The organism is Priestia iocasae (genome assembly GCF_016909075.1).
GTDB classification, from domain to species: Bacteria; Bacillota; Bacilli; order Bacillales; family Bacillaceae_H; genus Priestia; species Priestia iocasae.
In genome coordinates, this window is record NZ_JAFBFC010000004.1 from 1 (window position 1) to 115,343 (window position 115,343).

The following is a 115,343-nucleotide window of genomic DNA, read 5'->3' on the forward strand; positions in this document are numbered from 1 at the left end:
CACTAAAGATGAAAAAAAGTTTTAAAAAACCGATTCATCCCCCACCTACTTACTGTGTTCCTTGAGGTGGGGGTCTTCTCGGTAAGAATGATAAAAAAGTGGGTGATCGGATTGAAAAGATGAGACTCAATAAAGAAAGTGAAGTATACAGGAATAATATATTTTAAAAGAGATTACCTTGTCAAAACAATTAAAGCTTGAGTTGTTTCATAAGTCATCGCAAATAAAAAGAGGCTGCCGCAATAAAACATCCCTTGCTTGTCTATCAATGTATAGGCAAGCAAGGGATGTTTCGATTTTAGTAAAAATGGGATGCTTTTACCTTTTTAGACTAAGCCCCACGGTTATGTTAGTTTAAAACAATTTCTTTTACGCGTCCTACTTGTCCATCTTGCAGTCGAACTTTAATACCATGTGGATGAAAACTAGCATTTGTTAAGATATCTTTTACAATACCATTTGTTAGCTTGCCTGATCGTTGATCTTGTTTTAAAACAATATTGACTTCAAGGCCAGGCTTAATGTTCTGGCGAGATTGTCCGCTCATTTATACACCCATTCGTTTTCGTTGATTATTTGTTTTCTTTGTTTGCTGACTTTTTAACTGTTGAGTTGATTTAACGAGGCCATGCTGATTACTAGCTTGATTTTGTTGTTTGCTTGCTAATTTTTGCTTCATGGCTTCTTGCAGACTAATTTTTTTCTTTTCAGTAGACATATGTGAATCTCCTTTTTCAATCAATATCTTTCATTATAAGCGAAGGAGGTAAGGATGCATACATTTTCTCAAAGAAAAAAGAATGTCGTGTCTTGTAGGTGTCTAAAAAGTGCTTGATTAGGAATGATGAAAAGGAATGAGAGTGTTGGTACATAAATCAATAAAAGTAGGAAAGGTTCATGGTAACGCGAAAAGTATAATGGAAAGATGGATTATTTATTAAAAGCGGTCCTTTCAGTAAATATTTATTATATTTAATTTAAATCTTATCGTGTACTAGGTGAATGAAAGTGACAAGTGTGTATGAGTATACATATTTTAATAGAAGGGAGGGACAAGTAATATGAAAAGAATTTATCTTGATGCAGGTCATGGAGGAAATGATTCAGGAGCCGTGGGTAATGGATTAGCAGAAAAAGATTTGACATTAAAGATTCAACAATATGTGATTGCCTATTTAAATGAAGTCTATAGTGAATTTATAATTAATACGACACGTACGACTGATACGTTTCTATCCTTGAGTGAGCGAGCGAATCGAGCAAATGCGTGGAATGCAGATGTCTTTTTGTCTATGCATGTGAATGCAGGGGGAGGTACGGGTTACGAGGATTATATTTTTTCAAATGCAAGTGCTACAACTGTCAATCTTCAAAATGTGCTACACAACCAAGTTACGACCGTTTTAACAACATATAACCATGTCAATCGTGGTCAAAAACGAGCGAACTTTGCGGTCCTTCGCCAAACATCGATGCCCGCGATTTTAACAGAAATCGCGTTTATTGATACAGTTAAAGATTCCAACCTTTTAAAAAATGAGCTGTTTTTAAAAGAAATGGGAGAAGCATATGCACGAGGCGTAGCACAATTCGTAGGATTGCCAGTAAAAACTCCACCACCACCTCCAGAAGATAACCGTCTCTATCGGTTAACAACGGGTGCGTTTGCAAACGCTAAAGACTTTTCAAGAGGAATTGAACAACTACGCTCTGATTATAATTGGATTATTTATGAAAAAGCAGATAGTACGGATTTAAATCCCACATATCGAATGATAACCGGAACATTTGTCGGGAAAGCGAACGCAGAGCGATTTGCCGAAGAACTTCGTCAAAAGTATGGTTGGACTATTTATGTGAATGAAGCATAAATAAAAGAAAAAGACGAGCATGATTTGCTCGTCTTTTTCTTTTATTTTGTAAGAAACTTTATGCAAACAGGATATGGAACAGTGATGTCTTGTTCAACCAATTCTAGCTTGCCTGTTTCTTTGTCTCTTTTAAAGAGCACAAGGTTGTGTGATTCTTGATTGGAAGCAATAAGAAATTCTTCTGTTGGATCAAGTACAAAGTCACGAGGCCAATCGCCTTCAGTTGATGTGCGATCGACAAATGTAAGTTCACCAGTATCTTGATTAACGCTAAAAATAGCGATGCTATCATGCCCGCGATTTCCAGCATATACAAATTGACCATCAGAAGAAATGTGAATAGCACTGCCTTGATTGTTTTCAGTAAAGTCACTTGGAATGGTTAAAATCGACTGAAGTTCCGTGAAGCTACCGTCGTCTTCGTTGTATGATAGTGCAATCACTTCTGAACTTAACTCTGTCATAATGTAAGCAAATTTTCCGTTCGGGTGAAACACTAAATGTCTCGGTCCACTTCCAGGCGTTGTCAAGAGTGTATTTGCTTCTGTTAATGTACCATCTTCATTTACTTTGTATGTAATAACTTTGTCAATGCCAAGATCAACTACAGCTACATAGCGCTCATCTGGTGTAAAGTCGGCATAATGAACGTGTGGCTTTTCTTGACGGTCCTTATTTGGCCCGCTACCTGTATGTTCAATCACAGAAGCAGCAGCGTTTAACGTGCCATCTTCATTGACGACATAAGACTCAACTGTTCCTTTATGATAATTCGATGTTACCACCAGACTTTGTGAACGATTAACACTTACGTGACAAGGATTAGCGCCTTCTGTAAGCTGCTTGTTTCGTTCAGTTAGTTCGCCTGTTTTACTGTTAATAGAATAAGCAGAAACCCCGCCTAATTCACCATCTTTTGCGACAGCATAAAGTGTGTTATTTGCTTCGTTTACAGTTACATATGTAGGGTTTTCAACGGTTGCTGCAAGCTTTACATCGCTAATCTTCTTTAACGTAGTATCAAGTGTAAACGTGTAAATTCCTTTGCTCTCACCTTTTGTATACGTTCCAACATAGCCGATAAATGATTGATTTGTTGTCATAATCTCAAGCTCCTTTCATGACCATATTATAGCATATATGCATAAGAAGTTAGAAAGTAGAAGCGATATGAGTATTTAAAAGCGTAAGTTAATAGTAAGAATGAGATAAAGGTTCAAGTGAAGATAGTAGATGATTTAGAGCGAGCATTATCATTCAGTAATCAATATATTTTAAAAGGGAACTAGCCATTTTAGATTCATAAAAAAAGAGTAGTTGGTCATTAATGACCAACTACTCTTTTTACTTAACCACGTTTTTTTAATGCTTCTGTTAACGAAGGAACAACTTGTTTTTTACGTGATACAACACCTTTTAAAAGCGCTGTTTTATTTTCTAGTTTAACATTAAATGCATCTTCTACAGCGTCCAATTGGTTACCAATTGCTAAAGCCACTGAGTCATTTTCTAAAATGTCTGTTACAACAAGAACAAATAAATCGAGTCCTTTTGCTTCGACAACGCTAGAAATAGTCTCTTCAAGCTCAACTTGACGTGCAAGAACGTCGTTTGTGTCAACTGTATTTACTTGAGCGATTTCTACTTTGAAGCTACCCATATCGAATTCTTTTGCATCTAATGAGATAAGCTGCTCAATTGTTTTATCGCTTAGGTCTGCGCCTGCTTTTAACATATCTAGTCCGTAAGCTTCTGCATCCACACCAGCAATTTCCGCTAACTCACGAGCAGCGATGATGTCTTCTTCAGTGCAAGTAGGTGATTTGAATAATAATGAATCAGAAATAATCGCTGATAGCATAAGGCCTGCAACCTCTTTTTTAATCGCTACACCGTTTTCTTTGTACATTTTATTTAAAATAGTAGCTGTACAACCTACTGGTTCAGCACGGTAGTATAGGGGATCACTCGTTTCAAAATTTGCAATGCGGTGGTGATCAATTACTTCTAATACACGAACAAGGTTAATGTCATTTGCACTTTGTTGACGTTCGTTATGGTCAACTAAGATAACGCTGTTTACTTCACTTGCAACTTCTGTTACTAGGCGTGGAGCCTCAGCATTAAAGTAGTTTAAAGCAAATTGTGTTTCACCGTTAATTTCTCCTAAACGAATAGGTTCCACATTCATACCTAATTCTGTTTTTAAATCAGCATAAGCAATTGCAGAGCAAATTGTGTCTGTGTCAGGGTTTTTGTGTCCAAAAATAAATACTTTTTCCATTCTTCTACTCCTTTAACAATGTGTATTAGGTTTTGTTATCCCGTCTTGACGGGCAGAAGTGATCTCACTTTATGTAAGGATGAGTAAATAAGCTCTCAATACTTCTGTATTGTATCAAATTTTTTTTTAATTTGACAGATTTTCTGAAAGTACAGCAAGATTTCTTCGTTAATATGATTGAAAATCCTCTCATAGAAGCTTTACTTCATTCAAATATCATTCTACTATATATGTTTAAAGCTAAAAAATAGAGGAGGTGATCATGTGAAAAAAGCTGCGATTTTAATCAGTTTAGTAATTGCTTGTTTTGTACCTACCCTTGTAGACAAGTCAATTGACGATGCATTTGTTCAAATCGTAGCAATGGATTATCAATACAAAGTTGATGCAATGATAACGCCTTCTGTTCAACCTTTAACGGTTGAAAAAAAGATAGATAAAGAGTCTATTAAACAAAAAGTAGCAAATGCTTCACAAACCTTGATAAAAAATGACCTCTGTATAGAACTAGCGTTTGTGAGTATAGAAAATAGATATTTACTTCCTATTCAGCATAGCTCCAATTATTTGTAGCAGTTAATCAAACTAGTTATGACGAGGATGCAAAATAAAATAGGAAGAAATAGAGGATTATTTATGTGGGAAATCATAGTAGCGTTTATTTTAGGAATTGTTGAAGGGTTAACAGAGTTTGCTCCTGTTTCATCGACTGGACATATGATTATTGTCGATGACTTACTATTACAGTCACACAAGCTATTTTCACAAGAGGTAGCCAATACGTTTAAAATTGTCATTCAGTTAGGATCTATTCTTGCGGTAGTTGTTTTATTTAAGAATCGTTTTATTGATTTACTCGATTTGAAAAAAGAAAAACATGCGAGTAAACGATTAAAGCTCACCCACATTTTTGTTGGACTACTTCCAGCTGCCATACTAGGATTATTATTTGAAGACTATATTGATGAGCATTTGTTTTCCATTCACACCGTATTAATTGGATTAGTCGCAGGTGCAGTTCTCATGCTCTTAGCAGACTGGTTGCAGCCAAAAGTGACCAAAATAGAAGTGGTTGATCAAATTGGATACAAACAAGCTTTTTTAGTAGGTTTGTTTCAATGTATTGCGTTGTGGCCAGGGTTTTCTCGTTCAGGTTCAACAATTTCTGGAGGGGTCTTACTAGGGATGAGTCATCGTGCAGCGGCAGATTTCACCTTCATTATGGCTGTTCCAATTATGTTAGGAGCTAGTGGGTTATCGCTTTTAAAAAATTGGAGCTATTTTACAATGGATGTTCTTCCATTTTTTATAGTGGGTTTTATCAGCGCATTTCTTTTTGCCTTTGTGTCTATTCGCTTTTTCTTAAAGCTCATTAATCGAATTAAGCTTGTTCCATTTGCGCTTTATCGGATTATACTTGCAGTAATTATTTACTTAATCATTTTCTGAATGTGAAGGAAGTCTGATGAGTTGATGACTTGAGTATGCATAAATAGTCATTTGTTTAAAAAGATTGAGGGTGAAAAAAGGAGTTTTTTATGTGGATGTCTAATCTTATGAAGTGACAAATAGATAGAAGATGTGGTATGTTGACATCTCTACATAAAAAATTAAAGGAAAAGGAGTTTTGAATATGAACAAAACAGAATTAGTAAATGCAGTAGCTGAAAAGTCTGAATTAAGTAAAAAGGATGCAGCAAAAGCAGTTGATGCTTTATTAGACACAATCTCAACTACATTAGCAGCAGAAGACAAAATTCAGCTTGTTGGATTTGGTACATTTGAAGTACGTGAGCGTGCAGCTCGTACAGGACGCAATCCACAAACAGGTGAAGAAATGCAAATTGCAGCTTCTAAAGTACCAGCATTCAAAGCAGGTAAGGAATTAAAAGAAGCGGTTAAGTAATAAAACACAAAAATGCCTGTCGCTCTAGAGCGACAGGCATTTTTGTGTTTTCGTGATTAAATACAGTCATAACTTTGAATACTAATAGTAAAACCTGAAAGTGAAGTGAGTATGATGGGGATTTATGTTTTGTGTCCAGGATGTGACGGAAAGAAACAATGTAAAAAAGGCTGGGGGCTGTTTAGCAGAAAATTAAAGTGTGAACAGTGCCAAGGAACAGGGAAAACGGAATATTTAGGGCGATTGTGAAAAATGTAACGTGTCATCAAGAAATAAAGCACAAGACCATGTCGACTTATTTCATCGAGAAGATCTTGTGCTTGTAATCACAGCTTCCTTACAATGTTAATACTTGTGGAGATTCATTACTTTTGTTCATTAAACGAATGGCAGACGGGTGGATTTCGAGAACAATATAGTCAGAATCGTTTGGACCGTCAAACCATCTGCTGAAGCTTTCTTGCCAAATCTGTTGCTTCAAATTATCATCCTCTTTAATAATGACTTTACCTTCTACTTCAATGTATGAATCCCGAAATCCTTCTCCATTGTAACCTAATAGGATATGCACATAAGGGTTTTGTTCAATTTCTTCTGCTTTATATTGAAAATTCAGTAGATGGTTGGTTTAAGCGATTAGAGTAGGACAGAATCAATTATGTAAAACGCACGGAAGACACCAATGAAAAATATATGATGAACTTGATTTGAAAATTGCCATTTTTATAAAAAAAGAAGGGAAGAGAAATGGTCAATAACTACCATAAACAATAATTTGCAAAATGTCTTTGAATTACAATCATTTCCTAAGAATGAAGTAAGTTCAGAACAACATGTAGTCAACTTAAATGAAATAAAGGATCAAATCACCAATTAACTAAGAAAAGCATTTGAGGAAATTTCTCTATAGATAACGTAATTAATATTACTTAACAAGGACTTAGATAATTCTTTAATAAGAACTGTCACAAAACGTTGATAAAGTAACAATAGGTTGAATAGCATGAGTAGTTATCATGTTATTGGTCAAGGAAGGACCAATAACATATATCATTTATTGCAGCATAATAAACAGCAAGTAGTCTACTAATAAGCGGAGTTCCTAGTCTATGTTTTTGAGCAAAATGAAAATGTTTTTTTATATTCATTGAACCTATCAACTGTCATATACAGTACCGGAATTTAACCAAACAAGGAAAATTGCGTATAACTTCATTTGTTAAGTTTTTATAATCTGTATAATGCAATTATTTGAGCATAAATTAATAAAGACAAAAAACATCTTACTCCCGTGGATTTCTTTTTCCTACGTTGTTGAGAATGCTGAGATTATTTTCGGCATTTTTTATTTTTTACTAAATATCCTATTATCATAGGTAAACACACAAATCACCCTAATCAAAAGTGAAAATTTAATAAAGAAGGGAATTATGAATTCATGTTTAATTATCCTTATGTATTTTATGATTACTTTTGGCGAAGATATTTCTACGCTTATCATTTTCCTGTAACTGACCAATATAGACAATATGGTGGTTTTGGGGGCTTTCCAGGTACTGGTGGTGGAGGAATACCCGGACTTCCTGGTGGTGGAGGAATACCTGGACTTCCTGGTGGTGGAGGAATACCTGGACTTCCTAGTGGTGGAGGAATACCTGGACTTCCTGGTGGTGGAGGAATACCTGGACTTCCTGGTGGTGGAGGAATACCTGGACTTCCTGGTGGCGGAGGAATACCCGGACTTCCTGGTGGTGGAGGAATACCTGGACTTCCTGGTGGCGGTACTATTCCTGGACTTCCTGGTGGCGGTACTATTCCTGGAGTACCTGGTGGTGATGTTGCTACACAAGATTGTTTTGAGACCCCAACTGGTGAGGTCTTTTGCGGTGGTTCTGGTGGTGGTAGTTCTGGTGATGGCAGTTCTAATGGTGGAGGAATACCTGGACTTCCTGGTGGTGGAGGAATACCTGGACTTCCTGGTGGTGGAGGAATACCTGGACTTCCTGGTGGTGGAGGAATACCCGGACTTCCTGGTGGTGGAGGAATACCCGGACTTCCTGGTGGTGGAGGAATACCTGGACTTCCTGGTGGTGGAGGAATACCTGGACTTCCTGGTGGCGGAGGAATACCTGGACTTCCTGGTGGTGGTATCCCTATACCTGATAGTGGTGGATTATCTGGAGCACAGGGTTCAGTTAGTTGGCCTTCAATACCTCCAGTGACTGAGTGGCAATGGCCTTCAACATCAGGTTGGCCTACTCTTCCTTCAGGAAAATATCCTCCTGAAACAATTCCGGATATTACGCCATCACCACCTCCTCCAGGGAGTACGTCACAGTATAAAAAAAATAACATCGTAATTGGACTAATAAGTGGTCGAGGAGAATCAGGAAATTCTTCTATGCTAGATTTTAAACTTTTTTTACAGGATTATTTAAAGGATAGGGTAAATCCAACACATATATTTTATACAGAATGGAATTCTGGTCAAGTAAGTAATCCTTTTGTAGAGCCAGATACAAATACTCACCTTAATATAGTTAACAGAATTTCAACCACTCCTTGTTACCAGGCTTTTATTGGTTTCAGCTACGGAGGTTGGGCAGTTAGCAAATTATCGGCAGCATTATCGGGTCGTGGTCGTAAACCTGATTTTATCGCGTTAATAGATCCAGTTTTTGGCCCATCTAATAATTTGCAAAATGTTAATCGCCCATTTGGAAAAGTAAAAAGGAGTTATTATCAAAAATATGCGATAGATGAAATAGACGTATGTTTACAGACAAGAATCCCTTGCAGTAATACAAATAATGGTATTAGTTGTGGTAATAATAATATCCCTGGAGTAGAGCATATTCATGTGGAACATAGGAGAGATTGGGATGGTAACCGAGTACGACAACATTGTTCGATTAAAGGAAGGGTACCAATAAGGTCTACGCATGAAAATTTACCTTGGAACAATTGGGTATGGAGGCAAATTGCTGAAAAATTAGTTCAAGATATTGATAACATTCAATGCCCTGAAGAGTTAATACAACCACCGGATTGATCTGAATTGGTTAACCCATTAAATAGAACATCTAATTCTAGGATATACTCAATTGAGCCTAATCACATACTTTGAAAGGTAATATTTAACATAGAAGGGATTTCAAATTAGATGTTTAATTATCCTTCATACCATACACCATACTTTGGACCTGGGCAAGTTCTAATCCCTGTTAAATCTCAATTAGGACTTGGTATCCCTAAACCTAAACCACCCTTAGTAGAACCAATGTGGGGACCACCTACATGTCCTAATACACCGATACCTAAACAACCATCTACACCGACAGTTGCTACAATTCCTGTACCTGGATCGGGAAGTAATAATACTACTAATTTTCCTTCCCATCCTATTCCAGGAACTATTTTGATTCCTAGTTCACCTTGACAACCGACTATAGTTCCGAGTACACCATTTTATCCTGGAGCTGTACCCCTAGCTATAGTTATCCTACAGTTGTAAGCCTCTGGGAATCCGGACAGTAGTAAAGGTGGAATAAAATCAAATTGAGTCGATTGTATGCTGGCTTTTTTTAACCTTCTATATAAATTATTTAAATATTTCATACAATTATTAATGCAATTAGGTTCATTAAGGGGTCCACCTTCTACATAGCAAAAAACGGCAAGTACCCGGGTTGATTTCCTGCGTTACCCAATAAGGAAGACAGATAACCGAAAGGACCACCTTTTGGCTATTTGTCGTGGAAAGATTTATAAGCGCAAAACATATCTTAGGTTGGAGTATGGAATTTTCCTTTGTTTACATAACTAATAACTAAGGCTACAATGACACATGAAAAATGTACTGACAAAACCATCTCACAGATAGACGTATTAAACTAATCAAAAAATAGGATCAAGTAAGCTCCAAAAATCTACGTAACAAGTTTGTTCAGATTTCAAAATTTCTTCCTTCACCTTTTGATAGATACAATATTTTAAAGTATTATAATAAAAAGCCAAGAATAATCTCGGCTTTTGTGTAGAATAGCATTCACGCGAAGGATTTAGAGAAATTTGTTATATAATTTTATTATTTGTAAAGAGTATTTGTTCTAAAAGTAAAAAACTCTTTGTTTAACATTCAACATAAAGAATATTGTTCGTTGCAATATTACCTATCCCAAATTTAGGGAAGAACTGTATTATTGTAGTGTTAAAGAAATTAGTTTGTACAATGATACCTACACGAACTCGAAGATTAAATGGATTTGTACCTGTTATCATGACTGACCAACGTAATTGGCAGAATGGAAGTCTCCATCGAAAACGATAATCTTCATCTCTTCCACCATATCCTCCATACCCGTTCAAGCCACCATTAAGACCACCATATCCTCCATACCCGTTCAAGCTACCATTAAGACCACCATATCCTCCATACCCGTTCAAGCCACCATTAAGACCACCATATCCTCCATACCCGTTCAAGCCACCATTAAGACCACCATTAAACCCACCTTGTTGTTGCAATGCTTGTGATGCCAATTGTTGGACTAAACCTGGATTAGATAATAATTGCTGATATCGTTGCCTTACTCTTGGGGGTGGAGAAAAACTAGATAATTGGCTAGTTAGTTGAGTAGGATATGCAGCGTAAGATTGTGGTGCATCCAAACTACCTAAGCTTCCTAAATCTACGTCTCCTAATAAACTAGGTAACACAGATCCTAAACTTCCTAAACTTCCTCCTAATCCTCCTAAATCCATTCCTCCTTGTGATCCACCATATTGTCTCATTGGTTCAGGCCATGAATAATACATTTCATACATTTTTATAAACACTCCTTTATTTTACATACCAAACGGGCTCTTTCATTAATTTTTACACTTCCTTTGCATGATATGTGTCTATGTTTTTCCATGTATAGGCAAATGACTTAAAGAGAAAAGCCTATTGATAGTTATTTTCCATTTTTTAAATGATTTTCAGCTCTTTTATTAATGGATACTAACATTCAATCTGAAATCTCAACTGGTTCAAACCTAATATTAATTTATTGCATACAAAAAGGCTGCTATTGTAAGCAACCTATTATATAAAAGTATGAAACAATTATTTAATTATATTGACTAACAACTGATACAAACATAAAGAACTAGTAGTTTAGTTGCTGATAGCCTTATATCTAAGATAATCTGACAAACCCGAATAGAATGACCATAGTTTACATGGTACTTTGGTTTTGATTCCTCATAAGATTACTAAGGTCTGGCCTATTTGTCTTCCTAAACTTAATCCTTTATCATTATCTACTTTAAAATGTACGCCAGCGTACAAACCAGATTGTACACTTTCTTCTACTAAAAAATAAAACCTTACCTTGGACTAATAAAGTTCGTAAAGCTAGCTCCTCTAGTAAATGACTTGGTATAGTTTAATTCCCCTACCATTCCAGTTATTCCAACCGTTTGGAGATATTGGTCTTGGTCCTGGTGGTGGCCAAGGCCAATGTGTGCCTGGCCCAACCGGTTGTGCAATAGGCATTGTAAGTGTGCCCAACAATCCTAGACCATAAGGGGTCAGAATTGACTGTGCTGGATAATAATTCGGAAAATATTAATCATTCAAAAATTACCTCTCCTTTTAACTATCAATAATAATATCTCCCTAAGTGATCTTCCTCAACGCTATTGTTGCAATAACTAGTAAGTGATTTGACCACCCCATCCGACGTTTATCTGATGTGAAATAAGCAGTAAGCAATAGTCCGATAAAGTAATTTCAATATGTTTATCTATGGGAAATTTTTTAATCTTAGAGTCATATTTATCATTTATGATATGTACCTAGTTTTTACAAGTATAGTTAGATACCTATTGTGAGAAGCCTAAATTACATTTTTTCGGGCTTTTTTGAATGTTACCAAACGCGAATAAATAACATTGATCCCACATATAAAGGTTCTTAGAGGAATAGGTTATGGTACCTAAGGTAAATTGGACACTAATCCAAACCCAATTTATTGGCCGTATGAAAATATACAATATATCAAACTTTTTAGGGAATTAAGCGATTGCACCGCAGAGTACGTTTCCTGAGCGGAACTAAATCGTTGAAATTCCCAATGGCGAAGCAAGGTCAGAGGATTTTCCCCTCTGTCATCCACCGTCTAGCCGGTTAAGAGATTTAGTATTAGTTCGGCACATGTATTACCGTTATTAATAAAAGGATATTTTTGGAGGTCATGTATCATGTTTGAAGTTGAGCTGGATATTTATTCTGGGATGCCTAATCCTAAATGGATTTTGTCTAAGGCTGAAGAGAAGGAACTGCGCGATCGAATAACTTCAGAGTCAACACAAGTTTCTCCGGTTCATACACCTGAGGAGGAGTTTGACCTAGGCTATCGTGGATTGATTGTCCGAGATATTAAATGGAACAGGATCAGTCGGGGATTGAAAAGTATATTCCCTAGAGAGTTCCGTGTTGGGAGTAAAATGGCAAAGCAATTCTCCACTGCTGAGTGGCTTTTAAAAACATCAGAAAAGAAATGCAGTAAAGTAACGGACAAACTGCGTGAAGTAGCTGCAAAAGGTGTCGTATTAGCATCATCGTCTCGTGAGGTTGTTACATCAGCTACATATAGTAACGAAGGTAGTAAAGTCTCCCGAGCCACAGAGTGGGAAACATGCCAATATAATTTCTTTGCTGACAATACAGATGTTTTTAATTTGAATTCTAATATCATTCACAATAATTGCTATGCCTTTGCCAGTAACCATCTAGGTGGTGGTCGCTATGCTCATCCTGGACTACACGGAGGTCGTCCAGCAAAAGAAAATACTTGCAGTGAAGTGATTGCTGGTCTACACGCCGATGGTTGGAATCATTATTGTTCGCCGAACTCATCGGACGTATTGATTATTGCCTGTGTGATTTGGCCAGGAGAAGATTTTCACTTCTATCGGCTTGTCTCAGATGGGCCAAGTTGGCAATGGGCTCACAAACAAGGAAGTACAAAAGCTTCTTACAGAGATAATTGTCAAAAGAGAATTGAACATGATATTACACCCAAAAACTGTTGCAGAGGACATTACACGGATTTCTGTGGTTATTTCTATCAGAATGGACCAAAGGTAACTGTAAAATCATATTAATATAGACTGACTTAAGAACATGGAACTATCTTACTTTCCTTGTGGGGGATATTGATTCAATTATCAATGCCTAACTGCGGACACGCAAGTAACGGCAGAAGGAGACAAAGTCATGTTAGAAAGAGTTGAAGTTGAACTAGATATCTTTTCTGGTAATCCTAACCCAACATGGATGTTGTCAGATGCAGAGGGGGTTCTTTTTTTGAAAAGACTCGCTATGCTACCCAAATCCTCAATTAAAGAATTATCTACAAATCTCGGTTATCGAGGCTTCATAGTTCGAGTGACCAATAGAATGGTAAATATTCTTGTTCGAATTCAAAATGGAACGGTACAATTTTCACAAGATGACACCAATGTCTATTACAACGATCAAAACCGATATTTGGAACAATGGTTATTGAACTCTGGTAAACACTACCTAAAAAGCGACCTCTTTAAAATAATTGGGAGTGAATTTCCTAGGAACTTTTGAATTTACTCGTTTCCCTTTTAAGGAATTCAATCTTGTAATGATTAGAATTATAATCGAGTGGATGGCCTCGGACAAACAAATTAATAAATAAATTATGGGGCAGTAACAAACTTAATCAATAATAAAAATCTGAATAAGATTAGGTTTGATCTGTATTTCTACTATTTGGTTACATAGTTTTCCTCTTAATAAATAATAAATTCACCTGCCGCAGTCGCTGATATTTCCATTTTTCAAGCTTCAATAGGTGTGGGTATAGTGCCAGAACCAGGTAGTTTTGCTACGGGCAACTGCAGTGAATTATTAAAAGGTCTCATAGTAAAACCTGAAAGTGAAGTGAGTATGATGGGGATTTATGTTTTGTGTCCAGGATGTGACGGAAAGAAACAATGTAAAAAAGGCTGGAGGCTGTTTAGCAGAAAATTAAAGTGTGAACAGTGCCAAGGAACAGGGAAAACGGAATATTTAGGGCGATTGTGAAAAAATGTAACGTGTCATCAAGAAATAAAGCACAAGACCATGTCGACTTATTTCATCGAGAAGATCTTGTGCTTGTAATCACAGCTTCCTTACAATGTTAATACTTGTGGAGATTCATTACTTTTGTTCATTAAACGAATGGCAGACGGGTGGATTTCGAGAACAATATAGTCAGAATCGTTTGGACCGTCAAACCATCTGCTGAAACTTTCTTGCCAAATCTGTTGCTTCAAATTATCATCCTCTTTCATAACTGCTTTACCTTCTACTTCAATGTACGAATCCCCAAATCCTTCTCCGTTGTAACCTAATAGGATATGCACATAAGGGTTTTGTTCAATTTCTTCTGCTTTATGTGTTTCTTTACTTGTTGGCGTATAGAGAGTTAACTCATCATTGAAAAATGTCATGTAGCGTGAATGAGGTTTATTTTGAATAACAGTTGCTAGTGTTCCAATCTGGTTCTGTTCAAGAACGGATAGAATACTTTCTTTTAGTTGTTGTTCGTTCATGAATCCACACTCCTTCTTTTATATGTTACTAGGTGTATACCTTTTTTGCTGAAGGGTTAAACGGCAAAAAATTAAGAAGAGGAATATTTTGTATACGAATAATGAAGAGGCACATACTAATGGACACAAACTAGTTTAGTGGTGATGAGGATGAATGATGTAGGACAAAACGTACTAACAACAAGACAAGTGTTTTTATTATTAATTTTATCTACCGGCCTCATTAATCATGTAATGATTATTCCGAACTTATTGTATGCAGCAGGTCGTGATGCATGGGTTAGTGTTTTATTTACGCTACCGGCATACTTTCTCTTTCTGTACATTCTTCTATTTATTATTAAATATGTAAAACATCAACATATATATGAGTGGTGTAAATTTCATTTTGGAAAGGTATTTGCGACGATTTATATTCTACCGATTTTTTTATTTTTATTTCTAAATACAGCCGTTACGCTTAAAGATACAACACTTTGGCTTAATACGTATTTTTTAGCAGAATCTCCGCCAATAGTAGGTATTCTGCTTCTAAGCTTTGTTAGCTTCATTGGTTCGTTTCTAGGTATTAAAATATTAGCTATTGTAGCTGGTATCATTCTGCCAACCGTCGTACTTTTAGGCTTTTTGATTATGGGAGTGAATACCACTGAAAAAAATCCAAGCTTGTTATTACCTTTATTTGAAAACGGATATCAGCCATCTTTAAACGGCATCGTATATGTATCTGCTGGGCTACTTGAAATATTTTTAGTGATTTTGCTTTTACCTTATATTAAAACGCCAATTCGTTATAAGCACTTGTTCATTTTAGGGGTCATTTTAGTAGGTTTAATTTTAGGTCCATTGTCAGCTGCTATTATGGAGTACGGTCCTATTGAAGCATCTAATTTACGTTATCCTGCTTATGAGCAGTGGAGGCTCTTAAGAGTCGGGGAATACATTTCAAATATGGACTTCTTTGCTCTTTATCAGTGGATGAGCGGAGCTTTTATTCGAATCAGCTTATTTATGTATCTACTTCAAACATTAGTATGGAAGAAGCGTAAATGGTTGTTATTTATAGGGGGGTACGTACTTTTAATTGCCACTTCCATGATTCCGGCTGATTACTTTGCGTTTAATACATTTTTATATACATACTATTTCAAGGGTATGACCTTTTTTTTATTAGGATTAACGGTTCTTACTTTATGTCTAGCTTTCATTGTGAAAAAAAGGAGTAATCAACATGAAAAAAAGACCTCTTAAGAAGTTAGGCTCATATAAGAAAGAAACACAAGAGGCTGACGTTCAGCAAGGTACGAATCACAATGAGCAATCATTAAAAAAATCACCAGAGAATAAGTTAGCTTTTTTAGAGTCAATATTCAAAAAAAGTGATGATATCATTGTTCAACCATATGAATGTCCAATTGACAGTATTCACGATCTTCATTTTGTATATTGCGAGCCTCTCGTAGATTTAAAATATATTGATCAATATATTTTACCAAGATTTTTGGATGTACATATCGAGGAGGAACATTTAGAGGAAGAGATGGCTGAGCTATTTAAATTAGAAAGTCTTACAGACGCTTCAAAAGAAACCGTTGTAAACAAAATATTTGAGGGTCATTTATTAGTTGTTATGAATGAAAAGCATTTGTTTGCGGTGAACATTGAAAATATTTTAAAGAGATCTCCTGAAGAAACATCGAATGAAACATCGATTCGAGGAGCACGAGATGGATTTGTTGAGGATGTTTCAATTAACATTTCCCTTGTACGAAGACGCTTGAAAAGTGCTTCATTAATTGTTGAAAGATATGTAGTTGGTAAGCGTAGTAATACGAACATGGCGCTCTTATACATTGAAGATATTATTGATCCGGAAATTGTAAAAGATGTTCAACAGAGAATTAGTAACCTCGATATTGATATTGTTGAAAGTAGCCATCATATTGAAACGCTATTATCCGATCATCCTCTTTCGCTTTTTCCACTTTTTCATTATACAGGAAGACCTGATCAAGCAATTGAATGCCTCAATCAAGGAAGGTTTATGTTAATTATTGATGGAAGTCCAACGGTTAGTATAGCACCTACTAATTTGGCTTTATTAATGAAGTCACCAGAGGATTCACATAATTTGTATGCATTTGTTTCATTCGAGCGTGTTCTACGGTTAATTGCTTTGTTTGTCACAACGTTGTTGCCTGGAGTTTGGATTGCTTTATCTGCGTATAATATTGAGCAAATTCCTATTTTGCTTATTGCGACAATTGGTGTTTCTAGGTTTGGGTTGCCTGTTTCAGCTCCTCTTGAGATGTTTATTATCTTGTTTTTATTTGAGCTGTTTAATGAAGCGGGATTACGTTTGCCAAAAGCTGTAGGTCAAACTGTAGCTGTTTTAGGAGGATTAATTGTAGGAGATGCCGCTATTCGTGCGGGGCTAACATCACCAACCATGCTTGTAGTAGGAGCAATTACGTTCATTTCAGGCTTTACATTGTCTAACCAATCATTAAGCTCAAGCATATCTGTTTTGCGGTTTGCCATTTTAATAGTAAGTACATTTTTAGGGTTATTCGGTGTTGTGATCGGATTTTTTCTTACAACGCTTTATTTGTCGTATTTAACATCGTTTCGTATGCCTTATTTATCCTCTCTTGCGCCTTTAAAAGGAAGAGAAATTATATCAGCTTTTTTGAAGAAACCATGGGTAAAACATCGACGTCGAACAAGTATAACGAGTCCTTCTGATTCAACAAGGAAGGAGAAGTAATGTGAAAAAAAATCTTAATAGTAATAATCAGCATGTTCTTACTTACAGGGTGTGTGAATTTAAAGAATATTCAAGAATTAACTTATGTGTTATGCATTGGTGTTGATTATGATGAAGAAACCGACGAGTATATTGTCTACTTGCAAGCTGTAAACTTTTTAAATGTTGCAAAACAAGAAGGAGGGCGAGAGCCTAAAGAAGTGCCACCGTGGATTGCTGTTGAGAGAGGGCAGACCATTAATTTAGCCATTGAAAAATTGTATCAAGTATCTCAACCAGCCTTGTTTTTTGGACATCAACGGACATTTTTGTTTTCAGATACTGTTATAAAGAAAAAAATGAATGAGGTCATGAGAGATTTAGGAAGAAATAAATCTGTTCGGCACACGGTTTACTTATATGGAACGGATCAACCTATAAAAGACATCTTAAACGTGCAAGCGTTATTTTTTTATCCACCTATTTACAATATTTTACTCTACCCAGTAGAGGTAGCAGGAGATACGCCATTAATTAAACCAATTCGATTAAGAGAGTTTACCTCTCGTTATTTTGAACCTGTTGGTGGAATTGGGATACCTGCTTTAACAATTGATAAGAAAAGCTGGGAAACGGGAGACAAAAAATATGACACATTAAAAATAAAAGGAGGTTATTTTTTTAGAAGTAAGGAGTTTAGAGGTTATTTATCTAGAAAAGACGTCACGGGCTTAAAATGGACAAATCCATCTCCTAATTATAATACAATGTCGATTAAAGAGGATGGTCAAGCGGTCATTACGTTCCGTATTAATGCTCCTTCTATCAAGGTGAAATTAAACAAAAAGGAAGGCAAGCCAACATTTACACTAAAGGGAAAAGCAGATGTTGAAATTATGGAAAAAGTAAAAGATTTACCTTATAAAAAAATGAAACAGATGTTAGACAAAGAGTTAAGAAATGACATTGAGCGTACCTTTGAGAAGGGGATGGAAAAGAAAATTGATATTTATGAACTAGGAGAGAAGTGGTTTCGCTATCATTTAAACGATTATCAGCAATATAAAAAGGAATATGGAAACGAATTTTATTTAGATAGAGAATCCATTACTGATATTAAAATGGACGTTCGTATCATTCATACAAATAGTTACAAATATAAGTACAAATAAAGACAAGATACACATAAGGGGTAATCTTGTCTTTATTAAAAGTTCTTTTTAAAAAATTATATCTTTTGGTTGAAGGAAAATGAAATATGGTTAATAGGATAGGCCTATTCTGAAGAAAAACGCATGGTTAATAATATTCAAAATTCAAAATATTGTTGAAATAAATCATCTTCTTCCTTATTTTAGAAAATGTAGGGATATATTTCAAGGAGGAGATGCAATGAAAAAAGGATTACGCACAGGGGTTGCAATTACTCTCAGTTTGTTGTTATTTTTTACGATGCTTCCATTATATGGACAAGCGAAAAAACCAACGTTTGATTATGGAAATTACAGTGAAGTGGATGTTGGAAAAGATGGGATGGTCGCCACTGCACATCCGTTAGCTTCTGAAATTGGAGCGGGTGTTCTTCGCAAAGGTGGAAACGCTATTGACGCTGCAGTTGCCATTCAATTTGCATTGAACGTGGTTGAGCCAATGATGTCGGGCATTGGTGGTGGTGGATTTATGATGGTGTACGATGGGGAAACAAAAGATACGACCATTATCAATAGTCGTGAAAGAGCACCTGAAGGGGCTACACCAGACATGTTTGTAGGAGAGAATGGTAAAGCAATTCCATTTGCGACTCGCTCAACACATGGAACGGCTGTAGGAGTCCCAGGAACACTAAAAGGTTTGGAACAAGCACTCGATATATGGGGGACACGTTCGATGAAACAACTCATTACTCCAGCTATTCTACTAGCACAGAGAGGGTTCCCTATTGATCCTGTATTAGCAAAAGCGATTGAAGATAATCGTGAAAAATTAATGAAGTCAGCAGGGAAAGATATCTTCCTTAAGAACGGTGAACCTTTAAAAGAAGGTGAATTATTAACACAAAAAGAGTTAGCAAAAACATTTAGATTAATTCGAGCAAAAGGTACAGATGTATTTTATAAGGGAGAAGTAGGAACAGCCATTGCAGAGACTGTGCAAGATTTTGGTGGATCGATGGAAATAAACGATTTGAAAAAGTATGATGTGACAATCGATGAACCAATTTGGGGCGATTATAAAGGGTATCAAATTGCGAGTATGCCTCCACCGAGCTCAGGTGGTGTGTTTTTATTGCAAATGTTAAAGATACTAGACGACTTTCATTTATCTCAATATGACCGCCAATCATGGGAAACGTATCACTTACTTGCTGAAACCATGCATCTAGCGTACGCAGACCGTGCTTCATATGCAGGAGATCCAGAATTTGTTAATGTTCCATTAAAAGGATTGTTACACCCTAGTTATATTAAAGAGCGACAATCACTTATTTCCCTTGATAAGGTAAATTATACACCAAAAGCGGGAGATCCATGGAAATATGAACAAGAACAGGCTGATTACCACGTTGTTGAACAAAAAGATGACAAGCAAATTGGTGAAACAACACACTTCACTGTAACCGACCGATGGGGCAACGTTGTTTCTTATACAACAACGATTGAACAAGTATTTGGAACAGGTATTGTTGTACCTGGATATGGCATTGTGTTAAATAATGAGTTAACAGACTTTGATGCCCTTCCTGGCGGTGCAAATGAGGTGCAGCCCAATAAGCGTCCGTTAAGTAGTATGACACCAACAATTGTATTTGAAGATGACAAGCCGGTATTAACGGTTGGTTCACCAGGAGGAACGACCATTATTACGTCTGTTCTTCAAACAATTTTAAATACGTTTGAATATGAGATGGAGTTAAAAGCAGCCGTCGAAGAGCCACGTATTTATACGAATACACTAAGCTCGTATCGTTGGGAAGCAGGAATGCCAACGGATGTAATAGATAAGTTAAATGGGATGGGGCATCGATTTGGAACAGTACCCGTCGATATCGGAAATGTTCAAAGTATTTTAATAGATTATGAAAATGGAATGTTTAAAGGAGTCGCTGATTCTAGCCGGAGTGGAGCGGCTATAGGTGTGGACATAAGGAGGAAGTAGCCAAAGCAACCAGTGACTCAGCTGGCAATTCGCTGTTTTAGCTTATGAAAGATGTAAAAGAATGAAGGGGTACACAATTCACGTTCATCTACCAGAAAACATATAGTAAATTAACATTCAAAGAAACGGAGGATGAGAAATGCCTGTTTCCGTTATTTTTAATCAAATAAACGTGATTAGTATGTCTTCAAACTCAATTATTGCTTCGGGGCAAAACAGCCAGCCTGATTGGAATGCTCAAGGGAAAATGAATTCAGGAAATGGAAATTATGTGAGCTCTGTTATATTAGGATGCACAAATATTGTAAATGATCAAGATGTGTGTGATATGCCAATTGCTCAGCCAGACTTTATCAATCCACAACCAGTTTCTCAAATATAGAGGAACATGGATGTATGAAAAAGCTTAGTATTGAATTTGACAATATTACAATTTCATCCATGTCTGGGAATGCGGGTGTGTTCACGGGAAGAAATGCACAATCGAATTGGCAAGTGAATTTAAAAAGTAATAGTGGATTAGGGAAAATGGTAGGCTATCAAAATATTGCTTCTCACAATGTTAATATCGTCAATGATAACGATGTGATTGATTCAGATTTCTCTCAAGATAATCTTCAATATAATCAGCCAGTTTCCCAAAGTTAATCGTTTAAAGAGTGACCATCTTTTTAAGATGGTTTTTTCTTTTGTGTACGGCAACGTAACGAAGAGGAAATAGGGGCATACTTTTGTAGAAAATTAAATATCTATAATACAACAGTAGATTTATAAGTGTGAGGTGTTATGTGTAGATGGCAACCATTCACTACAAATCAATTAAGGTGAATACCATTCAAAACAGCTCGGGTTTATTTTATGGAATAAATGTTCAATATCAATGGTATCATCAAGGACGTCATTCAGAAGGTTTTGGAAGGATCAACGGTCATTCGAATAAAATAGTTAATAATACCTCAGTAGCAAAAACAGGAGAGAAAAAGTAAGTTTAAAGGGCTATAAGCTGTGTCAAAAGGATAATAAAGTGAACCATTTGACACAGCCTCAATCAATATTGAGTAGTTAATTCTGTTTGAATTTCGCTTTAGTGTCTTCATTCACATCGTCATGAAGGACAAGGTGTTTATTAGAAGATAACACATTATGATTACCACATACGATACCGAAGCCAGAATAACTACCGTTAATGGTTGTTTTCCAATTAAATTGATGATTAATTCCCACGAAAATTCCTGCATTATCTTCCACAACATGTACGGTCATGTCTTCAAAGAGGATTTGCGGGGAACGTAGATTTATTTTCATAGTGGCACCCCTTTCATACACATTATGATATGTATTAAGTAGTAGTAAGTGCTAAAACAAATAGGGGATGAAGTGCATGGACATGGATGAAACTCGAATGATGGATATTCTTCGACGAATTGAGAGAAGGTTAACGAGCTTAGAGAAACAGCTAAATGAATGTTCTCAACAGAATAAACAGCCCTCCTATTATTTAGACATACAACATATTGAGACATTGAACATCGAAGAACTCTCCTATCATTTAGATACGATTGATATAGATGAACTTAGTGGAACGTTGAACATAGGCGATACCTTTTCTGGAAAAAATGCCAGTTCTCAACCGTTTGATAAGAAACATAAGCAAGTAAGAAAAAGGCAATCTTTTAATAGCAAAAAGAACGGAAAGCACCACTATAAAAGTAAAGCAACTGATACAGAGATTACAGTGAAAATCAATGGAAAGAGTGTTCCTTATAAGCTAGAGAGTAAAGCAGAGTTGGATCAACAAGAGAAGAAAAAAAGGAGTCAAATGATTCATAATCAGACACCATCTCTGTCTTCAACTTTTACAATTGGGGATATTCATATTGGGACTGTTGAAGATGCTTCGGCGGTTAATTTCGGTAATAACTTTCCAACAGGCTTCAGAAGTAACAAAAAGCATAACCAAGGGTTTGGTAACATTTATGGGGATGAAAATAATATTCATGACATTATGTCTAAGATGCAAGAAACCGACGTTGTTGAAGTGGTGAATGAACATCAAGGTGAGAAATATCCAGAATGGTTAAACATGCTAATAGAAGAACAAGTTAAAGAGGAAGATGAAAAGGATGATGACGAATGACGTCATCTTTTTTATTTTCAATAATAATATTATGTAAACTTAAAAGATTGAAATAAAAAACTCCATTCAACTAAAAAGGAGTTTGTAATATAGACATCCCGCTCTGTCGTAACCCGAAGTGTCTTAATCACCCAGATCGACTAGGTGGGTGTTCGCACAGCCGGTTTTAACGTCCCACTAAGGAGCGGGCATGTTATCTGCAGCTTGATATTGAACTCCCGATTAACACTCAAAGGTTTAAGACAACATGAGTATACGGGCATCGCAGGTATGTCATATATGTATACATTCTCTCATAAACGAGAGAATGATGAGTAGTTTGTTGAAAGGAACGTTTCCCATTGGCAAGAGAGAATGTCTTCTCTAAATATTGAAAGGAAGGATACACCCTTACTTTCTGTATTTACACTATACATGATAGATGCTAGTAAATGCAATGGTAGATTATAACTAGTTATAAAAAAATAAACGAAAAGAGATACAATATTTATCAATTCATTACTTCATTTTTCCTGTATACAAATAACCAAATAATCTATATAATCTTCCTGTTCATGAAATTTTTGTTTATTTTATCAAAAGGAGAAAAGAGATTAGTGGTCAAAGAAAAGCTGATAGAAAAAGAGCTTGTGTATCCTTATGAAAGACGCTATTTTGCACTCGTACTTGTATTAAGTATTTTAACCTACGTTGGTTTAGGTATATCAATCGTTGGAATCTTCATTGTTGCAGCAATGATTTTCTTATCATTATTTATTCATGGCTTGATGATTGGCTATATTCGGACAAATGCCGTTCGATTGAATGAGAGGCAATTTCCTAAAGTATATGAAAAAACAAAACAACTCTGCAGTGAAATGGGATTACAACAAGTACCTGATGTATATGTTATGCAATCAGGTGGAGCGTTAAATGCATTTGCAACTAGATTTTTTGGGCGTAATATGGTTGTATTGTATGCAGAAATTTTTGAGCTTATCGAACAAGGCGATGAGGACGAACTGTCGTTTGTGATTGCACATGAGCTAGCTCATATTAAAAGAAATCATATTTCAAAATCACTATTCATTTTGCCTACGATGTGGCTTCCTGGTATAGGTGAGATGTATTTACGTGCTTGTGAATATACATGTGACCGCTACGCGGCATATTACACAAACAATGCTGAAAGTGCGAAAAATGGATTAACCGTTTTAAGTGTTGGTAAATTGCTATATAAGCACGTAAACAGAGATGAATTTCTAAAACAAGCACAGGAGGAGAAGGGGTTCTTTGCTTGGTTTAGTGAGTTTTTGTCAACACACCCTCCATTACCAAAACGAATTCATGAGGTTGGCGTGTTCATGGGTGAAACCGGAGATGTAATCTTAGAAACAAAGCGATCAAAGAAAGTGTGGTTGTTTGTTCCTATAATTCTTCTATTGTTTGGCGGATGTATAGCTGGCATGGTTTATTCAATGAACTATTTCTTTGACAAGACCATAGGTGAATTTGAAGAGAGTGTTTATGGAGAACCTTCACCATTCACTCAAGCGATTATTACAGATGACATTGATGAGTTACAAAGGTTAATTGAAGAAGGTTATGCGGTCGATGACATAGACGATCAAGGATATACGTCCTTACATTGGGCTGCCAAGTCTGATAACATAGAGGCAGCTGCGTTACTATTAAATGAAGGTGTAAATGTCGATATAGAAGATGGTGACATGTTTATAACCCCTCTTATGAGTGCAGCTGAGTTAGGAAACTCGAAAATGATGTCATTTTTAATTGAACAAGGTGCAGACGTTGAGTATGAAGACAGCGATGGTTATACGGCATTAACTCATGCGGTTTATAGTGATAATGTAGAGGCTGTTCGCGTATTAATAGAAGCAGGAGCTAATCCAAATGCGTCTGATTATTACGCGAGTACCCCACTTATGAAGGCAGTTGAAAATGGAAACGCAGAAATTACAACTTTATTAAAACAAGCAGCAAAGAAAGGAAAGTGATTAGAATGGATGGAGTTGTACAACCAGCAGGTTTTTGGATTCGTTTAGGCGCCAATTTATTAGATCTTCTCATCATTGGATTGCCGTTATCAATTATTGGATTTGTTATTTCGGGAAGTATCGAAGAGGGACATTGGTCTACTAATCTTGTTAGTACGCTATATTACTTACTAGTACCAATTTTTTGGATGGGGTATACGGTTGGAAAACGCATTTGTGGCGTTCGTATTGTAAAAGTAAATGGCAACAAACTTGGATTTGGTACAATGTTATTACGTGCAATAGTAGCAGGACTTATTTATGGAATTACATTAGGAATTGGTCTTATTGTTAGTGCATTTATGGTTGCGCTTCGAGATGATAAGCGTTCAATTCATGATATGATTGCTGGCACATATGTAACGCATGCAAAGCCTGGTGCGGAAAAATCAGTTGAATTGTAAGTATAAAGAGAGAGTGAATTATTCACCCTCTCTTTTTTGTTGATTGGGCATTGAGGCTAATAAAATAAGAAACCCGATTAGTGGAAGGAGAGCCAAGGCATTTCTTGGGTGATGATACTTATGGTTGAAAACATGATAAGAGAGCCAAGTGAGTACAAAAAAGTCGACCGTCATAATGCTAATAAATTGTGAAGAAAAGAAAGCTTGTTGATAAGCCGAGAAAGAACCGGTAAATAAACCAAATCCATAAAGGAAAATAACGAGGATAAGCAGAACAATAATAATGATACGAGATGTCTTGACAGTGAAAAGACGGTTTGGTGTTCGAGTGGTCTTCTCAGTCTTGAGTCCTTGATACACAAAGTAAGGTAGCAAAGCAAAGGCTCCTAAGAAAAAAGAAAGAAAAACAAAGGGCAAAGCCCGCAGTTTGTTGTCATCTTGTGGTAAGATAAGAAAGGCAAATAAGAAAGGATATAGACCTAAAAAAGAAAAGATCATTAAAATGAGTGGATCTACTTGCTCAAATTGACCACGTAGTAAGAGGTGAAATTGTTCATCTTCAAGAATGCTCTCTCCAGGTGCAAGAAAAAACGCATAAATAAGCAAACCAATCCAAATGACAAACATCGTCATTATCAACTCCTCTTTTTTGTTCATCGTATCATACATCATGTCAATGTGCTCTTCCTAGTGTGCGATAACGAACAAAGCCGTTCAAATAATGAAACGAAATAGAGATGAAAGGGGCAAAACATTGAGGTTAAATGTGAAAACACTTATTAGAATGAGCATGGTCAGTGTATGTTTAATGATAACAGCTTGTTCAACGAATAACGTGTCAGAGCCTGAGCCAGATGAAAAGCCAGAACTAGTTAAGCAAAAAGAAAGTGAAGTCATAGAAGTTGAAACATCTGTTTCTTTTCCTTTTGAGCAAGTAACATTGCCTACTACGATGGAAGAATTAATGAGCTATCCTAAAGGAACCTATTCACATCTTCAAAAAGATCAAGTAGAAGAGATTACAAATGCGGTAGCGGACATGCCTGTGCTAACTGAAGAACAAGTCAGTAATGAAGCATTTGTTAGAGCTTATGCTGACGAAGTAGCGTCTCGTTTTCAAAAGCAATATACAGGTCCAGAAGAAGTTGTTCAAAAATGGAAAGAACTAGCTTTTGGAACAGACAATGTAGAAGATGAACGTTATCAGTTTAAACAAAACATGAACATTTATCTACTTATGTATACTGAGAAAGATTTAGAAGAAGAGCAGGCGCGTAAGCAGTTGAAGGAAGAAATTCAGCCTTTCTTAACGTCCTTACCGCCAAGCGTAAATGTTGGCTTTCGCATCTATAGTCGCGTTCCTTCTAATGAAGAAACTTCTTGTGAGTATAGAGAAGCTTTGTACGATATAAAACCTTATGACGAGGAACGATTTGAACAAGCTTTAAATACAACAAAGACTAATGAGCACATATCAATGAAAGCAAGTATTCAGGAGGTTTATCATGATTTTCAAGCATTTGACGACGCTTCCTATACAAACATTTTACATGTATTCAGTGATGAAGCTGATGGATGTTTAACGAAACCTTCTCTAGTAGCGGAAGATGTACAATCTTTTACGATAAAGCCGATTGTTCATATCATTGAAATGGAAGAGAGTGCTCGTTTAAAGCTGCTAGCTGATACGTTAGACGGGTCGTATACAATTATTGATGACGATCAATTATCTGAAGAGTTTAATCGTACAAAAGAGCTCATTAGAAAATGGCAAGATCGGCATTTAGGAAAAGAACAGGCGATGAAGAGTGAATACGCAGAGCGTAGCAATTATATTTTAGATTGGCGTCTAGAATGGCATGACTTGTTACAAGAACAGCTGTTGGTAACAAGAAAGGCATTTGAAGTGCTTGAACAAGAAAATAAAATAACACTTTCAACGTACTTACAAATGGTGAATTTGAATCGAGACTATATTTCTGCTCTTTATAAGCTTCGTGATGAGGCTATCAATCATTTATTTAGTGTAAAAGATGAGAGATACGAAGAAGCAGAAAAGGTCATCGAAGAAACATATAACGTAACAATTACACCAACTGAAGAATCATAGATGTCAGAGGTAACGGATAAAAGTGATAATAGGCTGTGTCAAATAGAGCGTCTTTGCTCCTTTTGATGCAGCCTTTTTCTTACGGTGCTTGATAACTAATGGAAATTTGTAGTACGAGAGGTTCATCGAGTGATTCGTTTATATAGCAATGTGGTTGATTGGCATGAAATTTAATTGTTTCGGATGGGTGAATGAGATAGCTTGTTTCACCAATTTTCATAAGCAGGCGGCCAGATAAAACAGTTACGTACTCATATACGCCTGTTGAGTGAGAGTCAGCTTCATACATACTATCCTGTCTAATGACTGCTCGATACATCTCAAGAGAACGTGCATTATATAATTGGAAAGTCGGCTCTACTGTAAACACTTCATGCTCATCTGTTAACTTCATTGAATCGTTTACACGAGAAATCTCCACTTCATGTTCAATATGTAACAACGCAGCAAAAGGAACGGCTAGGCCGCTGGCGATTTTCCAGAGAACGGTTACTGTCGGGTTTCCTTCTCCTCGTTCAATTTGCCCAATTGTTAGTTTGCTAACTCCGACATGATCTGCTAATTCCTCACGACTAAATCCTTTTTCTGTACGTAATAATTTGATTTTTTCTCCAATTTGCTTAGCGTATTGCTTCAAATCTTGCTCCATCTTTATTCCCCTTTCATTAGTTGAAAAATTCTAAATATATATTTTATTATACAAAATATATATTATAATAGGTTGAAGATATAAAAAATATCATTTATTTTTACATCAAAATCAGTTTAGGGGAATTTTTTAGAATGGATAGAAAAAGATGTAAGTAGTGTTACGGTTACATAATGAACGTATACGTAGCTAGAAAGGGAGATCGTGATGGAAACTAGCCGTGAAGAAGTAGTGTTGATAAGGCCAAAGTCACATCCGTTTGTGAAAGGAGTGGCAGCAGCAGTCCCTATTATGATTGGATATTTACCAATTGGTATTACGTTTGGGCTGTTAGCAAAGCAAGCTGGGTTGACTCTTTATGAACTGACAGCCATGAGTGCGTTTGTGTTTGCCGGTGCAAGTCAGTTTATGGCCGCCAATATGATTGCAGTAGGTATTGGAGTGGTTGAGATTATTGTGGCAACGTTTATTTTAAATTTTCGTCACTTTATTATGAGCTTATCATTAATGAATGCATTAAAAGTGATACCATTTCAGTTTAAGCTATCCATGTCGTTCGGTTTAACAGATGAGACATTCGCGTTGTCATCCATGAATGCAGAGAAGGCCAATGAAGAAAAAAGTCACTTTTTTTATGGGGGACTGATTCTAGCTTCTTATTTGACATGGGTGTTTGGGTCTTTTCTTGGTGGACTTGTAGGAGAATTTATTCCCCAAGCGTTAAGTCAAAGTATGACGATCGCTTTATATGTCATGTTTATTGCACTTCTTGTACCTTCCGTAAAAAAAGAATGGCGCTTTGGCATCATTGCATTCATTAGTATGATTTTTAATTATGGGTTTAGTCAATTCTTAACTAGTGGATGGTCAATTGTACTAGCTACGTTACTTGGTGGTTGTAGTGGCATCTTTTTAATGAGAGGTGAAGAGAAATGATGTGGATATTAATTATTGGTATGGGAATAGCAACATTGCTTCCCCGTATCATCCCTGTATTCATTGTTGATCGATTATCGATGCCTGCGTGGTTGGATAAGTGGTTGTCAGCTATTCCTTATGCAGCGCTCGGTGCGCTTATTTTTCCTGGGGTGTTGACCGTTTACCCAGATCGACCTCATATTGGTTTTCTTGGTGCCATTACTGCCGTACTATTATCATCATTGGGCTTAAATATCTTTCTCATTTTATTTGGTTCCATTGGTGTGGTGTTCGGCCTTTCATTTTTGTAGAGACAGTTGAAGTAGTATCAAGAATTATTAAATGCAAAAAGTCACTCACCCATCCATAAATTTTGCTGAATTTTACGGGGAAGAGGTGTAATGGGCTGAGTTAAAATGAGATGCTTTTTAGCTCTTTTAACTCAGACTTTTTTTGTGTATAATAATATCTATTAAAAATATGTTCTAAATAAAAACAATACATAGAATGAAGTAGCCAGTAAAAGGGTATTCATTTAAATAGGATTTATGGTATGCTCGATTAATTAGTGAGCGTATCACTTGTTTAAAAGTGTCAAACTTTGGGACAATAAAGACAATAATAACTTGCAGGGGGTTTAAAGATGGAAAACGAAGCAAATAAGCCAGTACCAAGCAAAGAGTCACCAAATGCTTCAAAAGTAAAAGAAGGCGATACGATTCAATTAAAAACAGGTGAACTAAAAGGGAAAAAAGGAACGGTTATTATTGTTCGTGAAAATTCCGTGATTGTAGACGTAGGAAAAAGTGAAGAAACAGGCGAACCAAGAAAAACCGTCATTAATCACCGCAATTACAAAATTATTAAGTGATAAAAAACGTGTAAGAGTGCCGACAGTAAAGCGTCCGGCACTCTTGTTATTATGTGGCATCATTTTTGTGAATCAATGAGCTTTCTTGTACAATAGAATAAGTAGTAAATGTAGAAAGGGTTTTGTGTATGTCGTTTAATTTAACATTACCAAAAGAAATTGAAGCGTTACTTCAAAATAGAAAAGGAACATTTTTAAATGAGGATTCCTACTTAATCGGCCAAAGCGGGTATACACCGTCTGAAGATGCCATTTTAGTGGATGCCATTATTGCGCTATCATTAGGCAAAAATGTCCTGTTAAAAGGTCCAACTGGGTCAGGAAAGACGAAGCTTGCAGAAACATTATCAAGTATTTTTTCGCAGCCTATGCATAGTGTCAACTGCTCCGTTGACTTAGATGCGGAAGCATTACTTGGCTTTAAAACCATTTCAGAGCGTGATGGAAAGACAAGCATTGAGTTTGTAGAAGGTCCTGTCATTCAAGCAATGAAAAAAGGTCATCTTCTTTATATTGATGAAATCAATATGGCAAAACCAGAAACACTACCCATCTTAAATGGTGTACTTGATTATCGTAAAATGATTACGAATCCATTTACAGGTGAAGTCATTAAAGGAAAAGATACATTTGGGGTAGTGGCTGCCATTAATGAAGGCTATGTTGGAACGGTGCCGTTAAACGAAGCTTTAAAAAACCGTTTCGTTGTAATTGATGTGCCTTATATTCAAGGAGATAGCCTAAAGCAAGTACTATTATCACAATCGGCATTAAAAGATGAAAAACTACTAGACAAATTTGTGACGCTATCATCGGATTTAATTACGCAAGTTCGCAGCGGTCATGTTTCAGAAGAAGCAGCTTCTATCCGCGCTCTTATTGATACATGTGATTTAGCGCTTTACTTACCGCCAATTCGTGCGATTCAGCGTGGAATTATTGAAAAGCTAGAAGATGAAAGGGAAAAAGCAGCCATTCAAAACATTGCAGAAACGCTGTTTGAGTGAGGTTTTGAACCATGAGGTTTATTAAATTTAACGATAAAAACATTGATTCTTTTTTATATATGGAGCTAGCAGATTTAACGACGACGTTAACAAAGAATGATAATGTGAAGGTAGAGTATCGAGTATCTTCTTATTATGATCCATTGAATCAAATTATTTATTTAAGTCACTTTTGGGATAATCGTCCACGACAAGACATGATTCATGGACTAAAAAGTGACTTGTTTTTACGAAGTATTGGAAGTTATAAGCATTGCGACTTTAAAGAGGTTGATCGCTACATTAAGCAAATTCGAAAAATGTCTTTCTCTAGCTTAGCAAAACAGCTGTTTATGCTATTTGAAGACACTCGTTTAGAGGAGCTTTGTAAAAAAGAACGTCCTGGTACAAAGAAAGTGTTTGCAACTCGTCGTGATTTGTATCGTAAATATTTTGCTACACAACTGAATACAAACATTGTTAAAAGTGTACAAACAGATGCCTTATTTAACGGGGTATACTTGCTTTTAACGTCTGATAATCCGTTTGAAGAAGTGCCCCATATTAATGAGTCAATTGACCTTGCAATGCCGTTTATTCGTAACAAGCTAACGAAGGTGTATGAAGCAAAAACAACAAAAGATATCGCGAAAATTTGTTTAGAACTGATGGATGTATTTGATGACATTTTAGAACAAGATATGTTGAATACGTATTTTCTTCTTCCAGAATTAAATTATGAAGAGATGGATCAAGGCTTAACGTTTGATGATTTAAAACGTAAATCGAAGTTAAGCAACGATGATATTTTAAAACATGAAAAAGACGGAGAAGAAGATCTTCATGAAGAGAAAATGGAGATGTGGCATCGTGAAACGAGTAAGCCAACACAAAGCTTTTTACAATTTGATATGGAACAAGGATCTAAAACAGACTTGCTTGGTGAAGGTGTACGTGAAGGAGACGATGGTGATCAAGCGTTAGGAATTGTACAAGGCTCCGCCCAAAAGACGTCTCGCAATGATTATTCCCAAATGGAAGCGATGGAAAATAAGCAAAACGCGCATGAAGGCGGAGAAGACAACGAGTATGGAAAAGAAAACAAATTTGCTTATCCAATATTTAAAGATGCACGCATTCCAAGTGTGAATGAGCAACGGGCGTATGAGGAAAACAAAAAGTTAATTGCGTCTTATCAAAAAAAACTAAAGCAAATGATTCAAAAAACGCTTGAGCATAAGAAGAACCTTCCACGTAACGAACTTCATATGGGAAGGTTGAGTAAGAAGCTTTTAAAGCTGTGGATCGATGATAATCCACGAATGTTTTATAAAAAAGATCAAGAATCTCCACAAATTGATGCGGTATTTTCACTGTTAGTTGATTGTTCTGCCTCGATGTATGACAAAATGGATGAAACAAAGCTAGGGATTACATTGTTTCACGAAGCGCTTAAGTCTGTCATGGTTCCACATCAAATTGTTGGGTTTTGGGAAGATACAAATGATGCGACAGAAACGAGTCAGCCTAACTATTTAAATACAGTGATTGATTTTCAGTCTTCCTTGAGACGAAAAAGCGGTGCTGAAATTATGCAATTAGAGCCTGAAGAAGATAATCGCGATGGATTTGCTATTCGTCATATGACACGTCGCTTATTAAAACGTAGTGAAAAACAAAAGTTTTTACTTGTATTTTCAGATGGTGAACCTGCAGCAATGGGGTATGAGCAAAATGGAATTGTTGATACACATGAAGCAGTATTAGAAGCGCGTAAGCACAACATTGAAGTCATTAACGTTTTCTTATCAAATGGTGAAATTGAAGAAGCACAGCAAAGAACCATTCAAAATATTTATGGTAAGTTCAGTATTCTCGTTCCCAATATTGAAGAGCTGCCAGATGTATTATTCCCGCTTCTTCGTAAGTTGCTACAAAAAAGTATTTAGCCTTTAAGAGAGTAGATGTCTACTCTCTTTTTGTGTTAATTAGTCTGAAAATTTTGTATAATGAAGAGAGAGAGATGTTGAGGGGGAAATGTGATGGAGATGTACAAAGAGTTTCCGACATTAGAAACGAAAAGATTGCGAATGCGTAAGTTAACGATGGAAGATGCAAAAGATATTTTTTTATATGGGTCAGATAATCAAGTGACTCGATATGTAACGTGGGATACACATGAAAACATTGAAGAGAGTGAGAAGTTTGTACAATATGCGCTTGCTCAATATGAAAAAAAGCAACTAGCACCTTGGGGGATTGAGCGAAAAGAAGATGGAAAAATGATAGGGACCATTGATTTCGTTTCATGGAACAAAAAGCATGGTTCAGCAGAGGTAGGATACGCTATTTCAAGAGAATATTGGGGACATGGCTATGTGCCAGAGGCGCTACAAACTTTATTAGAACTAGGTTTTAATGAAATGGAACTTGTTCGTATCTCGGCTCGCTGTTTAAAGGAAAACGAACAGTCGAAGCGAGTGCTAGAAAAAGTAGGAATGGCTTATGAAGGACTTATTCGTAAAGGCATGCATTTAAAGGGAGAATACAGAGATCTTTGTATGTATGCCATTTTAAAAGAAGAGTACGTACAAGCAAAACGTGGTTGTTTAACCGTTCATTAATTAAAGTGGGCTTATAAAGTTGAAATAGGTGAGAAAGAAAGTGACGACAAATAAAAAAGAGGATGAAATGCAACATCCCTTACCCACTCATTTTACAACGTCTTATGAGAAAGGAATGTTGCAGACTGATTCAAATGGAGCGACTCATGTTCTGTTGGATTCAGTCTTTTTTTTGTGCAGATAATGAGCAAATGTGAGCATTGGAAAAATATCGTTATAGCTATGATAGTAGATGTAATACTGCCCAGGTAAGCCAATACCAGTTGGGTAATGAAGCTGCCTTTTTGGGAGATCATGGGCTTTTAATAAAAATTTCATCCCTCGTGTGATGACTTCATCCTCTTTGCGGCAAACGGAAATGAGCGCATCTAGTGCCCATGCAGTTTGAGAGGGAGTACTAAAGGTCAGAGGTTTATAGGTTTTAACAGCTGCGCTTTCGCAAGACTCTCCCCAGCCACCGTCTTCGTGCTGAATTTGTTTAAGCCACTGAACGGCTTTTGCTAGTTGAGGGTGAGAGCGTTCCACTCCAACTGCACGTAGGCCTGTTACGGCAGCCCACGTTCCATAGATATAACAAACGCCCCATCTACCGTACCAACTTCCGTTTCGGTGTTGTTGAGATAAAAGCCATTTAACAGCTGCTTGAATGGATGGATGATGCTGCTTCATCCCTGCATACTTCCCTACATATTCAAGCACTCTACCAGTTAGGTCAGGAGTAGGAGGATCTGTAGCGGCATCTTGTGCATTTTCAAGCGGAATATACGTAAAAAGCGGGTTGTCGGTGTTTTTTTCAAATGCCGCAAATCCACCACTTTGATTTTGCATCGATAAAAGCCAAGTGGTTCCACGCTGCCAAGCTGCTCGAACGCTCTCATCAATCGCTGCTTTGCGAGAAAGGGCGCGTAATGCAGCAGACGTATCATCTAAATCAGGGTTTATTGTATTAATGTGAGAGAACCCCCATCCTCCAGGGGAAACGCCTGGATTATGAATGTGCCAATCTCCTCTTTTTGTATGCTGCTTTTTTAGTAAATACCGAAGTGATTTCTGAATCATCTCATCGTCACTTGAAACGCCCGCTTCTTGTAAAGCATAACTTAAAAGTGCAGTATCCCAAACAGTTGATGTTGAGTTTTCTAAGTGATAAAATTCGTTTGTTTTTGTCACCAAAGACTCCAGACCTGAGATGGCAGATTGAATAACAGGACTGTTCTTTTGATAGTTTAAGGCGAGTAACGCATAAATCATAAAAAATGTAGCGCTTGCATAACTGTTCAATGTCCCGTCTTTTTCAATTCGTTCTAGTATATATCGTTCAGCCTCACGATAGCCAAGGCCTTGAATATAAGAAGGGAAGGTTGCAAGCTTTTTTAGTTCGTTTGTCAAAAAGGAAGAAACAGACCGATATTCGTCATACCAGGTGTCATGCAAATCTCGGTTCGGTGATGAAAATAAATGACGAATATCAGGTGTGCTTTTTGACTTAATGCTCATTTTTTTATTTGCTGCAATCATCATGGGAGCAAAGTGAATACGAGCGTACGTGCTTAATTCATAAAAGTTCAATGGAGTGTAGGTTGGTAGTAATAAAAGAGAAAGAGGTACATAAAAAAACCGTGGCCATGGATAAAGACCATGAACAGCAAGCATCCACTTTGTCATAAAATGTGTCTTTTCTAAACCTCCATGATGCAAAATGAAGCGCTCCGCTTTACGCAATAAGCGATCGTCTCTCTTTACATGGCCAGAAAACAGAAGCGCTGTATATGCTTGAACCGTTGCAGATAAATTGCCTGCTTTTTCATCTTCATATAGCTTCCATACACCGTCAGCCGTTTGCATGTATAAAATTCGTTCAACAAGTTGTTTAATGAGCGCTTCGTTCTCTATATCTAAAGCCCGTAATGTCATAATCATAAAAGCGTCTGTCATTACGCTACCTTCAAACATAAAACGCCAAGAGCCATCTGAATGTTGATGAGTGCGCAATGCATCTATGCGCTTTAAAAGGTTTGCTTTTATTTCATTTTCCATTTATCTTCACCTCACAATGGTATTACTTTATTCATCCAAAAGAGAGGGTATGTTTAAAGTTGCAAAAGTATAAAAACCTCATGCACAATGTAGAAAAAGGTAACGGAGGGAAGGAACGTGCAACAAATTGAAGTACAAGTCATTCAAGGAACAGGAACATATAGAGAATTGGGAAATAAACAAGGGCGCGTTCATCGTGATTCGAAGTTAGCAGATAATCATAAAGTTAGACGAAAACGATCAATGCGGAACTACAAAGTGAATGTACAAAAAGCAAAAGAGTATTACGAGCGATTTGCTCCGCATTTGTGGGAAGAATTAGAAGGATTAGCTGAAGGATTGGACTGGTCGATGGAAGATGTGGCTCACGAGTACAGTGGCTATCAACAACACTGGAAAAAGTCAGGATGCTCTGCCCTTATGCAACATGGTTATTACGCTCGGAATTATGATTATCATCCAAAAACATATGAAGGACGCTTTCTTATTTGGAAGCCAACATCAGCGTATGCAAGTATTGGTTTTGCAACACGAATGATTGGGCGAATTGATGGAATGAATGAAAAGGGGCTTGTCGTTGGCTATCATTTTGTAAATCGACGAAGAGAAGTGGATGGATTTATTTGTTGTACCATTGCTCGCTTTCTTTTAGACACGTGTGCGACAACGGACGAGGCTATTACCTTATTAGAAAAGATTCCGCACCGACATGCTTTTAATTATTCCATTTATGATTCAAATGGACATGCAGCCATTGTAGAAGCGTCTGGGCGAGGTATTTTTGTAAAAAGAGGAGAAGGTATGAGTTGTACGAATCATTTCGATGGGTTACGAGATGAAAATCGTCATCATCTTCTAGAATCGAAAGAAAGATTAGCTCATTTAGAAGAACACGCAACAGATACATTAACAGCTCTTGATGCATTTACATTATTTAATTCATCAGAACGTCCTATTTTTAAAAGTGATTATCACAACTCGGCTGGAACCATTCATACGGCTGTTTATATTCCAAACGAGCTAAAAGTCATCGTTGGAATTGGAGGGAATGCGAAACCACTTATTTTCTCATTTGGAGACTGGTTAAAAGGAATGCCTGTGCATATTACAAAAATAAAAGGAAACATTGAGACAACCGAAGTTTTTCCTTTTAAATAGGAGCCACACAATGTGGGTTAGCCCTCAACATTTCTTGCCTTTAACCTTTAGTCAAATTAAATAAGAGAGGATCGATTAAACCACTTTTTAAAATTGTACTGCCTTTTGGGACATTCTTAATATCTACCTGTGATATTGTCAAATAGTTCTGAACATGTTACGGTTAATAGGTACGTGTAATTTTATAGAAAGAAAGTGATAGTCATGAGAGGTAGAGGGATTTCTTTATTTATACCTGGGTTTTTATTTTTCTTAACGATTATACTTTTTATCGTTATGCTAACAGGCTTTTATTTAGATTCAGATATTTTAAGAAAAATATGGGTTATTATTATGACCATTACGCCTATTATTGGCTTTATTACTGCAATTAAAGCACGCAGAGGGAAATATAAACCTTGGCTTATTATCGGGCATATAGCTTTAATTTTCACCGTGTCTGTTCTTGGTGTATTAGCAATTGTCGGATAGTAAAAATGCTCAGCTTTTTAAGAGCTGAGCATTTTTACTGTTTATTTATACAAAAGATAGAAATAGAGATAAAAATATGAAATTTAATAGGTTAAAAGAATGGGTTATAATGGATAATGAAAGCTTGTTATTAAGTACGGATGACCTATTTAATAGAAAGTTTTCTCATGGTACTATTTTCTAGATAGATGAGGCAGTCGTTTTGTTGTCTATTCTATATAATAGTTGAGCTACCAAATTAGGGGGTTTTGCAATGTTTAAAAACAAGTTGAAAAAATTAGTTGCAACAACAGCAGCTGCTTTGGTTGTAGCTAGCTCAGCGCTTCCATTTAGCGCAAGTGCACAATCCGTATTCAGTGATGTACCTACAAACCATCCACACTATGAGGCAATTGAATTCCTTACTGATGTAGAAATCATTACAGGCTATGAGGATGGGACGTTTAAGCCAAACAATCACATTACTCGTGGTCAAACAGCAAAAATGATTTCACGTTTCTACTATGTGGATGAAGAACCAAGTATGCAAGTATTTAAAGACTTACCTGTTACCTATTCAGACAAAGAATTAGTAGTAGCAGCAAACTTAATGCACGAAATGAGTGTCATGACAGGAGCGAACGGATATTTTATGCCATTTAAAAACATTACGCGTCAGCAAATGGCAAAAGTATTAGTAGAAGAATTTGGTCTTGACTATGTCGAGGGAGCTCAAACAAACATTAAAGACTTAGATAAGGCGTTTCCAGAATTCCAAGATTATATTGAAATTTTGGCACAAAACGAAGTAACGGTTGTATCAGAATTTAAGCCGACAGAACCGGTATCACGTGCTCAATTCGCAAGTTTTGTTTATCGTGCACTTTTAGCACAAGACTTTGAAAACTAAGAATAAATATAAAAGGCATGACCACTAGTTGGTCATGCCTTTTGTTAATCATTCGATAACTTATCACGGTTAGCTGCAAGAGGTGGTTGTTCAAGCCAACCTTTTCTTATGCTTAGATTGGCTCCGTCAAGGGAAAACTTGGCTGTTTCTACAATAAGGCGAGCGAAAGCTAAAGAAATATCTTTTCTTGCAATTTGTGACACTGCTGTTCCATAATTGGCTAAACCACTGGCAGCGGCAAGCCCTGTATGATAGTGCATAAGCTTTTCTGAAAAAGGCGCTATGCGTGATTCCGTTACCTCCGGGTCCCAAAGCTGTGGAGAAGGCAAGTCTTCATCTGTTAGCATATTGATAAATAATTCAATGTGATTGTGAGCAATTTTACGGCCACGTACTAAGTATTCACGTAAATCATTTGAAGTTGCAGCTTGGCTAAAAGCAATCATAATAGATTTTCCAAGCATATTCGTATCTAAATTTATGTATATTTCCTTAATTTCTTGAGCAGAAATAGGGCGTTTAGGTCCTCGGAGTTTGCCTAAGAAGTCCTTGCTGTCAACAAATTGAACTTGAGTAGGAATTGGAATGCTAGGTGTCCGAATAACAATGCCTTTTTCTAAAAGAGCTTCCATGGCACTGTTAAATACGTTTGCATACTCATTTATGTTTTGTAGAAGAAACATCCGAATATCTCGTCTGTGTGAAGCAAATAATCCGTTTGAGTAGTTAATCATAGATGCTCGGCTCATTTCTTTTAAGTAGAACAAATAAAACTTATCAGAAAACATTCTTGGTGCATCTAGAAAGACATCGGAATCGTTAAATCCTTGAGGTGTTTTCATACCTTCTGCTTCAAAAAGATGTTGATAAGTTTGAATGCGTTTTTGGATATATTCGTTATTAAGCTGTAATATTTTTTTTGCATCACGATCTTCTACATTGTGAAGAAAGCTTTTCATTACGCAAGATAAAAGGGTTTCCCCAATATAGCCAGACCATAATGAGCCAACTTCTCCTGATGTTAATGTAACGATGCGTCCATCTGTATTCAACTCATACACCTCTTATTTTTTAATAATGATAGTATAAATAGTTTGTGAACAAGATATGCATGAGGAAGAGATGGATAAAATCCATAATAAAAAAGCTGATTCAGTAAAATCAGCTTTTTAGATACTATGTTAAATAAAAGTTAATAAAGTACCGCCAATTGCACCAGTTAATACGATGACCCAAGGTGGCAGTTTCCAATAGACGAGCATACTAAACAAAATTGCCGCAAATGCAAAATCAATGGGTGCTAGAATGGAGCTCGTCCAAATGGGATGATAGAAAGCAGAGATTAAAATGCCAACAACCGCTGCATTTACACCCATTAATGCACCTTGAACTTTAGGATTACGACGAAGTGAATCCCAAAATGGTAGTGTTCCAAGGATGAGTAAGAATGCAGGTAAGAAGATTGCAGCGGTTGCTAGTAATCCACCTTGCCATCCATTGATGACAGCGCCAATATAAGCGGCAAATGTAAATAATGGACCAGGAACAGCTTGAGCCGCCCCATAACCTGCTAAAAATGCTTCATCACTTAGCCAGCCTGTTGGCACAAATTCACGTTCTAATAGCGGAAGAACAACGTGTCCACCACCAAATACTAGCGATCCTGAACGATAAAAGCTATCGAACATCGCAATCCACTCTGATGATGTCAACTCTCGTAAGATAGGAAGTAAGACAAGTAAACCAAAAAATAAAGCTAAACAAGCAAGTCCAAATGTACGAGAAATAGGAAACGATAAGCGTGAATCATCCATATTTGTTTGATTCCTGTAAATCAAGTACCCAATGATACCTGATAATAAAATAACCCCAACTTGTGTAAAAGCAGTTTGCAATAATAGCGTGACAACTAAAGCGAATAATACAATGGCCTTTCGTTGTAAATCTGGTGCTAATTTTTGAGCCATACCAAGAATGGCGTGCGCTACGACTGCAACGGCTACAATTTTTAATCCTTGAATCCAACCTACTTCTCCAGCGTTTAATCCTTGGAGTATTAGAGCGAAGATGATGAGTGCGATGACCGATGGTAATGTAAAACCGATAAATGCTAGAATGCCTCCTATTATCCCTCCGCGTATTACACCAACACCTATGCCAACCTGGCTACTAGCTGGCCCAGGCAAAAATTGACATAAAGCAACTAAATCAGCATAGCTTTTTTCATCGAGCCATTTACGTCTGCGAACATATTCTTCATGAAAATAACCTAAGTGAGCGACCGGACCACCAAAGGAGGTGAGTCCAAGACGTGTTGAGATAAATAAGATTTCTAGTAACGAGCGAAAGTCTGTCTTCGTGTTTTTTTCAGCCATAATAAACTCCTTTCTACTTAATCTTTAATTTCTTTGAATAATTCATACGCTTTGTTGCGAGCTTCAACGAGTACAAGGCTACCTTTTTTAGTAGTGGAATAATATTTCCTTATTTTTCCATCTACATTTTTATCTTCACGGGTCAATAGTCCATCTTTCTCCATGGAATGAAAAATAGGATAAAGTGTGCCGGGACTAATGTTGTAGCCATGCTCTTGAAGTTCTTCAAGCATCCATGAGCCAAATACAGGGTGCTCTTTAGCATGATGCAAAATGTGAATTTGGATAAAACCTAAAAATAACTTTCGTAATACTTTATCTTCCAAGGTGGCCACCTCCTAATTTCGATAATCGATTTCGGATTCCGATATCGAAAAACATAGCAATTGTAACATTGATTAATTTCTATATTCAAGAGTTAAGATGTATCTTTACATAAGTTTAATAATTAGGAAAATGCCGAATTACTATGCTTGTTTTTAGCCTTTTTTGTATCGATTATAAAATGCTGTAGATAAGAATCTATCTTTTGCTATAAAATAGTTCAATTATTCATCGTGTAAAGAAAGTTATAGAAAGTAAAAGAATGATACAATAGACAGAAATGTAAGATGAAAAGAAACTTTGTAAAGGAGAGAACGAAATGTTTGAAAAAGATGTATATATGTCTGAAGTGGAACAAAAGTACATAACAAGACGAATACATCCTCTTCACACGGACGTTGTAATCTTAAATTATACCGAGCACGTGACCTATGAGAAGCGTTGGAATGATGTAACCCTTGCATGTAGAGGATTAATTCTTAATGAAAAGACAGGAGAAATTGTAGCAAGGCCATTTCCGAAGTTTTTTAATTATGGTGAATTACCTGAGTATGAAGAGGGTATTCCGTTTCATGAAGTTCCTGAATTTACAGTGAAACACGACGGTTCGTTAGGAATTAGTTACAAAGTAAATGGAAAAATTCATTGGGCAACCCGAGGGTCATTTGAGTCAGAGCAAGCAAAAGTCGCACAGCATATTTGGGAAAGCAAATATGCTACTGTTCAAATACCAGATGAATTAACTTTACTTGTTGAAATTATCGATCCCCGTACGAAAGTAGTGGTGAATTACAATGGATTATCGGACTTAGTTATTATTGGTGCTATTCATCGGTTTACAGGATATGATTATTCGTATGAAGAGCTTTTACTACTTGGTAAAAAGCTTGGAATGACAGTTACCGAACAAGTGAAGTTAACGATTGAAGAGGCGGTAAAGTTAAAGAGTGAAATAACCCATAACAGTGAAGGTTGGGTATTAAGGTGGCCAAATGGAAAGCGCTTAAAAGTAAAAGGTGATCACTACTTAGATATTCATAAAATAGCGTATGGATTATCTTCTAAAATGAAAGCGGAACATTGGAAAAACAACAACATGGAAGCACTGCTAATTAAAATGCCAGAAGAATTTCGGGAAGAGTTAGAGCAGTTTCAAGCGGTTTTAAACATTGAACTTCAAAAGCTGAATGAAACAATTGTATCTTGGTTAAGAAAAGCAAATGAAACAGCAAATAATCGAAAAGATGTTGCGACCTATGTAGTGTCAGAAGTTCCAAAAGACATTCGCTATTTACTTTTTAAAGCGTATGATAACAAATTGAGTGACAATGATTTACGTGAACATATTTATAGGCGATATGGAGAGTTTGTTTCAATTTAACGAAAAGGAATGACTAGTGTGGGCACATTTATCATGCTTATAGGCTTACCAGGAAGCGGGAAATCGACATTTGCGGTGACATTAGCGGAAGTCCACAATGCGATTATTCTTTCGTCTGATGCCATTCGAGAGGAACTATTTCAAAAGATGGATCATCAAGAAGACAATAACCTGATTTTTGAGACGATGAACAAGCGAGCCAATCACTTAATCGGAAATGGGGAAAACGTAATTTATGATGCAACAAATGTGGGGCGTAAAAAGCGTAGACATCTCATTCAACATGTGATTAAAGCAAACGAAAAGATTGCCTATTATGTAAATGAACATATTTCTACAACAAAAGTACGAAATGCACAGAGAAATCGAAAAGTAGGAGAATTTGTCATTGAGCGAATGTATAAATCACTTCAAGTCCCTGTTTTAAACGAAGGATGGCACAAAATTCGATTCACAACACCTACTTTTACAAGTGTAGTAGATTCACGAAACATTTTAGAAAAACTTATGTTAGGAGAGGTAGATCACGATACTCTTTTCACAGAACTAGCTCGGATTATTCCTGACTTTCAAGGTATTTATGACTTGCCACAAGATTCGTCTTATCATAGCTTTTCTGTTAGTCGTCACACGTATTATGTATATGAAAAGGTGAAAGAAGATACTAAAAATGAAGATATGATACTGTTGTGGACAGCGCTTTTTCATGACCTTGGGAAGGCATTTTGTAAATCGTTTTGCAATTATAAAGGCGAGAAGACAAGGTATGCCAATTTCATTGGCCATGAGCATGTATCGGCGCAACTCGCTGCGTATTGGTTGTTTGCTTTAGGCTATGATGAGGCGTTTATAAAAGATGTGGTAACGCTCGTTCAATTTCATATGGTGCCGACGCAAGCAAGTGAGAAGAAGCTGAAAGAAGTGGAATGGTTAATTGGATCATCTCTTTTTCAAAAGTTAATGCTCCTTCATGAAGCTGATATGCAGGCTAAATAATCGTTTTTAAGATTTTTGTTGACAAATAAGTAGAATTGTCATAGAATTCAGATATACAGTTGAATCGGTTCCCTAAAGGGGAGTAGCTTTTACAGTAATGTCGTCATTTCAGAGTGATTACACTCTCGGCGTTACTGGCAACGTCAAGTTGTTAGCCAGACCTTTACCTAATTGGGTAAAGGTCTTTTCTATGTTTAGACCTTTACCATAGATGGTGAAGGTCTTTTTTCTTTATTCTTCATCAAATGATTAGGAAGTGAACCAGATACAATTTGATGAGAGGGGAAACGAGAAGATGAAAAAGAATTTTTTACAATTAGTCAAAGAGAATAAAGAAGCGATATTACTAGATAAAAAGAAGCTAGAACAAATTGAAAGAAGAATAGATGAAAAATATATTTACTTAACTGAAACATATAACGACAACAAGAAGCATAAGTATTCAAGTCATTAATTCATTAAATTTTAACAGGAGGATGTACATTGATTTTAAGAAAATACATGTCCCTTTTAGGGGTTGGATCTGCACGAATTGACTTACTATTACCAAAAACAACATATAAAACAGGTGAAACGATTTATGGTCATTTTGATATTAAAGGAGGGACTGTTGAACAGCATATTAAACGTATCGATTGCGATTTAGTTAAAGTAAATCATCATACAGGAGCGGAAGAAATTATTGATACAACAAGCATTTTGACATCGACTTATATTTATCCAGAACAATGTAGCAAGCTTTCATTTACCTTTCAGCTACCGTCTGTAATGGAACCTTCAACAAAGGAATTTTCTTATCAATTTAAAACAAAACTGACATTTTCAAAGGGTATAGAGAGTAAGGATATGGACCTCATTCGAATTGCTAAATAGAAGAGAATGAAGAGGCCGAAACGTCTTTCTCTTATGGAAGATGCTGCTTTGATATGAAGATAACACTAGAAAACTCTTGTAAATACTTTAGTATTAAAAGGTAGTTTTGAAGGGAAAGATTGAATAGTTAAAAGCCCTTATCTCTAAACTTCAGTAAAATCAGTAGATAGATGGATAAGGGCTATAGATACTATGAAAGAATTTTTTTAATTTTAGTTAATGTAGAGATAGCGTTTTTTTGTTATCAATCCCAAAATCCACCGTCGGAATGAATGATTTGACCGGTAATCCATTTGGCTTCATCACTGACTAGAAAGGCGACAAGACGAGCAGCATCTTCTGGTAAGCCAATTCGTCCCATTGGAAACTTTGGTTTAAGAAAAGATTGAATCTCATTAGTCATCCATCCAGAATCAGTCGGACCAGGATCAACAGCATTGACAGTAATATGGTGACGAGCTAATTCAACAGCGAGTGAACGTGTAAAAGCAGAAATGGCACCCTTTGTTGTAATGTACGCTAAGTTACCAGGTTCTGGGCTTTTATCTTGACCTGACACAAAGTTGACAATTCGACCACCATTAGACTGTACTCGTTTTGCAAATTCCACCGTCAGCATACATGTTCCTGTTACATTCACTGCACAATGGTCTTGCATGATTTTTGTCGTTAGCTGCTCATATCCAACTTCCACACAATGAGTCGCATTATTGATTAAAATGAATGGGATTCCTAGTGTTCTTTCTACTTCATCTAAAAGAAGGGCAGGAGCGTTAGGGTGTGTTAAATCAAGTTCCATATGTTCAGCTTCTACTCCATATTGTCGCAGTTCTTTGCATAGTGTGTGAGGCCAGTATGAAGCAGCATCTTCATAGCCTGTAGCTTCGTCATAGTGAGATAAATGTGTAAAGAAAATGTGAATGCCGCTTTTTGCTAACTCTCTACAAATTGCTGTTCCAATACCTTTTGAACGACTTGCGCCCGTAATAACAGCGATTTTTTGATTCGTCATCTATAAATTCCTCCTAAATAAAGGAGCGATCATTGTACATGTATAGAGATGTAATTGACACAAAAAAGCGGATACCGCAAAAAGTATCCGCTTGGTCTTTAATAACATGAACCATGCGTTCCTTTGTATGGTATAAATGGACATACCTATCCCGTGTTTGTACAAGTAGGTAGTATCAACTTAATGAACCATTACAAAGTATTCCACATGTAGAATCTAGATTCCCCTTCCATGACATCTCCACTTTCACTATACCAAACCATAATTTGGATAATCAATAGAAATTTACTCATGATGTGCTAAAAGCTGCAAAGTACGCTGTCCTTTAGTGGTGAGTGAGAATCCAACTCGTTCTTTTTGGATTAGCTGCCATTCTTGTAGTTGTGAAAACAAGTTCAGCAAGTATTTCTGTTTCATTTGCTTCAGCATACTATAAGCGGTTAACTGGTCATATTGTTTACGGCGAAGGGTGCTTGAGAGTTGGCCGCTTAAAATAGCGATATACGTTTGTTGTGTTTCGGTTGCTCCGATTTCTTTCACGAGTTGCAGAAGAGAATGCAAGTCAACAGGAGAGAAATCTATGCGCCCGACTTTTAAAGAGTTGGTGAAGAATGCTTGTTTTGTTTCTTCAAGTGTATCTGTCGCTTCTTTCACCGATTCATGTAACTTCTTAATCAATTTTTCTTCTTGTAGATAAACATTAAACGTGTACAGCTCATTCATCATCGATATGTCATCAAGGTGCCATTCAGCAAACCAAGGTAATGACATAGATTCACTAGGCCAATCGGGAATCGAGCTGCGCTTAACTTTAAAAAGAAAATGTAAAAAAGGATCGTCCATCGTTGAGCGTGAATGGATCATATAGTCATTTATCTCACTGTAGATGTCTTTGAGTTGAGTGAGTAACGGCTGTTGTTTCGCTAAAATCTGTTTCCATTCTTGAAGCAAATAAAGCTTATCAACAACATGAGGGTTATCTTTCATTATATCTGTGAATTGTCTTCTTGTTGTATGAAGTCGTTTACTCGTAAGTATAACGTTATAATCGTCTTTTAATGTAACAATATCATCAGCTACATGATAAGTCATTTCAACCCCACACTTATCACAAAGTATGCGCATTGTTTCTTCATTTTCATTAAGATCAATTGTCATTTCGTGAGGGCAAGCAAATAATCCCTGCTCAAACACATTGAGTGACATCGATCGAAAGGGTCGCATAATAATCTCAATGCGACTACGCCAAAAAGCGATTTGATCGGGATTTTTCATTAAAAATAGAAGTGGGGATGTTTTTGCTGCCTCAATCGCTACAATGTCATCTCTGTTTTTATGATAAAGAGCTACAATTGGGTGTTCGTGAAATCGCTTATTAACATGACCAAGCCAATCTCGTCGTGTTGTATCATGGATGCGTGCACAAAACATATAGCTTTTTATCACTTGTTTTATATACGTTTCAAGCTGTTCTTTTGTCATGGTAACGAAGGAATTTGTATAAAATTCATTTGAATGAATAGGAATTCCTTTTTGTTCACTAAAAGTGCGCCATAAAAAGGCATCTGCTTTCCAAAGATATGGATACACTTCTTCTTGTTTTGTAATAGGAACAGGAAGGCCACCTTTTGTTTCATCATATAAAAAAGCTTGAAGTAATTGAATATCATCTTCGACATACTCGGACAATGCTACTTCAACAGCTTTATTTAATCGAGTTAATACACCTTTTGTATGGTCATTCGCTAGAGAACGAACGGACTTATTTTTACGACCGAGCGGAAGAAAGGTAAGCGATGGATAAGATTCAATGTCAATTAAAAGTTTTTTCGGTACTGCCATTACAGAGACTCCTTTCATGTACTTCGTATTGTACGCCTCCTGTACGAAAGAACAAAATTTGAATGTGCTGCTACCGTTGGCAATACCCGTGTGATGAACGTATTCAAAAAGAAAAAAGGGACGTTCCAAAAGGAGCAAAAAGCACCTCATTTGAAACATCCCCTTTATTATCTCTTTCTTATTTATCACTTATAAGATAAGTAGAGCTTGATTTTGAGTTCAAATTCTTATTCTGCTCAGCGACACGTTTGCGGACGATCGTCATAACAAACAGAGACATTAGAAATTCAGAAACAGGAACCGCAAGCCAAATGCCTTTTACACCAAGGAATATCGGTAAAATAAGAAGAGCTAACACAGGCAATACAATGCCACGCACGATTGTCATCCAAATGGACGGGCGAGCTTCGCCAATCGACTGATAGTACGTCATGTAGACGAAATTTACGCCTGTAAATAAATATCCAATAAAGAACAGATGAATTCCTTCTGATGCAAGAGCTGACAGCTTTACTGAATGATCTCCGAAAAGAGAAACGAGCGAAGTAGTAAAAATAAATCCGATTATAATAAAAAAGGCACCTAGCACAAACGATGTTTTCTCAGCGATGGAAATCGTTTGTTGAATTCGATCTTTTTCCTTTGCCCCGTGATAATAGCTAATAAGAGGCTGAATGGATGAACCGATGCCAATGAAAGCTAAAAACATAAAGGCATGTAAGTAGTTCACGATTGAAAATGCCGATAGGCCAAGAGTACCCATATAATACCCCATGGCAAGATTGTAACCTAACACGAAAACAATCATACCCATTTCGGATAAAAAGCTTGGAAACCCAATGGAGGCCGTTTGCTTTGCAAGCTTTTTATCAAATGAAAAAGATACAAAAGCAAGAGTCGATTGTTTACGGAAAAAATGTGTAGCAAGAACAAGTAAGCCAATAAAGGCTGCGATAATTGTAGCAAGCGCTGCTCCTTTAACACCTAAATCGAATACAAAAATCATGAAATAATTTAAGATAATATTCACAATTGATGTAACAACGAGTGAAATCATGGCTAAGTTTGGATTTCCATCATTTCGCACAAAGACACTTAGTACATTTTCAAGTGCCATAAAAAGGCCAAATAGAAGTAGCACATTCATATAATCTTTTACATATGGCATGGTATCAGCATTAGCCCCAAGTAGTTGAGCTAGAGAGTCTTGGAATAGAAGGCCAGTAATTGAAACAAGGCTGACAATTAGCAGCACAAGTACAAAAGAATGAGTGAAAATTTGTTTTGCTTTTTCTGAATTTTCACGTCCCATTTCCATTGAAAACAAAGCCCCACCACCAATCCCAATTAGGAGTGAAAGGGAAATAATAATGGAGAAGATAGGTGTCGTTAAATTAACCGCTGCAAGGGCAACCGAACCAATGCCGTTTCCGACGAAAATGCCATCAATGACCACATTAATAGACATAAGCATCATTCCAATAAGTGTAGGAATTAAATAACGAAAAAAGGTAGTACGCACTGATTGGTGTTGTATGTTAGAGTCACTCATAAAACATCCTCCTGAAATCTGATTCTGCTCATATCATAAACCTTCATGTTACATGAAGGTCAAGAAAAGAATATTATTCAACTAAAATTTGAACAGAAGTGACATAATGTTCAGCATTACCTACAGCTGTTTCATCAATCATGCTAATTTCAAATCCATCACCGACAATTTTTTTGCCAGCTTGATCAATCACCTTAAATAATTTTTCGTATGTTTCAGGAAGAGATTCATATGGACCGATATGAGCGAGGCATGCATACGTCCCTTCTGGTAAAAAAACAGTGGGTGCCGTTTCATCTTCTAAAAGAGAAAAAACACCTGAATATTGAATATTGTTTGCTAGGAGATGTTCTTTTGCAACCAGCATACCAATATCACCGGTAAAAAACCCAGGGTGCTCTGCTGGTAATGTTCGACCAAGCTCACGGATGTATAAATCAAGGAAGCTAAGGTCAAACTCCTTTTCTCTATAAATGATGGTAATGGGACGCTTATCAAATTGTTTAAACACGACTTCATTTGCATGATAGTAGTGTTCACCCTCTTCAATAACACTAATTTTTTGCTGTAGCTTTCTTTCTGCTCGTTGTAGTTCTTTTATTTCTTGTTGTAATGTCGTTAATTTCATTTTAAATAGCTGTCTTGTATGATAAGTTGTTCTGTCACTCATATGAGCTTGAATATCTTTTACGCTAAAGCCAATTCTTCGTAAAAAGCGAATCGTATCTAAGACAACAAATTGTTCAATGGAGTAGTAGCGATATTGATTGTCATGATTTTTATAATTTGGTTTAAATAAATTAATCTCATCATAATACCGTAAAGTAGCTTGTGAGATAGAAAACATTTTAGCCATTTCCCCAATTTTAAAATAACGTTTCATGAAGACCCCAACCTTTTATACATTCTTTTACGTACAAAGTGTACCATGATTCCAAAGAAAGAATGCGAATGATGAAAGTTATTTTGTAAAGCTTTTCATTTAATGAAGGAATTTAAAGGGTATAACTCGTATTATAAGGATGGGGGATATTAGCATATTTTGGGACTTGATGCCGAACGTATTCATAAATAGTTGTATGACAGTCTAGCAAAAAGCGAGGCGAGAAAGGTGTGTGGAAACACTTGAGTGACTCATTTACTGTACATATGTATGAAGGCAAAAAGTACATGCTTTACGTACCTAGCAATTATGAAAGAGACAAGAAGTTGCCGCTTATGGTCATGCTTCACGGATGTACACAAAATGCAGACGATTTTGCGACAGGAACAAATATGAATGTTGTCGCAGAAGAGAATCAGTTTATTGTATTGTATCCAGAACAGCATTTATCTGCTAATCCAAATAAATGCTGGAACTGGTTTGATAAACATCACCAAAAGCGGGGAGTAGGAGAGCCAGCGCTTATTGCTGGAATGGTAAAAGAAGTAAAGAGAGTGTACGCAATTGACGAAAATCGTGTCTACGTAGCTGGCCTTTCAGCAGGAGGAGCGATGAGCATTGTATTAGGTGTAACATATCCAGATGTGTTTTCAGGCATAGGAGTGGGAGCTGGCTTAGAATACAAGGCAGCGACAAGTGTTACACAAGCGCTTGCCGCCATGATGAAAGGTGGCCCAGATCCCGTCGCGCAGGGGATAAAGGCTTATGAAGCAATGGGAGAATTTAAAAAAGCGATGCCGATTATTATCTTTCAAGGTAGTTCAGATACAGTCGTGGCACCTATTAATAGTGACCAAGTGATTACACAGTGGGCAACAACAAATGACTTAGTTGAAAATGGAAAAATAGACGGATGGATTCATGATAAAGAAGTTGAAATAATTCATGGAGAAGTACCTTTCGGGAAAAACTACACAGCGTACAAATATAAGAGTGAAGATGGAACTGTTCTACTGGAAAAATATATCATCGAAGAGATGGGGCATGCCTGGTCAGGTGGAAAAGAAGAAGGTACATATACAGATCCAACAGGTATTGATGCAAGTCGCATGATGTGGGAGTTTTTTGACAAAATACATGATTGATTGATCTTTATCATTTTTCTTACGATAATGAAGCATTAATAGTAAAATAACATGTAGGTTTGTGAACATAATTGTAGGAGGAATGGTTATTTTACAGTCACGTATAGTTGAAAATGTAATTGGAGCTATTGTTATAATCATTGGTTTACTATCTGTTTTTTTAGGTAGAGACCCGTATTTTTATTTTATTTATTTGGTACTAGGCGTTTATTTTACAATACGCACGTTTTTTCCAAATGATCGTAATAAAGTGTATCGCTATTTATTTCCAGTGATTGCGGTTTCGATGTTTTATTTAAGCTATTCTCACTTGTTTTAAAAATAGGATGTGTCAAAAGAGCCCCACTTGACGCATCCTATTTTTTATTTTAGCAAGAGTTAAACGTGTAATGGGACAAAAACGGGATACGAATGGTCAATTAATGGGATAAAAGGTAGAAGAAATAGTGATAAAAACCTGAATATTTTCACTTCTGTAGAAAGATGCACAGGGTTAACGGCTGAAACGAGTAGAAAAAGTGAGTATGATCGCTACCTGAAGAAAAGTTGGCACGGTATTTGCATGTTAAAAAAGAGAACACGCTTTATTAAAAAGAGGGGGAACGAGCATGAAACGAAAACCAAGCTTTTTACAAGCCATTACTCCAATTATAGCGATGCTTTTATTATTGGGGATCGGATATGGAGTATTTCACTTAAAGGCTGAACCACTTCTCATCATTGCAGCAATTGTTGCAGCGATAATCGGAAAACAATTAGGGGTAAGTTGGGAAGAGATGCAGAATGGTATTGTTGAGAAAACGACAAAAGCGATGCCAGCTATTTTAATTTTAATTACGGTTGGAATTTTGATTGGAACATGGATGGCATCTGGAACCATTCCAATGATGATCTACTATGGCATTAAGCTAATTGAACCAAGCTATTTAATCATTACAGCCTTTATCGTAACGGCTATTATTTCAACATTTACAGGTACATCGTGGGGCTCAGCAGGTACAATTGGGGTGGCAGTTATGGGCATTGCGATTGCACAAGGGGTTTCACTACCCATTACGGCAGGAGCGGTTGTTGCAGGTGCTTATTTTGGGGATAAGTTGTCTCCATTATCAGATACAACAAACTTAGCGCCAGCAGCCGCAGGAAGCAATCTATATGAACATATTAAGCATATGCTTTATACATCTGTACCGGCTGCGGTAGTCGGAATGATTGTGTACTTTTTTGCAGGAAACATAGCACAGGAAGGCTCAGCTTCTAATCCAGAAAAGTTAGAGATAATGATGTCGACATTAACGACTATGTTTGATTGGCATGTGCTTCTTCTCATTCCGGTCATTATTGTACTTGCAGGATCTATTTTAAAGTATCCGACGATTCCAGTTATGTTGATCTCGTGTATCACCGCTATTTTATTAGCTGTGTTTCTTCAAGGAATTTCTCTTGAAAATGCGTTTATCTCAACGGTACAAGGATTTAACGTAAGCATGGCAGCGAGTGCTGGACTTGATCCTACAACAATATCAGAAGATGTACAGCGATTATTGAATCGTGGTGGTATGAATGCGATGATGGGGACAACACTTATTGCGTTTTGTGCTTTTGCATTTGCAGGAATTATAAGTAAAATTGGTTGCTTAGAAGTCGTATTAGGAAAAATCAATGAAAAAGCTAAAACAACAGGAAGCCTTGTACTAGCAACGGTTTTATCATGCATCACGATGGCGGTTACAACAGGAAGCTCATACTTATCTATTCTCATTCCAGGCGAGCTATTTAAAAAGGTATATGAAGAGCGAGGGCTTCATCCGAAAAACTTATCTCGAACATTAGAAGATTCTGGAACGGTTGTTGTACCAATTGTACCTTGGTCAATGGCAGGAGTGTACATGTCGAGTACATTAGGGGTACCGGTTCTTGAATACTTGCCATGGGCAGTGATGTGTTACGTCGGATTTATCTTTGCGATTATTTTTGGTTATACAGGCTTTTCAATCGAAAAAATCAATGGTTCGTTAACAAAACATGCGGAGAAGCAAGAAGCAGACATGAAGCTTTAAACAGTAGGAGGGGTATGATGTTTACACTTATTAAGCAAACCGAGCTATATGCACCAACCTATATAGGGAAAAAAGATGTGCTATTAACGGGTGAGCGTATCGTCAAAATAGATGATGATATTACGATCACCGGTGTTGACGTTTCAATTGTGGACGGTCGTAACACGTATTGTGTACCAGGGCTCATTGATCGTCATGTTCACATTACAGGTGGCGGTGGGGAAGGTGGCTTTTCAACGAGTACACCTGAAGTACAGTTAAGCTCCCTCGTGCAAAATGGTATTACAACTGTTGTTGGATTACTAGGGACAAATGATTTAGCAAGAAGTGCAAAAAGCTTGTTAGCGAAAGCAAAATCTCTAAAAGAAGAAGGAATGAATGCGTATGCATTAACGGGAGGATATGGTTATCCACCGACCACCATTACAGGTGAAATAAGAGATGATATTTTATTTATTGATGAAGTGCTAGGCTTAAAGTTAGCGATTGAAGATCATCGCTCTTCTTATGTAACAACGGAAGAGTTAAAACGAATGGCGGCACATGTGAGAGTAGCATCTATGCTTGCTAAAAAGCCAGGGTTTATTCATTTACACATGGGAAATGGAAAAGGCTTATATGAATCCATTTATCAAGTTTTAGAAGAGACGGATTTACCGATTCAGTTATTTAGCCCAACGCATATCAACCGAAATGAACGGTTGTTAGAGGCATCTGTAGAGTTTGCAAAAAGAGGCGGTTTAATTGATGTAACATCTAACATAAATCTCGTAAAAGAAAACGAAGTATATACACCAGCGAAAGCGATCTCCTATTTGCTTGAGCGCGGTGTGGATTTGAACAAGATTACAGTCAGCTCTGATGCAAATGGAAGTTTACCAGTTTTCAATGAAGAAGGACAATTAACGGGGCTAGGTGTAGCTGGATTCGAACCGAATATAGAGACGTTAAAAGAACTCGTTCATCAAGAAGGACTACCTTTAGAAAAAGCCCTCTTACCTTTTACCGTTAACCCGGCTAAGGGATTAGGTTTATATCCAAATCGAGGTCAACTTCACGAAAAGGCGTATGCCGATCTCGTTCTTTTAGATAGCGAGTTTGCTATTCGTGATGTTTTTATTAATGGAACGGCATTTATGCAAAATGGTCAACTCCTTCGAAAAGGAACATTTGAACATTCAATGGTCGTTCAATCTCTCATCTAAGAGAGTCATTGACACTTCTTCATTACCTCTCTCATAATAGGAAATAGAACCGTATTTTTGGAAGGTGAAAAGAGTGGAAAAGGTGAACGAGTTAATCGTCATTTCACTAGGAGAGAATACGCTTCATAGTGTGCTCGAGCAAGTGAAACGATACATTGGAAATCAAGTGAAAATTAGAGGATACTCCATTGAAAAGGGACTTCATGAACAGTTTGATGATCAAGTTGTGTTGATTACAGGCGATATCGTCTTTCAGTATAGTTCAAAGCACATTCAAGGTGCAAAAAAAGTTATGATTGCAAGGCGAGCATTGAGTTATGAAAAAATCAATCAAGTTTTCTCATTAAAAGAGCAAACCAATGTATTATTAGTCAATGATACGGAGGAAAGTTGCTTTGAAGCGATTGAACAGCTGAAAAGTCATGGCTTTCAATCGCTAAACTTTTTTCCGTATTATCCAGGCATTGACTCTTTTGTAGAATGCAACGTGGCAGTAACACCAGGAGAAGCACATCTAACTCCAAAAGGAATGGAGCACGTTATTGATATCGGAAATCGTCAAGTCGATATTACAACGATTACCGAAATTATGTTTGAATTTGGTTTACTGCAAGACTCAGGGGTTCTTGCATCTTCAGAGTTTGTTAGAGATGTAATTGAGTTAACGAGACATTTATGGAAGCTAAATCAAAAGCTAGATGATTCAAATCTATTACTGTCTACAATCTTTGATAAATTTCCGAAAGCGCTGTTATTTTGCGATAAAGATGGGCGTATTACGTACACAAATGAAAAAATGAATTGGATTTTTGAAGGACAGTCACTATTAGGAAATAATGTATTGAAATTAATAGATTCAGAGTTTGATTTGCAGCTAGCTCAAGAGCATGAAGACACCGTCGCTGTTTTAAATGACCATACATATATTGTCTCGGTGGATCCAGTGAAAAAAGAAGGAGACATTCTTTGCTATTTAATGGAGTTTGAAAACTATGACACACTCAAGCAGCTGGATGAAGTCGTTCGAACAAAGATCAATCATCAAAAGTTTGTAGCTCGCTACAGTTTTTCACATCTTTATTCACGTAATCATCAAATGATCCAAATGGTGGAGCTTGCTAAAAAAATGGCAAGGCGTGATTCTACTATTCTCATTCAAGGTGAAAGCGGAACTGGAAAAGAATTATTGGCGCAAGCTATACACAATGAATCATCACGGTCCCATTTACCGTTTGTGGCAGTTAATTTTGCCGCTTTATCTTCTTCTATTTTAGAAAGTGAATTATTTGGCTATGAAGAAGGAGCGTTTACTGGAGCAAAAAAAGGAGGAAAGCGTGGGTTATTTGAGGAGGCGCACAAAGGCACAATTTTTATGGACGAAATTGGCGACGCACCGTTAGATTTGCAAGTAAAGCTACTTAGAGTGCTGCAAGAAGGAGTGGTTCGCCGCGTTGGTGGAAATGAACAAGTCCCGATCGATGTGCGTATTATCGCTGCAACAAATTTGAATTTGGAAGAAAAAGTGAGGGAAGGTTCGTTCCGAGAAGATTTATATTATCGACTAAATGTTCTTCCGCTTGATACCGTGCCACTCAGAAAGCGTCAGGAAGATATTTTACCACTCATGCAATACTATTTAACACACCTTTCCGGAGAAGAGATTTATCATGTGCATGAATACATGGAAAACAAAACCATCGATTTTTTTCTTTCTCATCCATGGCCAGGAAATGTTCGAGAGTTAGTAAACGTTGTCGAATATATGGTGAATGTAAAAGCGCCAAGAAAAAAGATTGCACTAGTTGACTTACCTTCTTATATCTTAAAGGAAGGAAATTTAATGAAGAAAGAGCATGTGAAACAGAAGACTTGCTCTGAAGAAAAGGAAGTTCTACTCGTTATTGACGAAACATTCGGAATTGGGCGTCGTAAAATTGTCCAGGAGCTTTTAAATAGGGGGATAAAAGTAGGAGAAGGCAAAGTGAAGAGAATTCTTGAACAGCTAAGAGAAAAACAATTGATTGAAGTAAACAAAGGAGTAAGAGGCTGTGTAATAACGGAAGAGGGGAAAGCAGAATTAAAGAAGGTGTTCGTAACATAATCCCACATTTTACAGACAAGCAGGTGAACAAACATGTATGAACAAATAAAAGATATGACGATGGCCGCTCAAATTGAAACGGTTACGCGTAAATTAATTGAAATAAATAGTATTAATGGAACCAAAGGAGAAGTCGAACTTGCTAATTTTATCAAAGAGACGCTGCTCACATTTCCTTATTTCCAGAAAAACCCTTCGTATGTATGGGAGCAGTTGGTCCCTAATGATTCTATTGGTAGAAAGAATGTGTTTGCGTTTGTGAAGGGCTTTTCATCTTCTGAAAAAACAGTTGTGTACCACGCACATATTGACACAGTAGGTGTTCAAGATTTTGGTAGTCTACAGCCTTATGCATTTGACTCAGACGCGTTAGAAGCCTATTTCAAACAATATGAGTATGATCAAGATGTAAAACAAGATGCTCATTCTGGAGACTGGTTATTTGGTAGAGGGTCTGTTGATATGCAAAGTGGGATTGCTGTTCATTTAGTAAATGTATTGCATTTTACGCAAAATATCGGTCAACTTCCTGGAAATTTATTGTTTATGGCGAATCCGGATGAAGAAAGTCAGCATAAAGGGGTTATTGCATCGTTAACGGAATTAAAACGACTTCAAGTAGAGAAACAGCTAGATTATATTGTCGCCATTAATACAGATTTTATTACACCGTTATATGATGGAGATACAAAGCGATATATTTATACTGGAGCAGCAGGGAAGTTACTGCCAAGCTTCTATATTTATGGACGAGAAACACATGTTGGAGATACGCTATCGGGCATTGATCCCACTTACATTTCATCCGAAATTAACCGTAGAATCAATAACAATATTGAGTTAGCTGAAAATATTCCTGGAGAACTTATCCTTCCGCCGTCTTGTCTTTATCAAAAAGATGAAAAAGATGTTTATAATGTACAAACAGCTAAAAGAAGCTTTTTATATTTTAATTACTTTATTTATGAATCCACTGCTAAAGAAGTCATGGAAAAGTTGAAACAAGTAGCAGTCGTTGCTTGTCAGGAAGTCGAAGCAAACTTAGCTTCTAATTATCAAGAATTTAGTAAACGGACAGGTTTACCACCAAAACGTTATTCGTGGAGCGTGGAGGTAACAAGCTTGGCAGAATTTATTGAGGAGCTTACACAGAAAGGCATCGATGTAGACAACGTAATGAAAGAAGTCATTTTAGAAAATGAAGGGCTAGAAGTGAGAGAACTTTCATTTAAAATGGTTGAGGCACTGCAACAGTTAGATCCAGATAAAAAGCCAAGAGTCATTATCTTTTATGCACCTCCTTATCTTCCGCACAATTATTTGAATGAACATCATGAGCGTGATTGGAACTTAGCTCGTATTGTGAAAGAATCCATGAAGTTTATCGCACAAGAAACAGGAGAGCAATTTGAATTAAAACGCTTTTTCCCTTATTTAGCAGATGGAAGCTTTTTATCTATTCATGAAACAGATGAGGAAATTGCATCGCTTATCGAAAACTTTCCAGAAATGAGTAGCATCTTTCCACTGCCGATTCGAGAGATGAGAGAGCTAAATATTCCATCTGTTAACATGGGCGTATATGGAAAAGACGGACATAAATGGACAGAGCGTGTTTACAAGCCGTATTCCTTTGACGTCTTACCTCGATTAATCCGCGAGACATCCATTGCGATGTTAGGGGACATTGAGGGGCGAACAAGTGAGACGGGTTGAGCAACAAGAGCCTTACTAAAAGTTTTGATTGACTGTTTGATGTTTAGAAGAGTGTCTCAAAAGGGCGGAATCTCCCTTTTTTGAGACACTCTTTTTTCATTATGCAGATGTTTTAGCAGATTGCTGAACAGTTGTTCCAGGTTTTAAAACAGAGCTTACTAAAATGATAAAACTTCCTGCTGCAATACTAACTAACATGACCATTGAACCATTCCAGTTCACTGCTTGATGAAAGAAGAAAAGCTCACGTAGTCCTTCTACCATAAAGCGCATCGGTAACCATGAATATACCCAATCTTTGTAAAACGGTGACATAAATTCCGGTGCCATAGACAGTAAGGGTGCTCCGAAAAAGAGAATAAGTACGAACAGTGGAATACCACGAATCCCCATCCATGAGAGCACAGCTGAAATCATCAGAAAAAAGCTAAAGGAAGCAACGGATAAGAAGAGAGCCGTATCAACGAAAGAAGGGATGTTTACACCTAGTAAATCGATAATGGACGTTAATCCGAATCCAGCGAATAAAGCGAGAACAGCGCCCATAAATGTTTGTGCAAGTCGAGCGATTAAAGCATCACGTCGAGTTGTCCATGAAAGCTTCTTTATTGAGAAAAAGAGTAGTACAGATCCAGCGATACTTGCCATCCAAATTGGCTGAAATAGGGCAACCGGTGCATTTCCGTTCATTGTATTCGTACCGGTTTCATTCACGTTTGTTACAACTTTTGTAATAGGTGAAGCGAGTACTTTTGCTTGCGTAGTGGTTATGATTCTACCTTGTTGCTCAAAGCCTTGAAGAAGTTGCGCTTGAATCGTTTCATCCATCTTATCTACGACACTGTTCAAAACTTGACCTGCCATGGTGGACGCCATTGTGTTCATTCCTTGGTTAACTATAATGTGTACACTAGCTGGCATCGGATTAGATATTTGAAGTGATGCTTGTTTTTCACTAAAATCCTTTGGGATAACGAGAGCTGCATAGTAGGATTGATTGTCTAATCCTTTTCTAACACTTTCTTCATTTTTTACAGTCGCCCACTTAATTGGTAATTCGTTTTCTTGTTCTTGTTGAATCATTTGTGCAAGTTTTTCTCCCATGTTCATTGTTTGACCATTAGGAAGTGTGACCCCTTCATCTTCATTAACAAAAGCAATCGGTAAATCGGTTGGCTTTGGTTGAATTGACGGTGCTAGCGTAAGAGCAAAGATGAGCACCACGGCTAACACAATGAATGGTGACAAAATAGTTAGTTTGTTTTGAAGTAACTTCAATTGAAATCCTCCTTTGGATTGTCGGACATGTAATGAACAGTATGTTGATTATTGCTCACAATGTAAATTATAATGATTAGTAACAGATGTACAATAATCAATCATAGAAAGAATGTTGGATACTGAACAAATCTACAAATAGTGTTTAATAAAAGGGGCGTATAAGATGACAAATGAAAAAATAGATCGTCGAATTGTTCGAACGAAACGAATGATTCGCGATGCGCTAACAGATTTAATGGAAGAAAAAGGATTTGAAGCTGTTACAGTGCGAGATTTAACGGAAAAAGCAGACATCAATCGTGGTACCTTTTATTTGCATTACCGTGACAAGTTTGACTTACTTGAGCAAAGCGAAGATGAGCTTTTAGCAGAGATACATGAGTTTATAAAAGAAACGACTACTGAAGATATTGTTCAGGCAAATTTGCGCGGCGAACCATTACCATTTATCGTAAAGCTATTTGAATACATTCAAGAAAACAGCAGGTTTATGAAGCTGTTGCTAGGCCCAAATGGAAACCCGGCTTTTCAAGTGAAATTAAAAGAATTTATGAAGCAGAACTTTCTTAGGAAGCTTGGCTCAGTTGCTAACATTGATAGTCGTGTACCGCTTGATTATTTAATGGCCTATGTAACCTCTGCTCATCTTGGTGTTATTCAGCAATGGCTAGCAGAAGAGATGAAGCAACCTCCGAAAGAAATGGCTCTAACACTGGCGACGATTACTTTTTTCGGACCAGGTTTTGCCGCTGGAATACGAAAAAAGTAGGACAGAGAGTGTGTGTTGTGATATTGTTTGAATAGTACTACTATTTAAACAGGGGAGATAGAGGAATGAAACACATTGTTGAAACCACCGATTTTCCACGTACACGCGAGTCCCTTCGAGAGGATTTTATAAACATCGGCCTTAAAAAGGGGATGACGGTTCTTGTTCATACGTCTTTATCATCAATTGGATGGGTGAACGGCGGATCGGTGGCAGTCATTGAAGCTTTAACGGATGTTGTGACAGAAGAAGGAACAATTGTGATGCCATCGCAGTCCACAAATTTATCAGATCCAAGTGAATGGGGTAACCCTCCTGTACCTGAATCATGGTGGGGGACGATTCGCGATACAATGCCTGCTTATGATAAACACTATACACCAACAATAGGAATGGGCAGAGTCGTGGAGACGTTTCGTACGTATCCAGGTGTTGTTCGCAGTGATCATCCGGCGTATTCGTTTGTTGCGTGGGGAAAAGAGAAGAATGCCATTATTAATCATCACTCTCTACATTTTGGGTTAGGTGAACAATCTCCTTTGGGCGTATTAGATAAGCTAGAGGCATTTGTGTTGTTACTTGGAGCTTCTTTTGAGAACACGACTGCTTTTCATTTAGCGGAGTACCGTATTCCTTATCGAACAGAAGTGCAAAAAGAAGCACCCATTATTGAAAACGGCAAACGTGTATGGAAAACATATCGTGAGCTTTCATTTCGAGAAGAGTTGTTTGAAGATATTGGAGCAGATTTTTTACAAGTAGGAGATATGAAAGTGGGAAAAGTCGGTTCTGCGCGTACGTACTTATTTTCTTTTTCAGAAGCGGTACGATATGCTGAAAAATGGCTAACTCGTTATGATAAATAGAAGCTGTGACAAAAGGGGAAAAACGCACCCTATTTGTCACAGCTTGCAATATTCCTTGCCACTAAATTTATTCGTATAAAGGGATAGATTTAGTGGCAAGGGGTGTTACATAAAAGCATTCTTTTCTAGTTAATAAGCCCCTGCAGAATACGTTAAGTCATAGCTGTGTGTATAAATTTCAATTAGCACACCAAAAGGATCTTCGCAATACACCATTTTAAATGGTTTTTCACCTGGATAGTATTCACGAATAGGCATGCGTTGTTTTCCACCGTGTTCAACGATTTTCTTTGCAAGACCTTCAATATCAGGGTCTTGAACGGCGAAGTGGAATACACCTGTTTTCCAATACTCAAAGTTATTTTCAGGCTGTTCACTATTTGGGAATTCAAAAAGCTCGATTCCAACTTTATCTACTGTAGAAAGGTGAGCAATTTTAAAGCTTCCCCATCCTGGTCCGAAAACGTCTGTGCACATCACACCAATTGCACTGTCATCTTCTTTTACTTCTGATGGCTCCATCACAACATACCATCCTAATACTTCTGTATAAAATTGAACGGCTTTTTCAATATCAGGAACTGAAATCCCGATATGAGAAAATGAACGTGGATATACTGCTTGTTTACTCATAAATAAAACCTCCTTGTTTTGTTGACAATGTTATTATAAAAGCAAAAAGAAGTGCTTGTTAAGTAGGCACTTTTGAGTAACCACTTGGCTAATTCTTTTTTATCTTTTACATTTATGTATATAAAAATAAGAGAAATGTTTAAAAAAATGGAGGATAAAACAATGGAGGATAAAACAATGGAGGATAAAACAATGGAGGATAAAACAATGGCTACAAAACAATATAATGTTCCTGTTGAAGCAACTTTAGAAGTCATCGGCGGCAAGTGGAAAGTGGTGATTCTTTGTCATTTAAAAGAAGGAAAAAAGCGATTTGGTGAGCTGCGAAAATTAATACCCGATATTACAAAAAAGATGCTAACCCAGCAGCTTCGTGAATTAGAAGGGCATAATATTATTCATCGAGAGGAATATGATGAAGTACCGCCACGAGTAGAATACTCACTAACAGAAGAAGGAGAGACGCTTCGACAAATTTTAGATCAAATGTGTCATTGGGGTGTCGAGCGAATTGAGCGAGATCATGATTAATGTAAGTCTCTACCTACAAAGATAAAATGAAATCTATGTAAATTTACTATTCAGAACTTTTAGAGTGAAAATAAAAGAAACAAAGCAAAGTACTTTACATACTATATGGGGGTATAGTATGTTTGTGTTAAGGAGTTGATGTGATGTCAATGAATCCAGAGAATGTTGAGCCACAGATGGAAGAGGATGTTTGTTGCTCATCAGAAAGCGGTAGAAAGAGTCACCATTCAGAAAAAGTAAAAAAGAACTTAGTGTCACGTTTGAACCGAGTAGAAGGCCAAATTCGTGGTATTAAAGGCATGATTGAAAAGGATACGTATTGCGATGATGTAATTACACAAATCGCTGCCACGCAATCAGCTTTAAATAGTGTAGCACGTATTTTACTTGAAGGACATTTAAAAGGTTGTGTTGTTGATCGTCTTCAAGAAGGAGATACGGAAGTATTAGATGAATTACTCGTGACGTTTCAAAAGTTAATGAAAAAGTAAAAGGAGATGAGTAAAATGGAAAACGTAACATTACAAGTAAAAGGGATGTCTTGTGGTCATTGTGTGAAAGCAGTTGAAGGTAGCGTTGGAGAATTAAATGGTGTAAAATCCGTAACAGTAAATCTAGAATCAGGTACGGTTGATGTTGCATTTGATTCAACTGCCGTAACTGTGGAGGCGATTAAAGAAACAATCGACGATCAAGGATACGACGTACAATAATCTGATTATAAAAAGCTTAGTCGGTGTTGTAACAAATCGAACGAGTAAGCATAATCATATACTATACTAGGGTATGGTTAGAATAAACGCGTATTAACAAAGCGCGTTTACTTCGGCTGAAAATATACCCCACCATAGTATATTGGAGCGAGGAGTGAAAAGATGAGTCAGAAAAAGGAAACAACTCTCCAAATTTCAGGCATGACCTGTGCAGCGTGTGCGACTCGAATTGAGAAAGGGCTAAAAAAACTAGACGGTGTAGAAGACGCGAATGTCAACTTAGCTCTTGAAAAATCAAACGTAACGTTCGACTCTTCAAAAACTAATGTAGAGGAATTAAAAAAGAAAGTAGAAGCGTTAGGATACGAAGTGGTTACTGAGAAAGCAGATTTCAATGTAACAGGAATGACCTGTGCAGCGTGCGCCAACCGAATTGAAAAGCGTTTAAATAAATTAGACGGTGTGTCGCTTGCAACGGTTAATTTTGCATTAGAGTCCGCTCAAGTGGAGTATAATGAATCAGAAGTTTCTATATTGGATATGAAAGAAGCTATTCAAAAGCTTGGTTTTCAGCTAGAGGAAAAGAAGGATGAAAAAGTTGACCATCGTCAAAAGGAAATTGAAAAGCAAACAGGGAAATTTTTATTTTCTGCTATCTTATCAATTCCATTGCTTTGGGCAATGGTCAGTCACTTTGAATTCACATCTTTTATTTGGCTTCCAGATCTATTTATGAATCCGTGGGTTCAATTGGCGCTTGCCACCCCTGTTCAGTTTGTAATTGGAAGTCAGTTTTACGTTGGTGCGTACAAAGCACTTCGAAATAAAAGTGCCAACATGGATGTATTAGTGGCTCTTGGAACGTCTGCAGCTTATTTTTACAGTCTGTATGTGAGCATTCAATCAATTGGTTCAGGAGCGCAGATGGTTGAGCTATACTTTGAAACGAGCGCCGTTTTAATTACGCTTATTTTATTAGGGAAGTTATTTGAAGCAAAAGCAAAAGGTCGCTCATCTGAAGCAATTAAAAAGCTGATGGGACTACAAGCAAAAACAGCAACAGTTTTGCGAGAGGAAGAAGAAAAGCAAGTACCAATTGAGGACGTCATTGTGGGCGATATCGTGTATGTGAAGCCAGGTGAAAAAGTACCGGTAGACGGTGAGATTGTCGAAGGTCGCTCAGCTCTAGATGAATCAATGATTACAGGTGAAAGCATCCCTGTCGATAAATCAGTAGGTGATGTGGTTATTGGTTCAACGATCAATAAAAATGGATTTTTAAAAGTAAAAGCAACAAAAGTGGGGAAAGAAACCGCACTAGCTCAAATTATTAAAGTAGTCGAAGAAGCACAAGGATCAAAAGCGCCGATTCAGCGTTTAGCAGATGTCATTTCAGGGATTTTTGTCCCAATTGTTATTGGAATTGCCCTTGTTACGTTTCTTGTTTGGTTTTTCTTTGTAAGCCCTGGAGAATTTGCAGAAGCATTAGAGAAGCTAATTGCGGTTCTCGTTATTGCATGTCCATGCGCACTTGGATTAGCTACCCCGACATCAATCATGGCAGGATCTGGTCGTGCAGCCGAGTTTGGAATTTTATTCAAAGGTGGCGAGCACCTTGAAACAACACATCAATTAGATACCATCGTTCTTGATAAAACGGGTACAGTTACAAATGGAAAGCCAATGTTAACAGATGTCATAGTAACGAGTCCTTATGAAGAACAAGAGTTATTAACGTTTGTAGGAGCAGCTGAGCGTAACTCAGAACACCCATTAGCAGAAGCAATTGTTGAAGGAGTAAAAGCACGAGGTATCTCGTTGAGTGAGTCTCAAACATTCGAAGCGATTCCTGGTTACGGCCTTCAAGCAGAAGTCGAGGGTAAGGTCATTCTAATTGGTACACGTCGTCTCATGAGTAAGCACCATGTGGAAGTGAGTCAAGTGCTTTCGCAAATGGAGCAACTAGAAAATCAAGGAAAAACAGCTATGTTAGTAGCGATTGATGGTCAACTAGCAGGTCTCGTAGCCGTTGCTGATACAATCAAAGAAACATCGAAGGCAGCCATTACACGCTTAAAGAAAATGGGTCTAGATGTAGTGATGATGACCGGTGACAATAAGCAAACGGCTGAAGTCATTGCAAAAGAAGTAGGCATTACGCATGTCATTGCAGAAGTCTTACCTGAAGGAAAAGCTGAAGAAGTGAAAAAGCTTCAACGTCAAGGGAAGAAAGTAGCGATGGTTGGTGATGGGATTAATGATGCCCCAGCCCTTGCCACGGCAGACATTGGAATGGCAATGGGAACGGGCACGGATGTAGCCATGGAGGCTGCAGACCTTACACTCATGCGTGGAGATTTAACGAGTGTAGCCGACGCTATTTTTATGAGCAAAATGACGATTCGAAACATTAAACAAAACTTATTTTGGGCGTTTGCTTACAACACATTAGGTATACCGATAGCGGCTCTAGGATTTCTTGCCCCATGGCTTGCAGGAGCTGCGATGGCGTTTAGCTCTGTATCCGTTGTGTTAAATGCATTACGCTTGCAACGAGTGAAGCTTTAAAAAATGGAGGATGTTAAATGAATAAAATCATCGTGATGTGGGGGCTTTCAGCCGTCTTGTTTTTAGCCGCTGTTATTGGTGTTTATACGTTTTATGAGAAAATGAATGGAAACGAAAGTCATCATGCTCATGAAGTAGCAAGTCAAAAAGAAAGTGAAGTTGATCATCAGCATGGAAAAGATGAGCATGAGGATCATTCAGCACATAGTGATAGTGCTAAAAGTGAAGTAACAACAAATGTCACCTATGAAAATGCAATCATTACAATTGAGGTAAAGGACAAAGAAGGCGATACACCTGAACTAGCGCTATCACATGAGAAAATGATGCACCTTATCATTGTAAGTAGTGATTTGAATCATTACTATCATGTACACCCTGAGAGACATGCAAATGGTCTATATACAAAAGAATTTCATCTGCCAAATGGTGCTTATAAAGTCTTTGTAGATATAAAACCAAAAAATATTGCCTACCATGTAAGTCCTGTTGAACTTCATATAGGTGATGAGCAGCATCATCACGAAAGCAATCAGTTAACACCAGATCAAGAGTTAAAGAAAACGGTTGATGGAAAAGAAGTGGAACTAACAACAACACCTTTACAAGCAGGAGAGCCTGTCACGCTTACATTTGATACGAAAGAAGCCACACCTGAACCATATTTAGGTGCACTTGGTCACGTTGTTATTTTAGATGAAACAGGTGAAAAATTTTTACATGTTCATCCAACATCAAAAGATCAAACCGTCTTTGAAACAACGTTTGCCGAGCCGGGGTTGTATAAAGTATGGGGTGAATTTCAATTTGATGGTAACGTACATGTTTATCCATTTGTCATTGAAGTTAAATGATTAAAAAGAATCAGAGTCCTGGACTCTGGTTCTTTTTTTACACATGTTCAATAATCTTACTCATCTTCATTCCATTGTTTTATAAAAAAACGTACAAGTAATGCATCATGGTAAGCTACTGACGAAGGTTAGTAGCTTTTTTGTATGTGAATTTTTAGTGAAGATATCATTAAATACTAAAAATAGGAAAAGGTAAGAATAACAAAAGTCAGTCAGGAGGGACGTTCGTTGTCTGGATGGAAAATTCATCGTAAGCATGACAAAAAGCAAAACAAGACAGAACAGGAAAATGAACAAAAAACGAATAGCCAAACAAATGCGATAACTTCTGACGACCTTCAATTAGATGAGCTTCTTAAGCTTTGTAAAAAGTCGGCTGACTTCGTATCGTTTCGTTACTCAGAAGACAACGATTACTACATCCATTACTACAAAAGCATTGTGGATCCAAACATTCTTCATAAATGTATTTTACCTCATTTAAATGGAAAAGAAAGGGGAGGTACATTGTTTGACTTACAATGTGCTCTTCCCATTGATGATACTGAGCTTGTGAACGATGTCAACAAGATAAGTGAGTCTGTTTTGTCAGGTTCCGTGTTGATTCAAGGAAAAGGAAATACGAAAGAAGTGTTGACCATTCCTGCCGCTTCCATTGAAAAGCGAGCTGTTTCACTGCCGGAAGTGGAGTATAGCGTTGTTGGTCCGAAAGAAGCATTTGTTGAATCAATCGATGCAAACCTCAATCTTATTCGAAAAAGACTTCCTATACCTGAATTGATTGTAGAAGAGTTAAAAGTAGGGAGATTAACGAAGACACGTGTTGCGATTATTTACATGGAGAAAATTGCGGATGAAGAAAATGTGAATACCGTCATACAGCGTATAAAAGATTTTGATTACGATAAAATCATTGATAGTTCCATTATTGCTCAGCTCATTTCCGATAATAGTAGCTCACCTTTTCCACAAATGATTGATACAGAGCGTCCAGATCGTGTCGTAGGAGTAGTAACCGAAGGAAAGATTGCGGTTGTTGTAGATGGGTCTCCTCATGTGTTAACAGGTCCAACTCCGCTAGAAGAATTTTTTTCTGCGTTTGAAGACTACTATCTACCTTGGCATTTTGCATCTGCTTTTCGCTTAATTCGTTTGTTTGCCGTGTTTTTCTCAGTTATCTCTACACCACTTTATGTCGCTGTTTTAACGTATCATTACGAGATGATTCCCAAAAATTTATTAAGTCCACTTATTGCTTCGCGAAGTGGAATTCCATTTCCACCGATTATTGAAGCGTGTATTTTGGAATTAACAATTGAGCTATTAAGAGAGGCTGGAGCAAGGCTACCGACAAAAATCGGTCAGACAATCGGTATCGTGGGGGGGATTGTAATTGGAACAGCAGCGGTTCAAGCTGGTTTGACAAGTAACGTGCTACTTATCCTTGTTGCACTTGCTGCACTTGCTTCATTTACAACGCCTGTGTATCAAATGGGTAATGTGATTCGTTTAATTCGCTTTCCATTTCTGTTATTTGCTCAACTTTGGGGCTTGATTGGTGTTACCTTTTGCTTTGCTTTGTTTATTGGTCATATTTTAAAACTAACATCACTAGGGCGTCCATATATTGCCCCAGTGTATCCACTTCGACTTGTGGACTTAAAAGACTCACTTTTTAGACTACCAAATTATCTTCAAAAAAATCGCCCAACTCAAATGAGGTCAGATGTTTCTGAACGGTTTCATTTAGAGTCTCATAAGCGGAAGAATCGTGATATCGAAGACTGAAAGGAGGGCTATTCATGTATCCATTACCAAAAAAAGATAAACAAGTGTCCCCTTATTTAGTATTTTATTTAATTCATACGATGCAAGTTGGGGTTGGTATTTTAGGATTTGAACGTTATATCGCCAAATCGGCTGGACATAGTGCATGGATGGCCGTCATTACTTCAGGATTATCCATTCTCATTTTAATTTGGCTTTCTTATCGGATATTAAACAAAGGAAACAATGACATCGTAGCTATTCAACATGATGTGTTTGGAAAATGGATTGGGGGAGCACTTAGCTTTTTTTTCATTCTCTATTATGCAGCGCTTGTGCTTGTTATTTTACGAACGTATGTCGAAGTCCTTAATGTGTGGATGTTTTCTGATGTGTATTCCTGGGTATTTATCTCTCTCATTCTAATCATTGCGTATTACTATACCGTAGGTGGATTTAGAGTGGTGACAGGCATTAGCTTTTTAGGTGTCATTTATGGATTCCCGCTTTTATTAGTAAAATACTTTCCCATTAAAGAAGGAAATATAGGAAACTTACTTCCACTGTTTGATATTACATTTCCACAGTTATATGAAGCGACAAAAGCAATGACGTTAAATTATTTAGGGTTTGAAGTGTTATTTATGTTTTATCCATTCGTAAAGGACGCCCCTAAATCAGAAAAGTGGGCACATTTCGGCGCATTATTTAGTTTAGCGATTTATTTGCTTGCGATTTTTGTATCGTTTATTTACTTTAGTCAAGAACAGCTGAAAACAACGATTTGGTCAACGCTGACGTTATGGAAGATTGTTGATTTATCAATCATTGAACGATTTGAGTATGTAGGAATTTGCGTTTGGTTTTTCGTTGTTTTACCGAATATTTGTATCGGTTTATGGTGTGCTAGTCGTGGCATGCATCGATTGTTTTCAGTCAGACAAAAAAGTAGCCTTCGAGTAATCTGTGTGCTTCTCTTTGTAGCGGCTATCCTGTTAAATGATCGTCAAAAGATAGATTTAGCAAATGACTGGATGTCCCGCACTGGGTATTATGTTATTTATTTTTACATTCCATTTTTATTTATTATGCAATGGATGATGACAAGGGTGAGAAAACGATGAGGAAAGTAGCAAAGCTTTTCTTGATTATTAGCTTTATCTGCATAACAGGGTGTGTACCCTCAAAAAAAATCTTGGAGGAAATTCAAATTGTCCAAGCGGCAGGATATGATCCTGCTGAAGGGGGAGATGAAAATGCATTACGCGGAACAGCTGGTTCAGCGTATATTCCGCCAGTAGAAGGAGAAATGTCACGTAATATTGTGTTTTCAGCAGTTGGGAATACAAGTAAACAAATTCGACAAAGCATTCAAAGTAAATCTTCAAAGCCTATTGAAATTGGACGAATTGGCATCCTTATTTTTAATGAAGAGCTTGCTAAAAAAGGCGTGATGAACATCATTGATAATTTTCAGCGTGACCCTCATATTGGCCGTGATATTTATCTCGTCGTGTCTGAAGGAAGTGCGTATGATATTCTAAATGCAGATTATTTAGAAGGTGAATCGTCTCCGCAGTATATTACTGATATTGTTCATCAAAATATGGACCGAACCATTCCAAAAGTGGACTTACACCGGTTTCTGTTTCAGCACGAGTCAAAAGGGTTTGATCCATTTATGCCCATTATAAAAAAAGAAAAAGAGCAGATAGCCGTTCAAGGAATTGCCCTATTTAATAGTGACAAGTATGTAGGAAGGATTTCCTTAAAAGATTCTTATATTTTTAAGATGTTGTTTGAGGACATTCGCCAAGGTCAATTGGAAACGAAATGGAAGGACAAGTATGTTAGTATACAAAATTTAGATTCTAATTCTGATTATGAAATACGTAAACAAAATGGACAATATGAAGCGAAGTTTACGATTGAATTAGATGGACGCGTATCAGAAAGTGGTGGTCTTGATTTAACGAAAAAGAAGAATATTGAAAATATTGAAAGGGCGACTGAAAAAGAAATTAAAAAGCAAGTCGAAGCACTACTTGCCAAGTTTAAAAAGCTCAACGTGGATCCACTAGGAATTGGTGACAAAGCAAGACAAAAAGGACTTTACAAAAAAGCATCATGGAACAGTCAATATCAACAATTACCTGTCAAAGTCCATGTTAGCGTAAATGTAGTTCAAGCTGGGATAATGGAGTGAAGCTGGTGATGAGGAACTTTTGTTTTTTATCCAAATATAAAAAGAAAAATTCAGAAATTGATTATGTCTAAAATGAAGTTATAATTTGATCTCTAGTTCATCATCGTAGACTAAATAAAGTAGTGGTTTGTGTTTGTTCTAAACACGAGCCACTACTCAAGAGTTAGAAGCACCGTTGTAAAGCTCCTCATACTGGATTTCCAATCTTTCATACCACTAAATCCAATTAAACCCGTGAAAAAAGAAATGATGGTAACAATTAAAACAATGGTTAGAAGGTGGGCTGCTAATAGATTTTCAATTGAATGGAATATACTTGTGAAACTCACTAATAAGAACAATTCTAAACAAACGAAGGATGCTATGAATGAGTAAAAGTTCATTTTATGTGCCAATCTATTTCACTCCTATTTCAACTATTGATAATAGTCAATCGTTCTTTGACTAACCGACGTATCCTGTTAGATTGAATTGATATGCATACAATTAAATTTTACCATAAATTTGTAAAGAGACAGCAGTCTACGCAATCAAATGCAAAAATTTAGAAAAAAGCTAAAAGCAAATAAGTGAAAGTTTTGTCTTATATTCTAATTCGTCACTTTGTAAAGAAGATAAGGAATATTCTGGTTTTTTGGTATAATGAATCTAAACGATTATTGGTAGAAGTAAAGAGGGAGAGAAGCATGTTGCAATCACTTATTTTTGATATGGATGGGACTCTATTTCAAACAGATAAAATATTAGAATTGTCACTTGAGGATACGTTTAACCACTTACGATCATTACATTTATGGGATACAGATACCCCAATTGATACATACCGTAAAATAATGGGTGTACCTTTACCAAAAGTTTGGGAAGCTTTGTTGCCTAATCATTCAAATGAGGTAAGAGAACAAACGGATGCTTATTTTCTAGAGAGGCTTATTGAAAACATAAGCAGTGGAAAAGGTGCTTTATATCCAAATGTAAAAGAAATATTGACGTACTTAAAAGACAATCATTATTCCATTTACATAGCGAGTAATGGATTAGTCGCATACTTACAAGCAATCGTAAAATATTATCAATTAGATTATTGGGTTACTGAAACGTTTAGTATTCAGCAGATCCAAACCCTTGATAAAGGAGATTTAGTTAAAACAATTATGAAGAAGTATGACATTCGACATGCGGCAGTTGTGGGCGATCGTCTATCTGATATAAACGCAGCAAAAGATAATGGATTAACTGCAATTGGGTGTAATTTTGATTTTGCACAAGAAGAGGAACTTGCTCAAGCTGATTTTGTAATAGATGATTTAATGGAGTTAAAAGCTATAGTACCAAGTATAAAAATAGCATATTGAAGTAAGGTTACTTTAAGAGATATAGTCGCATTGATATAGTTGATAGTTTATGATCCTATAATTGTAAAAAGAGAAAAGGGGATATAACATGCAAAGGGTCTATACCGAGAGATTACTATTGAGAGAATGGAAGGAGACTGATTTTAAAGATTTATATGAGTATGCAAAAAGTGATTTGGTTGGACCAAACGCAGGTTGGAAACCACATCAAGATGAAAATGAAAGCAAAGAAATTATTCAATTGTTTATTGAAAGCAAAGACACCTATGCAATAGAACTATGTTCAGAAAATAAGGTTATCGGCGGAATAGGACTTCATGAGAGAAAGACAGATGAAACTATATCACACTTAAGACAAAAAGAAATTGGGTATGTATTAAATCCAAAATATTGGGGAAGCGGATTTGTTCCTGAAGCGGTAAACGGCTTGCTTAAATTCGGTTTTGAAGAATTAAACTTAGATTTAATTTGGTGCGGACATTATGATTTTAATCATAATTCTAAAAGGGTTAATGAAAAGTGCGGATTTAAATACAGATTTGATAAAAGAGTGGTATTGGATCGATTAGACAGTAAAGAAGTCACTTGTCTTTATTATAATATTTCTAAAACAGAATTTCAGGCTGCTTCGAATATGTAAAAGATTAGAAAATAAGCAGAAATACTTGGTTCAAGAATGCTAAAAGCACTGCGATTTACAGTGCTTTTTCGATTGCTAATTTATAAGAGAGAAAACGTAATTCAATACGTAACTTGTTTTGGTTTTTGTTTGGTTGACTATTAGATAAAACCATCATGAAACGATTAATATGAGCTCTTTTTATAAGAAGAAACTGCAATCTAGTAAAGGCCTTAATAATAACGAGTAAAACCGGGCTAGTAATAGGCCTAGAACCTAGAGGAGAAGGGATTTTCAATGGGAGAAAGAAATACGTGCAAAGTGATTGGAATAGCGGGTGGGTCTGGCAGCGGCAAAACGACGTTCTGTCACGCGTTAGCAACAAGTCTGAAGGGGTTAAGAGTGAGGACGCTATCGACCGATGATTATTTTAAAGAAGTCAAACCAAGCGTACATGCACCATACAATGGAAAGGTATATGCTGATTACGATCATCCGAACTCTGTTGATATGGATAAGCTAAATCAAGATATCTGTTATCTTACTTCGTCTGGAATGGTGGATGTGTTACTTATTGAAGGATTGATGGTTTTATATGTTCAGAAACTAAGAGAAAAGCTGGATTTGAAAGTGTTTGTTGATTGCCCATCTGACGAACGATTGGTCAGGAGACTAAGGCGAGATATGCATGAAGAATCCTTTCGTGATATTTCTTCAGAGTATTTAGATCTTGTTAGACACCGCCATCACGAATTTGTGGAACCGACAAAATGGCATGCTGATATTATCCTAAATGGCTCCAACCCAACCGAAACGTCAATTGCTGTTGTTCGGGAATGGATCTTAAGTCATTTACGTGTATGATGTAGTGATGGGCTTTTCTTATTAATTGAGGGGCTGATAAGAAAAAGGAATGAAAATCCTTTTTATGTTATTTCAACCAAAAAAGAATGGATAAATAAGAGCGAATGTTCTATATTGTTAATAGAAAACGAAGGGGGAGAGTATGATGCGACCTAGTTTAACGAAAGAAATGATGGTAAAAGACTTTACAAACTTTTATTGGTTAAAGGAGGAGCTACAAGCTTTTTGTAGAGAACATGGAATGAGCAGTTCAGGTTCAAAGCTTGAACTTACCAAGAGAATTGAAACATTCCTTACAACTGGAGAACGAACAAAACCTGCTCGTAAATCTAACAATCAAAAACGAGCAGCATTATCTGCAGACTTAAGCCTGGATACTGTTATCACAGAAAATCACCGGTGTAGTCAACAAGCCAGAGCTTTTTTTAACGAAGTCATTGGGCCAACGTTTCATTTTTCTACCTATATTCAGACCTATTTTAAAGAGAATGTTGGAAAAACATACCGTGATGCTGTCGCTGCTTGGTATGAAGAGGAAAAGAGAAAAAAACAACCAACGTATAAAAACGAGATCGCCCCACAATTTGAATACAATCAGTTCATTCGTGACTTCTTTGCAGATCCTAAAAATAAAGGGAAAAGTCGAGCGGTGGCAATTGAATCATGGAACATCATAAAAAATCTACCCGGAAGTAATAAGTACATATCAAAATAACATGAGCCACTCTTTAATACCATCATTTGTATGTGGAATGACAGATACTTACGATAGTTTACGTATGTAAAAATTTACCACTTAGATTTTTTATTGTGTTTATAATCAGCAAGTGCAATAAGAGGGGGGAAGTTTTGTTAGCAACTCAAAAAAATCTAGATAAAAAAGATACTAATGGAAAAGCAGTAGGTTCGTTACTAATAGGCATCCTATACTTTTCTTGGTACATACTAAATGGTTTTTCATATTTTTGTAGCTTTTCTACATCTGCTTTTGAGTTTAAAAACGGTTTTCGCTTTCCAATCACCATCACATCTTTATCTTCAATAGGGTTTGATAAAAAGTGTAGGGTGTAACTCCAAATCTTATAGTCAAAGAGTTTTATAATAAAAAATAGTAGCGTGCAATTCTCCGTTTGCTGACCGAGCATAATTAGGGATTTTACCGGCTTGACAATAACCAATTGAAGAATAAAGAAGATTTGAAGGATCTCCTTCGCGCGTGTCGAGAACAATTAATGTCTTTCCTTCGTATTGAGCACGTTCTTCAGCTTTCTTCATTAGATAGCGACCAATTCCGTTACGTCGATAGTTTGGATGAGTCATTAGTTTGGCAATTTCAACTCGATGACTACCGTTTTGCTTTGTACATAGATGTAACTGGACAGTACCAGCTATTTGGTTGTTGATCTTTGCGACAAACAGAAGAACGTCAGAACGTCCTACACTTCTCCAATAATCATATGCATCCGCTAGTTGTAATCCTGGTAGAAAACCAATTGATGCACCAGCCTCTACGACTTGTATTAACAGCTCAGACAGCTCATCAATGTGTTCTTCAATTGATTGTATTTGTTCAACCTTCACATCACTAATCAATATAATCACCTCAAGGAAATAGTTAGATTATGACTCCTTTTAAACTACCCAACACCTACCATTTTATTAAATGGATTGAAGGAGGGGCCATAAGCGTACCCGCTCGTTATGGATTAGGAAACCCCTGCGGTTAGATAAGTTATTTTACCCTCAATATAACAAAGTTTTCCATATAATAATAGAAAAATAATGAGTTGTGCAAAAAGATGTGGCTAGGTGGATTTGAACTTGAAATGACATTGAAAATTTTCATTTCAAGAGCGAGAAGATATTGGCAGAGATTGTTACATAAAGTGATAGAAAGCTACTCTTAGATGAATAGGACAGGCTCCATGAAACGTAAGATGGTAAGAAGACGAGTTGTTTCATTTGAATTTCAGATAAGCTTCTTGAAAGGAGCTGATTAGGTTGAGGTGGAACAAATATAAGCCTCTTATTATTTTACTGTGTATTTCATTGCTGCTAACGATATTCGTTCATATGCTTCTTCACGTGAGAATCTACATTGTCTATAGCTTAGGGCTAGGGCCATTGCTGATTATGGTGGTGTTTGCTCTCGTCATTGTGACCCTGTATTTAAAAGGATAGGCACATACGGTTTCCTACATAAAAAAGGAGCCAGATGTTAGCTCCTAAATTACATGTAGGTGTTTAGGATGAATGAGAAGGGTTATAAAGCTTATTCTTTATTGCATCTACATCTACACCGCCATCAACTAGCTTTGCTTCGGCTTCTTGTTCAATAAGCGATTTTAATTGCTGCATAATGGGGTCAAACTGGACATGCTTATCCAGTAGGAAGCTCATTTCATGTTCAATCTCTAACCATGTAGAAAGATCAGCCTCATTATGCTGTATTTGAGCTTCTAACTTATCGAGGGCATTGGCAACTTTCGCTTCATAAGTTTCTTTTTGTTCAAACTCAAGCCAGAGCTCGTATAATTCTGTGCCCAATTCACTTCCTAACATATCTCGTATTCTTTCAATTGCTTTCATTTCGTTCGATGCTTTTTGCTCTTTTAATCTTTGGTTATCCAGGGTATCAAAGGCAGGAATATCTCCAGCTTCTGCTTCCACAAGATCATGGATAATGATCATCTTTAGTAATTTTGAGGTATGTATCTTTTGAGTTAAATACGGTTCGATTAATACAGCCATTAACGAAACTCGCCACGTATGCTCTGCCACACTTTCTTGTCTCCCGTTTGATAACCAGCTATGACGCATTTCATGCTTTAGTTTTTCACCGAGTTTAATAACTTCTAGGATTTGCGTTAAATTTGGTTGCATGGTTTCTCCTTTTTGTCGTGCTTTTTGCTTGTTCTTCTTTTATATGAACGTTTCAACATGTACTGTCATCCTATCATAGACTGAATACATGAGGCTAGCTGCTTCATGCCTTGCTCGATGCGCTCTTTACTTTCGTAGGAATACGACAACCTTAAGTACGAAGCATCACGCTCTTCGTAAATAGACCCAGGATTAATGAGTATGCCATTTTTTAAGGCCACGTCAAACAAACGATGTAGTGACAATTCCTTCTGTAAGCGAACCCATACGTAAAATGAGCCTGTCGGAACGCTCCATGTTGCAAAAGATGAGAAGTATGTATCTAATAAGTGAAGAAAATGAGCACGGCGCTCTTTTAGGGAGATTCGTACCCAGTTTACGTGCTCATTGTAATAGTCAGGACTAGATAACCACCTCTCCGCAACTGCTTGGGAGAGAGAGCTTGCTCCGTAATCAACTTGCATTTTTAAATCGGCTAAACGATTAATGACCGTTTCTGGTCCAATAATCCACCCAATTCGAAGCCCCGGACTAACTAACTTTGACAAGCTACCTATATATAAAATGTTTCCAGATTGATCCATCGACTTCATCGTGGGTGGTGGAGGAGTATCAATCCACAATTCACGGTAAACATCATCTTCTACAATGGGCAGTTGAGAAGATTGGCACGCATGTACAATGTTTTGTCGCTGTTCCTCTGTATAAAGAAATCCTGTTGGATTATGAAAGGTTGGAATGGTATAAAATAGACTTGCATTATGTTGTGCCTTTAGCTTTGCTAGGATAGAAGGGTTCTTCGCAATTTGATCAATAGGAACGTTATGCAATTGAACATTGGCTGACTGAAAGGCATTGATTGAAAATACATAAGAAGGTGATTCCGCGAGAATAGAAGCTCGCTGCTTTAAAAGACCGCTTGCAATTAATTGAAATGCTTGAAGGGCACCTGACACAATTAAAACACTTGAAGGAGACGTGTGAATACCAAATGCTTGAACGTGTTTACAAACAGCTTGTCGAAGTTCAAGTGATCCTTTTGGCTCTTCATATCCTAAATGATGAGCTTCTATTTTTAAGTTTGATATAAGGTCGTTCATTGCGCCAATGGGAAGAAGTTCTTTGCCTAATTCACCTGTTCCTAAACGAATGATAGAAGGAGAAAATTCAGCTTCATTGATTTTCTGAATAAGTGGCTTGCTTGGTTTGTATGTACTTTCGATTACATAGCTGTTCCAGTCAATTTCAGATTGAATGACATTCCACGTGTTATTGACGACACGTGTTCCTTTTCCTTGTACACCTTCAATAAGACCTTCAGCCATTAATTCTTCGTATGCTTCCACGACGGTACTTCGGTTTACATCTAACAATTGTGCAAGCTTCCGTTGAGAAGGTAATGTTGTGCCAATTGACCACTCACCAAGCCTAATCTTTTCTTTTAAAAGGTGCTTAATCTGTAAATAAAGTGGTATTTCACTCTTACGATTTAACTGCCACCCTTGCTTCATCGTGTATTCACTCCTTTTTTTCAATGTAGCACACTAAATTGGTTGGTTCAATAACCAACCAATTGGATGGTGACAAAAAAACGAAACGAATTAAAATAGGAAAAGAAAGAGAGGAGGAACATCAAATGAATGGATTTATCCACGGGTTTATACTTGCATTTGGTTTAATCTTACCAATGGGTGTTCAAAACCTATTTATTTTTAATCAAGGTCTTCAGCAACCTACATTTAAAAGAGCCATGCCAGCTGTTTTAACGGCTTCAACTTGTGACACAATTTTAATTGTTGTCTCTGTGTTTTCCCTTCATATTGTGGCTGATTTTTTTGAAAGTGTGCGTTCTATTTTAGTCATCGGTGGAGCGTTGTTTTTACTGTATATGGGTTGGGTAATCTGGCATACACAATCGCCAGTAAGTGGTGATAAAACGCTTTTAACACCTAAAAAACAAATCGTCTTTGCTCTATCCGTGTCGCTTCTCAATCCGCATGCGCTGCTTGATACAATTGGCGTGATTGGCACAAATTCATTGATTTATACAAACGAAAAAATGTTGTTTATGCTTGGTACAATTATGGTGTCGTGGCTGTATTTCTTTCTTTTAGCCTTTGTCGGCCGAGTAATTGGACGACGAGATCCTCATCAACGTTTTCAATGGTTGTTAGCAAGAGGTTCTGCGTTGACAATTTGGGGAATGGCGCTTTACATGGTCTTTTCTTCCATCAGTATGGAATATTCTCTCAGTCTATAATAAAATGATAAGAATAAAAGAAAAGGAGTAGAAATAAATGACAGAATTTTTCGAACAAAACGTTGTATTAGAAAACAATCGAGTTAAGCTCGTGCCATTTTCAGAGGAACATCGAGAAGGATTGCTAGCGATTGCATGTGACGATTCAATTTGGACGTACATGGGGATGACGATGAAAGATGAGAAGGAGCTAGATACATATATTGAGAATACGGTCTCAGAACGCAAAAGTGGGAAGTCTTATCCGTTTGTCATCATTGATAAAGAGACGAATGAGGTAGCGGGAAGTACACGATTCGGAAACATTCACTTCCACAACATGCGCCTTGAAATTGGTTGGACATGGTACGGCAAAAAGTTTCAAGGAACAGGTCTTAATCATGCATGTAAATATGCGCTATTAAGCTATGTGTTTGAAGAAATGACATTCAATCGTGTTCAGTTTAGCGCAGACTTAGAAAACATTCGCTCACAAAAAGCGATTTTAAAACTAGGAGCAACAAAAGAAGGGGTATTTCGTCATAATTATGTAGATGAACATGGCCAAAAGCGGGATGATGTGTATTTTAGTATTGTAGCAGATGAATGGGAGCGTTTGAAGAGAGAGGTTTTTCAGTGAAAAGCTATCTTCCTTGGTTGTGATAGATATGAATGGAGTTTAAAAGAGTATTCATAATAGTTATGAGGAAGAGTGGTCTTACATACTTAGCTTCTTTTTGAATGCGAAAATTTTGTCGAAAATTGTTGGACGATAGAGTGTTGTGCTTACTCCTCTTTATACCCATAATGGATGAGCGGAGGTAGATAACATCATGAAGAAAATCGTATTTATTTTTTTAGTGTTGTTACTTGGATTAGTTGCTTGTAATACGAAAGAAGTTAAAGAAGAAGTAGAGCAAGGTCAAGTAACACAGGAACAAACAAATGAAGAAGCAGAAGAAGCTGCACAAGGTGAGCAAGAAGAATCTAATATAGAAGTTGAAGAAGAACAGATGGCTGAGGATACTGAAGAAACAGAAGAACAACTAAGTGAAGAGTTAGAAGAAAGTGTAGAGCAAGAAACATCAACAATAACGTCCGAACAAGAAGTAAAAGATATTATTGAATATTATGCAATAGGTGAAGCGGACAAACTAGTTAATATTTCGTTTGAAAATAGTGAAATTAAAGCAACAATTGACTTGGCCCAAGATCAGTTATTTTCCCCAAAAGATATAGCTGTTACAAGATACAGTCAGTTGTCAGATGAATTGTTATACCACGATGGCTGGGAGTTACTTACGATTACATACACTAATATAGGTACAATCAGCATGAATCGCACAGAAAAAGAAACGAACGAGTACGGAGATTATTTTCCTACATTAAAAATTGAAGAAAGACTACAATGATAGAAAGCATCCTTTTAAGGGTGCTTTCTTTATACAGAAAAGTTAATCAAACGATAAAAACAGAAATTTATTCGCAAGTTTATTTGATTCTATGATTGGAATCTTATTTTTTACAAGAGAATGAATAACTTAACGCCAATGTACCAACTTCAACTTGAGCGGTTCCACCAATTTTTTCGCAGCCTTCACTCGCCACTCGGATTTCTTTTGTATGAAAGTAGGAAGTGGCGCCGATGTTTCCGGCTACAGAAAGTAGAAGAGTCGTCACGATGATCACAAGTCCTTTTTTAACATTCATACTATGTAAGCACCTCCTTTTTCTTCTACATTCTATTTTACAAGAAAATGGAATAATGTGAAGGGGAGTTATTCAAGTATGGTGTATAACCGTACTTTGACTTAATCTATCATATTTTACGTACGCTCTCGAAATAACTCATATAAAGGGGGAGATAAAAATGAGTACGTCTATTTATCGAAGTGATGGTGGAAAGAAGGTTATTTTAAAACAGTATGAAGTGTACCTTAATACTTTTGATGTACAGGTTGAGCGAGAATACGTGAATACGAGATTTGGTCAAACGCATGTGTTGAAGTTAGGGAAAAAAGATGGTAAGCCTCTTTTTATCTTTCAAGGTGGAAATTGCGTAAATCCAATGACGCTTTCATGGTTTACGTCACTTGCTGATGAGTATTGCATATATGCACCTGACACAATTGGACACCCCGGCTATAGTGAGGAAAGAAGAATATCTGCACAAGATGATAGTTTTGCACAGTGGATTTGTGATTTGTTAGCGCATTTTCAAATTGAGAAATGTGCATTTGTTGGCCCATCTTATGGGGGAGGGATTATTTTAAGGCTCGCGACGTTTGCACCAGAAAAAATAGCATGTGCAGTATTAGTTGCACCAGCTGGCGTTCAGCTAGGTTCCAAAGTGAAAATGATTCAGAAAGTGCTACTTCCTTTGCTCTTTCATAAAGTAGGAAGATCAGACAAGCACTTAAGAAACTTAACAGATGCGATGTCAAACGGACAAATGAAGCAACTAGATCGAAATATTATCGGTCTTATTTTTACCCACGTCGTGCTTGAACAAGACATGCCGAAATTAACAACAAGGGAAGAGCTAACACATTATGAAGCTCCTACTCTTATTGTGACGGGTATGGATGACATCTTCTTTCCGCATCATAAGCTAGCGCCACGGGCAACGGAGTTATTTGGTCACTCATTAGAATATAAGCATTATAAAATGGGGCATTTTCCTTCTAACAGTGACATTAATCAACTAAATGCCGATATTCTAACATTTTTACATACACATTATTAATTAAAAATGTGCCCTCTAAGGTAACACAGATTTTTTGTTTGTTCATCTGTCTACCTTAGAGGGCACATCTTTATTCACTTAATCATTTTGATCTAATGGTGATGAGATCCACTTTTTGAGGTGATACGTCGTTAGAAGTTAGGATGTCAACCTCTACTAGTGAAGGAGAGGATGCGGCTTCTTTTGTTGTACAACCTGTTAACCTGTTACCACTACTAGTAAAATTGCAATAACCGCTACATACCACGTTCTCATAGGTGTTACCTTCCTTCTATATTAATGTAGCCAAGCGTTAATACGTTTGACTTTCTGAAAAACAAAACGATCAAGTAAAAAGACAATGACAATGGATAGACCAACAAGCGGCATAAGAACTCCCATTCCTAACATGATAAAAAAGACGACTTTTGTAATCATTTTATCTTTTGCCTTTGGTGGTGCTCCGACTTTTCCTTGTGGTTTGCGGTTACGCCACATAAAAAAAGAGCTAATTGTGATAAAGATGAGTCCTACACAGACAAGTAGTCCGAGAATCTGATTCGCAAGGCCGAATAAGCGACCTTCATGTAAGGCAATTCCCATCGTAATCGCTTTTGCCATGATTCCGTAATCGTCAAAGCGTACGTCCGTTAAAATGGAACCTGAATATTGATCAATGTGTAACGTTGCGTTCTCTCCTGGACGTGTGTGTGAAGTTGCAATTGTGTACACACCTGTTTCACCTTGAGGCATTGAGATCGTATAGGGCTTTTTAATCTGATTCGTTTCAGCGATATGATTTACGTCTTCCAATGAAATCGGTACATATCCCTTTGTGTTTGATGTTGGAACAGATAGATTTTCTGAAGCCCACGGTACATCCTCTGCTACATCTTTCGCTTTTATAACAGATTCTGGTTTTTCTCCAAAATTGAATGCAAATGCAGGATAACCTGTGTTTGTTGAATTTGCCACTTTATTGATTTGTTCTCCCAGGACACCTGACCACGGAAGTCCTGTTGCAATTAACACTAAAATTAATAAAGACAGCCAAAACGCAGGGACTGCATGCATATCACGCCAGAATGTCCGGCCTTTCGCATTAAATCGAGGTAAAATTGTTCCCCAAATCGATGCTTTGTTTCGAGGAAACCAAATATATAAGCCTGTGATTAACAAAATAACCGCCCAGCATGCAGCGAGCTCGACTAAGAGATTGGCAAATGTACCACCTATTAAAAGCTCACTATGAATCTTTTTAAAGATTTGAGTGAATTTTTCTTCATTTTTTAAGGAACCGATCACTTCACCGGTGTAAGGATTCACATAGACTGACAGCATGTCTCCTTTATTCAAAATACTCATTTCTATTGTTCGCTTTGGATCATCATACGTTTTAAATGCTATCACAACAGCTTCAGGATACGCTTCTTTCACTGTAGAAATTTGATTTGCCTGAGATTGTATAGTCGTTCTACTTTCATCGACATAATACAAGTCTTTGTAAAGTGTTGATTCGATTTGTGGTTTAAATAAATACACGGCACCACTGAACGCTAAAATTATGAGAAACGGTGCGAAGATAATGCCGGCATAAAAATGCCAACGCCAAACAGATTGAAAGAGAGAGGTTTTACTTTGTTTCTTTGTCGAACTTGGTTCCTGCTCCAATTTTAAAGCTTCCATTTTGCTTTCTCCTTTATGTATAAATTAGAACGTTTTCAAAAATGAATGGTAATAGAAAGTTGTGAAAAACAAATGAAGCTTTTGAGAAGTTTTAATGAAAGGGGTCATCAAGTAACAATTCGTTATTATTTGTTAGGTTTTTCTTATAAGAAAGAGGTACTAATTGATTGAATGAATCAATCCCTTTGTCAAATTTCAATTAGAATAAACAGGTATATTTTTGTACTCGTAGGTGCTTGTCTCAAACCTTTCTCTCTTAACCTCATATAGTAGAGTAGGAGGGATATTTTGAGTACATTATTAGTTTATCTATTAGAAAGGTCAACAAAAGCTTTAGAAGGTGTTCACCCTTTTGTAGCCTCAAAGGCGATAGAACTTGTCAATCAAGCGTATGCAAATGGTATTAATATTGCAGTAGTAAGTGGATATCGCTCATTTACAGAACAAGCTAAATTGTATGGACAAGGTCGTACAAGTTATCTGTATAACGGTGTGCAATATGGAAATCCAAAATTAAATCGCGTGACCAATGCGCAGCCTGGGTATTCTATGCATAATTACGGCCTAGCTTTTGATATTGCTGTGTTTACAGAAGATCGTAAAGCGATTTGGAGTGGAACAAGCTATGATAAAGTAGGTCGGCTAGGGCAAGCGCTTGGTCTCGAATGGGGAGGTGCGTGGAAAACCTTTGTTGATAAGCCTCACTTTCAATACACGTTTGGACTGCGAACGGCTCAGCTTCGTGCGGGAGTTAAACCACCAGGGTTTGTTCCTGTTAATCAACAAATGCCACCTACGAATGCAGTATTATATCGTCTCACAACTGGCACATTTGCGACGGTTCAAGATGTTACAGCTGCGATGAATCGTGTGAAAAATCAGTTTCAGTGGGTTGTATATAAAACGGAAGAACAAACAGAGTTAGGAACTCGCTATCGACTTGCGACTGGAACATTCGCTGGAAAAGACGATGCCGAAAAAGCGGCTCAAAAGCTTCGTGATAAGTTTGGATGGACTGTCTATGTGAACCTCGCATAAGTAGGTAAAGACTCTATCGGGTGACGATGAGAGTCTTTTTTTATTATAATAAAATAAAAAGGGAAAGGGCGAGAAGGATGGAACGTTTTACAGAAAGAGCACTACATATTATTCAACAAATACCAGAAGGGAAAGTTATGACATATGGTCAAATCGCAGAACTCGCTGGTAGTCCAAGAGGCGCAAGGCAAGTGGTACGAATTCTTCATTCGATGAGTGACAAATACAAGCTCCCATGGCATCGAGTGATCAATGCGAAAGGGGAAATTGCGTTGAAAGATGATGAATTAGTTCAAGTGCAAAAGCTTTCACTTGAGAGTGAAGGAATCGAACTTCTTGATGGTCATAAAGTAGATTTGAAGAAATATCAGGTTTCAACTGATAAATGAAGAAAGAAAGAGTTAAATCCTAAAAAAGCGATTTAGCTCTTTTTTAGTTCGTAAAAGGAAATATGAGGTAAAATGAGCATAAGAGATATAAGGGGGAGAACAAATGATACGACAAGCATACATACATGACCTTGAAGCGATGGTAGAGGTTGATAAACAAGTGATCGGACACGAGGGGAGAAGGAAGGAAATTGAGGAATCTATTAAACATGAGCAATGCTTAATTGCCATAAAAGATCATCAAGTGGCTGGATTTCTTCTATTTCATACTTCTTTTTTTGAGTGTAACTTTATTTCACTTATCATCGTGGCGCCAAATGAGCGACGAAAAGGGTATGCAACAGCGCTTATTCAACAATTCGAGAAAATGGCACCAACGAAGAAAGTATTTTCGTCAACGAACGAATCCAATAAAACAATGCATCAAGTGTTTAGAGAAAACGGCTATGAACGAAGCGGAATTATTGAGAATTTGGATGAAGGAGATCCAGAAATCGTTTATTTTAAACAAGTAGCAGCTAATTGAATCTGCTAGCGGCTTTCTTTGTGATGTTGAATGGATCGTATAGCAACAATGACAAAAAAATGAATCTTTTTCCAAAAAACATCGTATAAAATGTATAGACAAATCCGTGGTTGCTTTTCTGAAAAAGAGAAATGATGATACGATTAAGATGACCATTCGTAAAAAGGCAGGGGGAATGAGTATGGCAAAGACTGTTTGTATAGGGCTAGCCTCTTTTGTGATTATGAGTGCATTATTACTTTTCATTGGAGCTACATGGAACATTAAGTGGCTAATGTTTCAGTTTTACAATGAAACAGCAACAGGATTCGAAGCGGGTGGTTCCGTTTTACCGTTTATCATTGCGATTAGCTTTAGTTATTTCATTGGTCGTTTATATGAAAAGTATGTGGTGAGAATTGATTAAAAAAGCTGTATGGAAAGAGCTAGTGAAATAGACATGGAGAAAAGACCAGTCACAAAAGAATTACTACTGACAAAATTGTGAAAAATGATGTAGTAGAGAAGAGGCGTTTATATGAATAAAAAGCTAAATGTATTTATTTTGGTACTGATTACGTTTAATTTTAGTCGTTATTTTACATACGTTACCATTCAAGGATCTAAAGAGCCGTATGATTTAAGTATGCTTATTTTAAATGGGATTGGCATGATATTAGGTGTGTATGTGGTGTTTTTTAAAGAACATCGCAATAAAAAGTAAGGTGGAATTGAGTCAAAAAAGTACATCATTCACTTTTTCACTTTTACTAGTTAGAACGACTCATTTTCTTCTTTTTTTCTACTGATCTATGGTATTTTTTGTATAATGAAAGTGTTTTTTTGGAAAATGGGAGGAATAAATGGTGGGCTGTCTCGGTTCAATATTTAGAGGTTTACTATTTCTGGTAAGTATACTAGTCGTCATATTTGGTGGCTTCTTTTGTATCATGAATTTTTTTGGTGCTTTATTTTCTGGAGAGTGGTCTAGTTTCTTAACCATTTTCTCTGTTTGGCTTGTGGCGAGTTATGCGCTTGGATGGCTTTTTGAAGGACCATGGAAAAAGGATGATGTAGGAGAGGGTGAAAGCTGTCTTACCTTCTTGCTTTATTTATTAGTTATTGGTGTGTATCGCGTTGTGAATTGGTTTGGTCGATTGGTTTTCAGAATTAAATAATGCAATTTCTAATGACGAAAAAGGCCCTCATCTACTTTGAGAAGAGGGCCTTTTTCTATTCAGACTTTAACATCTCTACAATCGGACGGATTGTAATAACCACCCCTGCAATGACTAGCCATCCGAATGCAACATAGGTCCAGCCAGTAAAGAAGGATAAGCTATATTGATAGCCTGTAAGAAACATAATACCAGGCCAAAGAATGATGAATACCAGTGTTAATCCTAATGCCCAGCGTGTGCACATGATTGCGTCTTTATTTAATTGCTGTTGTGGTTCCATATGGAATAACCTCCTTATTTGTTGACTGAACGTCCATTTCTTCATCAAAACTTTTAAACTTATCTTTTAGCGAATCAAAGTCAAATTCCTGTTTGGCAACGAAGCCGTGACCGATGGAGATGACTCCGCTAATGATAAAAACCGTCACGTTTCCAAAAAGCATCGGCTTCAGCTGACCGAGTGATTCCACGTTAATTTGGTCATACATCACATAAGCGGATGTTAGCCACACCGTTACGCCCCCAATCATTCCGCATAACGCCCCATAAAAAGAACCTTCATTTGTTGCGCGTTTCCACAGTAGGCCAAGTGTTAATGGAATGACTGCTCCACTCACGAAAATCCCCATTGCCATGTACACAAATCCAAGTCCAATTCCAACATAAAAGAGAAGGATTGAAAAGACACCCATTGATAAACCAAATGCAAGCATTACTTTACGTGAGATGCTTAATAACTGTTTACTTGTTGCGTTTGGATTAATCGAGTGGCGATAAATATCGGTAACAATAATGTTTGTCACTGCTGTAAGCTCGGCAGCACCTGTTGAAATGACCGCCATGAACAGCATGACTAAAAACAATACTGAGCCAATGGTGCCGAGTAAATGAGCTGCCATCACCGGAGCGACTGAATCAGGAGATGGCACTGAAATGCCAAGGCCCGCTGCACTTACGCCTAGAAAGGTTGCAATCGCAAATGGAATTGAGAACCAAGCAATCCCTCCGTAAATGTAAGCTTTTGAAGCAGCTTTATCAGTACTTGCAATCGCGCGTTGCCAGTATGATTGATCAACAAACACGGTTCCAAAATTTCCAATAATGTTAATCATGCCGAAAAATAAACCAGGTAATGATGCCATTGTTAACATGTATTGAGATTGAGGTAAGCTCTGTAAGCCTTCATAGATGGTTGTGACACCGAATTTGTAATAAACGGCTACGGCAAAAATGGTGAGAATAACGAAAATCATGACGGTATTGAAGTAGTCTGCAATGAAAGATGCTTTTAAGCCTCCAATCATTGTATAAATGGTGAAAGTGAGTGGAATTAAAAAGGCTGCGACAAAGATGTTCATACCAGTGAGAGAGTTTAAGGCAATTGCACCACCAAGAATAACCATTGATGTCACAATAATGTTTGTCATTAAAGCGAATGCCAGCATGAGCCGGTGATTCTTTTTATCAAAACGTTGTCCGATAAATTCTAAGAAGGTGTGTGCATTTGGTGCTTTTCGTTTTAAATGGATGGCTACAATGGCAAATAGTAATACTTGAATACAGGCTCCTGCTGCATACCAATAAGGTCCGCTAATTCCATACTGATAACCAGTAGAAGAAGACATCATAAGGGTAGCTGCCCATGTCCAAGCGGCGATAATGGAAGCACTTGCTAAACCAACGCCAACACTTCGACCTGCTGTACTAAATTGTTCAGCCGTCATGGCGGATTTTTGCTTGCGTTGCATCACCACGGTAAGAAGTGTAAAGAAAACCCCAAAACTTAGTAGCATAATATAACCGGTACTTGTTGATAACATCTAACTCCTCCATTCTTTAATGTCAGATAACCTTACAATATATGTTATAAAAATTAACATAAACGTACAGTATCATAATTTCAATTTATTGGCAATACTGAAATTTAAATAATGAAGAGTAGGGTTAATAAGTGAAAAGATAGAATAGTGAACGTTGTTTTTAAACTGGAAATGATGCAAAGAACGTTTGTTTAGAAGGGTTTATTAATAATTTGTTCGTTTATTCTGATTGAGCTTTTTAATAAAATTCCATCATTTGGGTAAAAAAATGGTTGAAATAGTTAGAAAATTATATATAATTGGTTACATAACATGTTAGTTTTTATAACATGAAATTGAAGGAGGGCTATCATTTGAAATTAACAGAGGTCGAAAAAGAAAAGTTGTTAATTGTTGTTGCTGGCAACTTAGCGAAAGAACGAAAAGAGCGTGGAGTCTTACTTAATTATCCTGAAGCAATTGCATATATCACATGTTTTGTGATGGAGCGAGCGCGTGATGGGAAAAGTGTGGCGGAAGTGATGGAGCTAGGAAAGCATGTTCTAACAGCTACTGATTTAATGGAAGGTGTACCAGAAATGTTAGATAGCATTCAGGTGGAAGCGACATTCCCAGATGGTGTGAAGCTTGTGACAGTCCACAATCCTATATCTATGGAGGTAAAAGCATGAAACCAGGCGCATTTAAAATCAAAGAAGGATTCATTGAGATTAATAAAGGTAAACAGGCTTGTGAACTAATGATCAAAAATAACGGTTCTCGCTCCATACAAATCGGTTCGCACTTTCACTTTGCCGAAGTGAATCCTGCACTTTCTTTTGATCGTAAAAAAGCAATTGGTATGAGACTTGATATTCCAGCTGGTACCGCTGTTCGCATTGAGCCAGGAGAAGAAAAGACTGTGAGTTTAGTAGAGTTAGGTGGTCGTAAAACGGTGTATGGCTTAAATGGTATGACGGAAGGATTTATTGATGAACGAGGTAAGGAAAAAACGCTCAAACATCTGAAAGAAGCAGGATTGGTAACAGAGGAGGTTTTATCATGAAAATGACAAGACAGCACTACGCAGAGCTTTTTGGCCCAACCGTTGGAGATCAGGTACGCCTTGCTGATACGGATTTATGGATTGAAATTGAAAAAGATTATACCGTATACGGCGAAGAGGTTATCTTTGGTGGGGGTAAAACAATTCGTGATGGCATGGCTCAAAATGGTCGCATCACTGCTAAAACGGGAGCGCTTGACTTAGTCATCACAAACGCTATTGTGATTGATCATACAGGAATCGTAAAAGCAGACATTGGTGTGAAAGACGGAAGAATTGTCGGTGTTGGAAAAAGCGGAAACCCCGATATTATGGATAACGTCGACCCTAACTTAGTCATTGGTGCAGGTACAGAGGTCATTTCAGGTGAAGGGAAGATTATAACGGCGGGTGGAGTTGATACGCATATTCACTTTATTTGTCCGCAGCAAATGGAAGTAGCACTATCCTCTGGTGTGACAACGATGATTGGTGGAGGAACAGGCCCTGCTACGGGTAGTAAAGCAACAACTTGTACGTCTGGTGCTTGGTACATGGCGCGAATGCTTGAAGCAGCAGAAGAATTCCCTGTAAACGTCGGTTTTTTAGGAAAAGGAAATGCATCACATGCGGCTCCATTAATTGAGCAAATTGAAGCGGGAGCGGTTGGCCTAAAGCTTCATGAAGACTGGGGATCTACACCTCGAGCCATTGAAACGTGCATGCAAGTCGTTGAAGATGCTGATATCCAAGTAGCCATTCATACTGATACGTTAAACGAAGCTGGATTTTTAGAAAATACACTTGAAGCGATTGGAGACCGTGTTATTCATACATACCACATCGAAGGTGCAGGTGGTGGGCATGCTCCAGACATTATGAAATTAGCATCTTATTCAAATATTTTACCTTCCTCAACGACCCCGACGATGCCTTACACCACGAATACAATGGAAGAACACTTAGATATGATGATGGTTTGTCATCACCTGGATGCAAACGTGCCAGAAGATGTTGCGTTTAGTCAATCACGCATTCGTGCTGCAACCATTGCAGCGGAAGACATTTTGCACGACATTGGAGCCATTAGTATGATGTCATCTGACTCACAAGCAATGGGGCGTGTTGGTGAAGTCATTATTCGTACATGGCAAACCGCTCATAAAATGAAAATTCAACGCGGTCACTTACCTGGTGAACAAGGAAACGATAACGAACGTGTGAAACGGTATGTGGCAAAGTATACGATTAACCCAGCTATCACACATGGTATTAGCCATGAAGTCGGTTCAATTGAAAAAGGCAAACTTGCAGATCTTGTTTTATGGGATCCCATGTTCTTTGGAGTGAAGCCTGAACTCGTGTTAAAAGGCGGCATGATTGCTCGTGCACAAATGGGTGATCCGAACGCATCCATTCCGACACCAGAGCCGGTGTTTATGCGTAGAATGTACGCATCATACGGCAAAGCTAACCGTTCTACTTCCATTACGTTCATGTCTCAAAAAAGTATTGAACTGGGTGTAGCTGATAAACTGGGCTTATCTAAAATCATTTCACCTGTTCGTAACATTCGAAACTTAAGTAAATTTGATATGAAATTAAACAATGCACTTCCACAAATTGAAGTAAATCCAAAAACGTATCAAGTGTTTGCGGATGGAAAAGAAATCTCTTGTCAGCCAGTGAGCACTGTGCCGCTTGGTCAACGATACTTTTTATTCTAAAAAAATGACCCCCTTCAAAAAAGAAGGGGGTTTTGCTTTGTACAATGGAAGCAGGCGATGTTTATCAATCTATTTGATTACTTCAAGAGCAAAGGTCTTTTTGGATGATGCGGTTCTCTTATGAAATTACAAATTGTACATGCGTTCGTCTTTGAGAAGCTAGTATTTTTGGATAAAAGGTATTCTTTACGAGTGCAAATAAGAAGTGTTGTAGAGGGAACGTTCGCCAACACAAGAATCTACAAACTCATCACCAACACCCATATGATTACCACATCCCCCTAAACGCGTGCACTCGAACGTAAAAGCCTTTGCTAACTCTTTTGAAATTGTTGACTTCCCAACACTGGCTGGACCTGAAATGTGATAAATAGTTGGTGTTGTTTTTCACCTGTTTATTAATGGATGCTTCCATTATAATACATAAATAGGAGATAAGTAGAGGTGTACAAAAACGAGTTAACCTTATAGAGTAAGATAAAAAGGAGTGATAAAAGGTGTCTTGTGTATTTTGTGACATGTCTGCTAAAAAGCGTCTACTAGAAAATGAGCATGCTTTTGCTTTTTATGATAGATACCCCGTACAAAATGGGCATTTACTCATTGTGACTAAAAGACACATTTCTTCTTATTTTGAAGCGTCAACTGGCGAGATGATGGCTATGAATGAATTATTACATAACGGCAAAAAGTTATTAGACGAGCAATATCAACCTGACGGCTACAACATTGGTGTGAATGTCGGAGAATATGGCGGGCAAACGATTATGCACCTGCATATGCATTTGATACCGCGCTACAAAGGAGATATGGAAGATCCTCGTGGGGGGATTCGAAAAGCCATTCCTAACATTGTACCTTATCCATAGAAGGAGGAAATTTTATGCCAACCTACAACAAGCTAGTAAGAGATCATATTCCAGAAATTATTGAACAAACAGGAAAAGCATACAAAACGGTAATTTTAACAGAAGCAGCATACATATTAGAATTAAAAAAGAAAGCACAGGAAGAATTAAAGGAATACCTAGAAAGCCAAAATGATGAAGAAGCGATTGAAGAACTTGCTGACCTCCTTGAAGTTGTTCATGCATTAGCGAAAGTGCATGGTTCCTCAATTGAAAAAATAGAAAGCATTCGTCAAAAGAAAGCGGAAACACGTGGAGGTTTTCAAGATAGAATCTTCTTAATTGATGTGGACGATGAGTAAAGTAGAACTAGTGACGAATCAAGTGGGGCAGCGTATCAAAAATGAAATTGAGCACGCCACGAGCGTTTATATTCTTACATCTTTTGTGATGGATTCCGGAGTCAAATGGCTTTCTCATGAACTTTTAAAAGCGCTAGAGCGAGGGGTAGAAGTGAAAGTGTTAGCGGGTGATTACTTATATGTAACGCAGCCACATGCATTAAAAAGGTTAATCTCGCTTCATCCAAATATTGAAGTGCGTCTTTGGAGAAGTAAAGGGAAATCTTTTCATCCAAAGGCTTACATGTTTGGATCATCTGAAAGAGAAGGTGTATTAATTGTGGGCTCTTCAAATTTATCAGCTTCCGCTCTTTCTCACGGTGTAGAGTGGAGTTTACGAGTGGAAGATACCATGCAAGGTGGGCCTATCAATGAGGCTTATAATGAATTCATTCGTTTGTTTCAACATGATCAAACGATACCGGTTAATACTGAGACCGTTGAGGTGTACGAGCAAGAGCATGAGCTTTATCATCGTAAACATCCATACATAATTAAAGAGTGGACAACCTCTGAAGAAGAAGATCTTATGCTTCCAAATGAAGAAAAAGAAGGCAAGCTTGTTATTCATGAATCACCTGTGCCTTACAATCCAATTATTGAGCCAAGGTTTGCGCAAATTGAAGCCCTTGAATCGTTAAACGAAACGTATAATGAAGAAGGCTACAACAAAGCGATGGTTGTGATGGCAACAGGTCTTGGGAAAACGTATTTAGCTGCCTTTTTCGCAAAGCAATTTAAGAGAGTTCTATTTATTGCACACCGAGAAGAAATCTTGTATCAAGCAAAAACATCTTTTCAGGTCGTTATGCCAGATAAGACGGGCGGAATTTATAGTGGAAAAGTAAAAGAAAGTGAAAACGACTTTGTGTTTGCATCTATTTACACATTAAGCATGGAGCGACACCTTTATCATTTTAAGGAAAATGAGTTTGATTTAATTGTGGTGGATGAATTTCATCATGCAGCGGCGAACACGTATCAAAAAGTAATGAATTATTTTAAACCAGTGTTTTTACTTGGTATTACGGCAACGCCAAATCGAATGGACAACAAAGATGTATATGGGCTATGTGACGGAAATGTGGCGTACAACATGCATTTCATTGAAGCGATACAAAAAGGGTGGTTAGCACCTTTTCATTATTATGGAGTGTATGATGATATTGATTATTCATCTATCACATGGCTTGGTACAAAATACGATCAAGAAGAGTTGTTAGCAGCACAACTACGAGAAGAACATGCAGATTTAATTAGAAAAGCATGGGAAAAGCATAAGCAAACAAAAACTATTGGGTTTTGCTCATCCATTGAGCAAGCGAATTTTCTTTCACAACAGTTTAATAAACATGGCTATCAAACAATTAGTTTACACTCTAAAACGGTAAACATGTCACGCTTGGATGCAATCAAGAAGCTCGAGAATGAAGAAATCGATATTATCTTTACCGTCGACTTATTTAATGAAGGAACGGATATTCCATCAGTTGATACGCTTCTTATGGTGCGACCAACAGAATCGCTTACGGTATTTACACAACAAGTAGGACGAGGATTACGGCTTCATGAAAATAAAGCACATTGTACAATCATTGATTTGATTGGAAACTATCGAAACGCTGATCATAAGTTTTCATTGTTTTATGTTGAAGGTAAGAACAGTAAGAACAAGCCGTCCTCGCTACCTACGATTCCAGCTAACTGTGAGTTCAATCTTGAAACAAAAGCAATTGATTTGTTAGAGCACCTTTCAAAAAAGCGTCATCGTCGTAAAGAACAATTGAAGGAAGCCTATTTAGATTTGAAAAGGGAGATTGGTAGAAGACCTACTTACCAAGAACTACATTTGTATGGAAGAGAACCTGCTACTACATATAAACAGGAATTTAAGTCATATGTTGGTTTCCTATCATGGGCAACTGAATTATCAGAGTTGGAACAAGAAGTCTTTTACCTATATGAATCGTGGCTAGTAGAAGCAGAAAAAACAGGTATGACGAAAAGTTATAAGATGGTTGTGTTAAAAGGAATGTTAGAGCGTGGAAAAGAGTTGTGGCTTACTCCGGTAACTCCGCAAGAACTAGCACCATTCTTTCATGCGTATTTAACAGAAAAGACGTATCGCAAAAAAATTGATTTCTCGGATAAGTCATCAAAGCAACTCTGGAACTATAGTGAAGAGAAGGTAAGTAAGCGCATTGCGGAAATGCCTATGACAAAGTGGAGTGGTTCTTCAAATGGAGTTGTGACATTTAAAGGTAATCAATTTACATTCAATATTGATGTGGAAAATCCGATTCTGAACGAAATCCTTTATGAATGGACTGTACAAATATGTGAGTATCGACTTGCTTCTTACTTTGAGAGGAAAGCAACACCAAACTCCTAATCTAAGAGTTTGGTTTCTTTTTATAAGTAAAAATAACTAGATTTCTCTTCAGTTAATTATAACTTTAGACTCATTTACCTTCTTTTTGTTCACAATTTCGTCACAAACTCTTCTTTTTTAACATGCCATCCGATACATTTAGAGGGGGAGTTTGTTCTACCCGATAAATAGGTAAAGGGGAGAAGTGTGTGAAGCGTTTGTTAATGTTGGTATTTGTTTTATGGTTTGCAATTCCGATTGGAGTACAAGCGGGCAGTATCGGAGGAAAAAATGACCCTTCTGGTATTCCTGGTCAATGGTATCTCGGAGATACTCCTGCTTCGATTGATCCAGCAAAGCCACCAATTGTATTTGTGCATGGGTTTAACAGCTCATCGAAAACTTGGTGGGAAAACAATGATATGTATCAAACCGCTTATCAAAATGGGTATCAAACAGCTTTTATTGATGTGCATCCAGATAAAAATATGTGGACGAATGGTCCATTGCTTTCAACAAAACTTCGTGAGATTTACAACCATTTCGGAGGCAAAAAGCTTGTCGTCGTTGCACATAGTAAAGGCGGTATCGATACACAAAATGCACTCGTCCATCAAGGGGCATATCCATATGTGTCCAACCTCATCACGTTATCTACTCCACATCATGGTTCGCAACTAGCTGATCTTGCCTACAGTAGCTGGACAAGCTGGCTATCAGGCATTCTTGGTAGTAAAAATGATGCAACCTACTCACTTCAAATGGCTTACATGAAAAACTATCGAACTCAAACTGATTCACACGCAAATCTATACCGAAATCCAATTTACACATTTGGTGGTACAAGCTGGGGTGGCTTCGGTTCAGCTCTTTATTGGGGAGGCGTGTATTTAAATTCTTACGGAAAAAATGACGGAGCAGTAACGGTAACAAGCTCTCGCTTACCTTACGCAACAGAAGTACGTGTCAGCAGTTGGGATCATTCTTCTATAAGAGAAGGACGTTCAACGTTCTCATTATTCAAGCCATATTTAACAAGTACACAAGCAGCTTCATTTGTTGCTTCGAGCTTTGCAGAAGCAAGCGCAAGTTTAGATGAAGAAGCAGAAGATAGTAACGAAATTCATCGCGGTGGCCAATTTAAGAAGCAAGCTACACAAACATTTACCATTGAAGACGGTACTCAACAAATCGATGTTGATTGGTTAACTGATCAGAAAATGGATGACGTTCAACTTGTGAGTCCGTCTGGAAAAGTGCACAGCAAGCCTGCTCGGTCAAAAGATGAAGGTATTTTTAAAGGAGCACATCACCATATGTTCCAAGTCGCTTCACCAGAAGCGGGAACATGGAAAGTGGAAGTAAAGCATAAAAAAGCTGCGTACTTAATGAGTGTAAACATCACAAGCGCATTAAATGAAGATGTGCATCTTGAGTCCGTTACTCCATCATCTCTTGAAGTGACGCATACGGAAAATAAGATTCAACAAATTGACGGAGACATTAAAATTACGAAAAACGGCAAAACGATCAACAAACAATTTAAAAACATGAACAAAAAACAAAAAATTGCTGCGTCCTTTACAGAAGAAGGCGTGTACAACATTACCCTTGATGTAAAAGGAACAACGAAAAACGGCAAGTCATTTGAGCGTACACTTGTGAAATCTGTGTATGTAGATCGAAACGGGAAAGTATATAAATAACTAAAGGAAGGTTCTGGGTGTAAGAAGTATTTGACACCTAGAACCTTCCTTTTTTATAGTAAAAGTGTAAAACATATTTGACACCTTTTACAGAAGAAGGATGAAGAAAGATGCATAATCGAATGAAAGAGTAGCGAGAAGTGAAAAGTATTTCGCAAGGAAGCTAGCTGCCTTGTGTGATGTGAGTCGTCAAACGATTAATGCGGTTGAAAACAACAAGTACGATCCCAGTCTGCAATTAGCGTTTGACATCGCAAAGTAACTAGATGTAACGGTTGATGAATTATTTTAAATGAAGGGAAAGAGAAGAAATGAGAGGTAATTATGTACTTTTTCATTAGTTTAGTTATAGCACTTATTGCGTATTTTGTAGATTATCCACTTATATCCATCGGATCTATCTTTATCACGATTTATGGCTTAATCATTTCTATTATTGGGCTTGTTCAAAAGAAAGCGACAGTTCATTTTTCTATACATATAAGTCGTCTCATAGTTAGTAGCAACATTCCAATTCTAAACTATATCTTGTTTTTGCTTACAGGCATCGGATTATGGGAACCAACAGCATACGGGCCGTTTCCAGATAAGTTTTACTGGTTTTTCGGTTTTCAAATAATTTACGTATTAATGCCAGAAGTTCTCAGTAGATTCGTAAATAACCGTAATCACAAGGTTAAAACAGGATGGTCTATCTTTTACCCATGCTTATTTCTTTTAGTGTTTTTTATTTATATCACTCTTTAAACAAGCTAGCACCAGTGTGAAAGACCTTTGTACAAGGTCTTTTATTTTTGTTGAAAGCAAGAAAATCAAGGTGCTCCAGGTGGATAATAATAAGGTGGCATTTTTAACCAACCATGCGCTCTCATTTTTGTTTTGACGTCCATTCCAAACACTGCTTTTTCCGAATGAAATCGCATCCACATTAAGCCGATGTCATTGCGAACGCTTTGGCTAATGTTTGTGGAACACATAACAATATTTGAAGCGACTTTTACTGAAATGAGATTAGCAATTTCAGTATCCGTTGCTTTTACTCCTAAAGGTACAGCATTTGGATCTGACTTTGGCTTATGCTCACTCGTGTCGGGTAGTGAGAGACCTTCTTTCAGCATCAACTCTTTTAACGTTGCCATTTGATGATCGGCAAGCTTTTGTGACTCTTTTAATAACTCAATTAGTACGTTATCAGTCGTTGAATTTAGCGCTGCTTCAACAACTGGAACTTCTTCAGCAAGTGCGGTGTAATAAAGCCAGCATCCCATTGCTTCCCCAATGTGTAGTCGTGGCTTAGGATCATCATCAAATCTTGTTTTTAAATAATCAAAGAATGCCTCAATCTTTTTAGGCATAGTCAAACACCTCGTTCTCTGTAGTCAAACATAGTATTCACAAAAAATGGGTTTATACACGTGTTTTTTACGGATTGATGATTAGCTTGTTGGCTCTCACTCTAACTTTGAAAGATCGGAATAATTGGCTATCTTCCTAATACACTTTAAAGAATTCATGAGTGAGGAGGATGCATATTGACAACAGCAAAAAAGATTTTTGTGGGAAATTATAAAGGTGGCGTTGGGAAAACAACGAGTGTATATCAGCTTGCTTTACATATGATCGAGACGGGAAAAAGGGTGTTACTTATTGACCTCGACCCTCAATGTTCGTTAAGTGAAATTTGCTTGTCACGTATGAATCGAAATCTTGATCATCTACAGCCGAATGAGTGCTTAAATTACATTTATGATGTGTGGGTTCAAACGAAGTCATTTCCCTATGTGCAAATTCAATTTGATGCTCATGCATTGATTAAAACAACGGATGAGGGCGTGTGCTTTATTCCTTCGAATATGTTCTATCCAAGTGGAGGACTCGATGATTTAGCATTAAAATTGCAAGATGATTTTTACGACTTATTACCGCTTCAACAATTCTTTCAATCTACAAAATTAGAAGCAGCATTTGATTATATTTTGTTTGACTGTCCTCCAACGAGCAATATGATGACAAAGGGTGCGTTTCTGTTATCAAATTATTACCTCATTCCATCCATTATTCAAACGGTCAGTTTAAGAGGTATTGTTCATTATATTAAAACGGTTAATACGATTTATGATAAAACGTGTGAAAAGCATTCAAATGCGATGTTAGGAAAGCAATTTTTTGGCGAAAAGCCGAAGCTAGTCGGTATTTTCGAAACGATGAAAAAGGGAAGTGTGAACAATCGAGATGAATTAAATGAGCTCAAGCAAAACTTGAAAAATGCTCACGTTCAAACCGCTTTAAAGGGACGTTATTTGTTTCAAACCATCATAAAAAGCCATGAGCATATCGCACGGAAAACAGCAAACGGAGAAAAGTGTTCAGAGTATGAACCATTAACAAATGAAATTATTGAGTGTGTTGAAGGAACAGAGGCAATTACATTAGCAAGTTTAGGTGATAAGCATGACAACCTATGAACTTGCAAAGCATTTAATGGTGTTAAAAGATGTGTATTCGTCAGTTGGAAAAACAAAGCATAAGCGAGACATTGCACATATATCAAAAATGGTTGATCAATTAACAAGTATGGTTGATCAACCGCTTGATTCATTATTGAAGCGTGCCAATGTAGAAGCAATGACTACGAAAGCAGAGCTCAAAAAGAACTCATTTGAACGTAGCTTAGAATACTTACTGAACAAGCAGTATGACCAATTAAAAGGGACAAAAGTAAAGTATGCTGATCTTCATACGTGTGAAGAAGTAACCGCTTTCTTTAATAACCATACAGACACAGCGATTTTAAAAAAGACGACAATGTTAGATTTAAAGCTTTTGTATAGCCTTCTAACAGACGAAAAGAACGAGTTAAAAGGAAAGAAAAAGGACGACTTAGTAAAGAAGATCCGTCTCAATATTCGCGCAGGCCATAGAGGAGAAGCGTTTTTAAATATGTAGGATGGAAAGGCCGCTTGAGAAAATAATTTAATTTTAAGAACACGAGAAGTATCTAACAAAAACGTTAGCAGAAACTGATGAAACAAAATCAAGTATACGCATCTATAAAGGATGGCTTGGTTTGTGGTAAATGAGTGACATTTACTACAAACTAGTCATCCTTTTACATGTTTCAATCAAACTTCTACTATATGAAAGCGATGAGTCTAAGTGACACCTCTTCATGATTCTAATCTCCCTATAATTTTAATTATATTAAAACAAAAGAACTAGAACAAGTCGTCACATCGGGACTTAAGTGGTATATACAACTATACTGCTAATCCACTAAACTGGAATTGTGTTAATGTTAGAATTTTCAAAATATAAATAAAGGAGGAGAACGATGAAACGTAAATCAATGTTAATTGCGTTAGCGGCTGTCGTGAGTACGTCTGTGTTTGTCCCGCTTGATGCATCCGCGAACGTAGAGGGAAGGAATGTGTTGGCAACAATGGAGATGAATGATGCGAAGAGAACGAGTCATAAAGCTCATCCAGGATTTACGTGGGATCGACCAGGTCCGACGTCTCCAGTGCTCCATCCAGGCTCAGTAAAAGGAGCAGGAATGATGCAGGCAGCCCTTGATGAAATTGATCCGATTCTAGAAAAGATGATTGCTGACAAAGTGATGCCAGGAGCAGTTGCTTTTGTTGCTAGGCGTGGACATGTTGTAAAGCATGATGCATATGGATACGCGTATCGTTATGAAGATGACAAGTTCACCGAGGCAGCAAGTCCCATTTTGATGAAAGAGAATACTATCTTTGATTTAGCTTCGATTAGTAAAATCTTTACAACGACTGCCGCGATGAAATTGTATGAGCAAGGCTATTTCGACCTCGATGATCCAGTCGCCACCTACATTCCGGAGTTTGCACAAAACGGTAAAGAGAAGGTGACGATTCGTCAGCTGATGACTCATACATCAGGATTTACGGCTTGGATTCCTCTTTATTCACAAGGTAAAAGTCGTGAAGACCGCATGCAAATTGTGTTTAAACATCCATTAGCAAACAAACCCGATACGAAATATACATACAGCGATTTAAACATGATTACACTCGGTGCTCTCATTGAACGATTATCAGGTCAACGCTTAGATGAGTTTGTGAAAAAGTACATTACGGACCCACTTGGTATGAAAGATACGATGTATAATCCACCAGCTTCACTTCAGCACCGAGTTGCCGCAACGGAATATCAACCATCCATTAACCGTGGTCTTGTGTGGGGACAAGTGCATGATGAGAATGCATGGTCACTAGATGGGGTTGCAGGGCATGCAGGAGTTTTTTCAACTGCATCAGACTTAGCGAAGTTTGCGCATATGTACGTCAATGATGGCCGTTATGGCAGTAAGAAAATTTTAAAGAAAGAAACGGTCAAACTTCTTGTTGAAAATCAAATTCCTCAATTTCCTGGTAACGATCATGGCTTAGGTTGGGAGTTAGGGCAAGGATGGTTCATGGATGCATTATCAGAAGGATCTACGTTAGGGCATACTGGGTATACAGGAACGTCCATTGTCATTAATAAAAATAACGATACCATTGCCATTCTCTTAACAAATCGTGTGCATCCATCTCGTAGTACGGTAACAACAAACATCGCAAGACGCGCATTCGCACGACAAGTGGCTGACTCCATTCCTGTGAAAATGCCGAATAAAGAAGAGGCTTGGTTTGCTGGATATGGTGACAACATTCAAAAAACCTTAGTTGCACAAGTTGAAGGGGAAGAAATCCTATCCTTTAACACGTGGCATCGCATTGAAAATGGTTCAGACTTTGGCTTTGTAGAAGCATCTGCTGATGGTGAAACATGGACGGCACTTTCAACGTTTACAGGAAGTAGCATTGATTGGCAACAAAAACGCGTAACGGTTCCAAAAGGGTCGACATACATTCGCTTTCGTTATCAAACAGATGCAACGGTCAATGGTCGTGGCTGGTACGTGCAAGATGTCAAGCGTGAACGAAATGGTCAATTGAAAAAAGTCACATTATCAGGAGAAGGATGGACAAAACGTAGCTATTAATTGAAAGGGATGGAGGAATGAAGATGAAGAAGTATATAAGAAAGCTAGCTTTATCTTTCGTTGCGTTTCTACTTGTCGTTACGCAATTATGGACAATGAAGCCTCAAACTGTATCAGCAGAAAGCGCTGTAAAAGATTTAATTCTTGTTGAAAATATTCCACAAGTAGAAAAAGAAGTAACCGATCATTTTGAGCTTCAAGCATTACGTGTCTTTAAAGATGGTCATTTCACCAAAGTAACAAATAACTTAATATGGAAGTCTTCTAATAAAAAGGTTGCAACCGTTGATCAAAGTGGGAAAGTTACGCTTAAAGGAAAGCTAGGTCGCACATTTATTACGGTCAGTGATGGAACGTTTAAAGATCGAATTGCAATTCATCAAAAAGGAAAGAAAGTGGAACCTGTTTTTGTTAAACAAAAGGGTGAGCGCTATGACGTGATTGATCATGCGATTCATCACATGACAATCGAAGAAAAAGTTGGGCAAATGTTAATGCCAGACTTTCGTACGTGGAACGGTAAAAATGTAACAGAGATGCTTCCAGAAATTGAAGCACTTGTGAAGAAATATCATCTTGGTGGTGTCATTTTATTCCGTGAAAACGTTGTCACAACTGAGCAAACGGCGAAGCTTGTATCTCAATATCAAGAAGCGGCTGAAAAACAGGGCTTACTTGTGACAATTGATCAAGAAGGCGGAATTGTGACACGCCTTCAATCTGGCACGGACATGCCTGGAAACATGGCGCTTGGGGCAACTCGTTCAGTTGATATTTCTCGCAACGTCGGTCAAGCGATTGGAGAAGAGCTCGCATCGTTAGGAATTAATGTGAATTTCGCACCGGACATGGATGTAAATAACAATCCAGATAATCCGGTTATCGGTGTTCGATCATTTGGTGAAGACCCAAAGCTTGTCGCAGAGATGGGGGTTGCTTATATTGAAGGACTTCAAAAAGCAGGTGTAGCAGCAACGGCGAAGCACTTCCCAGGTCACGGTGACACGGCAGTGGACTCTCATATCGGATTACCAGAAGTCCCTCATGACATAGAGCGATTAAAGGAAGTGGAGCTTTATCCATTCCAACAAGCGATGAATGCAGGCATTGATGCCATTATGACCGCTCACGTTACATTCCCAAAAATTGATCCTACAAAAGCGATTTCCAAAAAGACGGGTGAAGAAATTGCAGTACCGGCAACTCTTTCCTATAAAGTATTAACAGAATTAATCCGTGATGAAATGGGCTATGAAGGAGTTATTTCAACAGACGCGATGAACATGAAAGCAATTGCTGATCACTTCGGTCCAGTTGATGCAGCAATTCGCGCCGTGCAAGCAGGAACAGACATTGTGTTGATGCCGATTGGGCTAGAAGAGGTTGCTGAAGGTATACTTCAAGCAGTAAAAGATGGTGACATTAGTGAAGAGCGTATCGAGCAATCGGTTGAGCGCCTTTTAACGTTAAAAGTAAATCGAGGTATTTTTAAAGAAGAAACACCTCAGCCAATAGAGGAAAAAGTAGCAAATGCCCTTCAAATTGTTGGGTCACCTTCTCATAAAGCGGTAGAAAAAGAAGCAGCGGAGCGTTCGATTACATTAGTGAAAAACGAAAGCGTACTTCCGCTACATGTATCAAAGGACGACAGTGTGGTAGTTGTTGGTCGTACGAGCCTATCCGACTTAACGGCGGCTGTTAAAACGTATCACCCTAATGCAACAATTTTAGAAGCATCCTCATCGTTTCAATTAACAGACGCACAGATGCAAGTGGTCAAAGACGCAAAAGCAGTTATTGTTGGAACTAGTACATTTAATGTGTCAGGTCGTTCACCAGAACATGCACAAATGAAACTTGTTCATACGCTAGTAGCACAAACCGATGCACCAGTAATCGCGATTGGGATTCGTAATCCGTATGATGTAATGGCCTATCCAAATGTTGATGCGTACCTTGCACAATACGGATTCAGACCAGCAAGCTTTCAAGCAAGTGCTGCAACCATTTTTGGTCAAAACAATCCAAGCGGGAAGCTACCAGTGACGATTCCAGACTTAACAACAAACGTGCTGTATGAATTTGGACATGGTTTAAGCTACTAAAATCGAGGGGGATTTTTTGTGAAGAAATGGCTAATCACGTGTCTAACGGTAATCTTAATTCTTTCTTCGTTATCTGTTGTGCTAGCAGATAATGAGAAAGGACGTGGACATGGCAAGGGGAAAAAGGATAAGAAGTTTGCATTAGGCGTAGAGGTTCTTTTACGTGAAGAAAAAGAGCTCATTAAAGGAAAACGCGTTGGACTCATTACGAATCCAACAGGAGTAGATCAAAACTTAAATAGCATTGTGGACTTGCTTCATAACGATCCAGAGGTGGAGTTGACAGCGCTTTATGGACCAGAACATGGTGTTCGCGGTGATGCACAAGCCGGACAATACGTTGAGTTTTACACAGATGAAAAAACAGGTCTTCCAGTCTATAGTTTATATGGGAAAACGAGAAAGCCAACACCTGAGATGCTGAAGAATATTGATGTTCTCTTATTTGACATTCAAGACGTTGGTGCACGCTTTTACACGTACATTTACACAATGGCGTATGCAATGGAAGCAGCAAAAGAAAATAACATTCCATTCATCGTATTAGATCGTCCTAATCCGCTAAACGGAACGAATGTAGAAGGTCCGGTTTTAGATATGAACTATGCATCCTTTGTTGGGAATTATGCGATTCCGCTTCGTCACGGTATGACTGTTGGGGAGTTAGCGAAGCTGTTTAATACGGAATTTAATATTGGGGTGGATTTAACCGTTGTGGAAATGAACGGCTGGAAACGAAGCATGTACTATGATGACACAAAGCGACCGTTTGTCATGCCATCTCCGAACATGCCAACGCTTGAAACAGCTATTACGTATCCTGGTGCAGCGTTAATTGAAGGAACGAACGTCTCAGAAGGACGAGGAACGACGAAGCCATTTGAACTAATTGGTGCACCGTTCATTAACGCAGATGAGTTAGCAACAAGCTTAAATGAATTGCACTTACCTGGTGTGGCATTTAGAGCGGCTTCGTTTACTCCAACGTTCTCAAAGCACGCAGGTCAGCTGTCTCATGGTATTCAAATTCATATTACGGATCGAAGCAAATACAAGCCAGTTGAAACAGGACTTCAGATCGTGAAAACCATTCACGATCTATATCCAAGTAACTTCGTTTTCCGTGCAGAGAATAGCGCTGGTATTTCATTTTTTGATAATCTAATTGGGAACCGCTGGATACGTGACGGCATTGTGGCCGGTCGTTCAGTTGAAGACATGAAAGCAGAGTGGCAAGTAGAATTAGAAGAATTTAAAAACGTACGAGAGAATTATTTACTTTATTAAAAGTAGTAAAATTCCCTGCCTACTAGATAAAAGGTGGGGAATTTTACTAAAAAAAGAGCTCGTCTCACAACAAGGGCATGGGCTATTGTAGAAAACGCTTACATATTTATAAGTACATCTAAAAAAAGGGGTGTTTTGACATGTTGGGGTTTTTACAGAAAATTGGTAAATCTTTGATGCTACCGATTGCCATTATGCCAGCAGCTGCATTATTACTACGATTAGGGCAAGATGATTTTTTAGGAATTCCGTTTATTTCAGCAGCCGGAAACGCTGTATTTGGACACTTAGCATTACTTTTTGCAATTGGGGTGGCAATAGGCTTTTCAAAAGATGGAAGTGGAGCGGCTGCACTTGCAGGAGCGGTTGGCTACTTTGTCTTAACGGAAGGGGCTGTTGCGATTAATGAATCCATTAACATGGGAGTGTTAGGAGGCATTATCGCCGGGGTTATTGCTGGTCTTTTATATAACCGCTATCATTCTATTAAATTACCAGACTGGCTTGGCTTCTTCGGTGGGAAACGATTTGTTCCCATTATTACGTCTCTTGTCATGTTAGTCCTTGCGTTTGTGTTCGGTTATTTATGGCCATCAGTTCAAGCGTTTATTGATAGTATTGGTGAATGGATTATTGGAGCAGGGGCAACTGGTGTCGGAGTGTTTGGATTCTTAAACCGCCTTTTAATACCGTTAGGCTTACATCATATTTTAAATACACTCGTCTGGTTTGAATTTGGTGAGTTTACGAATGCAGCGGGCGATGTGATTAAAGGAGATTTATGGCGCTTCCTTGCTCAAGATCCATCAGCTGGAATCTTCATGTCAGGCTTCTTCTTAGTCATGATGTTCGGTCTTCCGGCTGCGGCATTTGCGATGATTGCAGCCGCCAAAAAAGAGCGTCGAAAAGCACTAACAGGTGCATTGTTTGGTCTAGCATTGACATCCTTTTTAACCGGAATTACAGAGCCAATCGAGTTTTCATTTATGTTTTTATCACCGGTGTTATACTTCATTCACGCGGTGTTAACCGGAGCGGCCATGTCAATAGCATACGTGCTCGACATTCATCACGGCTTTGGCTTCTCAGCGGGAGCAATCGATTATTTCTTAAACTTTGGTATCGCGCAAAAACCGTTGTTACTAGCAGGGGTTGGTCTCATTTATGCGGCGTTATACTTTGTTATTTTTTACTTCTTAATCATCAAGCTTGACTTAAAAACACCAGGGCGTGAAGATGAGGTAGAAGGAGAGTTTGAAGCTAGCGGTGCATCAAACAGTGACTACACACAATTAGCGAATTCATATGTAGAAGCATTAGGGGGCAGAGATAACCTTGTAGAGATTGACAACTGTGTGACCCGCCTTCGTTTAAAAGTAAAAGATACGAGTATTGTGAACGAAGTGCGTCTTAAACAACTAGGTGCAAAAGGGGTTATGAAGTTAAGTGAAACGGATCTACAAGTAATCGTTGGCACCGACGTCGAATTTTTATCGAATGAACTAAAGAAAAAATAGATTCGTAGATGGCCGATTCCTTTCTTGTGAGGGGGATTGGCTTTTTTTGATATAACTCCAATAATCTCATTATTTGTAGTTTGGAACATGGTAAAGTATAGATATGAACGCGTTACATAGAAACGAGTGAGGAAATTGACAAAGAAATGGCTACTAAGTGTATTTACCCTGATGTTATTAACTGTGGTGGTATGGAGTGAAATGAGTAAAAAAAGAGATGAAGTTGCAACGTGGATATGGGATACGACGCTTATTCAGAGTGAAATGAACGACCTCCTAACATTTATCAATGACGAAAAAATCTCCACAATATATCTTCAATATTCAAATGAGGTCAAAGCTGAAGATTATCAGCAATTTATTTCAGCGATGACTGATCAAGATGTTATTGTATATGCATTAGATGGCTCACCTACTTGGGGAAATGACCGAACAGAAGAGAATGAGTTTTTTACGTGGCTTTCTTCTTATCAGCGTGCAGCTTTGCCAAATGAACGATTTCAAGGTGTTCATATAGATGTAGAGCCTTACTTACAGGATAAGTGGGACGTTCATCAAGATGAGATGATTAAACAGTATCAGCAGGTGGTTCAAAGAGTCGCAGCTAGAAGTGCCGAGATGGACTTGCGATTTGGAGTCGATATGCCATTTTGGTTTGATGAACTAATTTATGAGAATCAGTTTGGTCAGGGAATATTAGCGAAATGGATTTTATCAACCGTCGATGAAGCGACCATTATGGCGTACCGAAATCACGCAGAAGGAGAAGGTGGCATCATTGAACTAAGTGAAAACGAGGTCAAGTGGGCCAACGAAAGGAATAAAAGAATTATCATTGCAGTTGAAACGGTTCCTTTAGAGGAATCTTATACGTCATTTTATAGTAAAGAAAAAGAGGTACTTTATCAGGAACTACGTAAAGTGAAGCAGTTTTATAAACAAGAATCATCGTTTTCAGGAATTGCTGTGCATCATTTAAGTAGTTGGAAAGAGTGGAAGGAACAGTAAAGGAGAGGAAATGTGAACAAATGAGTACAATGAGACATTTACTGCTCTATGAGGCTGTCTTGGGCATTCTCTCTCATGCAAAAAAGTGATAGTATTATGATACTTTAGAAAGCATAGAGGTGATGAAAGATGACGTTGACGGTTTTGCTTTCGCTCATTGTCCTAGCATTTGTGAAAATATTATTAACGTGTCTTCCAAATGATGCGGTGGCATGGATGTTTAAAAAATTTGAAACTCATTCAAAATTAGATGAAGAAAACACAACAGTTACGATTGATTCAAACTTATTAGAAGGTAAAGGCAAAATAGAAGTTCTTGATGCTTTTAACGAAGCGATTTTTATAAAGCAACATTATATCTTTCCAGGAAACGAGCACTTATATTTACAGCCAGACAACGGTGGTACTCCAATTGTTATTGATACGAAGATGGGAAAACGAGATGTAAGGTTGTTTGTTTACAGTTATCATGATTACATTGATGTGGTGAAGCAAGGTAAGAAGAAACTTGTTGCATATCGCCTTGTCTCTAATCGTCTTCAGCAGCATTCTGTAGCAGTAGCTGGGGAAGTTGTTTAAATAATATAAGCCGTGTTAGTTCTACATATCAATTGAGAAGAAGCAACGCTCTAAGCGTTGCTTTATTTTTTTATCATGATGAAAAATGCTATGTCTTCTGTACTGAACTCTGATACGGCTTACAATATTTCTTTTAGAGAAATTCTTACTCATCTTTTTCACCAACAACTAAATCAAATCTCCTGCAATCTATGAGACACTGTCATTCTAAGTAGCTTAAAGTGTAGTGTTAGCTGAAAAATTTCCTTATTTTTATATTCGTTCCTTTATTGTCCACTATTTTCATTGTCTCGTAATAACTTATTAATCAGACTGTAATGAATTATTAAAACTATCTTTAAATTTCCTCTGTAGGCTGAAAGTGTACCAATTAAAAGGAGGATTCAGCTTTGAAAAAACAGCATGGGTTGAACAAGGAAAGCTATGATCAATCAAAAAGAACGTTTTTAAAATACTTTCTAGCAGGTTCTGCAGTCGTTGCATTAGAATCGAGCGGGATTGGAAGGCTGACATCTTTCGTGTCAAAAGCACAAGCGGCTACTGACGTAGAGCCATATAAAGTGGTTCATTCTGTTGGAGATGGATTTCCTCAATCAGTCGCATCAGGTGATCCAACTTCTAGTGGTATGATGCTTTGGACAAGAGTAGATCCTTCAAAAGAAGAAGGATTTTCAAATCAAGAAATTAATAGTGAACTCATTTATTGGTTAGAAAAAACAGATGAGCAAAATGATGAATCGTTGCAAGAAGCAATTGAACAAGGGAAATTTATTATGTTTGAAGTGAGTAAGTCAAGTGACTTCTCATCAGTCGAGGTTCGTGGCTTCACACCAATCTGGAAAGATCATGACAATGTTGTACGAGTGGATTTAGATGGGGCACTTGCTTCGAACGAAACATATTATTATCGCTTTATTACAAAGAACGGATATGCAAGTAAAACAGGCGTATGTAGAACGCTACCTCAAAAAGATAGTGATGTACAATCTGCCAAAATCGGCTATGTTTCATGTCAAGATTACACGAACGGTTATTTTAATGCACTTGGTCATATGGCAGAAGAGGATATGATGTTCTTTTTACATGTAGGAGATTACATTTATGAATCCGTTGGTGATGCAGCTTATCAAGGGAATTTAAAAGACCGACAAATTTCCTTACCAAGCGGACAAAGTAAAGCAATGAAGGTAGAGGATTACCGCAAGCTTTATCAGACGTATCGAGGGGATAAGGATTTACAAAAGCTGCATGAAAAGCACGGTATGGTCGCAACGTGGGATGATCATGAATTTGCGAACGATACGTATTACCCTGCGGTTGCCCCTGATGACAATCCAGAATCAGATCCGGCTCGCAGACTAACTGCAAATCAAGTATGGTTTGAATATATGCCAGCACGTGTACCATATGATGGATCTAAATCATTTGAAGAATCCATTAAAATTTATCGTACGGTTACAATTGGAAAGCTCGCGTCAATCTTCGTAACAGATCAGCGTCTTTATCGAAGTGCACATCCTTGTGGACAAGATACATTAGATCGTTACCTGTCAAGAGGATGTGAAAATAGAACAAGCTCTAACCGCACAATGCTTGGTCAAACGCAAAAAGAATGGTTTATAAATGAATTGAAAAATGCTAGCAATACGTGGAATATTTGGGCTAATGAAGTACAAATTACACAACTGAAAGTGTTAGGGAAATTTTTAAACTTAGATGCGTGGGATGGCTATGCGTATGAGCGAGACTTCATTGCAGAAACAGTCATAAATGAAGGAATTAAAAATTTCATTGCACTTACTGGTGATTTTCATACGTTTGAAGCTTCTTATCTTCAAGAAGAATATAAACCTTTAGGTAAAAAATATGGTGTGGAGCTCATGGTTGGATCCGTTACATCAAGTAACCTTAGAGAAACGCTTCGGAATGCTCTCAATCAAGCACCTGATATATCTGGACCGATTCCGATTGAAGCGGCAGAAGAGCTTGTTTCGGTTTTAAAAGAACGGTTAAGTGATGCTTCTACTATTACAGCAGAGCTTCTGTTTAAGGAACTGCAGCAAATCGTGAAATTAGAGAATCCATGGATTGAACTATTTGACAGCACAGCTCATGGCTATGCACTTTTAGAATTAACAAACACAAAGGCAAAATGGACGGCTTATTCAGTTGATAACATTGAGAAACCACAAGCTTCAAAGTCTTTATTATGGCAATGTGAAATTCCAAACGGTGAAGTGAAATTAAATATTACACAAGGTCAAAGTCTACAAAAAGCATAAAGGGGAGGAAATAACATGCTACAAAACATTGGTGTTCCTGGCTTAATTTTAATCTTAGTCATTACGCTTATTATTTTTGGACCTTCTAAGCTTCCTGAAATTGGCCGTTCATTTGGAGTAACGCTAAAAGAGTTTAAAAAAGGAACAAAAGATTTAATGAATGATGACGAACCAGCTAAGAAGAAAGGTAAGTCAGAAAAAGTAGAAGAAAAAGTTTCCTAGAATAAAAAGGAGCTATCTTGTCTAACAAAATGAGATAGCTTCTTTTGTTAGAAAGGAGGGATTTTCTGTGGATCAAACGTTCTTTTTCCAACATGTAACTGAACTTCGTAAAAGGTTAATGGTTGTACTAGGTGCATATGTCATGTTCCTTATCGTTGGCTTTTTGAATGTTGGAGCTATTTATCGATGGATTATGAAAGAAGCAGACTTGAAGCTAGCCGTGCTGGGTCCATCTGAGATTTTATGGGTTTATTTTATGTTAGCTAGTACTTGTGCACTCGCATGTACGATTCCACTTGCTGCTTATCACCTATGGGCGTTTGTGAAGCCAGCATTAAAAGAGCATGAGCGAAGTGTGACGATGCTTTTTATTCCTTTACTGTTTATCTTATTTGTAACGGGTGTTTTATTTGGTTATTTTGTTGTGTTTCCAAAGGTTTTAGCATTTGTCGTGACTCTTTCAGATGGAATGTTTCAAACGATGTTCACAGCAGAAAAATATTTTCGATTTCTACTACAGCTGACGGTTCCGTTAGGTTTGCTTTTTGAACTACCAGCCATTGTACTATTTTTAACGAAGCTTGGCATTCTTACACCAACAATGATGACGAAATACAGAAAGTTTGTCTACCTAGCTTTAGTTATCTTATCAGCAGTCTTAACACCACCAGACTTTCTTTCTCAACTATTCGTTCTCATTCCTTTATTTCTTCTTTATGAGCTGAGTATTCTATTGTGCACGTGGGTGTATAATCGCGGTAAGCAAAGAAGCTATGCTTGATTCATGAGAAAGAAGGGCTAAGTCAAAATGAGCAAAAGCCTCTTATTTGGACTCAGCCCCGGACATCCCTTGCCTCTAAAATCTAGTGAAAGTAATGGATAGATGCGCAAGGGTTATTGCGTTAAAGAGCTCTTTGTTATTTCTCATGACTTTTGCAACACCTCCTTCTTTAATAGAGGAGTATTGGGTACCGATTCAATATAACGTATAATGAGAAGAACTACCTATTAGGAGAAGAAAGATGAATTGCAACGAAAAAATAAACTTCCATCAGCTCGCTAAACGTATCGATCCAACTAATACTCTCCTCCGTACTTGGCCGTTAAAAGGAGGAGTGTCTGCGGAAGTGACAGCAATGGAAGTAAGGAGAAACAATGGTCAGCTAAAAAAGTTCGTTGCGCGTCGACATAGTAAAGTGGACATAACGAGAAATCCACATGTGGCAGCTGATGAGTATAAGTTGTTGAAGCAGCTTCAATTAGAAGCGCTTCCTGTACCAACCCCTTATTACATTGATGAACAATGTGATTGTTCATCGACACCTGTTATTGTTATTGAATATGTTGAACATGAATCCACCCCCCTCTACAATTCAGACACGGTGTTTCAGTTTGCGACTAATCTAGCACTGATTCATCAAGTAGATTTAAATAAGGTTGATGTCTCATTTCTTCCAAAGAAATCGTCAATCTCTGTGGCTTCACACATTCCAAATGAGCATATCCTAGCAGCCTTATCCTCTTGGACAAGACATAGAGAAAATCAAGAAGTGCTACTTCACGGTGATTTTTGGCCAGGGAACACACTGTGGCGAAATCATCAGCTCGTAGCGGTTATTGATTGGGAAGATGCCGCAATAGGTGATCCCTTATCTGATTTAGCCAACAGTCGGCTAGAACTACTATGGACATTTAGGGAAGAGGGCATGCAAGAATTTACGAATCACTATAAGGTGATGATGCCTCATCTTGATTACGGAAATCTTCCGTATTGGGATTTAGTCGCTGCTGTTGGACCAATGTCAAAGATGAGTGAATGGGGGCTGGACGAAAAAACCGAGCGTAGTATGAAAAGGCTACTAAACTGGTTTGTTCAACAGGCAATGAATAGGATATCTGTTAACTAAAGAGAAGAAAATACCAGTTATTATCCATTTCCCTAAATAGTTGTTGAAGTAAGTAAGAAAACATGTTCAAGGAGCTATTGAAATGAACCTTATCATTGTATTAGGTGGGATTATTTCTTCTGCTTTTGTTCTATATTATCTAGGGAAATCAGGATACGACTGGGGTAGAAACGACCAAAACTAGAGGAACAGCCTCTAGTTTTTTCGTTTATGAATGTCCAATTCCGATCCAGTTCATTAATACAATGCGCCACCCATCTGGATCTTCGATTGTCAGGCCTTTTTCTTCCCAGTACGGGTTTTCGGGTGGGGCGGGTTCATAACCCATTTCTTTTAATCTAGCTGTTAGTAGCTTGATCGTATCTTCATCTGGGATGTAGAAAACAAGTAAGTTGTCTTTTGTAGGAGCGGGACATGGACTTCCGTCTTGATGTTGGGTAAATTCCAGATGGTAGTCTTTGTCGGGCAATCCGATCATCAATCCATCATAGCCATCGTGATTTTGAAAAGATCCGATTTTTTCAAGACCTAACCCTTCACAATAGAACTCTTCAAGCTTTTTTAGCTGATTAGTTGGTCGTGCTATTCGCATTTGGGTAATTTTCATCTTGTTCGGCCATGCTTTCTTCATATGTGTTCCCTCTCTCATTGCGTTAGTTTACTTTCAGTATACAAAACAAGTCATCGAAACATCATCCACCTTACGAATGATGTTTCTCATGCTTTCGTCGTAGAAAGAGTTTAAAAAATGACAGTGTCTTCCAAAAAACATTTGTAATTTTCTTACTAATCATATTATACTAGCCTATATGATAGGTAGACAGCTTAGAAAAGGTAAAGGGGGAGGAGGTTTTGTTATACGTTCGAAAGCAGCTCATTCATGAAATGGTCGCAGATCAAGTAAAGCAATATATTCGCACAAAGGGGCTGCAAAAAGGGGATTGGCTTCCTTCAATGGCAGAGTTAGGAGAGAAATTTGACGTAAGTCGCACAAGCATTCGTGAAGCGTTGCGTCATTTAGAAGCGCTGCATGTGGTTGAAATTGTGAATGGAAGAGGCGTATCTGTGAAAGATGCGGGTGCTCATCACATTCAAACACGTGTCATTATTGAAAGTGAAAAGACGTTTTTACTTGAGCTTTGTGATGTAAGAAGAGGATTAGAAGGACGAGCTGTTGAACTTGCAGCAATGCGAGCAACGAATGAACAGCTTGTGAGAATGGAAGAAAACTTACGTGTCTATGAACGTCTTCGTATACTAAATCAAGATACGGCACAAGCTGACTTGTTGTTTCATCAAACGTTGTATGAAGCGTCTCATAATCCTACGCTGTGTCAAATGATTGAGGCAGTATATGATTCATTTCATGAGTTTTGGCAACAAAATGAAGGCATTCAACAAATTTTTGAAGATACTTATCATCTTCATGAAGAGCTTTTTCACCATGTGAAACAACAGCAACCTGAGAAAGCAAAGCGCTCAGTAGATAAGCTCATTGAAGCGGTAGAATTATCGGTTCAACAGTTGTTTTAATCACGATGGTCGAAAAGGGGTAGATACATATGGCTCAAACAAAAGAGGAAGCAAGAATTGCCAAAAAAGCATTGATTGCGAGTTTGATAGGAAGTTCAATTGAATGGTATGATTACTTTTTATACGGAACGGTCGCAGCGCTTGTGTTCAGTAAGCTATATTTTCCAGCAGAAGATGAGACCGTTGGGTTAATGCTTGCCTATGCATCGTTTGCCATTCCATTTTTTATTCGTCCGCTCGGAGGCGTTATTTTTAGTCACATTGGAGATAAAATTGGCCGAAAAAAGACGCTTGTGATGACCTTATCGTTAATGGGAATTGCGACCGTGCTTATTGGATTGTTACCTTCTTATGAAACAATTGGCATTTGGGCACCAATTTTACTCATTGTACTTCGTTTAATTCAAGGTCTTGGCATTGGCGGAGAATGGGGTGGTGCACTTTTATTAGCGGTTGAATACGCACCAAAGAAAGAAAGAGGGTTTTTCGGAAGTATTCCACAAATGGGTGTCACCATCGGGATGTTACTCGGGACACTCTCCATTTCATTGATGACGCTCTTACCAGACGAAGCCTTTCTTGCATGGGGATGGCGCGTGCCGTTTATTTTAAGTGCTTTATTAGTCTTTCTTGGTTTATGGATTCGAAATGGATTGGATGAAACGCCTGCATTTAAAGAGGCAAAAGAAACAGGTAACATTTCAAAAATGCCATTAGTGGATACCTTTAAGTACCATTGGCGTTCAGTCTTAATTGCTGTTGGCGCAAAAGTAGTAGAAACTGCACCGTTTTATATTTTTTCAACCTTTATCATTTCGTACGCAACAGGTACATTAGGATTTGAAAGAAGTCAGGCGCTCAATGCCGTTACGATTGCAACACTCATTACAACAATCATGATTCCATTTATGGGGAAATGGTCAGATAAAGTGGGGCGTAAACCGCTTTACATTGGTGGAACGATTGCGATGATTTTATATGCATTTCCTTATTTTTACTTATTGTCATTAAATTCTGTATTTTGGTTAACGGTTGCCACCATTATCGGTCTAGGTATTATTTGGGCACCAATTACCGCTATTTTAGGAACGATGTTTTCAGAAATTTTTGCCACAAACGTTCGGTATACAGGTGTAACAGTTGGCTACCAGATTGGAGCGGCGGTTGCAGGTGGAACGGCACCATTAATCGCAACGGCACTATTAAGTACTTACAACAACTCATCTGTACCAGTAGCTATCTATATTATTGCAACAGGTTTGATTTCATTAGTTGCTATTATGTTCACACGTGAGACAAAACACGTTGAAGAGCCGAAAGATCAAACATCAGCTCTATAAAGGGAGTAAAACTATTTCGTAAGTTGTTAAAACGAGAGAAATGGTTTTTTGTAACATCCTTAGCTATCTATTGATAGAACTAGATTTTAGAGATGCGGGGATGTTGGGGGCTGTGTCCGGGTTTTGACACAGCCCCTTTAATTAGGGTTCTTATAAAGGAGTGAAGGCATTGTTACTATTAAATAAACAAATGATTCAAAATCTCTATTCAATGAACGATTGCTTACAAGATGTAGAACAAGCATTTCGATATGGACAGGTAGGAGAAACAGTGGCACCTATCAGATTATCCGTTCCTCATGAAAAGCTAGGTGCCGAAACGCTGTATATGCCATCTTACATTGAGCCGGAAGATTATACAGCCATTAAAATTGTCAGCATCTTTCCGACAAATGCTAAACAAGGGCGTAAGGTTCTTCAAGGAATGATTGTGCTCACCGATGCACAGACTGGTGAGCACGTAGCGATGATGGATGCTAGTTATTTAACCGTTTTACGTACAGGGGCATCAAGTGGTGTAGCGACGAAGTATTTAGCAAAAGAAGATGCAACCGTATGCGCGGTGTTAGGCTGCGGCGCACAGTCTGTCGGGCAAATTCAAGCGGTCATGGCTGTTCGAGAATTAAAACATGTGATTTTGTATAATCGAACAGTGGAAAAGGCGGAAAGCATGAAGCAGACATTACAAGAGCTGTATCCAGATTGGAATGGGACGATTACAATCGAAAAAGACGCAAATGATGCTGTTCGTCAAGCGGATATTGTTATTTGCAGTACGAAATCAACGACCCCCATTTTTAATGGAAGACTAGTTAAAAAAGGCACACATATTAATGCCATTGGTTCTTATCAACCACATATGCAAGAAGTAGATGTTCAAACGCTCTATAATAGTGATAAAATTGTAGTCGATACGTTAGAAGGTGCTCTTCATGAAGCGGGCGATTTTCTTGTTCCAATGAAAAGAGAACAGTGGAATCCTACTTCTATTTATGGAGAAATAGGTGAGATTATAACAAATAAAAAAAATGGTCGAACCTCTCAGGATGAAATTACGCTTTATAAATCGGTCGGTATTGCCTATTTAGATACAATGGTCGCGGCAACGGTTTATAAAAAAGCAATTGAATCAGGTGTAGGCACCACGTTCACTTTTTAACGATTGTTGTTGATGTTTAAAGGAAGCATAAGTAGTGAATGAAACAAAGGTTGTGAAGAAAATGGAAGAGAAGAGAAAGAGAAGGGTCATTCTCTCGTGGAGTGGTGGAAAAGATAGCTGTCTTGCATTATATCATTTACAGCAACAGCATGATGTCGTTTGCTTACTATCCATGGTGTCTGAAAAAGATGAGCGGAGTCATACGCACGGGACTCGATTGCCAATTTTAAAACTGCAAGCGCAAGCGTTAGGTCTTCCAGTTGTATTAATCGATTCGGCCGGTGAGTATGAGCAATCTCTTCAACGGGCGCTTGTTGAGATAAAAGAAGAGTATAACGCGGATGCTGTGGCGTTTGGTAGCTTGTATCAAGAAGAGGATCGTCAGTGGAATGAAGCTGTTTCTTATAAAGCAGGACTTGTGCCATTGTTTCCGTTGTGGACGACACGTGAACAAGCAGATCGTTTGCTAGAT

Annotated in this window: 117 protein-coding genes, 1 other RNA gene and 2 pseudogenes (1 of these 120 running past the window's edge); 88 read left to right on the forward strand and 32 right to left on the reverse strand. The window is 37.6% G+C overall.

The annotated features are described in order from the left end of the window. Positions 1–349: 349 nt before the first annotated feature. Positions 350–547 (reverse strand): YwbE family protein, encoded by a 198-nt coding sequence (locus JOC83_RS11160; RefSeq protein ID WP_205187273.1) that lies wholly within the window; start codon positions 545–547, stop codon positions 350–352. Beyond that, a complete protein-coding gene (locus tag JOC83_RS11165; protein WP_205187275.1) occupies positions 548–718 on the reverse strand; it encodes a hypothetical protein in 171 nt (56 codons plus the stop codon). A gap of 343 nt (positions 719–1,061) precedes the next feature. On the opposite strand from JOC83_RS11165, the gene JOC83_RS11170 reads away from it, so the two are divergent. Beyond that, a complete protein-coding gene (locus tag JOC83_RS11170; RefSeq protein WP_205187276.1) occupies positions 1,062–1,871 on the forward strand; it encodes an N-acetylmuramoyl-L-alanine amidase family protein in 810 nt (269 codons plus the stop codon). 41 nt (positions 1,872–1,912) lie between these two features. Here the strand turns inward: JOC83_RS11170 and JOC83_RS11175 are convergent, their stop codons facing one another. After that, complete coding sequence (locus tag JOC83_RS11175; RefSeq protein ID WP_205187277.1) at positions 1,913–2,974, reverse strand: lactonase family protein; 1,062 nt, start codon at positions 2,972–2,974, stop codon at positions 1,913–1,915. 245 nt (positions 2,975–3,219) lie between these two features. Next, positions 3,220–4,155, reverse strand: a complete 936-nt coding sequence (locus tag JOC83_RS11180; protein ID WP_205187278.1) for a manganese-dependent inorganic pyrophosphatase — start codon at positions 4,153–4,155, stop codon at positions 3,220–3,222. A gap of 264 nt (positions 4,156–4,419) precedes the next feature. Here JOC83_RS11180 and JOC83_RS11185 point away from each other — a divergent pair, with 264 nt between their 5' ends. From JOC83_RS11185 to JOC83_RS11195, 3 genes are all read left to right on the forward strand, one after another. Further along, a complete protein-coding gene (locus JOC83_RS11185; protein ID WP_205187279.1) occupies positions 4,420–4,728 on the forward strand; it encodes a hypothetical protein in 309 nt (102 codons plus the stop codon). Positions 4,729–4,791: 63 nt separating this feature from the next. Next, the gene (locus tag JOC83_RS11190) at positions 4,792–5,604 is read left to right on the forward strand and encodes an undecaprenyl-diphosphate phosphatase (protein ID WP_205187280.1); all 813 of its coding nucleotides are present in this window, start codon (positions 4,792–4,794) and stop codon (positions 5,602–5,604) included. A gap of 184 nt (positions 5,605–5,788) precedes the next feature. After that, positions 5,789–6,061 carry an HU family DNA-binding protein gene (locus JOC83_RS11195; RefSeq protein ID WP_205187281.1) on the forward strand — a complete coding sequence of 91 codons (273 nt, stop codon included), beginning with the start codon at positions 5,789–5,791 and terminating at the stop codon, positions 6,059–6,061. Positions 6,062–6,398: 337 nt separating this feature from the next. Here JOC83_RS11195 and JOC83_RS11200 read toward each other — a convergent pair whose 3' ends face one another. Next, positions 6,399–6,677 (reverse strand): pyridoxamine 5'-phosphate oxidase family protein, encoded by a 279-nt coding sequence (locus tag JOC83_RS11200; protein ID WP_205187955.1) that lies wholly within the window; start codon positions 6,675–6,677, stop codon positions 6,399–6,401. A gap of 822 nt (positions 6,678–7,499) precedes the next feature. On the opposite strand from JOC83_RS11200, the gene JOC83_RS11205 reads away from it, so the two are divergent. Beyond that, positions 7,500–9,113, forward strand: a complete 1,614-nt coding sequence (locus JOC83_RS11205; RefSeq protein WP_205187282.1) for a hypothetical protein — start codon at positions 7,500–7,502, stop codon at positions 9,111–9,113. A gap of 1,079 nt (positions 9,114–10,192) precedes the next feature. Here JOC83_RS11205 and JOC83_RS11210 read toward each other — a convergent pair. Then, positions 10,193–10,888, reverse strand: a complete 696-nt coding sequence (locus JOC83_RS11210) for a hypothetical protein (RefSeq protein WP_205187284.1) — start codon at positions 10,886–10,888, stop codon at positions 10,193–10,195. A gap of 583 nt (positions 10,889–11,471) precedes the next feature. Further along, positions 11,472–11,603: a hypothetical protein gene (locus JOC83_RS20195; RefSeq protein ID WP_275580434.1), complete on the reverse strand. Its 132-nt coding sequence runs from the start codon at positions 11,601–11,603 to the stop codon at positions 11,472–11,474. 707 nt (positions 11,604–12,310) lie between these two features. Between JOC83_RS20195 and JOC83_RS11215 the strand changes: the two genes are divergently transcribed. The 3 genes from JOC83_RS11215 to JOC83_RS11225 all read left to right on the forward strand — a co-directional run bounded on the left by JOC83_RS11215 (position 12,311) and on the right by JOC83_RS11225 (position 14,171). Next, entirely contained in the window at positions 12,311–13,216 is a 906-nt protein-coding gene (locus tag JOC83_RS11215) for a hypothetical protein (RefSeq protein WP_205187286.1), read from the forward strand. Positions 13,217–13,328: 112 nt separating this feature from the next. Next, positions 13,329–13,691 carry a hypothetical protein gene (locus JOC83_RS11220; RefSeq protein ID WP_205187288.1) on the forward strand — a complete coding sequence of 121 codons (363 nt, stop codon included), beginning with the start codon at positions 13,329–13,331 and terminating at the stop codon, positions 13,689–13,691. 258 nt (positions 13,692–13,949) lie between these two features. Then, entirely contained in the window at positions 13,950–14,171 is a 222-nt protein-coding gene (locus JOC83_RS11225; protein ID WP_205187290.1) for a hypothetical protein, read from the forward strand. A gap of 89 nt (positions 14,172–14,260) precedes the next feature. Here the strand turns inward: JOC83_RS11225 and JOC83_RS11230 are convergent, their stop codons facing one another. Next, positions 14,261–14,683, reverse strand: a complete 423-nt coding sequence (locus JOC83_RS11230) for a pyridoxamine 5'-phosphate oxidase family protein (RefSeq protein WP_205187297.1) — start codon at positions 14,681–14,683, stop codon at positions 14,261–14,263. Positions 14,684–14,833: 150 nt separating this feature from the next. On the opposite strand from JOC83_RS11230, the gene JOC83_RS11235 reads away from it, so the two are divergent. The 7 genes from JOC83_RS11235 (at position 14,834) to JOC83_RS11265 (ending at position 21,571) form a co-directional block, all read left to right on the forward strand. After that, positions 14,834–15,934, forward strand: coding sequence for a GerAB/ArcD/ProY family transporter (locus JOC83_RS11235; protein WP_205187299.1), 1,101 nt, complete (start codon positions 14,834–14,836; stop codon positions 15,932–15,934). Continuing rightward, positions 15,915–17,450, forward strand: a complete 1,536-nt coding sequence (locus tag JOC83_RS11240; protein WP_205187301.1) for a spore germination protein — start codon at positions 15,915–15,917, stop codon at positions 17,448–17,450. Before JOC83_RS11235 ends, JOC83_RS11240 begins: the two co-directional genes overlap by 20 nt. Positions 17,451–17,467: 17 nt before the next feature. Further along, positions 17,468–18,601 carry a Ger(x)C family spore germination protein gene (locus tag JOC83_RS11245; protein WP_338038921.1) on the forward strand — a complete coding sequence of 378 codons (1,134 nt, stop codon included), beginning with the start codon at positions 17,468–17,470 and terminating at the stop codon, positions 18,599–18,601. A 280-nt stretch (positions 18,602–18,881) separates the two neighbouring features. Then, a complete protein-coding gene (gene ggt / locus JOC83_RS11250) occupies positions 18,882–20,585 on the forward strand; it encodes a gamma-glutamyltransferase (RefSeq protein WP_378912911.1) in 1,704 nt (567 codons plus the stop codon). 139 nt (positions 20,586–20,724) lie between these two features. After that, positions 20,725–20,967, forward strand: coding sequence for a hypothetical protein (locus JOC83_RS11255; protein ID WP_205187307.1), 243 nt, complete (start codon positions 20,725–20,727; stop codon positions 20,965–20,967). 14 nt (positions 20,968–20,981) lie between these two features. Next, positions 20,982–21,233: a hypothetical protein gene (locus JOC83_RS11260; protein WP_205187308.1), complete on the forward strand. Its 252-nt coding sequence runs from the start codon at positions 20,982–20,984 to the stop codon at positions 21,231–21,233. 146 nt (positions 21,234–21,379) lie between these two features. Then, the gene (locus JOC83_RS11265; protein ID WP_205187309.1) at positions 21,380–21,571 is read left to right on the forward strand and encodes a hypothetical protein; all 192 of its coding nucleotides are present in this window, start codon (positions 21,380–21,382) and stop codon (positions 21,569–21,571) included. Positions 21,572–21,647: 76 nt separating this feature from the next. Here the strand turns inward: JOC83_RS11265 and JOC83_RS11270 are convergent, their stop codons facing one another. After that, positions 21,648–21,890 carry a hypothetical protein gene (locus JOC83_RS11270; protein WP_205187310.1) on the reverse strand — a complete coding sequence of 81 codons (243 nt, stop codon included), beginning with the start codon at positions 21,888–21,890 and terminating at the stop codon, positions 21,648–21,650. A 76-nt stretch (positions 21,891–21,966) separates the two neighbouring features. Here JOC83_RS11270 and JOC83_RS11275 point away from each other — a divergent pair, with 76 nt between their 5' ends. Next, on the forward strand, positions 21,967–22,722 hold the full coding sequence (locus JOC83_RS11275) for a spore germination protein GerPC (RefSeq protein WP_239583490.1): 756 nt from the start codon (positions 21,967–21,969) through the stop codon (positions 22,720–22,722). Between the two features lie 92 nt (positions 22,723–22,814). Here the strand turns inward: JOC83_RS11275 and ssrS are convergent. Next, positions 22,815–22,996, reverse strand: a non-coding RNA gene (ssrS, locus tag JOC83_RS11280) — 6S RNA. A 322-nt stretch (positions 22,997–23,318) separates the two neighbouring features. Between ssrS and JOC83_RS11285 the strand changes: the two genes are divergently transcribed. Both JOC83_RS11285 and JOC83_RS11290 read left to right on the forward strand, forming a co-directional pair. Next, complete coding sequence (locus JOC83_RS11285; protein WP_205187311.1) at positions 23,319–24,719, forward strand: ankyrin repeat domain-containing protein; 1,401 nt, start codon at positions 23,319–23,321, stop codon at positions 24,717–24,719. Between the two features lie 5 nt (positions 24,720–24,724). Then, positions 24,725–25,162 carry an RDD family protein gene (locus JOC83_RS11290; RefSeq protein WP_205187312.1) on the forward strand — a complete coding sequence of 146 codons (438 nt, stop codon included), beginning with the start codon at positions 24,725–24,727 and terminating at the stop codon, positions 25,160–25,162. An 18-nt stretch (positions 25,163–25,180) separates the two neighbouring features. Here JOC83_RS11290 and JOC83_RS11295 read toward each other — a convergent pair whose 3' ends face one another. Then, complete coding sequence (locus JOC83_RS11295) at positions 25,181–25,795, reverse strand: hypothetical protein (protein WP_205187313.1); 615 nt, start codon at positions 25,793–25,795, stop codon at positions 25,181–25,183. Between the two features lie 121 nt (positions 25,796–25,916). Here JOC83_RS11295 and JOC83_RS11300 point away from each other — a divergent pair, with 121 nt between their 5' ends. Continuing rightward, entirely contained in the window at positions 25,917–27,272 is a 1,356-nt protein-coding gene (locus JOC83_RS11300; protein ID WP_205187314.1) for a hypothetical protein, read from the forward strand. Between the two features lie 79 nt (positions 27,273–27,351). On the opposite strand, the gene JOC83_RS11305 is transcribed toward JOC83_RS11300, so the two are convergent. Next, positions 27,352–27,921, reverse strand: a complete 570-nt coding sequence (locus JOC83_RS11305; protein ID WP_205187316.1) for an XRE family transcriptional regulator — start codon at positions 27,919–27,921, stop codon at positions 27,352–27,354. Positions 27,922–28,128: 207 nt separating this feature from the next. On the opposite strand from JOC83_RS11305, the gene JOC83_RS11310 reads away from it, so the two are divergent. The 6 genes from JOC83_RS11310 to JOC83_RS11335 all read left to right on the forward strand — a co-directional run bounded on the left by JOC83_RS11310 (position 28,129) and on the right by JOC83_RS11335 (position 33,320). Then, positions 28,129–28,857, forward strand: a complete 729-nt coding sequence (locus JOC83_RS11310; RefSeq protein WP_205187318.1) for an AzlC family ABC transporter permease — start codon at positions 28,129–28,131, stop codon at positions 28,855–28,857. Beyond that, positions 28,854–29,150, forward strand: a complete 297-nt coding sequence (locus JOC83_RS11315; RefSeq protein ID WP_205187320.1) for an AzlD domain-containing protein — start codon at positions 28,854–28,856, stop codon at positions 29,148–29,150. The genes JOC83_RS11310 and JOC83_RS11315 overlap by 4 nt, the downstream gene beginning before the upstream one ends. 332 nt (positions 29,151–29,482) lie before the next feature. Continuing rightward, positions 29,483–29,710, forward strand: a complete 228-nt coding sequence (locus JOC83_RS11320) for a DUF2187 family protein (protein ID WP_205187322.1) — start codon at positions 29,483–29,485, stop codon at positions 29,708–29,710. 128 nt (positions 29,711–29,838) lie between these two features. Next, positions 29,839–30,717, forward strand: a complete 879-nt coding sequence (locus JOC83_RS11325) for an ATP-binding protein (protein ID WP_205187324.1) — start codon at positions 29,839–29,841, stop codon at positions 30,715–30,717. Between the two features lie 11 nt (positions 30,718–30,728). Next, positions 30,729–32,645 (forward strand): vWA domain-containing protein, encoded by a 1,917-nt coding sequence (locus JOC83_RS11330; protein ID WP_205187326.1) that lies wholly within the window; start codon positions 30,729–30,731, stop codon positions 32,643–32,645. A 93-nt stretch (positions 32,646–32,738) separates the two neighbouring features. Next, positions 32,739–33,320 carry a GNAT family N-acetyltransferase gene (locus tag JOC83_RS11335; protein ID WP_205187333.1) on the forward strand — a complete coding sequence of 194 codons (582 nt, stop codon included), beginning with the start codon at positions 32,739–32,741 and terminating at the stop codon, positions 33,318–33,320. A gap of 144 nt (positions 33,321–33,464) precedes the next feature. Here JOC83_RS11335 and shc read toward each other — a convergent pair whose 3' ends face one another. Continuing rightward, positions 33,465–35,357 carry a squalene--hopene cyclase gene (gene shc / locus JOC83_RS11340; RefSeq protein WP_205187335.1) on the reverse strand — a complete coding sequence of 631 codons (1,893 nt, stop codon included), beginning with the start codon at positions 35,355–35,357 and terminating at the stop codon, positions 33,465–33,467. A gap of 117 nt (positions 35,358–35,474) precedes the next feature. On the opposite strand from shc, the gene JOC83_RS11345 reads away from it, so the two are divergent. The 3 genes from JOC83_RS11345 to JOC83_RS11355 all read left to right on the forward strand — a co-directional run bounded on the left by JOC83_RS11345 (position 35,475) and on the right by JOC83_RS11355 (position 37,875). Then, positions 35,475–36,515: a C45 family autoproteolytic acyltransferase/hydrolase gene (locus JOC83_RS11345; RefSeq protein ID WP_205187336.1), complete on the forward strand. Its 1,041-nt coding sequence runs from the start codon at positions 35,475–35,477 to the stop codon at positions 36,513–36,515. Between the two features lie 204 nt (positions 36,516–36,719). Beyond that, positions 36,720–36,986 carry a hypothetical protein gene (locus tag JOC83_RS11350; RefSeq protein ID WP_239583491.1) on the forward strand — a complete coding sequence of 89 codons (267 nt, stop codon included), beginning with the start codon at positions 36,720–36,722 and terminating at the stop codon, positions 36,984–36,986. A 253-nt stretch (positions 36,987–37,239) separates the two neighbouring features. After that, on the forward strand, positions 37,240–37,875 hold the full coding sequence (locus JOC83_RS11355) for an S-layer homology domain-containing protein (RefSeq protein WP_205187337.1): 636 nt from the start codon (positions 37,240–37,242) through the stop codon (positions 37,873–37,875). Between the two features lie 44 nt (positions 37,876–37,919). Here the strand turns inward: JOC83_RS11355 and JOC83_RS11360 are convergent, their stop codons facing one another. The 3 genes from JOC83_RS11360 to JOC83_RS11370 form a co-directional block, all read right to left on the reverse strand. After that, entirely contained in the window at positions 37,920–38,927 is a 1,008-nt protein-coding gene (locus tag JOC83_RS11360; protein ID WP_205187338.1) for a DUF3231 family protein, read from the reverse strand. A 129-nt stretch (positions 38,928–39,056) separates the two neighbouring features. Continuing rightward, positions 39,057–40,250, reverse strand: coding sequence for a chromate transporter (locus JOC83_RS11365; RefSeq protein WP_205187339.1), 1,194 nt, complete (start codon positions 40,248–40,250; stop codon positions 39,057–39,059). A gap of 17 nt (positions 40,251–40,267) precedes the next feature. Next, positions 40,268–40,576 (reverse strand): PadR family transcriptional regulator, encoded by a 309-nt coding sequence (locus JOC83_RS11370; RefSeq protein ID WP_205187340.1) that lies wholly within the window; start codon positions 40,574–40,576, stop codon positions 40,268–40,270. 317 nt (positions 40,577–40,893) lie between these two features. On the opposite strand from JOC83_RS11370, the gene JOC83_RS11375 reads away from it, so the two are divergent. The 4 genes from JOC83_RS11375 to JOC83_RS11390 all read left to right on the forward strand — a co-directional run bounded on the left by JOC83_RS11375 (position 40,894) and on the right by JOC83_RS11390 (position 43,824). Next, positions 40,894–41,955, forward strand: a complete 1,062-nt coding sequence (locus JOC83_RS11375) for an RNA ligase (protein WP_205187341.1) — start codon at positions 40,894–40,896, stop codon at positions 41,953–41,955. A gap of 18 nt (positions 41,956–41,973) precedes the next feature. Further along, positions 41,974–42,951: an AAA family ATPase gene (locus JOC83_RS11380; RefSeq protein WP_205187342.1), complete on the forward strand. Its 978-nt coding sequence runs from the start codon at positions 41,974–41,976 to the stop codon at positions 42,949–42,951. Between the two features lie 295 nt (positions 42,952–43,246). After that, positions 43,247–43,405, forward strand: a complete 159-nt coding sequence (locus JOC83_RS11385) for an FbpB family small basic protein (RefSeq protein WP_205187343.1) — start codon at positions 43,247–43,249, stop codon at positions 43,403–43,405. Positions 43,406–43,434: 29 nt separating this feature from the next. Continuing rightward, on the forward strand, positions 43,435–43,824 hold the full coding sequence (locus tag JOC83_RS11390; protein WP_239583492.1) for a sporulation protein: 390 nt from the start codon (positions 43,435–43,437) through the stop codon (positions 43,822–43,824). Positions 43,825–44,068: 244 nt separating this feature from the next. On the opposite strand, the gene JOC83_RS11395 is transcribed toward JOC83_RS11390, so the two are convergent. The 4 genes from JOC83_RS11395 to JOC83_RS11410 form a co-directional block, all read right to left on the reverse strand. Beyond that, positions 44,069–44,836: an SDR family oxidoreductase gene (locus JOC83_RS11395; RefSeq protein WP_205187344.1), complete on the reverse strand. Its 768-nt coding sequence runs from the start codon at positions 44,834–44,836 to the stop codon at positions 44,069–44,071. Between the two features lie 285 nt (positions 44,837–45,121). Next, the gene (locus JOC83_RS11400; RefSeq protein ID WP_205187346.1) at positions 45,122–46,678 is read right to left on the reverse strand and encodes an RQC-minor-2 family DNA-binding protein; all 1,557 of its coding nucleotides are present in this window, start codon (positions 46,676–46,678) and stop codon (positions 45,122–45,124) included. Positions 46,679–46,856: 178 nt separating this feature from the next. Further along, entirely contained in the window at positions 46,857–48,230 is a 1,374-nt protein-coding gene (locus tag JOC83_RS11405) for an MATE family efflux transporter (RefSeq protein WP_205187348.1), read from the reverse strand. A gap of 73 nt (positions 48,231–48,303) precedes the next feature. Next, positions 48,304–49,113 (reverse strand): MerR family transcriptional regulator, encoded by an 810-nt coding sequence (locus tag JOC83_RS11410; RefSeq protein WP_205187349.1) that lies wholly within the window; start codon positions 49,111–49,113, stop codon positions 48,304–48,306. A 242-nt stretch (positions 49,114–49,355) separates the two neighbouring features. On the opposite strand from JOC83_RS11410, the gene JOC83_RS11415 reads away from it, so the two are divergent. The 6 genes from JOC83_RS11415 (at position 49,356) to JOC83_RS11440 (ending at position 57,340) form a co-directional block, all read left to right on the forward strand. Next, positions 49,356–50,258, forward strand: a complete 903-nt coding sequence (locus tag JOC83_RS11415) for an extracellular catalytic domain type 1 short-chain-length polyhydroxyalkanoate depolymerase (protein ID WP_239583493.1) — start codon at positions 49,356–49,358, stop codon at positions 50,256–50,258. Between the two features lie 82 nt (positions 50,259–50,340). After that, positions 50,341–50,577, forward strand: coding sequence for a hypothetical protein (locus JOC83_RS11420; protein ID WP_205187350.1), 237 nt, complete (start codon positions 50,341–50,343; stop codon positions 50,575–50,577). A 289-nt stretch (positions 50,578–50,866) separates the two neighbouring features. After that, positions 50,867–52,318 (forward strand): Na+/H+ antiporter NhaC, encoded by a 1,452-nt coding sequence (gene nhaC / locus JOC83_RS11425; RefSeq protein WP_205187351.1) that lies wholly within the window; start codon positions 50,867–50,869, stop codon positions 52,316–52,318. Between the two features lie 17 nt (positions 52,319–52,335). Next, a complete protein-coding gene (gene iadA, locus JOC83_RS11430; protein WP_239583494.1) occupies positions 52,336–53,523 on the forward strand; it encodes a beta-aspartyl-peptidase in 1,188 nt (395 codons plus the stop codon). Between the two features lie 73 nt (positions 53,524–53,596). Next, the gene (locus tag JOC83_RS20265) at positions 53,597–55,624 is read left to right on the forward strand and encodes a sigma 54-interacting transcriptional regulator (RefSeq protein WP_205187356.1); all 2,028 of its coding nucleotides are present in this window, start codon (positions 53,597–53,599) and stop codon (positions 55,622–55,624) included. Between the two features lie 33 nt (positions 55,625–55,657). Further along, the gene (locus tag JOC83_RS11440) at positions 55,658–57,340 is read left to right on the forward strand and encodes a M20/M25/M40 family metallo-hydrolase (protein ID WP_205187357.1); all 1,683 of its coding nucleotides are present in this window, start codon (positions 55,658–55,660) and stop codon (positions 57,338–57,340) included. 99 nt (positions 57,341–57,439) lie between these two features. On the opposite strand, the gene JOC83_RS11445 is transcribed toward JOC83_RS11440, so the two are convergent. Then, on the reverse strand, positions 57,440–58,618 hold the full coding sequence (locus JOC83_RS11445; RefSeq protein WP_205187358.1) for a YhgE/Pip domain-containing protein: 1,179 nt from the start codon (positions 58,616–58,618) through the stop codon (positions 57,440–57,442). A gap of 166 nt (positions 58,619–58,784) precedes the next feature. Here JOC83_RS11445 and JOC83_RS11450 point away from each other — a divergent pair, with 166 nt between their 5' ends. Then, positions 58,785–59,390, forward strand: a complete 606-nt coding sequence (locus JOC83_RS11450; RefSeq protein WP_205187359.1) for a TetR/AcrR family transcriptional regulator — start codon at positions 58,785–58,787, stop codon at positions 59,388–59,390. Positions 59,391–59,455: 65 nt separating this feature from the next. After that, on the forward strand, positions 59,456–60,256 hold the full coding sequence (locus JOC83_RS11455) for an AAC(3) family N-acetyltransferase (protein ID WP_205187360.1): 801 nt from the start codon (positions 59,456–59,458) through the stop codon (positions 60,254–60,256). Positions 60,257–60,385: 129 nt separating this feature from the next. On the opposite strand, the gene JOC83_RS11460 is transcribed toward JOC83_RS11455, so the two are convergent. Further along, positions 60,386–60,889 carry a lactoylglutathione lyase family protein gene (locus JOC83_RS11460; RefSeq protein WP_205187361.1) on the reverse strand — a complete coding sequence of 168 codons (504 nt, stop codon included), beginning with the start codon at positions 60,887–60,889 and terminating at the stop codon, positions 60,386–60,388. A gap of 207 nt (positions 60,890–61,096) precedes the next feature. Here JOC83_RS11460 and JOC83_RS11465 point away from each other — a divergent pair, with 207 nt between their 5' ends. From JOC83_RS11465 to JOC83_RS11520, 12 genes are all read left to right on the forward strand, one after another. Then, a complete protein-coding gene (locus JOC83_RS11465) occupies positions 61,097–61,420 on the forward strand; it encodes a winged helix-turn-helix transcriptional regulator (protein ID WP_378912913.1) in 324 nt (107 codons plus the stop codon). Positions 61,421–61,569: 149 nt separating this feature from the next. After that, the gene (locus JOC83_RS11470; protein WP_378912915.1) at positions 61,570–61,911 is read left to right on the forward strand and encodes a metal-sensitive transcriptional regulator; all 342 of its coding nucleotides are present in this window, start codon (positions 61,570–61,572) and stop codon (positions 61,909–61,911) included. A 15-nt stretch (positions 61,912–61,926) separates the two neighbouring features. Further along, complete coding sequence (gene copZ / locus JOC83_RS11475; RefSeq protein ID WP_205187365.1) at positions 61,927–62,133, forward strand: copper chaperone CopZ; 207 nt, start codon at positions 61,927–61,929, stop codon at positions 62,131–62,133. Between the two features lie 162 nt (positions 62,134–62,295). Further along, the gene (locus tag JOC83_RS11480; RefSeq protein WP_205187367.1) at positions 62,296–64,701 is read left to right on the forward strand and encodes a heavy metal translocating P-type ATPase; all 2,406 of its coding nucleotides are present in this window, start codon (positions 62,296–62,298) and stop codon (positions 64,699–64,701) included. Between the two features lie 17 nt (positions 64,702–64,718). Beyond that, positions 64,719–65,555: a hypothetical protein gene (locus JOC83_RS11485; protein WP_205187369.1), complete on the forward strand. Its 837-nt coding sequence runs from the start codon at positions 64,719–64,721 to the stop codon at positions 65,553–65,555. A gap of 228 nt (positions 65,556–65,783) precedes the next feature. Then, on the forward strand, positions 65,784–67,343 hold the full coding sequence (locus JOC83_RS11490; RefSeq protein ID WP_239583495.1) for a spore germination protein: 1,560 nt from the start codon (positions 65,784–65,786) through the stop codon (positions 67,341–67,343). Between the two features lie 14 nt (positions 67,344–67,357). Beyond that, positions 67,358–68,446, forward strand: a complete 1,089-nt coding sequence (locus JOC83_RS11495) for a GerAB/ArcD/ProY family transporter (protein WP_205187370.1) — start codon at positions 67,358–67,360, stop codon at positions 68,444–68,446. Next, a complete protein-coding gene (locus JOC83_RS11500) occupies positions 68,443–69,528 on the forward strand; it encodes a Ger(x)C family spore germination protein (RefSeq protein WP_205187372.1) in 1,086 nt (361 codons plus the stop codon). The genes JOC83_RS11495 and JOC83_RS11500 overlap by 4 nt, the downstream gene beginning before the upstream one ends. Positions 69,529–70,214: 686 nt before the next feature. Then, positions 70,215–70,880, forward strand: a complete 666-nt coding sequence (locus JOC83_RS11505) for an HAD hydrolase-like protein (protein WP_205187373.1) — start codon at positions 70,215–70,217, stop codon at positions 70,878–70,880. 88 nt (positions 70,881–70,968) lie between these two features. Further along, on the forward strand, positions 70,969–71,520 hold the full coding sequence (locus JOC83_RS11510) for a GNAT family N-acetyltransferase (protein WP_205187374.1): 552 nt from the start codon (positions 70,969–70,971) through the stop codon (positions 71,518–71,520). A gap of 276 nt (positions 71,521–71,796) precedes the next feature. Further along, on the forward strand, positions 71,797–72,363 hold the full coding sequence (locus JOC83_RS11515) for a uridine kinase family protein (RefSeq protein ID WP_205187375.1): 567 nt from the start codon (positions 71,797–71,799) through the stop codon (positions 72,361–72,363). 145 nt (positions 72,364–72,508) lie between these two features. Continuing rightward, positions 72,509–73,078, forward strand: coding sequence for a DUF6434 domain-containing protein (locus JOC83_RS11520; protein ID WP_205187376.1), 570 nt, complete (start codon positions 72,509–72,511; stop codon positions 73,076–73,078). 145 nt (positions 73,079–73,223) lie between these two features. On the opposite strand, the pseudogene JOC83_RS20330 reads toward JOC83_RS11520, so the two are convergent. Together JOC83_RS20330 and JOC83_RS11530 are read right to left on the reverse strand one after the other, a co-directional pair. Next, a pseudogene (locus tag JOC83_RS20330) lies at positions 73,224–73,421 on the reverse strand (hypothetical protein); the annotation flags it as partial. Positions 73,422–73,449: 28 nt separating this feature from the next. After that, complete coding sequence (locus JOC83_RS11530) at positions 73,450–73,953, reverse strand: GNAT family N-acetyltransferase (RefSeq protein ID WP_378912917.1); 504 nt, start codon at positions 73,951–73,953, stop codon at positions 73,450–73,452. 411 nt (positions 73,954–74,364) lie between these two features. Between JOC83_RS11530 and JOC83_RS11535 the strand changes: the two genes are divergently transcribed. Then, positions 74,365–74,544 carry a hypothetical protein gene (locus JOC83_RS11535; RefSeq protein WP_205187384.1) on the forward strand — a complete coding sequence of 60 codons (180 nt, stop codon included), beginning with the start codon at positions 74,365–74,367 and terminating at the stop codon, positions 74,542–74,544. A gap of 63 nt (positions 74,545–74,607) precedes the next feature. Here the strand turns inward: JOC83_RS11535 and JOC83_RS11540 are convergent, their stop codons facing one another. Both JOC83_RS11540 and JOC83_RS11545 read right to left on the reverse strand, forming a co-directional pair. Beyond that, the gene (locus tag JOC83_RS11540; protein ID WP_205187386.1) at positions 74,608–75,246 is read right to left on the reverse strand and encodes an HD domain-containing protein; all 639 of its coding nucleotides are present in this window, start codon (positions 75,244–75,246) and stop codon (positions 74,608–74,610) included. A 65-nt stretch (positions 75,247–75,311) separates the two neighbouring features. Further along, complete coding sequence (locus JOC83_RS11545) at positions 75,312–76,757, reverse strand: aminotransferase-like domain-containing protein (RefSeq protein ID WP_205187388.1); 1,446 nt, start codon at positions 76,755–76,757, stop codon at positions 75,312–75,314. A 125-nt stretch (positions 76,758–76,882) separates the two neighbouring features. Between JOC83_RS11545 and JOC83_RS11550 the strand changes: the two genes are divergently transcribed. The 3 genes from JOC83_RS11550 to JOC83_RS11560 all read left to right on the forward strand — a co-directional run bounded on the left by JOC83_RS11550 (position 76,883) and on the right by JOC83_RS11560 (position 78,897). Further along, positions 76,883–77,506 (forward strand): LysE/ArgO family amino acid transporter, encoded by a 624-nt coding sequence (locus tag JOC83_RS11550; protein ID WP_205187395.1) that lies wholly within the window; start codon positions 76,883–76,885, stop codon positions 77,504–77,506. Between the two features lie 37 nt (positions 77,507–77,543). Beyond that, positions 77,544–78,125, forward strand: a complete 582-nt coding sequence (locus tag JOC83_RS11555; protein WP_205187397.1) for a GNAT family N-acetyltransferase — start codon at positions 77,544–77,546, stop codon at positions 78,123–78,125. A 193-nt stretch (positions 78,126–78,318) separates the two neighbouring features. After that, positions 78,319–78,897: a hypothetical protein gene (locus JOC83_RS11560; protein ID WP_205187399.1), complete on the forward strand. Its 579-nt coding sequence runs from the start codon at positions 78,319–78,321 to the stop codon at positions 78,895–78,897. A 103-nt stretch (positions 78,898–79,000) separates the two neighbouring features. Here JOC83_RS11560 and JOC83_RS11565 read toward each other — a convergent pair whose 3' ends face one another. After that, on the reverse strand, positions 79,001–79,195 hold the full coding sequence (locus tag JOC83_RS11565) for a hypothetical protein (RefSeq protein ID WP_205187401.1): 195 nt from the start codon (positions 79,193–79,195) through the stop codon (positions 79,001–79,003). A gap of 160 nt (positions 79,196–79,355) precedes the next feature. Here JOC83_RS11565 and JOC83_RS11570 point away from each other — a divergent pair, with 160 nt between their 5' ends. Next, complete coding sequence (locus JOC83_RS11570) at positions 79,356–80,231, forward strand: alpha/beta fold hydrolase (RefSeq protein WP_205187402.1); 876 nt, start codon at positions 79,356–79,358, stop codon at positions 80,229–80,231. A gap of 276 nt (positions 80,232–80,507) precedes the next feature. On the opposite strand, the gene JOC83_RS11575 is transcribed toward JOC83_RS11570, so the two are convergent. Then, positions 80,508–81,896: a PepSY-associated TM helix domain-containing protein gene (locus tag JOC83_RS11575; RefSeq protein WP_205187403.1), complete on the reverse strand. Its 1,389-nt coding sequence runs from the start codon at positions 81,894–81,896 to the stop codon at positions 80,508–80,510. 288 nt (positions 81,897–82,184) lie between these two features. Between JOC83_RS11575 and JOC83_RS11580 the strand changes: the two genes are divergently transcribed. From JOC83_RS11580 to JOC83_RS11605, 6 genes are all read left to right on the forward strand, one after another. Then, the gene (locus tag JOC83_RS11580) at positions 82,185–82,934 is read left to right on the forward strand and encodes a M15 family metallopeptidase (protein ID WP_205187404.1); all 750 of its coding nucleotides are present in this window, start codon (positions 82,185–82,187) and stop codon (positions 82,932–82,934) included. A gap of 77 nt (positions 82,935–83,011) precedes the next feature. Next, positions 83,012–83,323 (forward strand): MGMT family protein, encoded by a 312-nt coding sequence (locus tag JOC83_RS11585; RefSeq protein WP_205187405.1) that lies wholly within the window; start codon positions 83,012–83,014, stop codon positions 83,321–83,323. A gap of 103 nt (positions 83,324–83,426) precedes the next feature. Continuing rightward, a complete protein-coding gene (locus tag JOC83_RS11590) occupies positions 83,427–83,849 on the forward strand; it encodes a GNAT family N-acetyltransferase (RefSeq protein WP_205187406.1) in 423 nt (140 codons plus the stop codon). Positions 83,850–84,030: 181 nt separating this feature from the next. After that, on the forward strand, positions 84,031–84,255 hold the full coding sequence (locus JOC83_RS11595; RefSeq protein ID WP_205187407.1) for a hypothetical protein: 225 nt from the start codon (positions 84,031–84,033) through the stop codon (positions 84,253–84,255). A 111-nt stretch (positions 84,256–84,366) separates the two neighbouring features. Continuing rightward, on the forward strand, positions 84,367–84,552 hold the full coding sequence (locus tag JOC83_RS11600; RefSeq protein ID WP_205187409.1) for a hypothetical protein: 186 nt from the start codon (positions 84,367–84,369) through the stop codon (positions 84,550–84,552). 226 nt (positions 84,553–84,778) lie between these two features. Next, positions 84,779–85,006 (forward strand): hypothetical protein, encoded by a 228-nt coding sequence (locus JOC83_RS11605; RefSeq protein WP_205187411.1) that lies wholly within the window; start codon positions 84,779–84,781, stop codon positions 85,004–85,006. 55 nt (positions 85,007–85,061) lie between these two features. Here JOC83_RS11605 and JOC83_RS11610 read toward each other — a convergent pair whose 3' ends face one another. Together JOC83_RS11610 and JOC83_RS11615 are read right to left on the reverse strand one after the other, a co-directional pair. Continuing rightward, positions 85,062–85,289, reverse strand: a complete 228-nt coding sequence (locus tag JOC83_RS11610; protein ID WP_205187413.1) for a hypothetical protein — start codon at positions 85,287–85,289, stop codon at positions 85,062–85,064. Next, the gene (locus tag JOC83_RS11615; protein WP_205187416.1) at positions 85,264–86,829 is read right to left on the reverse strand and encodes a sodium:solute symporter family protein; all 1,566 of its coding nucleotides are present in this window, start codon (positions 86,827–86,829) and stop codon (positions 85,264–85,266) included. The genes JOC83_RS11610 and JOC83_RS11615 overlap by 26 nt, the downstream gene beginning before the upstream one ends. A 353-nt stretch (positions 86,830–87,182) precedes the next feature. On the opposite strand from JOC83_RS11615, the gene ureA reads away from it, so the two are divergent. From ureA to JOC83_RS11660, 9 genes and pseudogenes are all read left to right on the forward strand, one after another. Further along, positions 87,183–87,500 (forward strand): urease subunit gamma, encoded by a 318-nt coding sequence (gene ureA / locus JOC83_RS11620; RefSeq protein WP_205187418.1) that lies wholly within the window; start codon positions 87,183–87,185, stop codon positions 87,498–87,500. Next, the gene (gene ureB, locus JOC83_RS11625) at positions 87,497–87,874 is read left to right on the forward strand and encodes an urease subunit beta (protein WP_205187420.1); all 378 of its coding nucleotides are present in this window, start codon (positions 87,497–87,499) and stop codon (positions 87,872–87,874) included. The genes ureA and ureB overlap by 4 nt, the downstream gene beginning before the upstream one ends. Then, positions 87,871–89,580, forward strand: coding sequence for an urease subunit alpha (ureC, locus tag JOC83_RS11630; protein ID WP_205187422.1), 1,710 nt, complete (start codon positions 87,871–87,873; stop codon positions 89,578–89,580). Before ureB ends, ureC begins: the two co-directional genes overlap by 4 nt. A 497-nt stretch (positions 89,581–90,077) precedes the next feature. Beyond that, positions 90,078–90,449 (forward strand): HIT family protein, encoded by a 372-nt coding sequence (locus JOC83_RS11635; RefSeq protein ID WP_338038903.1) that lies wholly within the window; start codon positions 90,078–90,080, stop codon positions 90,447–90,449. A 14-nt stretch (positions 90,450–90,463) separates the two neighbouring features. Next, positions 90,464–90,790 carry a nucleoside triphosphate pyrophosphohydrolase gene (locus tag JOC83_RS11640; protein ID WP_205187424.1) on the forward strand — a complete coding sequence of 109 codons (327 nt, stop codon included), beginning with the start codon at positions 90,464–90,466 and terminating at the stop codon, positions 90,788–90,790. After that, entirely contained in the window at positions 90,783–93,221 is a 2,439-nt protein-coding gene (locus JOC83_RS11645; protein ID WP_205187426.1) for a DEAD/DEAH box helicase family protein, read from the forward strand. Before JOC83_RS11640 ends, JOC83_RS11645 begins: the two co-directional genes overlap by 8 nt. 188 nt (positions 93,222–93,409) lie before the next feature. Further along, positions 93,410–94,906: an esterase/lipase family protein gene (locus tag JOC83_RS11650; RefSeq protein ID WP_338038904.1), complete on the forward strand. Its 1,497-nt coding sequence runs from the start codon at positions 93,410–93,412 to the stop codon at positions 94,904–94,906. A gap of 163 nt (positions 94,907–95,069) precedes the next feature. Further along, a pseudogene (locus tag JOC83_RS20015) lies at positions 95,070–95,168 on the forward strand (helix-turn-helix transcriptional regulator); the annotation flags it as partial. Positions 95,169–95,230: 62 nt separating this feature from the next. Then, complete coding sequence (locus JOC83_RS11660; protein ID WP_205187434.1) at positions 95,231–95,653, forward strand: hypothetical protein; 423 nt, start codon at positions 95,231–95,233, stop codon at positions 95,651–95,653. A gap of 65 nt (positions 95,654–95,718) precedes the next feature. On the opposite strand, the gene JOC83_RS11665 is transcribed toward JOC83_RS11660, so the two are convergent. Beyond that, positions 95,719–96,261, reverse strand: a complete 543-nt coding sequence (locus tag JOC83_RS11665; protein ID WP_205187436.1) for a DUF3231 family protein — start codon at positions 96,259–96,261, stop codon at positions 95,719–95,721. 177 nt (positions 96,262–96,438) lie between these two features. Between JOC83_RS11665 and JOC83_RS11670 the strand changes: the two genes are divergently transcribed. The 12 genes from JOC83_RS11670 (at position 96,439) to JOC83_RS11725 (ending at position 110,839) form a co-directional block, all read left to right on the forward strand. Beyond that, complete coding sequence (locus tag JOC83_RS11670) at positions 96,439–97,371, forward strand: ParA family protein (protein ID WP_205187438.1); 933 nt, start codon at positions 96,439–96,441, stop codon at positions 97,369–97,371. Then, positions 97,358–97,852 carry a hypothetical protein gene (locus JOC83_RS11675; protein ID WP_205187440.1) on the forward strand — a complete coding sequence of 165 codons (495 nt, stop codon included), beginning with the start codon at positions 97,358–97,360 and terminating at the stop codon, positions 97,850–97,852. Before JOC83_RS11670 ends, JOC83_RS11675 begins: the two co-directional genes overlap by 14 nt. Positions 97,853–98,237: 385 nt before the next feature. After that, on the forward strand, positions 98,238–99,932 hold the full coding sequence (locus JOC83_RS11680) for a serine hydrolase domain-containing protein (RefSeq protein ID WP_205187441.1): 1,695 nt from the start codon (positions 98,238–98,240) through the stop codon (positions 99,930–99,932). Positions 99,933–99,955: 23 nt separating this feature from the next. Then, the gene (locus tag JOC83_RS11685; RefSeq protein WP_205187443.1) at positions 99,956–102,037 is read left to right on the forward strand and encodes a glycoside hydrolase family 3 protein; all 2,082 of its coding nucleotides are present in this window, start codon (positions 99,956–99,958) and stop codon (positions 102,035–102,037) included. A gap of 18 nt (positions 102,038–102,055) precedes the next feature. Then, on the forward strand, positions 102,056–103,324 hold the full coding sequence (locus JOC83_RS11690; RefSeq protein ID WP_205187444.1) for an exo-beta-N-acetylmuramidase NamZ domain-containing protein: 1,269 nt from the start codon (positions 102,056–102,058) through the stop codon (positions 103,322–103,324). A 140-nt stretch (positions 103,325–103,464) separates the two neighbouring features. Beyond that, the gene (gene nagE, locus JOC83_RS11695; protein ID WP_205187462.1) at positions 103,465–104,841 is read left to right on the forward strand and encodes an N-acetylglucosamine-specific PTS transporter subunit IIBC; all 1,377 of its coding nucleotides are present in this window, start codon (positions 103,465–103,467) and stop codon (positions 104,839–104,841) included. Between the two features lie 201 nt (positions 104,842–105,042). Next, a complete protein-coding gene (locus JOC83_RS11700) occupies positions 105,043–105,849 on the forward strand; it encodes an amidase (RefSeq protein WP_205187464.1) in 807 nt (268 codons plus the stop codon). A 129-nt stretch (positions 105,850–105,978) separates the two neighbouring features. Further along, on the forward strand, positions 105,979–106,428 hold the full coding sequence (locus tag JOC83_RS11705) for a YfmQ family protein (RefSeq protein WP_205187466.1): 450 nt from the start codon (positions 105,979–105,981) through the stop codon (positions 106,426–106,428). A gap of 389 nt (positions 106,429–106,817) precedes the next feature. Beyond that, the gene (locus tag JOC83_RS11710) at positions 106,818–108,710 is read left to right on the forward strand and encodes an alkaline phosphatase D family protein (protein ID WP_205187468.1); all 1,893 of its coding nucleotides are present in this window, start codon (positions 106,818–106,820) and stop codon (positions 108,708–108,710) included. Positions 108,711–108,725: 15 nt separating this feature from the next. Next, positions 108,726–108,932: a twin-arginine translocase TatA/TatE family subunit gene (tatA, locus tag JOC83_RS11715; protein WP_205187470.1), complete on the forward strand. Its 207-nt coding sequence runs from the start codon at positions 108,726–108,728 to the stop codon at positions 108,930–108,932. 67 nt (positions 108,933–108,999) lie between these two features. Next, positions 109,000–109,713, forward strand: a complete 714-nt coding sequence (tatC, locus tag JOC83_RS11720) for a twin-arginine translocase subunit TatC (RefSeq protein ID WP_338038905.1) — start codon at positions 109,000–109,002, stop codon at positions 109,711–109,713. Between the two features lie 241 nt (positions 109,714–109,954). Further along, positions 109,955–110,839 (forward strand): phosphotransferase family protein, encoded by an 885-nt coding sequence (locus tag JOC83_RS11725; RefSeq protein ID WP_205187478.1) that lies wholly within the window; start codon positions 109,955–109,957, stop codon positions 110,837–110,839. A 208-nt stretch (positions 110,840–111,047) separates the two neighbouring features. Here the strand turns inward: JOC83_RS11725 and JOC83_RS11730 are convergent, their stop codons facing one another. Further along, a complete protein-coding gene (locus JOC83_RS11730) occupies positions 111,048–111,470 on the reverse strand; it encodes a VOC family protein (RefSeq protein ID WP_205187480.1) in 423 nt (140 codons plus the stop codon). A 221-nt stretch (positions 111,471–111,691) separates the two neighbouring features. Here JOC83_RS11730 and JOC83_RS11735 point away from each other — a divergent pair, with 221 nt between their 5' ends. The 4 genes from JOC83_RS11735 to JOC83_RS11750 form a co-directional block, all read left to right on the forward strand. After that, a complete protein-coding gene (locus JOC83_RS11735; protein WP_205187482.1) occupies positions 111,692–112,372 on the forward strand; it encodes a FadR/GntR family transcriptional regulator in 681 nt (226 codons plus the stop codon). Positions 112,373–112,401: 29 nt separating this feature from the next. Continuing rightward, positions 112,402–113,712 (forward strand): MFS transporter, encoded by a 1,311-nt coding sequence (locus JOC83_RS11740; protein WP_205187484.1) that lies wholly within the window; start codon positions 112,402–112,404, stop codon positions 113,710–113,712. 169 nt (positions 113,713–113,881) lie between these two features. Then, positions 113,882–114,871: an ornithine cyclodeaminase family protein gene (locus JOC83_RS11745; protein ID WP_205187486.1), complete on the forward strand. Its 990-nt coding sequence runs from the start codon at positions 113,882–113,884 to the stop codon at positions 114,869–114,871. A 34-nt stretch (positions 114,872–114,905) separates the two neighbouring features. Beyond that, positions 114,906–115,343, forward strand: the 5' portion of a protein-coding gene (locus JOC83_RS11750; protein WP_205187488.1) for a Dph6-related ATP pyrophosphatase. It continues 294 nt past the right edge of the window; 438 of the gene's 732 nt are visible here — the first part of the coding sequence; the start codon lies at positions 114,906–114,908; the stop codon falls past the right edge of the window.

Bases quoted from the DNA above. Each gene is read 5' to 3' on its own strand.
- JOC83_RS11330 (WP_205187326.1), top strand. From the start codon at position 30,729: ATGAGGTTTATTAAATTTAACGATAAAAACATTGATTCTTTTTTATAT.
- JOC83_RS11520 (WP_205187376.1), top strand. From the start codon at position 72,509: ATGCGACCTAGTTTAACGAAAGAAATGATGGTAAAAGACTTTACAAAC.
- iadA (WP_239583494.1), top strand. From the start codon at position 52,336: ATGTTTACACTTATTAAGCAAACCGAGCTATATGCACCAACCTATATA.
- JOC83_RS11385 (WP_205187343.1), top strand. From the start codon at position 43,247: ATGAAAAAGAATTTTTTACAATTAGTCAAAGAGAATAAAGAAGCGATA.
- JOC83_RS11190 (WP_205187280.1), top strand. From the start codon at position 4,792: ATGTGGGAAATCATAGTAGCGTTTATTTTAGGAATTGTTGAAGGGTTA.
- JOC83_RS11600 (WP_205187409.1), top strand. From the start codon at position 84,367: ATGAATAAAAAGCTAAATGTATTTATTTTGGTACTGATTACGTTTAAT.
- JOC83_RS11180 (WP_205187278.1), bottom strand. From the start codon at position 4,155: ATGGAAAAAGTATTTATTTTTGGACACAAAAACCCTGACACAGACACA.
- JOC83_RS11420 (WP_205187350.1), top strand. From the start codon at position 50,341: ATGGTTATTTTACAGTCACGTATAGTTGAAAATGTAATTGGAGCTATT.
- JOC83_RS11645 (WP_205187426.1), top strand. From the start codon at position 90,783: ATGAGTAAAGTAGAACTAGTGACGAATCAAGTGGGGCAGCGTATCAAA.
- JOC83_RS11310 (WP_205187318.1), top strand. From the start codon at position 28,129: ATGGAAACTAGCCGTGAAGAAGTAGTGTTGATAAGGCCAAAGTCACAT.
- JOC83_RS11175 (WP_205187277.1), bottom strand. From the start codon at position 2,974: ATGACAACAAATCAATCATTTATCGGCTATGTTGGAACGTATACAAAA.
- JOC83_RS11585 (WP_205187405.1), top strand. From the start codon at position 83,012: ATGGAACGTTTTACAGAAAGAGCACTACATATTATTCAACAAATACCA.
- JOC83_RS11220 (WP_205187288.1), top strand. From the start codon at position 13,329: ATGTTAGAAAGAGTTGAAGTTGAACTAGATATCTTTTCTGGTAATCCT.
- JOC83_RS11725 (WP_205187478.1), top strand. From the start codon at position 109,955: ATGAATTGCAACGAAAAAATAAACTTCCATCAGCTCGCTAAACGTATC.
- tatA (WP_205187470.1), top strand. From the start codon at position 108,726: ATGCTACAAAACATTGGTGTTCCTGGCTTAATTTTAATCTTAGTCATT.
- JOC83_RS11315 (WP_205187320.1), top strand. From the start codon at position 28,854: ATGATGTGGATATTAATTATTGGTATGGGAATAGCAACATTGCTTCCC.
- JOC83_RS11615 (WP_205187416.1), bottom strand. From the start codon at position 86,829: ATGTTATCAACAAGTACCGGTTATATTATGCTACTAAGTTTTGGGGTT.
- JOC83_RS11305 (WP_205187316.1), bottom strand. From the start codon at position 27,921: ATGGAGCAAGATTTGAAGCAATACGCTAAGCAAATTGGAGAAAAAATC.
- JOC83_RS11325 (WP_205187324.1), top strand. From the start codon at position 29,839: ATGTCGTTTAATTTAACATTACCAAAAGAAATTGAAGCGTTACTTCAA.
- JOC83_RS11465 (WP_378912913.1), top strand. From the start codon at position 61,097: ATGGCTACAAAACAATATAATGTTCCTGTTGAAGCAACTTTAGAAGTC.
- JOC83_RS11400 (WP_205187346.1), bottom strand. From the start codon at position 46,678: ATGGCAGTACCGAAAAAACTTTTAATTGACATTGAATCTTATCCATCG.
- nagE (WP_205187462.1), top strand. From the start codon at position 103,465: ATGTTGGGGTTTTTACAGAAAATTGGTAAATCTTTGATGCTACCGATT.
- JOC83_RS11290 (WP_205187312.1), top strand. From the start codon at position 24,725: ATGGATGGAGTTGTACAACCAGCAGGTTTTTGGATTCGTTTAGGCGCC.
- JOC83_RS11515 (WP_205187375.1), top strand. From the start codon at position 71,797: ATGGGAGAAAGAAATACGTGCAAAGTGATTGGAATAGCGGGTGGGTCT.
- ureC (WP_205187422.1), top strand. From the start codon at position 87,871: ATGAAAATGACAAGACAGCACTACGCAGAGCTTTTTGGCCCAACCGTT.
- JOC83_RS11675 (WP_205187440.1), top strand. From the start codon at position 97,358: ATGACAACCTATGAACTTGCAAAGCATTTAATGGTGTTAAAAGATGTG.
- JOC83_RS11275 (WP_239583490.1), top strand. From the start codon at position 21,967: ATGGACATGGATGAAACTCGAATGATGGATATTCTTCGACGAATTGAG.
- ureB (WP_205187420.1), top strand. From the start codon at position 87,497: ATGAAACCAGGCGCATTTAAAATCAAAGAAGGATTCATTGAGATTAAT.
- JOC83_RS11160 (WP_205187273.1), bottom strand. From the start codon at position 547: ATGAGCGGACAATCTCGCCAGAACATTAAGCCTGGCCTTGAAGTCAAT.
- JOC83_RS11480 (WP_205187367.1), top strand. From the start codon at position 62,296: ATGAGTCAGAAAAAGGAAACAACTCTCCAAATTTCAGGCATGACCTGT.
- JOC83_RS11255 (WP_205187307.1), top strand. From the start codon at position 20,725: ATGCCTGTTTCCGTTATTTTTAATCAAATAAACGTGATTAGTATGTCT.
- JOC83_RS11505 (WP_205187373.1), top strand. From the start codon at position 70,215: ATGTTGCAATCACTTATTTTTGATATGGATGGGACTCTATTTCAAACA.
- JOC83_RS11660 (WP_205187434.1), top strand. From the start codon at position 95,231: ATGTACTTTTTCATTAGTTTAGTTATAGCACTTATTGCGTATTTTGTA.
- JOC83_RS11610 (WP_205187413.1), bottom strand. From the start codon at position 85,289: ATGGAACCACAACAGCAATTAAATAAAGACGCAATCATGTGCACACGC.
- JOC83_RS11700 (WP_205187464.1), top strand. From the start codon at position 105,043: ATGAGTAAAAAAAGAGATGAAGTTGCAACGTGGATATGGGATACGACG.
- JOC83_RS11235 (WP_205187299.1), top strand. From the start codon at position 14,834: ATGAATGATGTAGGACAAAACGTACTAACAACAAGACAAGTGTTTTTA.
- JOC83_RS11470 (WP_378912915.1), top strand. From the start codon at position 61,570: ATGAATCCAGAGAATGTTGAGCCACAGATGGAAGAGGATGTTTGTTGC.
- JOC83_RS11575 (WP_205187403.1), bottom strand. From the start codon at position 81,896: ATGGAAGCTTTAAAATTGGAGCAGGAACCAAGTTCGACAAAGAAACAA.
- ggt (WP_378912911.1), top strand. From the start codon at position 18,882: ATGCTTCCATTATATGGACAAGCGAAAAAACCAACGTTTGATTATGGA.
- JOC83_RS11705 (WP_205187466.1), top strand. From the start codon at position 105,979: ATGACGTTGACGGTTTTGCTTTCGCTCATTGTCCTAGCATTTGTGAAA.
- JOC83_RS11210 (WP_205187284.1), bottom strand. From the start codon at position 10,888: ATGTATGAAATGTATTATTCATGGCCTGAACCAATGAGACAATATGGT.
- JOC83_RS11205 (WP_205187282.1), top strand. From the start codon at position 7,500: ATGTTTAATTATCCTTATGTATTTTATGATTACTTTTGGCGAAGATAT.
- copZ (WP_205187365.1), top strand. From the start codon at position 61,927: ATGGAAAACGTAACATTACAAGTAAAAGGGATGTCTTGTGGTCATTGT.
- JOC83_RS11335 (WP_205187333.1), top strand. From the start codon at position 32,739: ATGGAGATGTACAAAGAGTTTCCGACATTAGAAACGAAAAGATTGCGA.
- JOC83_RS11350 (WP_239583491.1), top strand. From the start codon at position 36,720: ATGAGAGGTAGAGGGATTTCTTTATTTATACCTGGGTTTTTATTTTTC.
- JOC83_RS11730 (WP_205187480.1), bottom strand. From the start codon at position 111,470: ATGAAGAAAGCATGGCCGAACAAGATGAAAATTACCCAAATGCGAATA.
- JOC83_RS11195 (WP_205187281.1), top strand. From the start codon at position 5,789: ATGAACAAAACAGAATTAGTAAATGCAGTAGCTGAAAAGTCTGAATTA.
- JOC83_RS20195 (WP_275580434.1), bottom strand. From the start codon at position 11,603: ATGCCTATTGCACAACCGGTTGGGCCAGGCACACATTGGCCTTGGCCA.
- JOC83_RS11555 (WP_205187397.1), top strand. From the start codon at position 77,544: ATGACAGAATTTTTCGAACAAAACGTTGTATTAGAAAACAATCGAGTT.
- JOC83_RS11355 (WP_205187337.1), top strand. From the start codon at position 37,240: ATGTTTAAAAACAAGTTGAAAAAATTAGTTGCAACAACAGCAGCTGCT.
- JOC83_RS11680 (WP_205187441.1), top strand. From the start codon at position 98,238: ATGAAACGTAAATCAATGTTAATTGCGTTAGCGGCTGTCGTGAGTACG.
- JOC83_RS11215 (WP_205187286.1), top strand. From the start codon at position 12,311: ATGTTTGAAGTTGAGCTGGATATTTATTCTGGGATGCCTAATCCTAAA.
- JOC83_RS11405 (WP_205187348.1), bottom strand. From the start codon at position 48,230: ATGAGTGACTCTAACATACAACACCAATCAGTGCGTACTACCTTTTTT.
- JOC83_RS11365 (WP_205187339.1), bottom strand. From the start codon at position 40,250: ATGGCTGAAAAAAACACGAAGACAGACTTTCGCTCGTTACTAGAAATC.
- JOC83_RS11565 (WP_205187401.1), bottom strand. From the start codon at position 79,195: ATGAATGTTAAAAAAGGACTTGTGATCATCGTGACGACTCTTCTACTT.
- nhaC (WP_205187351.1), top strand. From the start codon at position 50,867: ATGAAACGAAAACCAAGCTTTTTACAAGCCATTACTCCAATTATAGCG.
- JOC83_RS11605 (WP_205187411.1), top strand. From the start codon at position 84,779: ATGAATTTTTTTGGTGCTTTATTTTCTGGAGAGTGGTCTAGTTTCTTA.
- JOC83_RS11320 (WP_205187322.1), top strand. From the start codon at position 29,483: ATGGAAAACGAAGCAAATAAGCCAGTACCAAGCAAAGAGTCACCAAAT.
- JOC83_RS11450 (WP_205187359.1), top strand. From the start codon at position 58,785: ATGACAAATGAAAAAATAGATCGTCGAATTGTTCGAACGAAACGAATG.
- JOC83_RS11665 (WP_205187436.1), bottom strand. From the start codon at position 96,261: ATGCCTAAAAAGATTGAGGCATTCTTTGATTATTTAAAAACAAGATTT.
- shc (WP_205187335.1), bottom strand. From the start codon at position 35,357: ATGGAAAATGAAATAAAAGCAAACCTTTTAAAGCGCATAGATGCATTG.
- JOC83_RS11165 (WP_205187275.1), bottom strand. From the start codon at position 718: ATGTCTACTGAAAAGAAAAAAATTAGTCTGCAAGAAGCCATGAAGCAA.
- JOC83_RS11545 (WP_205187388.1), bottom strand. From the start codon at position 76,757: ATGAAGCAAGGGTGGCAGTTAAATCGTAAGAGTGAAATACCACTTTAT.
- JOC83_RS11560 (WP_205187399.1), top strand. From the start codon at position 78,319: ATGAAGAAAATCGTATTTATTTTTTTAGTGTTGTTACTTGGATTAGTT.
- JOC83_RS11440 (WP_205187357.1), top strand. From the start codon at position 55,658: ATGTATGAACAAATAAAAGATATGACGATGGCCGCTCAAATTGAAACG.
- JOC83_RS11495 (WP_205187370.1), top strand. From the start codon at position 67,358: ATGTATCCATTACCAAAAAAAGATAAACAAGTGTCCCCTTATTTAGTA.
- JOC83_RS11740 (WP_205187484.1), top strand. From the start codon at position 112,402: ATGGCTCAAACAAAAGAGGAAGCAAGAATTGCCAAAAAAGCATTGATT.
- JOC83_RS11240 (WP_205187301.1), top strand. From the start codon at position 15,915: ATGAAAAAAAGACCTCTTAAGAAGTTAGGCTCATATAAGAAAGAAACA.
- JOC83_RS11410 (WP_205187349.1), bottom strand. From the start codon at position 49,113: ATGAAACGTTATTTTAAAATTGGGGAAATGGCTAAAATGTTTTCTATC.
- JOC83_RS11265 (WP_205187309.1), top strand. From the start codon at position 21,380: ATGGCAACCATTCACTACAAATCAATTAAGGTGAATACCATTCAAAAC.
- JOC83_RS11230 (WP_205187297.1), bottom strand. From the start codon at position 14,683: ATGAACGAACAACAACTAAAAGAAAGTATTCTATCCGTTCTTGAACAG.
- JOC83_RS11500 (WP_205187372.1), top strand. From the start codon at position 68,443: ATGAGGAAAGTAGCAAAGCTTTTCTTGATTATTAGCTTTATCTGCATA.
- JOC83_RS11550 (WP_205187395.1), top strand. From the start codon at position 76,883: ATGAATGGATTTATCCACGGGTTTATACTTGCATTTGGTTTAATCTTA.
- JOC83_RS11685 (WP_205187443.1), top strand. From the start codon at position 99,956: ATGAAGAAGTATATAAGAAAGCTAGCTTTATCTTTCGTTGCGTTTCTA.
- JOC83_RS11595 (WP_205187407.1), top strand. From the start codon at position 84,031: ATGGCAAAGACTGTTTGTATAGGGCTAGCCTCTTTTGTGATTATGAGT.
- JOC83_RS11540 (WP_205187386.1), bottom strand. From the start codon at position 75,246: ATGCAACCAAATTTAACGCAAATCCTAGAAGTTATTAAACTCGGTGAA.
- JOC83_RS11260 (WP_205187308.1), top strand. From the start codon at position 20,982: ATGAAAAAGCTTAGTATTGAATTTGACAATATTACAATTTCATCCATG.
- JOC83_RS11510 (WP_205187374.1), top strand. From the start codon at position 70,969: ATGCAAAGGGTCTATACCGAGAGATTACTATTGAGAGAATGGAAGGAG.
- JOC83_RS11640 (WP_205187424.1), top strand. From the start codon at position 90,464: ATGCCAACCTACAACAAGCTAGTAAGAGATCATATTCCAGAAATTATT.
- JOC83_RS11460 (WP_205187361.1), bottom strand. From the start codon at position 60,889: ATGAGTAAACAAGCAGTATATCCACGTTCATTTTCTCATATCGGGATT.
- JOC83_RS11590 (WP_205187406.1), top strand. From the start codon at position 83,427: ATGATACGACAAGCATACATACATGACCTTGAAGCGATGGTAGAGGTT.
- JOC83_RS11485 (WP_205187369.1), top strand. From the start codon at position 64,719: ATGAATAAAATCATCGTGATGTGGGGGCTTTCAGCCGTCTTGTTTTTA.
- JOC83_RS11455 (WP_205187360.1), top strand. From the start codon at position 59,456: ATGAAACACATTGTTGAAACCACCGATTTTCCACGTACACGCGAGTCC.
- JOC83_RS11570 (WP_205187402.1), top strand. From the start codon at position 79,356: ATGAGTACGTCTATTTATCGAAGTGATGGTGGAAAGAAGGTTATTTTA.
- JOC83_RS11170 (WP_205187276.1), top strand. From the start codon at position 1,062: ATGAAAAGAATTTATCTTGATGCAGGTCATGGAGGAAATGATTCAGGA.
- JOC83_RS11295 (WP_205187313.1), bottom strand. From the start codon at position 25,795: ATGACGATGTTTGTCATTTGGATTGGTTTGCTTATTTATGCGTTTTTT.
- JOC83_RS11395 (WP_205187344.1), bottom strand. From the start codon at position 44,836: ATGACGAATCAAAAAATCGCTGTTATTACGGGCGCAAGTCGTTCAAAA.
- JOC83_RS11375 (WP_205187341.1), top strand. From the start codon at position 40,894: ATGTTTGAAAAAGATGTATATATGTCTGAAGTGGAACAAAAGTACATA.
- JOC83_RS11270 (WP_205187310.1), bottom strand. From the start codon at position 21,890: ATGAAAATAAATCTACGTTCCCCGCAAATCCTCTTTGAAGACATGACC.